This is a genomic window from Rhodomicrobium sp. R_RK_3 (assembly GCF_002198715.1).
Classification (GTDB): Bacteria; Pseudomonadota; Alphaproteobacteria; order Rhizobiales; family Rhodomicrobiaceae; genus R-RK-3.
Window position 1 is genome coordinate 236,275 of the sequence record NZ_MWLK01000015.1, and the last position, 107,800, is coordinate 344,074.

The following is a 107,800-nucleotide window of genomic DNA, read 5'->3' on the forward strand; positions in this document are numbered from 1 at the left end:
CGCCGCAGCGTCGCCTGAGGCAAGTTGCGCGCGGGCCAGGCCAAAGAGCAACGGCGCATCGTCGGCGAAAATGCCTTGCGCCGCCGTTTGGTAGAGCGAGATCGCTTCGGCCCACATGTTTTTGCGCTCGCATTCCTCGGCCAGCGCCCGCTTCGTTTCGACGCTGTCAGTGCGTGAGGCTTCGTCATGACGTCGCCGCCATTCGCGGTTAGGGTCGACAAGATCGCTGATGCCACCGGCGACGCGACGCGCCCGGCGCGTCTGGCCAAGTTCCGGTACAAGCTCGAACAGGACATAGGCAATCGAGCCGACCAGCGGAACGAAGATCAGGACAAAGGTCCAGAATTGCGGACGCCCGGTTTTCATGGCGTGATAGGCGAAACCGATGGCGATCAGAAGATGGAAAAGTCCGATAAACGGCATGAGGAGCCCCCTCTCATGAACATGCCGGCACCCTAGACAGGGGTTGCCGGGCGCGCAAGAAACGGCGCGGCAGATTCGTCCTCGAAGGGTAGATTTTGCACTTACGCGATTTCCGTACTCGACGGCGGTTTTCATAATCTGATAGCGGAGACCGTCGAGCGGATTTGCCGCCCGACGATCAGCGGACATGAAAGACATACCGAATGAGAATCGACGCCATCGCCATCGGCAAGAATCCACCCGAGGACATCAACGTCATCATCGAGGTGGCCATCGGCGGCGAGCCGATCAAATATGAGATGGACAAGGAGGCCGGCACGCTGGTGGTCGACCGCTTCCTCTATACGCCGATGCGCTATCCCGGCAATTACGGCTTCGTCCCGCACACGCTGTCCGACGATGGCGACCCGATCGACGTGCTGGTCGCCAATACCCGGCCGATCGTGCCAGGGGCGGTCATCAACGTGCGCCCGATCGGCGTCTTTCAGATGCAGGACGATGGCGGCATGGACGAAAAAATCATTGCGGTGCCATCACACAAGCTGACCAAGCGCTATGATGCGGTGAAGAGTTACAAGAACCTGCCGGAGATCACGGTCGATCAAATCCAACATTTTTTCGAACATTATAAGGACCTGGAACCGGGCAAGTGGGTTAAGGCCATTGGCTGGGGCGATGAGGTTCTCGCCAAGCGGCTGATCATGGAAGCCATCGAGCGGAATAAGACACAGCCGAAATAGCGGGGGGCATTTGCCCCTCAATATTGCGGACCCCGCGCGTATTTCATGAACCCAAAGAGAGGCCAAACGACGAATAGGACGATGCGCGCACGTGTTGTTGCGGGTGCAGGTGGCGCGAGGAGACTTCTGATGAAACGACACGCAATGAAGGCTGCCCTGGCAGTCTCCGCATTCCTCTTCCTGTCCGCCCCGAGCGCGGAGGCGAGCACTGACGCTCTCCGCGCCGAGGCTTATTTCAACGCCATCGCCGGCGGCAATGCCGAGACCATCGCCTCGTTCTACGCCGACAAGGCCGAATTCCACTGGGTCGGCGGACCGCTCGCCGGCGTCTATACCGGCAAGGCGCAGATCAAGGGCGTCTGGAAGCGCTTCAGCGAGGAAGCCGGCGACATCGACTATAAGGTGCTCGAGGTATCCGAAAGCCAGAACGGCAAGGTCTCGACCGTCACCGCGCGGGTTGATTTCATCGGGCCGAAGAAGATCCCGGTGAAATTCATCCTGATGTATGAGAACGGCAAGATCGTCAAAGAGATCTGGCAGGTTGAAAAGCCCACCTCGACGCCTCCCGCCGGCGGGCCTGTCGCCGCCGCGAAGGCCGAGCCGGTGCCTGAGACGCCGGCTCCGGCCGCATCGCCTACCGTGACGGCCGCCGTCCCGGCGCCTGCTCCGGCTGCGCCTTCGACGACGCCCGCGCCGGTCGCGGCCACCGCGACGCCGCCGGCATCACCGCCCGCGCCTGCCGCGACGATCGCGACGGTGACGGAGCAGCCGCCAACCGCCAAAGAGCGCGCGACCGCATCGGCTCACGCCCAGGGCGACGCGAAAATGGATGTCCCGGCCAAGCGCGAGGCCAAGGAAGGCGAGCACGACTACCTGCCGCCCTCCGCGCGGAAGGCCGCCGCAGTGCCGACACCGGACAAGGCCGCCAAAGCCCCGCCTTCCAAGCAGAAGCCGAAACTCGCCAAGAAGGATGACAAGCCCGAGAAGGCCGACAAGAAGAGGACCGAGGCCCGCCGCGACGATGACGGCTATTATGACGACGACGATTATGATTACGACTACGGCTATGAGCGCCCGCGCCATTACGGCTATTGGGGCCCCCGGCGGTTCCGCTTCGGCTTTGGCTATTACCCTTACTAGGATGGCCCCGAGACCCGCTGCTCTAACCGTACGCTGAGCGACTCTTCCCGGATGTCGCGAAGCGGCGAGCCGGGGCCCGGCCGCCGATCGCGCGCATTTGTGGTCGGCAAATGGGTCCCGGCTCGGCGCGGCGCTATAGCAGCGACAATGCCGCCAGTTCGGCGCGCATGGCGGGCGGGATGTCGCCCTCGTCGAAGCGTCCCGCCGCGCCAAGATCTGCGGGCGCGTCCTCCGGCTTGAGATAGCGCCAGCCCTGGAACGGACGGCGCGGCTGCGGACGCGTCGCGATCAGCGCGTGGTCGAGCACGATGCCGCACAGCGAGCGGCCTTCCTGGTCCGTTTCCTCGCGCAATTCGAGCACCTTTTGCCGGCATTGGATCGCACCCTTGATGACCCAATAGAGCGAACCGCTCGTCAGCACGGCGTCGGCTTGGCGCGGGGCGTGGCGGGTGCGGTGGATCAGCTCCGCAGGCGCGCCGGCACGGCGGTATTTCTCCAGCCGCATCGTCTGCCAAGCCGCCAGTTGCTCAAAACTGTCGATGCCGACGCAGAGCTTAATCAGATGCATGCGCGCCTTCCATCTCCAGTTCGGCGATGACCGCGCCGAGATCGACCTGATCGCCCTCGCGGTGCGTCAGGCTCTTGACGATGCCGTCGGCCGGGGCGTGCAGAATATGCTCCATCTTCATCGCCTCGACCACCGCCATCCTGTCGCCGCGCGCCACGCGGTCGCCTTCGCCGACAAACATTTTTGCGAGCCGTCCCGGCATCGGCGCGCGCAGCAGGCCGCCGCCTGACGCATCGGCCGCATCCGCCTTCTGGCGCGGCGCGAAGCGGACACGCGTCGGGCGCATGGCGCGCCAGACGATGATTCCGTCGTCAGTGGGGATGGTTTCGGCTGTGTCCGTCGGGCTGCCGTCGACGAGGCGCGGGCCGGTGGGCGTCCAGTCGATGGCGACGCTATGGTGGGCGCCGTTTGCCTCGACGTCGTAGGTCAATTTTCGCAGCGTCGTAAGGTCGAAGGAATCGTTGATGTCCCAAGGGCTATGCGGCTCGTCGGAGATTGCGCGCCGCAGTGCCGTCGCCTCGCACTGCCGCGCCTTGATCAGCGCGAGCGCGCCTAGCCTGACGGCAGCGGCATCGTCTTCCGCCGCAGTCAGCTCGGCAAGGTGGCCTTCGATATAGCGCGTGGAAAGCCGCTCGCCCCCGCTTTTCGCCCGCGCCGCCAAGCCGTGCAGAAAGGCCAGATTGGTCTGCGGCCCCGCGAGAACCGTTGCCTCCAGCGCGCCGAGCAGCCTGTCATAGGCCGCCCCCCGTTCCGTGCCGAAACCGATGATTTTGGCGATCATCGCGTCATAATATGGAGGCACCTCGCTGCCGGTCTCGACGCCGCTGTCGATCCGCACGCCGTCCCCCTCCGGAAACCGTGCCAGCCAGATTCTGCCCGGCGATGGCAGGAACCCCGTCGCCGGGTCCTCGGCGTAAAGCCGCGCCTCGACGGCCGCGCCTTTCGCCTTGATCGCCTTTTGCGCCAGCGGCAAGGGCTTGCCCGCCGCGACCAGGAACTGCCATTCGACAAGATCGAGGCCGGTGATAAGCTCCGTCACCGGATGCTCGATCTGGAGCCGGGTATTCATCTCCATGAAATAGAACGGCGTCTCGTCCGTCATCGGACCGCCGGGTACCAGGAACTCGACCGTCCCCGCGCCGAGATAGTTCACCGCGCGGGCGGCGGATAGCGCGGCCTCCGTCATGCGGGCGCGAAGGCCGGCGGGCATGTTGATGGCGGGCGCTTCCTCGATGACCTTCTGGCTGCGCCGCTGCAGCGTGCATTCGCGCTCGAACAAATGCACGGCATGGCCGTGGCTGTCGCCGAAGACCTGCACTTCGATATGGCGCGCCGGCTCGATCAGCTTCTCGATCATCAGCCGGCTGTCGCCGAACGCGGCCTGCGCCTCGCGCCGCGCGCTGGCTGCCGCCTCGCTGAGATCGCCCGCCGCGAAAACCGGCTTCAGCCCCTTGCCGCCGCCGCCCGCAATCGCCTTCAGGACCACCGGGTAGCCGATCTGGGCCGCCTCGCGCGCGAAAGTCGCGTCGTCCTGAGCCTCGCCGGAATAGCCGGGCACGGTCGGGATGCCGAGTTTCGCGGCCAGCCGCTTCGCCTCGTCCTTCTGCCCCATGATGCGGATCGCCTCGGGCGAGGGGCCGACGAAGACCAGCCCGGCCCGAGCGCAGGCTTCGGCAAACTCCGCGTTCTCCGCTAGGAAGCCGCTGCCCGGATGGACGCATTCCGCCCCTGCCGTTAGCGCCGCCGCGACGACCCGGTCCTGGCGCAGATAGCTGTCGGCGCTCGGCGCGGGGCCGATCTCGATGCTCTCATCGGCCGCCTTGACATGCAGCGCCGTGCGGTCGGCGGCCGAATGCACCGCGACCGCGCGCATGCCGAGGCGCTTGGCCGTGCGGATCACGCGCAGCGCGATCTCGCCGCGATTGGCGATGAGAACCGATTTGAACAAGCCAAGACCCTCCGGCCGCGAATCCGCCCAATGCTAGAGCGGGATGAGGAAAAGTGGATACCGGTTTTCCGCTCGTCATCCCGCTTTAAGTGTAAGAACGCGCATTTTACCGCAAATAGGATGCTGCTTCGCGACCGCCCCAACAGCATCGACAATCCTGTCAGCGGCGCGGGCGAAGGCGGAACTCTCGGCGATTATGGCTGTTGGGTGCTAGGATGCGGACGCGGCGGTTTTGGGCCGCAGGGGCGGGCGCATGCCTGGAACGAAAAAGAGGGGAACTTCATGTCTCGGCCGACTTTCGCCATTTGGCTCATTTCAACCATTCTCGCCGTTGTCGTCATCCTGATGGTCTATGCCGGGGTCCGCGTCCCCGTGCTGTCGGACATCGTCGCCGGCCACACGTTCGAAGTGCTGCTGCTCGCCTATATCCTGATGTGGCTGGGCACCACTTTCGACGGGCTGTGATCGCTAAAATCTCATCATCCTATCGCTCGCATCAAACAGGCGGCGGCTTGTCCGGCGCCTGTTTGAGCGGCGTGTGTTCGCCGGCGCGCGGATGGGCGCGGTCATAGATGCGCAGCAGCGCTTCGCGGTCGACGTCGGTGTAGATCTGCGTCGTCGATAGGCTGGCATGGCCGAGCAATTCCTGGATCGCGCGCAGATCGGCGCCGTTCCCGAGGAGATGCGTCGCGAAGGAATGGCGCAGCGCGTGCGGCGTCGCCGTCTCCGGCAGGCCGAGCGCGCCGCGCATCCGGGCCATCAGCAATTGCAGGATGCGGGGCGAAAGCTGCCCGCCCTTGGCGCCCCGGAACAGCGGCCCCTCCGGCGGCAGTGGAAACGGGCATAGCGCGATATAATGCGCAACCGCTCGCTGGATCGCGGGCAGCACCGGTACCAGCCGCTCCTTGCCGCCCTTGCCCTTGACCCGGACGATATCGCGCGGGGGCACCGGCGCGTCGCGGCGGGCGATGCCGAGCGCTTCCGAAACCCGCAGGCCCGAGCCGTAGAGCAGCATCATGGCCGCGCCGTCGCGGGCGCCGATCCATTTCTCCTGGCCCCGCCCTTTCGCATCCCCGCTCTCAGCCATGACAGTGGCGGCCTTGGCGACGGTCAGGGGCTTCGGCACCGAATGCGGCACCTTGGGCAGCGCGACCGCGAGCACGGCGCGGTTTTTCAGCAGCGAGGCGCGTTCGAGGAAGCGGAAGAAGGCGCGCAGGGCGGAAATGCTGCGCGACAGGCTGCGGCTGCAAGCGCCGGACGCGCGGCGCGCGGCCATGAAGCCGCGCAGCTCCTGCGGCGTCAGCCGGTTCAGATGGCCGAGCGAGGCGGGCGCGCCGAGCCGTGTTTCCAGGAAGGCGAAGAACTGGCGGACATCGCGCTCATAAGCTTCGAGCGTATTGTCGGCATAGTCGCGCTCATTGCCGAGGAAAGCGAGCCAAGCGCGGACGGCAGCAACGGCATCGGGCGCGGCGGGGAAGACGGACGGCTCGTCTTGCGCGGCGCTCATGATTTGCCGCCCCCAATGCAGGGACGGAAGGGCCGGCTATCGAATGGTCTGCTGCGATTCCGGCCCATCGAACTCCACTCTACAAAATACTCTGGCCGGTCTTGGCCCAATCGGCGAGGAACTGCTCCAGGCCGCGGTCGGTCAGCGGATGGCTGGCGAGCTGGCGCAGCACGGCCGGCGGCAGCGTCGCCACGTCAGCCCCCGCCAGCGCGCATTCGGTGACATGGCGCGGATGCCGGATCGAGGCGGCGAGAATTTCAGTCTTCAGCGCCGGGTAATTGTCGTAGATCGCGCGGATGTCGCGGATGAGCGCCATGCCGTCCTCGCCGACATCGTCGAGCCGGCCGAGAAAGGGCGAGATGAAGGTCGCGCCGGCCTTTGCCGCCAGCAGCGCCTGATTGGCCGAGAAGCACAGCGTCACATTGACCATGGTGCCTTCGCCCGTCAGCGTCCGGCAGGCGGTCAGACCGTTCCAGGTCAGCGGCACTTTCACGGCGACATTGCCGGCGATCTCGGCGAGCCGGCGTCCCTCGGCGATCATGGCCTCGGCCTCCGTGGCGGCGACTTCGGCGCTCACCGGTCCGGGCACGACGGCGCAGATCTCTTTCACCGTCTCGATGAAATTGCGGCCGGATTTGGCGATCAGCGAGGGGTTGGTGGTTACGCCGTCGAGCATTCCGGTCGCGGCCAGGGCCCGGATTTCAGCGATATCGGCGGTGTCGACGAAAAACTTCATGGCCCACGTCCATTGGTCCGTTGTTTCATAGCGCGCCGGAGTTTACGTTTCGTTAATCGGTGCCGTCCGGGTGCGAACCCGGCGTCCCGGCTCCCACGTCCGGCCCCGCGCGCCCTCTATCTATACGGCAAATCACGGTCCCGGCGCCAAGAGAACGCGCTGATGCCATCTTTCAAGGCCAGCGTTGGCCCAAAAAATAGGCAATGGGAGGAAGCCGCCATTCGCGAGGGACGCTGGCCGGGCCAAGTCAAACAGGAGATACCATGACCTCTGAATTTTCGCTCAGCCGCCGCGAGCTGCTGACGGGCGCCGCCGCGCTCGCCGCTTTGCCGCTTCTCGGCGCCGTGCTGCCGGGCGCCGCCTTCGCCGCCGCGCCGCAGCTCGGGCCGATGCGCTCCTCGGTCTATCGCGCCAAGCTCGGCCAGTTCGAAGTCACCACCATCCTCGACGGCGCCATCCAGGTGGACGGGCCGCATCCGGTCTACGGCCAAAACCAGCCCGCCGAAGCGGTCAAGGCGTTCGCCGAGCAGAATTTCCTCTCCTCGAGCAAGATCGAGAACAGCTTCACGCCCGTCATCGTCAACACCGGCAAGGAAGTCGTGGTGTTCGACAGCGGCAATGGCGCGGCGCGCCGACCCTATGCGGGCAAGCTCGCGATCAAGCTGGGCGAGGCGGGGCTGAAGCCGGAGGATGTCGATGTCGTCGTCATCACCCACGGCCATCCGGACCACATTGGCGGTTTGATGGAGGACGGCAAGCCGCTCTTCCCCAAGGCCCGCTATGTTATCGGCGAGACGGAATATAATTTCTGGACCCATAAGGACCGGCTCGCCGGGCCGACCGAAGCCATCGCCAAGCTGGTGCAGACCAATGTCGTGCCGCTGGCCGACAAGATGACATTCATCAAGCCTGACGCCGAAGTCGTCCCCGGCATCCGCGCCGTCAATGCCTTCGGCCATACGCCGGGCATGCTGGCCTATCATGTCGAGAGCGACGGCAAGCGTTTCCTGATCATGGCCGACGTCACCAATCATTATGTGATGTCGCTTATGAAGCCGGACTGGCATGTCCGCTTCGACATGGACAAGGACACCGCGACCGCCACCCGCAAACGCATCCTCGACATGCTGGCGACCGACCGGCTGCCGGTGACGGGCTATCACATGCCGTTCCCGTCCATCGGCTTCGTCGAGAAGACGGCGGACGCCTATCGCTGGGTGCAGGCAAGCTATCAGTTGCACCTGTAGCCGCGGAACGGGCCGCGCCTGTCGCTGAAAGTTAGCCGTGCTGGTCGAGGAAGCGGCGGCAGGATTGGAAATCGCGGTCATAGCCGGAGGGCAGGGCGACGCCTTTCGACTTGGCGAGACTCTGCGCGTAACTGACCATGCGCGCCGTCGGCGCCTGGCTTCGCGGCGGCGGCGCGGACGGCTCCTGGGCCGGGGCGGCGGCCTCGGCCGCCTTGGGCTTTCTTGCCCGCTTCGGCGCGGCGGTCCCGGATGTCTTGGCCGGTTTGGGCCCGCCCGCCGCTTTTGCCGAAGCCTTCGGCTTGCGCGCGGCCCGCGCCTTGCCGCTCGGCGCGGCGGACGGGGCGGCTTGCAGATCGACCGCCCCTTTCGGCCGCTGCCGCAGCGCCGCGATCAGCGCCTCGGCTTCGGCGGCGATGCCGTCGATCACCGTCCGGAAGTCGGCGCGGCCGGTGACGACGGCGTCGAGCTGCATCTCCCATTGCGCCGTCGTGCCGGGATCGACCAGGGCCGGCGCGGCGTCGCGCAGCAGCTCGAAAAGCTGGAGCCCGGCCTCGGTCGGCACCACGAGCTTGCCATCCGCCGCCAGCAAATTCTGCCGCTTCAGCCCCTTGATGATCTCGGCGCGGGTCGCGGGCGTGCCGATGCCCTTGGCCTCCTTCAGCCGCTCGCGCATGGCGGGCGCCTCGACGAAACGCCAAGCGTTCTGCATGGCGTCGATCAGCGTGCCTTCATTATAGCGCGGCGGCGGCACGGTGCGCTTGGCCTCGACGCGTGGCTCGCGCAGCGTCGCCGCTTCGCCATCCGCGAGCGGCGGTAGCGTCTGCTCGGCGTCATCGCCGCCGTCCGGATCGGCGCCGCCATAGACCGCCTTCCAGCCCTGCACCAGCGGGATGCGGCCAGAGGCGCGGAACTCGGCAGACTTGCCGCCGGGCACCGGAACGGCCATCGTCACCACGGTCTGACGATATTCGAAATCCGGCATCATCGCCGCCAGATAAGAGCGGCAGATCAGCGCGAACAGCCGCTTCTCGTCGTCGCTGAGACGGGTCAGCCGGCGCTCCAGATCGTCCATCACATTGACGTTGGGCACCACGGCGTGATGCGAGACGCCCTCCAGCGCCTTGTCGCTGAAATGCCCCGACTTGCCCTTGCGGATCACCGGCTTGCTCAGGTCGAGATGGGCAAAGCCCCGCAAACCCGTCAGCGCGCCGGTGATGACGGGGACGTCGGCGATCTGATTCTCGGTCAGATATCGCGCCTCGGCGCGCGGATAGGTGATGAGCTTCTTGCCGTCGCCATCATAGAGCTCCTGCGCGATGGAGAGGGTCTTGTCCGCCGTCCAGCCCCATTTCGCCGAGCAGGTTTTTTGCAGGGCGGGCAGGTCGAACAGTTTTGGCGGACCCTGGCGGCAATGCTCGACCGATACGCCGAGCGCGCCGCGATGATCGGCGGCGGCACGGCAGATGGCGTCGGCGCGGGCGCGGTCCTTGAGGCGCTGCTTGGGCGGCGGCGCGTGGCGCATCGGAAACGTCCCGCCTTCGACATGCGCCGTGGCGACGATCTCGAAATAATCCTCCGGCTTGAAATTGCGGATCTCCAGCTCGCGCAGACAGATGATGCCGAGCGTCGGCGTCTTGACGCGGCCGATGCCGATGACGCCGCGCGTGCCGGGCGCGAGCAGTGTCTTGGTCGCCGTGCGGGTGAGCGAGAGATTGAAGATCTGGTCGGCCTGCTGGCGGGCGACGGCGGCCTCGTAGAGCGGGCGCAACTCCTGGTTCGGCTTCAGCGCGTCGAAGGCTTGCCGGATGGTCTTTGGGTCCTGGGCGGTGAACAGCGCCCGCCGGACGCGGCCGCGATAGCGCAAATGCTCGAGGATTTCCTGGCCGATGAGCTGGCCCTCGCGGTCGCAGTCGGTGGCGAGGATGACTTCGTCGCATCCCTTCAGCGCGGCGGCGATGGCCTTCAGCTTGCCCGGCTTATTGCCCTGCAACGACGGCTTGGTCGGATAGAGCCCGTCGGGCTTGAGCAGCACGCAGGACCAGCTTTTCCAGCCTGCATTGACCTCGTCCGGTTCGGCGAGACGAAGCAGATGGCCCTCCGCCGGCAGGATTTGCCCGAAGCGATCGCCGAGCGCGAGGCGCAAATCCTTGGCCTGGCTGGTTTTCTCGGTGATGATCAATGTCGCCATGGCCCGCCGCGCGCTGTGATTCTGTCGGCATCAGCCTAGCGAAGACGGGCTAAAGGGCAACCGGTCGGGGGCGAGCTATCAACTGCGGCGTTGGGCGCGCCTACGCATCGTGCCAGCGCGGGAAGGTGGCCGCCTGGCCGCGCATCTCGCCATGATCGTCGATGAGCTGCCAGATGGTGCAATCCTCGATCCAGAAGCGGCGGCCGGATTTGGCAATGCGCAGGCCGCGATATCCGGCGGCGAAGCCTTGCAGCCTCACCCGATCCAGGAGCCGCTGGCGATCCTCCTGGCTTGACGGCTCGGCGGACAGGCGCGAGGGCAGGGCGGTGAACGCGTCCCAATCATACTCGAAACAGGCCTGGGCCGCTCGGTTGGCATAGATGAAGCGCGGATCGGCGTCGGTATTATGCGCCAGCACGCAAAAAGGCGCGTCTTCGTAAAGCCAGCGGGCCTGCTGCGCGTCATCGCCCGCGGGGCCGGCGAGCGGCGCTCCGACCAGCCGGCGATAGCTGCCGGCGAGCAGGCGGTAGAAATCGGTATCGAGGGCAAGGCTCATGGGCTCGGCTCGCTGCTGCGCTGAAGGCTCGAGCTTGAGCAGGTTTCGCGGCCCGGCAAAGGGGGCGGATCGTCGCCGCCCCATCAATTTTGCGCCAGCGTCGCGGGCAGTGGCCCCGAGTCTATTTGAAATGGCGGTTGCCATCCTTGTCGACAAAGACGACCGCCCGCGAGGGCTTGCCGAAATAATGCCCATCCCCGAGCGGCCTGTCCAAGATCCGATTGAGCATGGTGCTGAGGATTTCGCGGTTGAGGCTGAGATCGTGGTGCAGCGAGGAATCGGCCTGGTCCTCGTTCGCCTGGGTAAAGTGGGTGCTCACATTGCGGCCGGCGCGGCCGATCTCGCCGCGCGCGTTCCGCCCGATGGCGAGCAGGGGCAGCACGCGCTGGCGCAACCCGTCCTGCTCCAGCTCCTCGCTGCGGTCCTTGTGACCCATCGCCAGCACCCGGGTCCACAGCTCCGGCCAGGCCCCGCCATAGTCGTCGGAGAAGCGGTCGAGGCGGAGGGCGAGGTCGCTGAGCAGATAGAGGTCGAGCTGTTCGACGATGAATTCATCCGACCGGCGCCGTCGCCCCGGGCGCCCATCCTTGTCGCCGAGAACGGCCTCGAACAGGTCCCGGCGGGCGCGGTCGACCGCGACCAGCGGCGAAATCAAGCTGCCGGAGGAAAAGACCGGGCAGCGATCGAAACGGTCATGATTGGCGAGGCATTCGAGCAGCACCTGGGCGCCGAAGCCATGCGCGGCGATATGGAAGGAAATTGTGCCCTTGCGGTAGCGGTCTTCGAGGGCGGCGAACAGCGCGTTCAGGCAGCTCGCCGCGTTGAAACCGCCGGCCTCCTCCTCCGGCACATCACCGCCGGCGAGCCGGCGCGTATCGGGATCGGGGCGGTCGCGCACGAACATGCGCCGGGCGCCGCAGCGCAGCTCGCGCAGCATCCGATTGGCGGGGATGGCGAGACGCTCCTCGATCAGCCGGTCGCGGACGTTGCGCCGCCGGTCCGAGATGTTCAGCGAATGCTGGAGCACGTCTTCGATGGTGCGGCGGACGAGGGCGGCGAGCTCCCGGAACAGCGCGGATTCCCAGACGAAGAACAGGGGATAGACGCCATGCTCGCGAAAGACCGGGCTGATCTCGGCGAGCTGCGCGGCGAGTTCGCTTTCATCCGGCCAGCCGCCGAGAAAATAGATGAGGACATGGCGGTAGCGAAAGGCGTCGCCGCGCGAGGCATTTTTTGTCGGCGCGCTCTCCTCCTCGTTGGGGCGGTCGCGGATCAGCCTGAAGGTCTCGGTCAGGGTGCGCTGATTGACGTTATAGGCGCCGTATTCGTCGAGCGCGCCGTCGCGGAAGGGCAGCATGTGGCCGAGCACGTCGAGGCGCGAGGGCGCCGAGAAGTCGCGTTGGGGCTTGCCGAGAAAATGCGTCTCTGCCCGGTTGACGAACGGGCTGTAAGCGCGCAGGCGCCCGGCATTGCAGCCGGTCACCTTGGGCGGCAGCACGGCAAGGCGCATCACCCAGGCATCGCAGAAGGTGGCGGCCCAGTCCGGATAGGTCCAGAGCGCGCGGCCATTATCGCCCCAGTCGCGGCCCCAGCTATTCTGGATCCAGAAGCCGTTGTCATTATAGCCGACCACGGCGAAGGCGTGCATCTTCTCGAGCGGTCGTTCGCCCTGCACCACGACATTGCTGAAGGGGATCGTGCCGTCCTCGTCCGGCCGCATCCAGCCGTCATGCACGTAGGAGGAGGCGACCAGCACGCGGGCCTCGTTGAGCGCGGCGTGCATGTCCGGCAGGCGCGGGCAAACCCGGTAATAGGCGCCGAGCTGGATGGCGCGCGCCTTGTCGGCAAGCTCCTTGGTCATGTACCAGGGCGACGGGTTCGGTCCCGCCCAGCCGAGGCCGAACGCATCCTCCTCCTGCATCGAGCAGACGCCGTTGTAGAAGAAGCCTTTCAGCCCGCCGCGCAAGGAAGATCCCGAATAGTTCTCACCGGCCCATTCATCGTGGAAGCGGGCCGTCTCATAGAGCATGCGCGCGCTGACCCAGGGCGCCTCGAGCGTCCAGGCTTCCGGATGATCGTCATCCTCGACGATGGTGCGGGCGCGCAGATGGTCGATGACGGCCGCCATGGCGTAGCCGACGCAGGAACCCTCCCGGCCCTGGTCGCGGACGCGGGCGGCGCTCCACCATTTGGCGTCCCCGTCCGACCAGGGCTCCAGCCTGCGGCGCAGGGAAATCAGCGGCGGGTTGTAGACGCGGTCGCGCGAATCCGGCGCGTCGGGGATGACGTTGAAGTCGTAGGGGCTTCCGGAAAGGGATTCGGAGATGGCGAATTTGCTGGCCACGGAGGGTCACCGATGCTGACGCGATGAAAGCGGGCGCCGGTTTTCCCGCGCCCGCCAAGGTGCAACCGCCGTGGGGCGGCGATCACATGACGATGTCTTCCAGCTCCCGCAGCCGCTTGAAATGGCTGTCGAGGCTCGCGGCCGGCCGGGAGGTCTCGGCGCTTTCCTGCCGCATCCGTTCGCGCGTGCGCTCGGTGAGGCCGAAAGTGTCCGCGTCCTTAAGCTTGTGGAAATCGAGACCAGTGATGCGCTCGAGCTGCTCGACGGTGATCTGAAACGTCTCGAAGCCCTGGCCGAAGACGATTTCCAGATCGCCCGGCTTCACCAGGCTGCGCTGCGACATCACGAAGGCCTGGGCCTGCAATTGCTGCTGCCGCCGCCGGCCGCTCGGCGCCGTCGAGGCGATGACCTTCCAGAACTCCATCGGCACTTTGACGCCGCTATTGCGCAGCTCCGGATCGTTGTCGCCGAAAATGCAGCCGACGAAGACGCTGACGCGGGCGTTGCGGTCATCGACCGTCTGCAGGATATGCTCTTCCAGATCGTTCCAGATCTTCTGGTTGAGGTCCTTATGCTGCGGGGCGATGTTGGGGTAGAACATGCTGTCGGTATTGGCCTGCCGCGCCGCGTCCTCCTCGCCCCAGCAGGGATCGAGCCGGCGGACGAGATGGCCGCGGTCGAAATCGTTCGAGCGATAGAGGGCGTCGCCGGCCTGGCGCTCCACCGGCAAACGCGGATCGAGCTGGAATTTGCTGGCGCGTCGGGGATTGCGCAGGCTGTTGCCGTCAATATTGGACGCGGCGCAATAAGCGAGCCGCCTCTCCGCATTCATGATGACGGAGAAATGCCGGTATTTCAGCACGATATCGCGGTCCGGGGTCTCCGCCGCCCTGGCCGCCTGCACGAGGTTGAGCAGCGGCATGGGCAGGCTGAGATCGCCGTCGCCGAGGAAGTTGGGGTCATAGCCGTCGCGGTCGTCGAAATTGATGTTCAGCGGCCGGGCTTCGGACGGGTCGGTGCCGGCATGGCCGGCGGCGCCGTTCGTGCGGGGCGTATCGCGCGGGCGGAAATCGACGACATGGATCTGGCTCTTGCGCAGCCGGTCGAGGATGAACTCGGCCTTGACGGCGTAATTCTGCTCCTGCGGCCTGCCGCCGAAATGCAGTCCGAGCGCCGCGCCGGTGCGGACGTCGAAGACGGCCGAGCCCGAATTGCCGCCGAGCGTGGTGCAATTATGGGTGAAGACCTCGGTCTGATGCTGGGGGTCCATGATGCGGCCGGGGGCGAAGCGCTTCTTTTCGAACTTGCCCTGGAAGATGCGGATGAACGGGTCGCGCGGGTTGTTGCGCAGGTCATTGGCGGGATAGCCGACGGTGCCGATGAACTCGGCGCTGCGCAGATCGGTGCTGAGCGGGACGGGCTCGAGCTTGAGCTGGCCGGCGGTGTTCTTCGCCAACCGCATGAGCGCGAGATCGACGATGCTGTCGATCGGCTCGATGTGGATCAGCGACCCGATCAGATATTCAAGCTCGGTGTCGCTGCCGAATTCCTCGGCGAAGTCCACGCAGACCTGGATGTCCTTCCTGAGCTGCGGCGTCTGCCTCATCTCGCAGAACAATTCGGCGACGTGCCGGTTGGTGATGAGAACGTCGTCGTCGACCAGCCAGCAGGTGCCCGCCCATTTCAGGCTCGGATGGTTTTTCAGGTCGACCCGGCCGACACTGCGGATGACGCCCTTGATCGCCTCGCGATGCGGGTTGAGGCGGCTGCGCCAAACGGGCTCGGCCGGCTCTTCGAAATCGCCGTTCTTGACCATGAGGGACGGATAGCCGGTGACCATGATTATGGCTTCCGCCGTGCCGGGCGCGGACAGGTCGGCCTTGCCGGCGACGACTTTTTCCAGCGCGGATTCCAGATCGGGCGCGGTGCGCACCGATTCCAGGCCGTTGGAGGTGCCCTTGAGGACGGTCTCGGCCGTCGCTTTCAGGGCATTGTTGCTTTTGAGACCGCTGAAAACCTCCCGGTCTTGAAGCTGGGATTGCAAGACATTCATCGCAGTCATTGCTTAACACCTCGATTGCATACGCTGGGACAAGTCATTGCGTGCGAGATGTCTTTGCACGCCAAGCAGCATTCCATAATTAATCCGGCAGGCGCTAAACATTCGTAAGATTGCGTATGACAGTTTGCCTCGAATTGAGTATTCGGAGCGGAGACGTGGCCTTCTTCACAGATCGAATAGTGTGAGAGGCTGTGGGCGGCCGCAGTTGAGGGCTCGGAATTGGCCCGCGCTACAGATTGGTGAGCAGAACGACCCCTGTCGCGGCCAGCGCGGCGCTCCAGATCCAATCGAAATTGAGCCAGGCGCTGCGCAGGATGCCCAGGCCGATCCAGCGATAGACGGCGATGGCGATAGCCGCCGTGACCGCCAGCATCGCGCCTGTATGCACCAGCACGGCGGCGAGCGCGATCATCGGCGATTGCGTGCCGCCGAGCGCCTGTACCGGCGAGGCGGCGAGGCAAAGCGGCATCAGCGCGGGCAGGATCATCAGCCCGGCGCCATGCGCGGTGGCCATCAGGAAGGACCACAGCAGCAGCCCGCCGAAACCGGCGGTCATGCCGATGCGGACGCGGTGGCGGTGGCCGTAGAACTGGATCCACGCCGCCCAGCCGATCAGCAGTAGCCCGGCTCCGGCATAGATCCATCGCCCATCGACCAGCGCGCCGGTCGCGACGGCGAGGCCGGCGACGATGCCGATCGACAGCAGATGGCCGATGGCCAGCGGCGGCAGGGCCCAGAGCACCGCCGCCATGCTGCCGCGATGCAGGCCGAGCGCCACCGCGAACAGCCAGCCCATCGCCGGGTTCAGGCCGTGAAAGGCCCCGAGTCCTGCCAGCAGCAGCCAGGGCCAGGCGTCACTCATTCAGCCGCCTATGGGTAGCAATAGGAATCCGAGGAGCAGTCGCCGCCTTCCAGCCGCACCTGATGCGGACGGTGCGATTTCGGCCATTCGACGAAGAATTTCTCGTCGAAGGCGATGCCGCCCTCCGGATTGACGTCGAGCTTCACCATCCAGCCGTCGATGCCTTCGGGATAGAATTGCTCGTCGATGACGCCGTAGAGCGAGTTGGTAAAATAGACGCGGCGGCCGTCGCGGCTGATCTCGACCATCTGCGGACCGCCGTTCAGCGCGCCGTTCTTGGCGCCGGGATGTGTCGCCCTCGAGACGATGCCGCCGATGCGCACCTTGCCGGTCAGCTTGGGGTCGAACGGATCGGAGACGTCATATTGCAGCAAGTCGCCGGTGCCCCAGCAGGAGATGTAGAGGAATTTGTCGTCCATCGACAGGTCGATGTCGGTGACTAGCGGCGGCACGGCGCCGAAACCTTTCAGCATAGGCGGCAGCTTGTCGGGATCCGCCGGCTCGGCCGGGATTTCGATGATCTTCTTCACCGCCCATTGGTCGCCGTCGCGGAACCATGTCCAGATCGAGGAGGACAGGTTTTCCAGGCTCAGCACGCAGTTGACGAAGCCATAGGCCTTGGTCGGGTTGTGCGCGGGCCGCAGCTCGAAGACCAGTTGCTGCTTGTCGCCGAAATCGATGGTCTGCTGGTGCTTGCGGGTGTGCAGGTCCCAGAAATGCAGCCGGCGGCCATATTTCGCGCCGAGCAGGATTTCCGGCACCAGCCCTTCCTCGAACATGTCGGGCGTGCCCCATTCGCTGGTGACCATGGTGTCATGACCGAGATGCCACCAGGCGTCGTAGGCGAGTTGCTGCGGGCCGCGCTCGATTTCCCATTGGCCGCGGATGTCGAACGTCTCGTGGTCCATCAGGAAGATGCCGCCCGGGGCCTTGCCTTCGGCATTGCCCAGCGCGGCGACATAGATGCCCTCCGGTCCGCAATGCACCGTGTGCGGGCGCGTATAGCCAGCCTTCTCGGCCACTTCGGCGGGCTCGATGACTTTCACGATCTGCGGTTTGCGCGGATCGTGCTTGGTGTCGATGATGTGGATGCGCGAGGAACGGAGGCCGGGCACGACGAGATAGCGGCGCTCGGTATGCGGATGCGGCGCATTCGGGCACAGGCATGAGGAGCAGGCGTTCCAGCCGAAATGATGCAGCTCGTCCCCCGCATTCGGCATCGCCACCTGTTCGATGATCGTGCCGTAGGTCGCGGAGGCCGGATCGACATCGACGACGGCGATGGCATCTGGCGTCTGGCGCGCCGGATCGAAGGCGGCGACATAGGCGACGGTCTCCGCCGGCGCCTTCATCGCCATGCGCGGGGAGGGGTAGAATGTCGGATCGGGTTTCCAGCTTGCCATGTCCGGTTCTCCTTATGCTTATGGGTCTTTCAACAAACGCCTGGACACCCGCGCCGCGACCGCAATCGAGACATGTGTTGGAGCGGAACCGTTCAGCGGCGCGTGCCATCGACGCCGTGCTCACCTTAGAGAGCGAAGATCATATAATGACTTGGCCCGGTTGACGCCTGGAGAATTCAGGCAAACTCCCAGATTATTTCATGCCGGGGCGCCGGCGTTCGGCGGGTAATGCTACATCCGCCTTTCGAGGGACGTCTTGCAATCTTCGCGTTCACCCGATTGGCGGTCCTCGCAACACAGGCGCGGCCTCCCTCTCAGAGGCGATGAATTCGCCAAACGCGGTCGCGGTGAAGTGTCGCGCCTTTTGGCCGCGCTCAATTTCAAGGCAGCAGCGTTAAGGCGCGCCCGGACAGGCCGCGACTCAAAACGTGCATTCCCCGGCACGTCGCGCAAGGATTGCACCAAACGGGGCAGGTTTTTTCAATCCTGCCCGTAGATTAGGCTGCGCAATTCAGAATGCTCTCCTGCATTGCCGCTGTGTCGCCGCCGTTGTAGAGTGCTGATCGCAAAAGGCAGAAAGCGCCGAGCCGGGTTCGGCGACCAGCCAATTCCGACGAAATCCTGCGGCCGTGGGGGCGATCGCGAGATGAGCGATCTGATTCTTCAGCTCGACACCATCATCAAGAATTTTGGCGCCATCGAAGCGCTGCGCGGCATCAGTTTCGCGGTCAAGCGCGGCGAGGTGGTGGCGCTGCTCGGCGACAATGGCGCCGGCAAATCGACGCTCGTGAAAATCATCTCCGGCGGCCTGCAGCCGACCTCGGGACGGGTCATGTTCGACGGCGCCGAGCGCCATTTCGCCTCGCCGGCGGAGGCCAAGGCTGCTGGCATCGAGACCGTCTACCAGGACCTCTCGCTCTGCACCAATGTCGATGTGGTTGCGAATTTCTTCATGGGCCGCGAGATCGTCAAGCGCATCTTCGGCATCCCGATCCTGCAGGAGCGCGCCATGCAGGCGGTGGTCGAGACCGCGATGGCGAACGCCGGCACCAGAATCCCGTCGATGCGTACGAATGTCGAGCATCTGTCCGGCGGCCAGCGCCAGGCGATCGAGCTGAACCGCTTCGTGCATTGGGGCGGCAAGCTGGTGCTGCTGGACGAGCCTTTCGCGGCGCTCGGCGTCGAGCAGACGCGGCGCGGCCTCGAGATGATCAAGCGCATCGCGGGCCAAGGCATCGGCGTCGTCATCATCACCCATATCATGGCCCAGGCCTTTCAGGTCGCGGACCGCATCGTCGTCATCCGACAAGGGCAGGTTGCGGGCAATATCGAGCGGGCGAAAACCAGCCCCGACGAGGTTGTGCGCATGATCACCGGGGAGGGGTTCGCGCAGCCGGTCCCCGCCGCCGGAATGGCAGGGACGTAGCACGAGAGGAGGGGTCGAATGAGACGGATCGTATGGAGCACGATGGCGGCGCTGGCGCTGGCCATCATTGCGGCGGCATCGCCCGCCATGGCCCAGAGCAAGGGCAAGATCTATTACATGGTGCCGACGCTGCTGGACGAGTTCCAGACCGGCTCGGTCGATGCCATCACCAAATTCATGAAGGATGTCGGCTATGAGACGGTCACGCTCAATGCCGACAACAAGACCGACGTCCAGCAAAGCCAGATGAATGACGTCATCAATCTGAAGCCCAAGGCCATCGTCCTTGCGGCCGTGGATTTCGGCGCGCTGGCTCCGTATATCGACAAGGCGCGCGCCGCCGGCATCCCGGTCATGATCTTCGACCGGCAGATCACCACCACGAAGTCCGACCTGACTTCGGTCGCCGGAACGGTCGAGATCGGCCAGATCGCCGCCGACGAGATCGAGAAGCTGCTGAAGACCAAGAACGGCGCGGTGAAGGGCAAGGTGCTGCAGGTGCTCGGCGATCCGGGCGACCCCTACACGCTCGACATCCAAAAGGGTTTTGAGGACAAGATGAAGGCGTTCCCGGACGTCAAGATCATCTCGCTCCCCGCCCTGCAATGGGAAGCCTCCAATGCCGGCACCATCGTCGCCGACCAACTGGTCGCCAACCCTGACATCGACCTGATCTTCGTCCACGCCGCCCATCTGGCGGTGACGGCGGTCGCCTCGCTCGAGGCCAAGGGCAAGAAGCCGGGCGATGTGCTGCTGGTCTCCTCGAACGGCGCTCCGGTCGGGCTGGATCTGATCCGAAAAGGCTGGGAGCAGGTCGAGGTGGAGCAGCCGCTCTACGCGCAGGCCGCCGCGCTCGCCATGTTCGCCGACAAGGTGATTGCTAAGCAGGAGCTCAAGCCGGGCTCGTACAAGGTGCTCGGCCTGGACTCGACGCTGACCACCGAAGCCTGGGGCGCCAACATCAAGATCCCCGGCGCCGCGATCAGCAAGGCCAATATCGACGAGCCGCGCTTCTGGGGCAACATGAAGGCCCCGACCGAGCCGGTTAAGCCCGTCGAATAGTCCCGCCGCAATCAGCCAGCCGGTCTGCCCCGCGCAGACCGGCGCCGCCTGCCCATCCCGGCCCGGCCGATCCTTCGGAGCTGTCCTCAAATGATGTCTTCCCGCCGCCGGGATGTGATCGAATTCCTTCTCAACAATCTGGTCTGGCTGCTTTTGGTGGCCGTCCTCGTCGTGTTCTCACTGACGGTGCCGAACTATTTCCAGATCGGCATCTTCGCCAACATCATCGAGCAATCGACCTATGTCGGCGTCATCGCCATCGGCCTCGCCATCTGCATCATCGCCGGCAATATGGATCTCTCGGTGGAATCGGTCGCCGCGCTGACCGCGATGGTCGTCGGCATCCTGTTCTGCTCGCGCGGCGTTGGCCTCGGCTACAGTTTTTCGCCCGAATGGCTGGTCGTGCCGATTTCGCTCGCCATTGCGCTGGGGGTCGGTGCGGTCATCGGCGCGCTGAACGGCTGGCTGGTGGTCGGGCTGAAGATGAACGCCTTCATCGCCACGCTCGCCTCCTATATCTGGGTGCGCGGGCTGGTGGTGGCGCTGTCCGGTGGCCGCTCGGCGCAGGATCTGGCGCCGTCGCTGCGCGTCATCGGCATCCAGACCGTGCTCAACATCCCGCTGACCGCCTGGGTCGCCATCGCCTGCTTTGCCGGCTTCTCCTTCGTCATGGCGAAGACGCCTTTCGGGCGGCACGTCACCATGATCGGCGGCAACCCGGTCGCGACTTTCCGCGCGGGCATCAAGGTTGATCGGCTGGTGGTGATTACCTTCGTGCTGGCGGGCGCGATCGCGGGGCTGGCGGGCTGGCTGCTCGCCATCCGCTCCTCCGGCGCGACGGCCAATCTCGGCACGGGCATGCTGTTCAACGCCTTCGCCGCGGTGGTGATCGGCGGCGTCAGCCTGAAGGGCGGCATCGGCCGCCTGCCGGGCGTCTATGCCGGGGTGCTGCTGCTATCCTCGATCCACACCGCCATCAATCTGATGGGCCTGCCCGCCCATTACACGCAGATGATCCTGGGCGGGCTGGTGCTGGCCGCCGTGCTGCTGGATACGGTGAAACTGTCTATCCGGCAGCGCTTGGCGTGAGAGAGGCGAGGCCCGTTTTTGTCATCCCCGCGAAAGCGGGGATCCAGTAAACGGCAAAGTCAGGCGCGGCGCCCTGCATTGCGCCGAATGCTGCGGAGTACTCCCCGCTTTCGCGGGGATGACGATTCTCTAAATATGCACCGGCGCGGTCTGCTGCGGAATGTACTGCACCGCGCCCCCGACGGCGACGGCAAGCTGCCGCTCCACGGCGCGCATACCGGGCGCGTTGACCAGCAATTCCGTCAGCTCGCGGTTGGCCTCGACATAGCGCCAGGACAGTGGCGGATTGGCCGAAAGCTCGGTCACCATGGGCAGGCGATTGCCGCCGCCGGTTAACACAATCTCGATCGGCGTTTGCACGTTGCGGGGCGAGAAATGCCGGGCGCAGGCAATCGCGACCTTCAGGGTGGCATGGAATTTCGATCGCAGGTTTTGCGTGAATTCCTGCACGCGCTTGTCGGCCAGGAACTCCTCCCGCGTGACGGTGCAGGTGCCGTCGTTGAGGTCGACCGTCACGCTGCCGTCGGTAAAAAGCGCTTCCTTATTGGCGCGTTGCCGGCTCCTGAGACGCCGGGCCGCGCCCTTGCCCGCCTGGTCATGGGGATCGATGCCGACCTCATCCAGAATCCGTCGCGTCAGCAGCATATCAAGGTGATCGCCGGCCTGGCGCAGGATCTGCGAGCTCTGCGGGATCTCGCCCACCACATTGTTGCCGGCAAGACCGGTCATGAAGGCGCCGAAATCGGAGGTGCCCGCGCCGATATCCGCCACCACGATGACCCGGCGTCCGGTTCTGCGGATGAGCCCGGCGGCGACCGCGTTTGCTTCCAGGATCGAGGCGCTCTCGGTGCCGGGAGCCGATTCGAAGACGTGGTCGAATTGCTCGAGCTTGGCGAACAACCCCAGTTCGATGATTTCGGCAAGTACCCGGTGCGCAAGATCGTGCGGCAAGCCCTTGGGCGCGGCGAGCCTGTCGCCAAGCCGGTCGACAACGGCGAAGGCGCAAAGGAGAAGGCCCTTCAAGGTTTTTTCGCCGTCCCTGGCCCGGGCGCGGTCCCACGCCGGACGCGCCAATCGCAAGGGGACGGGCCAGGGCGCAGGCGCCCGCTCGGCGGCCGTCTGCGCTTTCGAGAGAAGATGCGCCAGAAACAGGACCAGAAGCTGCCGCGGCGTATAGCTGCCGGTCGGGTCGACTTCGGCTTCGAGGGCTTCATCGAGAGAGTCGGTATCTTGCGTGCTCAGATATTGCTTGGGCGAACTGAAGGCCAGACGGCCGCGATATTCGCCCCGGACCGCCTCCCGCGCGGCTTCGTCGCCGAACAGGACGGCGTCGTCCGTCAGATAGATCACGGAAGGCAGCAAGACGGGATTGCCTGACAGACCGTCACGAAGGGGCAGCGGTATAATCTCCCGCTCCCGGAGCTGCGAGGTTACCTTGCGCTTGACCAGCGCGGCCTTCGACAGTGCCGTGCCGAAGTCTATGCAGCCAATCCAGTTGCGGTCGCGCGGCATGGTCAATAAAGACATCGATCCCCTCTCCCTCTTGCCCCATAAAAACGACTGAATCTCAATTGAGTTCAACCACTCCACGCAACAGAACAACTTGCTGAGAGCCGACCCGGCGGATGATCGGCGGCTTGACGATGCGCACGTGATCGCCGGGCATGGCTTCGTCGGAATCGTGAAAGACGGGATCGAATTCGGCGAGTTCACCGACGGCGCATTGGGGCTCGATGTCCCGGTAGCGCGCGGCCTGCCGCACCCATTGCAGAATGAGGTTCGAGGCGCCCTTGGCCGATTTCGTGCGCGTCGCGGCATCGCCGGCGGCGACGGCTTCGAGCTTGTCGAAGGACCGGGTCAGGACGCCGATATCCTGCAGTGCCCGGCCGATGGCTTCGTCGGCTTCCGCCCAGGCGGCTTCTTTCATCAGATGCTGGTGCTGCGCTCCCTGGCCCGGCGCGGGCCCCGGTGCCGGCGTCGGAGCGGGCGCCGCGCGCGGTGCGGTATTCTCGCGGCCGCGCCGCCAGAGCTGGTCCCATAACAGGGCGTTGATGTCATCGGCGAAAGTCACCCAGCGCTTGCGCAGCAGGAAGGCGCGATGGGGAGGCTCGAAAAGACCGGCGATGTCGGCTGACGCCGGATAGGCGGGACCCGGAAACAGCATCCCCAGCACGCGCAGCATCGGCTGGACCGCGCGCGTAAAGGCCAGTGGCGTCGGCGGCGCCTTCGCGGCTTTGACCAGGGCCATGAAGGCCGGCTCGAGCTCCTCGATGGAGATCGACGTGCGCAGCTCCGCGACCTCGGCCAGATTACCGAAGATCACGCCGAGCGCGCCCGTCCGCCGCGTTTCAGGCAGCTTGCGGACCTGTTCGGCCAGAGCGTTGAATGCGTCCGCCGTATGGGCCGCATCATCGAACAGCAGTCGCAGCATGAAGCCGCGCAGGCGCTTCTCATTGCCCGGAAGCTGGGCAACGGCCGCCGCCGCATAGTCGTAAAGCCATTTCGGCCGTGTGGCGTCGAGTGCGGCGGCGAATTCGGCCAGCCTTGCATCGGTGATTTCGGCGCGCTGCTCGGGGCTCAGTGCGGCAATCGGCGCGACGGGCTTCGACAGCAGCTCGCGCAAATCTTTCGCGGCGACGGCAGCCTCCGATTTGGCCTGCGGTCTCTTGCCGTCGAGCTCGAAGATTTTGACGAGCGATACGATAGACATCCGTCGTGACTTTCCTGCGCCGGTCCTGCTGGTCCGATGCCGCCAGCTACTGCTCAAGCATTTCGCAATCGATGATCTATATCACTGAATTCGCATTTCTCGAAAAGCTCGCGCCACAGGCAGGCCATTACGCCGGGCCATTGTGGTCCGAAGGGCGCGATGGCGATGGCTGCGATCCGGCCGGTGATGGCCTATGATGGGCGTCAATAATGGTGGGTGTCATGCGGTCGCGCCTGTGGTTTCCAATGCTTTGCGTCTGGTTGCTGGCCCTGGCGGCCGGCGCCGCCCAGGCCGCCGAGCGCCCGGCAAATGAAGCGCCTCTCGGCGGGGTTTCGTTCCGGACGCTGGACGGCGACGTGCAGGAAGTCGAAATCAGCGAGATCTGGCGCATTCGCGATACCGCCGGGCGGGACGAGCCTCCCGGCGCCGTGGTCATCGACTACGCCTTCGAGCGCCTTTACGTGAAGGACACGCTCGACAATGTCGTCGCCAAGGTGCGGGTGCGGCGCAAAGTCGACCGCTTCACGCTGCCGAGCGGCAAGCCGGTCTACGTGGTGGCCGACAAGGTCATCGGCATCATGCGCGCCATCCCCGGCCAGCATCACGAGAGGTCGAAGTCGCTGCTCATGGCGCGGGAAGGCCAGCAGCAGGTCCAGGAATCGCGGGAGGCAATCCGCGAGCTCTTGCATAAATAACCGCGACCGTTTCAGCTTATGCGTGTGCCTTAGCGATTGATTCACCTTGATCGAGGAAGCTTGAGCGCGATCCCTAAGGCGCCGCCTTAAGCTGCCTCATGGACGGGTCACAAGCAGACGGATGGGTGCGCGATGGCGGATGATGGTCACAATCCGGATGACGCTGCCCGGTCGCCGCCCTCTGCCGACACGCTCGCGTTGCTGCGGCGCCGTCCCGTCCAGGCTGTCGCCATTGCCGCGATCCTCGGCATTGCCGCCGCCGCCTTCGCCTATACCGGCGGCTGGCTGACGCCGGACCGCCTGAGTCCCGCCCGCTTCGTCGACGGTATGCAGCAAGCGCACGGCGTCTTCCCCGGCTTCCGGCGGTCGCACGCCAAGGGCATCTGCCTCGCCGGAACCTTCATGGGGACTCCGGACGCCAAATCCTGGTCGGTGGCCAGCGTCTTCAATGGCGACCCGGTCCCGGTCACCGGCCGGTTCGCGGAATCGACCCCCAATCCCTACGCCCCGGATTCAAGCGATCCGGTGCGCAGCATGGCGCTCCGCATGCCGGCGGAGGGCGGCGAATGGCGCACCGGCATGAACAACACGCCCGGCCTGCCCGTCTCGACCACCGAGGACTTCTTCGCGCTGGTCTTCGCCACCGCGCCGGACCCGCAGACCGGCAAGCCCGATCCGGCAAAGGTGCAGCCCTTCGTCGCCAGCCATCCCGAGATGGCCGCCTATCTCGCCCGCGCCGCCGCCAAGCCGCTTGCCGCGAATTTCGTCAATGACAGCTTCAACAGCGTCAACGGCTTCATCTATGTTGCGCCGGACGGCCAGCGGCGGCTGGTGCGCTGGACCATGCGCGCCGAGGCGCCGTTCTCCTCGCTCAGCCAGGAGGAGCGGGAAAAGGCGGCGCCGAACTACGTCTTCGACGATCTGCTGGCGCAAGTCGCCGCCGGTCCGCAAAAATGGCGCCTGATCGCGACCTTCGCCGAGCCCGGCGATCCGAACAAGGCCGCCGAGCTATGGCCGGAGGGGCGCCGCGAGGTCGACATGGGCGAGCTGATCGTCACCCATGTCGAGAGCGAGGCGCCGGGCAATTGCCGCGACATCAATTTCGATCCGATGGTGCTGCCGCCAGGCATCGAGCCGTCCGACGATCCGATCGCCTACGCGCGCTCCGCCGTCTATTCCTCATCCTTCCGCCGGCGCATGGGCGAGCCAAAATCCCCCAGCGCGATTGCTGGCCGTTCAGCGGAGGCGCCGCAATGACCCATTATTTCAACGGCCTCGCGCGCGTCCTGCACTGGCTGATGGCGTTGCTCATCCTGACCATGCTGTTCATCGGCATCGGCATGGTCAGCACCGTATCGCCGCGCTATTACGAGCTGCTCACCGTCCACCGCTCGATCGGCATCGTCGTGCTGGTCCTGGCGGCCGTTCGGCTCATCAACCGGCTGCTGCGCCCGGTGCCGCCGCTCCCCGCCGACCTGCCCGGCTGGCAGCGTTTCGCCGCCCAGTCGTCGCATCTCATGCTCTATGTGCTGATGTTCGCCTTGCCGCTGGTCGGCTGGGCGATGCTGTCCGCGGGCGGCTATCCGATCGTGATCTTCGGCTCGATCCCATTGCCGCCGATCGCGCCGCATGGCGACCAGCTCTTCGCCGTCCTGCGCACATCGCATAGCGTGCTGGCCTTCCTGCTGTTCGCCATCATCCTCGCCCATCTGGCTGCCGCTTTGTTCCACCGCCTGATCCGCCAGGATGATGTGCTGAAGAGCATGACCTGAGGCCAGTGGCGCATGCTGTCGCAGTTCGGCGGCGGGAGGTTGACGGGCGGGGGATTATGGAACAAAGTGCGAACATGGTAATGCGAGGTGATCCGCAGCCGCGCGGTTATACGTGGCGGCAACAGACGCTTCAGGCTTTGCTGAAGGCGCGCATCAACATCCGCGTCTGGTGCGAGGCCTGCGGCCATGCGGCCATACACGGCCCGGATTGGGCGGCGACCTCCTTCGGCCTGCCTTACGACACCACGCTCTACGAGGTGGCGCAGCTTCTGGTGTGCAGCCAATGCGGCTCGCGCCGCGTCGGCATCGAGACCGCGCCCGATCGTTGAGCTTATGCCCGTTTCAGCAGGAGAGCAGCAAGCTCTTGCGGCATGTCGATCATCACATCGTGCCCGCAAGGCAACTCTTCCCGCCACCAGTCGCGCTCCGATGCGGCATCGTAAAACTGACGCATAGGACCATCCCAGCCGTTCGCCAGAATGTAGCCGATGTCGGCCACGCTGTCGCAGGCGCCGGTTAGCGCGGCAGGTGTTTCAAACGTCGATAATGGGTGCATCGTGCATTGAAGGTCGATCCATTCGGCATCCGCGGCGTTGTCGCCGAAAAACAGTGCCGGAATGGTTGGGACCTTCCAACCATCGCCGTGAGCGAGGGCGATTTCGCGGTGGCGCTGCCCCGAATCGGGCAAATAGCTGTTGATGGACCGGCCGTCATCGGGAACGAAGGCGTCGACATAGATCAGCGAGCGAATCCGCTCCGGCATCCGGTCGGCGACATGGCGCACCACCACGCCGGCATAGGAATGCCCCACCAGGATGGCGTCTTCGACCTCTTCCCAGATCATCAGGTTGATGATGTCATCGATATGCGTCTCGAGGCCGACGTCTCGGCTGAGCAGATGCGAGCGGTCGCCGAGCCCGGTCAGCGTTGGTGTGAAGACCCGGTGCCCTTCGGCTGCCAAAAGCGGGCGGACGCGTTTCCAGAGCCAGCCGGCGCGCCAGGCGCCATGGACTAGAACATAATCGGTCATTGCGGAGAGCCCCCTTGCTTTCGAGATGACGCGGCGTCCGTAATCGTGACGCCGGCCACAACTGGCCTGCCCGCAGCGCCTGCGCCAAGTCTGTTTTTCAGACTGGCATCCCGGCTGCCGCCTCCTTAAATTGCGGCTATGCCAAACGGTTACGGCCAATTCTGCCCGATTGCGAAAGCGTCCGAAATCTTCGCGGCGCGCTGGACACCGCTCATCCTGCGCGAACTGATGGCCGGAACGCGCTCGTTCAATGACATCCAACGCGGCGTGCCGCTAATCTCGCGCGCCGTCCTCGTCACACGGCTGCGCGAATTGCAGAATGCCGGGATCATCGATCGGCGCCGGCGGCCCGGTGGTGGCCATGACTATCTGCTCACGCCGGCCGGAGAGGATTTCCGCCCGGTCATCGCTGCGCTCGGCAAATGGGGCACGGCCCACGCGAGGGATCGTATCGCACCGGCGGAACTGGATCCCGGCCTTTTGATGTGGGCCTTGCGCGGGCGGGCCTTACTCGAGGCGCTGCCGGATCGGCGCGTGGTCGTCCGCTTCGAGTTCTCCGGCGTCCCGGCGAGCCGGACCAAATACCGCATTATGTGGCTGCTGCTCGAACGCTCCGGCGCGAGCGTCTGCGTCAAGGATCCGGGATTTACGGAGGACCTCATAATTCGCGGTGACATCCGCGATTGCGTCTCCGTCCATCTTGGCTATGTCGCCTGGCGCGACGTGGCCCGCAAAGCCCTGTCGATCGAAGGCGACCGGCACCTTGCGGCGCAGTTTCCTGCTTGGCTGGGACTTATGACGCCAGCACCTGCCTAAACGCTCGGCGCCGCGAGCGACAATCCCAATTGCATTCCCCTTCCTCCGCCCAGCATACTGCATGCGAAGCGCGGACAGGAAAGGACATACCCCCTCATGGCTTGGGATCGCCAGAAGCTCGACGCCCTCAGAGCCCAATTCAGCGACAGCCATGGCGGCGAGGTTCAGGACCCGATTTTCCGAAAGGTCGCCGACAAGATCTTTTCCGAGAAGGGCACCCGCCTCGCCCCCTATGCGGGCGTGCCGACCTTCCTCACTGCTCCCTATCGCCCGCTCGATGCCGACAATCCCGATTTCGGCGACCTGCAGGTGGCGATTTTGGGCGTGCCGATGGATCTCGGCGTCACCAACCGGCCCGGCTCGCGCTTCGGCCCGCGCGCCTTGCGCACGATCGAACGCATCGGCCCCTACAATCATGTGCTGAAATGCGCGCCGGTGTTTGACCTGAAAGTGGCCGATATCGGCGACGTCCCCTTCCGCAGCCGCTTCGACCTCGAACTCAGCCACGCCGATATCGAGCGCCGCGTCGCGCAGATCGTCGAGGCCGGCGTCGCGCCGCTGTCGGTCGGCGGCGACCATTCGATCAGCCACCCGATCCTTAAGGCGGTCGGCGCAAAGCGGCCGGTCGGCATGATCCATATCGACGCCCATTGCGACACCGGCGGCGGCTTCGACCGCACCAAATTCCACCATGGCGGCCCCTTCCGCAACGCCGTGCTCGACGGCGTGCTCGACCCGGAGCGCACCATCCAGATCGGCATTCGCGGCGCGGCCGAGTATCTGTGGGAGTTCTCCACGGCATCCGGCATGACGGTGATCCACGCCGAGGAGATGTCCGCGCTCGGCATCGCCGCCATCGTCGAGCGCGCGCGGGCGGTGGTCGGCGACGGGCCGGCCTATCTCTCCTTCGACATCGACAGCCTCGATCCGGCCTTCGCGCCCGGCACCGGCACGCCGGAGGTCGGCGGGCTGACGACACGGGAGGCGCTGGAGATTTTGCGCGGGCTGAAGGGGCTCGACATCGTCGGCGGCGACGTGGTGGAGGTCGCGCCGCAATATGACGCCACCACCAACACCGCGCAGGCGGGCGGCCAGATGCTGTTCGAGATTCTGAGTTTGATGGTCTACAGCCCATCGGTCGGGGGAGGAGCGGTCTAGGCCTGGCTCGTTTCGGCGCTGCAAGGCCCCCTCACCCCCCGGCCTTCGGCGGGAGCCCTCTCCCTCGAGGGGAGAGGGCAGGGTAAGCCGGTCTCGTTGTTAGCCCTCTCCCCTTGTGGGAGAGGCCGGCGGCCGAAGCCGCCGGGTGAGGGGTGCGCCGCAGGCCCACCCATCCGGCTGGAATGGAAATTGCAGATGGAGTGTCACATCCGAGGCAGGGAGCGAGGACATGTCAAAAATCTCAAATGGCGGAACGAACAGGCGATCGGTGCTGATCGGGGGGCTGGCGGGGGCGGCTGCGGTGGCGATGCCGGCGATCCTGCGGGCCCAGGACAAGTCGCTGAAAGTCGGCGTTTATGGCGGCTATTTCAAAGACAGTTTTGACAAGCACATCTTCCCCGAATTCACCAAGGCGACCGGCATCGGCGTCGAAGCCGTGGCGGAGCCGACCGGCGAGGCGTGGCTGGTGCAGCTGCAGCAGGCCGCGAAAGCCGGACAGGCGCCCGCCGACGTCTCGATGATGTCGCAGGTCGCCATGCTGAAAGGGCAGGCGACTGACCTGTGGGCGCCGCTCGACATGAGCAAGCTGCCCAACACCAGCAATCTGGTCGAGCGCTTCATCAATAAATATCCGGACGGGCGGGTGGCCGGCATCGGCGCGGTGTCGTGGTACATCACGCTGGTCTCGAACACCAAGATCTTCCCCGAGGCGCCCGCCTCCTGGGCCGTGCTCTGGGATCCGGCGAACAAGGACAAGCTCGGCCTGCTGGCGCTGGTCTCCAACTCGTTCCTGCTCGAAGTCACGGCAAAAACCTATTTCGGCGGCACCAAGGCGCTCGACACCGAGGAGGGTATTCTGAAGGCACTCGCCAAGCTGGCGGAGCTGAAGCCGAATGTCCGCCTTTGGTATCGCGACGAGGCGCAGTTCGAACAGGCGTTGAAATCCGGCGAGATCCCGATGGGCCAGTATTACCATGACGTTACGGGTCTCGCGGCGGCGGACGGGCACCCGGTGCGCTCGACCTTCCCCAAAGAGGGCGGCATTCTCGACAGCGGCTGCTGGGCGGTGTCCTCGGCGTCGAAAAAGACCGCCGAGGCGCATGAGTTCATCAACTATATGAGCCAGCCGGCGATCCAGGCGCTGATGTCGCGCAAGGTCGGCACCTCGCCGACGGTGAAGCGGGAGCTGACCGATCTGACCGACGCCGAGTTCGGCGCGGTGTCCTCGGCCATCGACCCGATCGTCCCGCGCTACGACCTCTACCAGTCGAAATCCGACTGGCTGAACCAGAAATGGACCGAGCTGATCGTCGGCTGATCCTGTCGACGCCGGGCTGGATGACACCCCGGCGGCGCCGTTTCTTGTCATCCCCGCGAAAGCGGGGATCCAGTAAAGGGCAAACTTGCCGTTGGGCCTGCCTCGCCGCGACTGCTGCGGCGTACTGGATCCCCGCTTTCGCGGGGATGACACCGAGCTTGTTCTTCTCCCGGGTCCCTCATGGCCGGTCTCGTCCTCGACCACATCTCGAAACGCTTCCTCAACGTCGTCGCCGTCGACGATGTCTCGCTCACCGTGCCGAACGGCACTTTCGTCTGCCTGCTCGGACCCTCCGGCTGCGGGAAAACGACGCTGCTGCGCATGATCGCGGGCCTGGAAGCGCCGACCGCCGGACGCATCCTCATCGACGGCGCCGACATCACCGAGCTGCCGACGCATAAGCGCAATTTCGGCATGGTGTTTCAGTCGCTCGCCCTGTTCCCTCATCTCTGCGTCGGCGACAACATCGCCTATCCCTTGCGCATTCGCGGCCGCCCGAAATCCGAGCAGCAGGCGCGCGCCGCCGAACTGCTCGAGCTCGTGCGGCTGCCGGGCTTCGCCGCGCGGCCGGTCAGCCAGCTCTCGGGCGGCCAGCGCCAGCGCGTCGCCATCGCGCGCGCCCTGGCGCTGTCGCCGCAATTGTTCCTGCTCGACGAGCCGCTCTCCGCCCTCGACGCCAAGCTGCGCGAGGCGATGCAAGTGGAACTGCGCCAGCTCCAGCAAAAGCTCGGCATCACCACCATCGTCGTCACCCACGACCAGCGCGAGGCGATGACCATGGCCGATTTGGTCGTCGTCATGGGCGAGGGCCGTATCCGCCAGGTCGCCCCGCCGATCGAGATCTACCGCAAGCCCGCCGATGCCTTCGTCGCCGATTTCATCGGCTCGACCAACCTGCTGCCCGTCGAGGCGGACCCCGCGGGCCGCGTCTTCGCCGCCGGTGCGCCCGTCGCCGGGCTCGCCATGCCCGGCGGCCTCGGCAAGGCCGTCATGTCGATCCGCCCCGAGGATGTGCATCTGACCCGCACGGACGGCGCGGCGCATGTCGGCCGCGTCACTTTCGTGCGCGATCTCGGCGGCACGGTCGAGACCTTCATCGATGTCGGCGGCACGCCCATCGTCGCCGTCACCACGCCGCGCGAGAGGCTGGCGCTGTCGGCGGGCGACACGGTCGGCATCGTGCTGCCGGCGGAGTGCTGCGTGGTGCTGGCCTCATGAAGCGCGAGCCGCCGCGCAGGCTTGCCGACTATGCGCCGCTGCTCTTCCCGGCGGCGATGCTGACCGGCTTCTTCGTCGTCCCCTTCGGCATCATGGTCGCGGTGAGCTTCTTCCGCCGCCACCAGGGCGGCTTCTACACGCCCGATTTCGTGCTCGCCAATTACGAGCGCTTCCTGACCCCGTTCTTCGCCAATGTGCTCGGCTTCTCGCTGCTCTTGTCGGCCATGGCCGCCGCCGCCTGCGTGCTGCTCGGCCTGCCCTTCACCTATCTGCTGACCCGCCTGCCGCGACGGCCACAAATCCTCTGGCTGGTGGCGCTGCTTTCGATCCTGTCGCTCTCGGAGGTCATCATCGGCTTCGCCTGGTCGACGATCTTTTCGCGCACCGCCGGCATCACCAATCTGTTGGTCGCCCTCGGGCTGATGCGCGAGCCGATGGCGCTGCTGCCCGGCTTCGGCGCGCTGCTGACGGCGATGATCTATCAGGCGCTGCCCTACACCATCCTGGTGCTCTATCCCGCATTCGCCCGCCTCGACCCGACCCTGGTCGAAGCCGCGCGCACGCTCGGCGCCTCGCCCATCCGCGCCTTCCTCAACGTCGTGGTACCGGCGCTGCGCAACACCATTTTCGCCACGCTCATCATGGCCTTCGTCTTCGCGCTGGGCTGCTATCTGCTGCCGCAAATGCTCGGCCGACCGCAGCATTGGACGCTCTCCGTGCTCATCACCGATCAGGCGATCTACCAGTCCAACATGCCCTTCGCGGCGGCGATGGCGGTATTCCTCGTGCTGGTCTCGCTCGGGCTGATCGGCCTGACGCTGCTGGTCGGCGCCAAGGAGGAGGGCCGATGACCGGACGGCTGCTGCGCACCGCCTATTTTACCCTGGTCGCTCTCTTCCTCGCCGGGCCGCTGATCGTCGTCGCGGGCGTTTCGCTGAACGAGAGGAAGACGCTGCTTTTCCCGCCGCAGGGCCTGTCGCTGGCCTGGTATGGCGACCTCTTCACCGATCCCGGCTGGCGCGGCGCATTGCTCGCCTCGCTCGCCATCGCGGCTTTGTCGGCGGGGCTCGCGGTGGCCATGGCGCTGCCGCTCGCCTGGTTCATGTGGCGGCGTAGCGCGCCCTGGACGCGCATCTTCGTCGTGCTCGGCGCGGCGCCCTTCATGCTGCCGCCGGTCATCACCGCGCTCGGCTTCCTCTCCTTCTGGGCGACGCTCGGTTTCTACGGCCAGGCCTGGACCGCCGTCATTTCCCATGCCATCTTTTTCGTGACGCTGCCGCTCGTCACCCTGTCGCTCGGCTTTGCCGCCATCGACCGCTCGCTGGTCGAAGCCGCCGCGACCATGGGCGCCGACAGCCGCACTATTTTTCGCACCATCGTGCTGCCGATGATCCGGCCCTATATGCTCTCTGGCTACGCCTTTGCTTTCGTTCTGTCGCTCAACGAATATATCGTCGCCTATATGACCGTCGGCTTCACCACCGAGACGCTTCCCATCAAGATCTTCAACGCGCTGCGCTACGGCTACACGCCGACCATGGCCGCCGTCGCGGTGTTGTTCGTGGCGCTGGCGGCTCTGATTTTCGGACTGGTGGCGCGCTTCGGCGACCTGCCGCGCCTGCTTGGCGCCTGGGCCTCGGAGGAGCGCTGATGCGCATCGCCTTGCTGCAAATGTCCGCCGTGCCGGGCGATGTCGCGGCCAACCTGGCGCGCATCGCCGAGGCCGCCGCGAACGCCGCGCGGCGGGGCGCGGAATTGCTGATCGCGCCGGAGCTGGCGACCATCGGCTACGGCGCGGGCGACGGCCTGCGCGATCTCGCCGAACCCCGCGACGGGGCGCAGGTGGCCGGGCTCGCCGCCATCGCGGCGGCCAGCGGCTTGGCGATCATCGCCGGCTTTCCCGAGCAGGACGGCGCGGCGGTCTATAACAGCGCGCTGTTCACCGACGGCCACGCCGCGCCCGTCGTCTACCGCAAGTCGCATCTCTACGGCGACTATGAGCGCAGCTATTTCGCGCCTGGCGATCCGGTGGCCACCCTCGCCGAATGGCGCGGCCTCAAGCTCGGAATGCTGATCTGCTACGATGTCGAATTCCCCGAAAACGTCCGCCGCCTCGCCGTCGCCGGGGCGGATTTCGTCGCCGTGCCGACCGCCCTGCCGGTCTCGCCGGAAGCCGCCTTCATCGCCAAGCGGATGATCCCCGTGCGCGCCTTCGAGAACCAGATTTTCGTTGCCTACGCCAACCATACCGGCCGCGACGATCACTTCGCCTATGCCGGCATCTCCCACGTCGTCGCCCCCGACGGCGGCACTCTGGCCATGGCGTCGGTGACCGAGGCGCGCGTCATCATCGCCGACATCCGGCCAGGCGATTACTTGCGCTCGCGTGACGCCAACGCCTATCTGCGCGACCTGCGGCTTTCCTGACCGTGTCGCGGCAACCCGGTTCCAATGCCGGGCGCCCTCGGCTAGCATGCGCCAACCAACTGAGGGAACGCCAATGAGCATGTTTTTCGCGCGCATCGTCGCGCTGATCGGGGCCGGCGCGATCCTGTGGCGACGGCGGCTTGGTGCGGGCCCGCGCGAGCAGGCGGTGGGCAGCACCCCGACCATCCCAGCCGCAGTGCCGCAAGGCGCCGTCCCGACCCTGAAAATGCCGACCGCGCGCGGATGGGACCCGGGCCAGACGCCCGTCGCCGCCTCCGGCCTGAAGGTCAACGCCTTCGCGGCGGGTCTCAGGCATCCGCGTTGGATCCATGTGCTGCCCAATGGCGACGTCACCGTGGCGGAGTCGCTGTTCATGCCCGGCCCGGTGCGCTCGCTCTTCGACTACGCCATGCACAGCACGCTGAAGCGCGCCGCCGCCACGGGGCCGAGCCCGAACCGCATCACGCTGCTGCGCGACGCCGATGGCGACGGCGTGGCCGAGACGCGCGAGGCGTTTCTGGAAGGCCAGCGCCAGCCCTTCGGCATGGCGCTGCTGGGCGATACGTTCTATGTCGGCAACACCGACGGCATCGTCGCCTTCCCCTATACGCCGGGCACGACCCGCATCACCGCGCCGGGGCGCAAGCTGACCAGTTTCAAGCCCGGCGGCCATTGGACGCGCAGCCTTCTGGCCAGCCCGGACGGGTCGAAGATCTATGCCGGCGTCGGCTCGCTGAGCAATATCGCCGAGAGCGGTTTCGATGTCGAAGTCGGCCGCGCGGCGATCTACGAGTTCGACGTGGCGAGCGGGCAGGCCCGCATCTTCGCGGGCGGTTTGCGCAATCCGGTCGGCCTCGCCTTCGAGCCGCAGACCGGCGTGCTGTGGACTGTCGTCAATGAGCGCGACGGCCTCGGCGACGAGACGCCGCCCGATTACCTCACCTCCGTGCGCGATGGCGGCTTCTATGGCTGGCCCTATTGCTATTGGGGGCAGACAGTGGACGATCGGGTGAAGCAGGACCCGGCCCTCGTCGCAACCGCCATCACGCCGGATTACGCGCTGGGCGGCCACACCGCCTCGCTCGGCCTTTGCTGGATGCCGGCCGGCACGCTGCCCGGTTTCCCGGACGGCATGGCGATCGGCCAGCACGGCTCCTGGAACCGAAGCACGCTCAGCGGCTACCGCGTCGTCTTCGTCGCGTTCGAGAATGGTCGGCCGGTCGGGCGCCCGCGCGATATTCTGACGGGCTTCCTCGCGCCGGACGAGAAGGCGTCCTATGGGCGGCCTGTCGGCGTGGCGGTCGGGCTGGACGGGGCGTCGCTGTTGGTGGCGGACGATGTGGGCGACGTAATCTGGCGCGTCACTGCCGAGAAGTAAGGCAGACCGTACGGTCGGCCGCTGACTGACTCAGCGCCGGCCCGCCTGCTCCGATCCCGCGATCCAGACTGCCTGCACGTTGCAGGCCTCGTTCAGATGCACGAGATCGGCGGCCACGCCCGGCAGGAGGCATCCCCGCGTCGCCGCGATGCCGAGGCACTGCGCCGGATAGAGCGAGGCCATTCGGAGCGCCTCCTCAAAGGGAAGGCCGAGATTGCCGGCCATGAACCTGACGGCGGAATTCATGTCGAGATCGGCGCCCGCCAGCGTCCCGTCCTCGAGCGTGAGCACGCCGTCCCGGCGCAGGATGCGGCGTCCGTTCAATTCGAACTCGGTCTGGTCGGTGCCCGTCGTCGACATCGAATCGGTGACCAGAAAAATCCTGCCGCGCCCAATCTTGGCGCGCAGGGCGATGGCGATGGCGTCCGGCACGACATGATGGCCGTCGGCGATCAGCCCGGCATAGACATCGCTGGCATTGAGCGCCGCGCCGACCAGCCCGGGCTCGCGGTGCGTGAGGCCGCTCATGGCGTTGAACAGATGGGTGACGGCGCGGGCGCCTGCCGCGAAGGCGGTTTTCGCCCGCTCCGCCGGCGCGTTGCTGTGGCCGAGGCTGACACAGATGCCCGCGTCGGCGAGTTCGGCGATCTGCGCATCCTCGACGGCTTCAGGCGCCAGCGTGACCATCAGATTGGGGAGCGCCGCCCGCGCCTGACGCAAGGTCTCGACATCGCGGCCGGTCATGGGCCGGATCAGGTCGGGGCGATGCGCGCCGTGCTTGGCGATGGACAGATGCGGGCCTTCCAGATGCAGGCCGAGAAAGCCCGGCACGCCTTGCCGGTAGGCTTCGACGCCCGCCGCGATGCCGCGCTGCGTGATCTCCGGCGTGTCGGTAATGAGAGTCGCCAGCAGCGCCGTCGTGCCGAAGCGGGCATGGGCCGCGCAGATCTTGCGGATGCCGTCGACGGTCGGCTCCTCGTTGAAGAGCACGCCGCCGCCGCCATTGGCCTGCAGGTCGATGAAGCCGGGCGCGAGCCATCCGCCATCGAGCCGTACCGAGCCTGCATCGGCTGGGACCTCCGCCTCCGGCACAATGCCGGTGATGATGCCGTCCGCCGTCAGCACGGCGGCGCCGCCGCGCGTCGACCGTCCGTCGAAAATCCTGGCGCCCGTCAGGGCGATCGTCCGCGTCATTGCAATCTCATTTGCCGTCATCGCCGATCTTCAGCTCGGCGACGAAATCATAGGCGTCGCCGCGATAGATCGAGCGCGTGAATTCGATCGCCGCGCCCTGCGCCGAATAGGATATGCGCTCGATGCTCAGCCCGGCATTGCCTTCCGAAACCTCCAGCAGCGCGGCATCCTCAACCCCAAGATTGACCGCCGAAATGCGCTGGATCGCCCGCACCGGCTTATTGCCCAATTCCGCCAGCGCGGCATAGAGCGAATGCGCGATGCGCTGCGGATCGGGCAGATATTGCGTCGAGATGGCGGCGCGCTCGATGGCCAGCGGCACGCCGTTCGCCATGCGCAGCCGGGCGATGCGGGCGACCTGCGCTTCGGCGCCGAGGCCGAGAGCCATCATCTCGCGCGGCGACGCGGGATAAACCCCGCGTTCGATCCATACCGAGCCGCCGGTCATGCTGCGCCGCGCCATGTCCTCCGAAAACGAGGTCAGCCGCGACAGCGACTGCTCGACCCGGTCGACCGGACGCGCGACCGTCGTGCCCGAGCCGCGCCTTTGCACGATGACGCCGTCGCGCACCAGCGACTGCACCGCCTTGCGCACGGTGACCCGCGAGACCTGGCAGCTATCGGCGATCTCGCGCTCGGAGGGCAGGGGCGCGCCCGGCTGCAGGCCGCCATTGCGGATTTCGTCCTCCAGCCTTCGCCGGAGCTGGAGATAGAGCGGGCCGTCGCCCGAGAGGGTCCATTTGTTCGGGCGCTGAATGTCCTGCGCGGCGTCAGCCATGATCCCGTTTCGCTCCCTGCGGCTGGCCGAACATCGCGACGGCCATCGCCAGCGCGCCGCTGATGGCGTTTCCTTCCGGCCGGCGCTCGCGCTGCCTGAAGGCGTCGCTCAAATGCCGCGAATAGCTCGAAGCAAGGCCCCCGAGCAGGCAGAAGGGCGCCTCATCGCTCGCCAGCAGGGTGCGCAGCGTCAATTCCAGCTCGGCGATGGCGTGTTTGAGAATGTCGGAGGCGATGGCGTCGCCCCGGTCGGCATGGTCGAAAATCAGCGGCGCGAAGCTGGCGAAATCAGCCGGCTTGGCGGATTTGGCATAGTCGACGAGGGCGTCCGGGTCGTTGCCGTAGCGGGCGAGAATCGCCTCGGAGAGCTCGGTGCCGGGCCGCAGCCTGTCATAGGCGCGCAGCACCTCCTCCAGCAGGGCGCGGCCAAGCCGCCCGCCGCTGCACAGGTCGCCGATGACCGGCCCCCAGCCGCCGATGCTGCGGATCCGGCCGCCGTCCCGCGCGATGAACACCGAGCCGGTCCCGAGCACGGCGACCGCGCCGTCCTGCGTGCCGAGCGCGCCCTGGAGCGCGATGCGGGCGTCGGTCTCGACGTGGCTGACGCGGAAGGGCAGCAGCGCGGCGATGCGGCCCGGCTTGTCGCCGATATTGGCCCCCGCAAGGCCGAGGACGGCGGCGCAATCGGCGATCCGGGCTTCCGGCAGGCGGGCTTGCTGGAGGGCGAGGCGCGCCGCCTCGGCGATGTTGTCGCGGGCGATGAGCATGTCGCTGGCGATGTTGGCGGAGCCGGCCAGCCCCTCGCCGAGGCGCCTGCCGGCACCATCCGCAACGACCGCCCGGCAGGACGTTCCGCCACCATCGACTGCGATCAAAAGCGTCATCGTGACCTCAAAAGATGCAATACCAATCTAATACCATTTTAGGCCGGCTGTCTCCCGAAAAACCGCGCTCCGATTTTTATATAATAATATCAATAATATATACTGAAAGTGTCCAGCTTCTCCAAAATCTTAATCAACTTATATGGACAAGTGGTATTTCTTTGGCATTATATCGGCGGGGGAGGGTTACGGTCATGGCACTCACAAATACCGAGCAGCGCCATCGGGCTTCGAACGCTCTCGACACCCTGCCGCCCGAGATCGCCTTGATGGTGATGTGCGACGTTCAGATCGCGGCGGCCCGCGCCGTTCGCGACGCCATCCCGCAAATCGCCGAGGCCGCCGGGATCGTGGCGGGATGTCTGGAATCCGGTGGACGGCTGATATATGCCGGCGCGGGCAGTTCCGGGCTGATGGCGCTCGCCGACGCCTTGGAGATCCCCGGCACATTCGGCATCGGCCGCGAGCGGATCATCATCCTCTTGTCCGAAGGCGTCGAGACCATCGCGAATTTCGCCGCCGAGACCGAGGACGACGAGGAGCGCGGCGCCGAAGACGTGCGTGCGCTCGACCCCGGCGCGAACGACTGCCTGATCGCCTTATCCGCCAGCGGCACGACGCCCTACGCGGTCGCCGCCCTCCTCGCCGCCAAGGCGGCGGGCGCGAAGACCATCGCCATCGCCAACAATGCCGGCACGCCGCTGCTGACCCTCGCCGGCACCGCCATCCATCTCGACACGCCGCCCGAAATCCTCGCCGGCTCGACGCGGATGGGGGCGGGGACGGCGCAGAAGATCGTGCTCAACATGATCTCGACCCAGGCGGGCATTCATCTCGGCCATGTGCATGACGGCTACATGGTCAACGTCCGCCCCGACAACGCCAAGCTCAGGGACCGCGCCCGGCGCATGGTGAGCGCCATCGCCGGCTGCGACGACCGCACCGCCGAAGACAGTTTCGCCCGCTCCGGCGGCTCCACCAAGATCGCCATCCTGCTCGCCAGCGGCGCGGACAGCCCCGACGCCGCGCGCGCCATCCTTCAACAATCCGGGCAGGTGCTCAGGCCCGCTTTGCAACATCTTCATGCCAGCCGAAGCCAAAACCGCAATGCGCCAGACGGCGCGCCAATCGGAGCGTCTCGATGAACCACGATCCCCTGAAACGGGTGCTGCTTGCCGCGACATTCGCCCTCGCCGCCGGGTCGGCCCATGCCGCCGACGTGACCCTGACGATCGAGAGCTGGCGCAATGACGACCTGCCGATCTGGCAGGAGAAGATCATCCCTGCCTTCGAGGCCAAGAACCCGGGCATCAAGCTGAAATTCACGCCCTCTGCGCCGCCGGAATATAACGCGGTGCTGAACTCCAAGCTCGACGCCGGGTCGGCGGGCGACCTGATCGCCTGCCGCCCGTTCGACGCCTCGCTCAGCCTCTATAGCAAGGGCCATCTCGTACCCGTGCAGGGCCTCGCGGGCATGAAGGATTTCAGCGCCGTCGCCAAATCCGGCTGGAGCACGGATGACGGCGCGGTGACCTATTGCGTACCGGTCGCCTCGGTCATCCACGGATTCCTTTACAACAAGGACGCCTTCGCCAAGGTCGGCGTCGAGGTGCCGAAGACGGAAGCGGAGTTCTTCGCGGCGCTCGAGAAGATCAAGAAGGACGGCACCTACATCCCGATGGCGATGGGCACCAACGACCAGTGGGAAGCCGCCACCATGGGCTACAACAATATCGGCCCGAACTATTGGAAGGGCGAGGAAGGCCGGCTCGCGCTCATCAAGGGCACGCAGAAGCTCACCGACGAGCCCTGGGTCGCTCCCTATCGCCAACTCGCCAAGTGGAAGCCCTATCTCGGCGACGGCTTCGAGGCGCAGACCTATCCGGACAGCCAGAACCTCTTTACGCTCGGCCGCGCGGCGATCTATCCGGCAGGCTCCTGGGACATTTCCGGCTTCAACACGCAGGCGCAGTTCAAGATGGGCGCCTTCTATCCGCCGGTGCAGAAGGCGGGCGACGAGTGCTACATCTCCGACCACACCGACATCGCCATCGGCATGAACGCCAAGACCAAGAATCCCGAGGCGGCGATGAAATTCCTCAATTGGGTCACCACCGCCGAATTCGCCGATCTCTACGCCAACGCTCTGCCGGGCTTCTTCTCGCTCTCCGATCACAAGATCACCATGAAGGACCCGGTGGCGCAGGAATTCCTGTCCTGGCGCGGCAAGTGCAAATCGACGATCCGCTCGACCTATCAGATCCTGTCGCGCGGCACGCCGAACCTGGAAAACGAGACCTGGAACGCCTCGGTCAATGTCATCAAGGGCACCGAGACGCCGGAAGCGGCTGGCGCGCGCCTGCAAAAGGGCCTCGCGAGCTGGTATAAGCCGCAGCAATAAGATCGGGCACTAATCCGGGCCGGAGGTCTCTCCGGCCCGGACGGCGAATAGGGGCGGGACACGCGGATGACGGACGAGATCGCGGGGCGGCGAAAAACCCGCTGGCACATTGCGGTGTTCCTGGCGCCCGCCATCCTCGTCTATACCGCCCTGATGATCGTGCCGCTGTTCAGCACGCTGAAACTCTCGCTGTTCAAGGACATCGACCATCAGCAGGTCTTCGTCGGCCTCGACAATTTCCGCACGTTGTTCGGCGATCCGCGCTGGTCGAAGGATTTCTGGAACGCGCTCGGCAACAATCTCTGGTTCTTCACCGTCCATATGCTGCTGCAGAATCCCATCGGCATCCTGCTCGCCGCGCTGCTCAGCAATCCGCGCCTGCGCTTCGCCAGCTTCTACCGGACTGCGATCTTCGTGCCGACCATCCTCTCCTTCGTCATCGTCGGCTTCACCTGGAAGCTCATCCTCAGCCCGATCTGGGGCATCGCGCCGAACCTGCTCGATGCCATCGGCCTGAAAAGCCTGTTCGCGCCATGGCTCGGCATGGAGGCCTATGCGCTGACGACGCTCAGCCTGATCTCGGTCTGGCAGTTCGTCGGCATCCCGATGATGCTGATCTACGCCGCGCTGCTCACCATTCCGGACGAGGTGCTGGAGGCCGCCGAATGCGACGGCATCACCGGCATGGCGCAATTCTGGAAGATCCAATTGCCGCTGATCCTGCCCTCCATCGGCATCATCTCGGTGCTGACCTTCGTCGCCAATTTCAACGCCTTCGACCTGATCTACTCGGCGCAAGGCGCGCTCGCCGGTCCGAACTACGCGACCGACATTCTGGGCACCTTCCTCTACCGCACCTTCTTCGGCTTCCAGTTGCAGATCGGCAATCCCAACATGGGCTCGGCTATCGCCTTCGCCATGCTGATGATCATCCTGACCGGCGTCTCGATCTACCTCTTCGCGGTGCAGACGCGTCTGCGCCGCTATCAGCTTTAGGGAGGCGGACAGGATGGACACAGATACGCGCGCAACCTTCCACGATCCGCAGCCGGACTCCGCCTACGGGAGACTTCCGCGCATTGCCGAAACCTCTCATCCTTCGCCCCGGCCGTCAGAGCTGGGGCCTACTCGCTTTTCCGCCGGCACCGTGCTTGCGGATCGGCCAATGGGTCCCGACTCACCGCTTCGCGGTGTCCGGGACGACGGGAGGGAATTGTATCGAGGTCTTCACGAGGTCAGGGGTTCGTGCCTCACCGTGAGTCCGCAACCCCTCACCCGGCGCGCTTCGCGCGCCGACCTCTCCCCTGGGAGAGGTTGCGCCGCGGCGCCTGGGGGCGTTTTGCGCCCGACTGAACCGGTCTAGGCGCCCGCCATGTCCGCTCGCCAATCCACGCCCCGCGCCGTTGCCGCCCATGCGATCCTGATCGCCTATACGCTCATTGCGCTGTTCCCCGTCTTCGTCATTCTCATCAACTCGTTCAAATCCCGCGCCGCCATCTTCAGCCAGCCGCTCTCGCTGCCGAACAGCACGACATTCAGCCTGCTCGGCTATGAGACGGTCTGGGCCCAGGGCAATTTCATCCTCTATTTCCAGAACAGCGTCATCGTCACCGTCGCGTCCTTGTTCTGCGTGTTGCTGTTCGGCGCCATGGCCGCTTTCGCGCTGTCCGAATACCGCTTCCGGGGCAATTCGCTGGTCGTGCTCTATCTGGCGCTCGGCATCATGATCCCGATCCGGCTCGGCACCGTCGCGATCCTGCAATTGATCGTCGCATCCGGGCTGGTCAACACGCTGGCGGCGCTGATCCTGGTCTATACGGCACAAGGGCTGCCGCTCTCGGTGTTCATTTTGTCGGAGTTCATGCGGCAGGTCTCGGGCGACCTGAAGAATGCCGGCCGCATCGACGGCCTCAGTGAATACCGCATCTTCTTCCGGCTGGTGCTGCCCATCGTGCGCCCGGCCATGGCCACCGTCGCGGTGTTCACGCTGATCCCGATCTGGAATGACCTCTGGTTCCCGCTGATCCTGGCGCCGGCGGAGAACACCAAGACGCTCACCCTCGGTTCGCAGGTGTTCATCGGGCAGTTCCTGACCAACTGGAACGCCGTGCTCGCCTCGCTGTCGCTGGCGATCCTGCCCGCGCTGATCCTATATCTGATCTTCTCGCGCCAGCTCATCCGTGGCATCACATCGGGAGCGGTCAAATGAGCGCTTTGCGCGTCCTCGTCGCCGGCCTCGGCAATATGGGCCGCAGCCATGCCCTGGCCTATCACCGCAATCCCGGTTTCGAGGTCGTGGGGCTGGTCAACCGCTCGCCGGTCGAGTTGCCGGACGAGCTTGCGGCGTTCCCGGTCTTAGAGAGCTACGAAGCCGCGCTCGCGGCACTGAAGCCCGACCTCGTCTCGATCAACACCTATTCGGAGAGTCACGCGGATTACGCCGTCGCGGCGATGGAAACGGGCGCGCATGTCTTCGTCGAAAAACCGCTGGCGACGACGGTCGAGGATGCGCGGCGTGTCGTTGCTGCCGCGAAGGCGACGGGCCGCAAACTCGTCGTCGGCTACATCCTGCGCCACCACCCCTCCTGGCAGACGCTGATCGCCGAAGCCCGCAAGCTCGGCGGCCCTTACGTCTTCCGCCTCAACCTCAACCAGCAATCCTCCGGCGCGACCTGGCAGACGCACAAGAACCTGATGCGCACCACCTCGCCCATCGTCGATTGCGGCGTGCATTATGTCGATGTGATGTGCCAGATCACCGATGCGCGGCCGGTCAGCGTGCGCGGCATGGGGCTGCGCCTGTCGGAGGAGATCGCGGCGGAGATGTATAATTACGGCCACTTCCAGGTGCTGTTCGAGGACGGCTCGATCGGCTGGTACGAGGCGGGCTGGGGGCCGATGATGTCAGAGACGGCCTATTTCGTGAAGGACATCGTCTCGCCCAAAGGCAGCGTCTCCATCATCATGGACGAGGCGGCCAAATCCGACGACATCAACGCCCATACGCGCACCTCGACCATCCGCATCCACCGCGCCGCGACGGATGCGGCCGGCGCGTTCCTGCAAGCCGACACCGATCTGTCGATGGCCGACGAGCCGGACCACCAGGCGCTCTGCGACCGCGAGCAGGCTTTCGTGCTCCGCGCCATCCGCGAGGATCTCGACCTCACACGCCACATGGACGACGCCGTCCAATCCCTCAATATTTGCCTGGCGGCGGATGCGAGCATTCGCAGCGGCCAGGCCATCACGCTCTAATAGGACCGTTTTCATGGGTGCATTGACGCTCTCCGGCATCCATAAATCATTCGGTGCCGTCCACATCCTCAAAGGCATCGATTTGGACGTCGCCGATGGCGAATTCGTCATCATCGTCGGCCCTTCCGGCTGCGGGAAATCCACGCTGCTGCGGGTGATCGCGGGGCTGGAGGACGCGACCTCGGGGGCGGTGAAGATCGACGGCGCCGATGTCGGCCACACGCCGCCCGCCGAGCGCGGCATCGCCATGGTGTTCCAGAGCTACGCGCTCTATCCGCATCTGAATGTGCGCGACAACATGGCCCTCGGCCTGAAGCACGCCAAATTCCCCAAGGAGGAGATCGCCAAACGCGTCGCGCAGGCGACGAAGATGCTGTCGCTGGGCAGCTATCTGGAGCGGCGCCCGGCGGAACTCTCCGGTGGCCAGCGCCAGCGCGTCGCCGTCGGGCGGGCCGTGGTGCGCAAGCCAAAACTGTTCCTGTTCGACGAGCCGCTGTCGAACCTCGACTCGATCCTGCGGGTGAATACGCGGCTGGAGCTGGCGCGGCTGCACCGCGAGCTGAAGGCCACCATGATCTACGTCACCCACGATCAGACCGAGGCCATGACGCTCGCCGACCGCATCGTCATCCTGCGCGACGGCGTCGTCGAGCAGATCGGCACGCCGATGGAGCTGTATAATGCGCCGGCCAATGTCTTCGTCGCCGGCTTCATCGGCTCGCCGCAGATGAACTTCATTGACGCCGCCGCGTTGGGCAGGCATGACGCCGTGACCATCGGCGTGCGGCCCGAGCATATCCGGCTCGATCCGGCGGCCGGCGACGCGGCGGGCGCGGTGACGCATATCGAGCATCTGGGCGCGGACACCAACGTCTATCTCGATTGCGGCAAGGCGGGCCTGCTGACCATCCGCCTCTTCGGCCACCATGATTTCGACATCGGCGCAAAACTGTTCGCGCGGTTCGAGCAGGACAAGCTGTTCCGCTTCGACGGCGATCAGAGGGCGATCGGCAAAGGCGCGTAAGAGCCGTTCTTATCCGGGCGCGCTTCTTTTGATAATCCCCGCGAAGGCGGGGACCCCGTACGCCGCAGCGATTGTGGTTCGGCACAGACCAGCGACTAGCTTTGCCCTTTACTGGGTCCCCGCCTTCGCGGGGATTTCGTCTGAGGGTGTGAAGAGTGCTTCCACCACGTTAAGCGCTTCGGAGCGATAAACGCCGAACGGCGCGATATTGATATGAGGCAACAATGACCGACCGACCTGCCGGCCCCAGCGCCATGGCGGAGGAAATCCGTGAAGTGCCGGAGGCCGTCGCCCGGTTCTTCGCGCGCGAGGAGGGCAATCTGCGCGACACCGCGCGGCGGCTGGCCGAATTGCGGCCTGGCGTCATCGTCACCTGCGCGCGCGGCTCCTCGGACAATGCGGCGGTCTATTTCAAATATCTGGCGGAAATCCTTGTCGGCATTCCGGTGGCGTCGATGGGGCCGTCGGTCGCCTCGCTCTATCATGCGCCGCTGCGATTGGCGGGCGCCGCGCTGATCTCGGTCTCGCAATCGGGCAAGTCGCCGGACATCGTCAGCCTGCAGCAGGCGGCGCGGGCGGCCGGCGCCTTCGTCATCGCCGTGGTCAATGACGTGGACGCGCCGCTCGCCAGAAGCGCCGATGCCGTGCTGCCGTTCCATTCCGGCCTCGAACGCAGCGTCGCGGCGACCAAGACCTTCCTCTCCTCCGCCGCGATCCTTGCCGCGCTGGTCGCGGAATGGCGCGGCGATGCGGTGCTCGCCAAAGCGGTCCGCGCACTGCCCGAGGCGCTGGAGAAGGCCCTCGCCGCCGATTGGTCCGAGGCGCTGCCCGTCCTGCGCGATGCCAGTTCCGCCTATATCGTTGGGCGCGGCCCGGCCCTCCCCATCGCGGCCGAAGCGGCGCTGAAGCTGAAGGAGACCGCCATGCTGCACGCGGAAGCCTTCAGCGGCGCCGAGGTCATGCACGGCCCGGTGCAACTGGTCGAGCCGGGCTTCCCCGTCATCGCCCTACGCCCCCGCGACGCCGCCTTCGACGCCATGGCCGAGGCGGTCTCGCGTCTCGAAGCCACCGGCGCCCGCGTCTTCGTCGCCGAGCCGGGCGAGCCGCGTCCGGGCCGCCTGCCCATCACCCCGAGCGGCCATCCGCTGCTCGACCCGCTGGTGATGCTGCTCTCCTTCTACGCGCTCGCGGAGCAGGTCGCCCAGTCTCGCGGCCACGACCCCGACCGCCCCAGCCGGCTGAAAAAAGTAACGCAAACCATGTGACAGGGCAGGGCTTGGGCGCCGTTCCGACGCTGAGAAACGTCGCGGCGCTCCGACCCGAGGACACTCCGTCCGGCATCTGCGGCGCAACCCGACGCCGCTCGCCCCGGCTCTATCCGCAGGCGTGGCAGGCCACGTCGCGGCCCGCGACCTGGCGCAATTTCGGCTCCTCCACGCGGCAGCGCTCGAAGACCAGCGGGCAGCGCGTGTTGAAGGTGCAGCCGGGCGGCGGCGCGAGCGGCGACGGCAGCTCGCCCTTCAGCACGATGCGCTCCTTGCGGCGCAAGGGATCGGCCACCGGCGTCGCCGAGAGCAAGGCGCGCGTATAGGGGTGGCGCGGGTCGTCGAAAATGGTCTTGCCGGGGCCTTGCTCGACCGGATGGCCCAGATACAGCACCACCACCTCATCGGCGATATGGCGGACGATGGACAGGTCATGGCTGATGAACAGATAGGCGAGGTCGAGCCGGTCCTGCAGCTTGGTCAGGAGATTGAGGATCTGCGCCTGGATCGACACGTCGAGCGCCGAGACCGGCTCGTCGAGCACCAGGATGGCGGGATCGAGCATCAGCGCGCGGGCGATGGCGATGCGCTGGCGCTGGCCGCCGGAGAACATATGCGGATACCGGTGGAAATGCTCCGGCAGCAGGCCGACCGCCGCCATCATCGCCTCGGCCTTCTCGCGCCGCTCGGCCCGCGACAGGCTCGTGTTGACCAGCAGCGGCTCTTCGAGCGCCGCGCCGATCTTCTGGCGCGGATTGAGCGAGGCATAGGGGTTCTGGAAGACGATCTGCACGCTGGAGCGCAAATCCTTCAGCGTCGCGCGCGAGGCGCCGACGATCTCCTTGCCGAGAATATTGAGGCTGCCCGAGGTCGGCGGCTCGATCATCGTAATCAAGCGGGCGAGCGTCGATTTTCCGCTGCCGGACTCGCCGACCACGGCCAGCGTCTGCCCGCGCCGCAGGTCGAAACCGGCGCCGTCGACGGCCTTCAGCACTGCGTCGCTGCGGAACAGGCCCTGCCGGATGGGGTAATGGCGGGTGAGATCGCGCGCCTGGAGAACCACTTCGCCACTCATGCCACGGCCTCGAATGCGGGATGCCCCTGGGGCTGGCCGCCGACCAGCGGATAATGGCATAAGGCCTCGCCCTCGGCCTTCCCGGCCCGTTTCGGCGGAACCGTGATGCAAAGCTCCGTCGCATAGCGGCAGCGCGGCGAGAACAAACAGCCTTTCGGCCGGTCGAAATAGCCCGGCACGACGCCGGGGATCGACGGCAGCTCGCCCGGCCCGGCACGCTCCGGCAAGGCCGCCAGCAAGGCCGAGGAATAGGGGTGATGTGGGTCGGCGAACAGGCCGAGCACCGGCTGCTCCTCGACCTTCTGGCCGGCATAGTGGACGGAGACGCGCTGCGCCGTCTCGGCGACGACGCCCATGTCGTGCGTGACCAGGATCATCGCCATGCCGGTCTCCTCGCGCAGCCGCAAAAGCAGATCGAGGATCTGCGCCTGGATGGTGACGTCGAGCGCCGTCGTCGGCTCGTCGGCGATCAGCAGTTTCGGGTTGCAGGCAATGGCGATGGCGATCATCACGCGCTGGTTCATGCCGCCGGACATCTGGTGCGGGAAGGCGCTAAGCCGCTGCTCGGGCGAGGGGATGCCGACATGGCGCAGCAGTTCCAGAGCCCGCTCGCGGCGGCCGGATCGGCCGAGATCGGTGTGGATCTTCAACACCTCGGTAAGCTGGAAGCCCACCGTGTAGCACGGGTTGAGGCTCGACATCGGGTCCTGGAAGATCATCGACATCTGCGCGCCCATCATCGCCCGCCGCTGGCGCAGGGAAAGCGTCATCAGATCGACGCCGTCGAAGCGCAGCCGGTCGGCGCGGACGCGGGCGGTCGGCGGCAGCAGGCCCATCACGGCGAGCATGCTCACCGATTTGCCCGAGCCGGATTCGCCGACCACGGCCAGCACCTCGCGCGGATCGACATCGAGCGAGACGCCGTCGACGGCGCGGAAGACACCCGTCGAGGTGGCGAATTCGACCGTTAAATTCCGGATTTCCAAGAGCGCCATCTATGCCCTCTTCAGCTTGGGGTCGAGGGCATCGCGCAGGCCGTCGCCGATCAGGTTGATGGCCAGCACGACGATGAGAATGGCGAGGCCCGGCATGGTCACCACCCACCAGGCGCGCAGGATGAATTCGCGCGCTTCGGCCAGCATGGTGCCCCACTCGGGCGTCGGCGGCTGCGCACCCATGCCGAGGAAGCCCAGCGAGGCCGCATCGAGGATGGCGCTGGAGAAGGACAGCGCGCCCTGCACGATCAGCGGCGCGAGGCAATTGGGCAGGATGGTCACGCCCATCAGCCGCCACGGGCCGACGCCGGCGACGCGCGCGGCGGTGACGTAATCTTTCTGCTTTTCGCCGAGCACCGCGGCGCGGGTCAGGCGCACATAATGCGGCTGCTGCACGATGGCGATGGCGATGATCGCATTGGTGAGGCTCGGCCCAAGAATCGCGACCAGGGCGAGCGCCAGCAGCAAATTGGGGAAGGCGAGGATGATGTCCATGATGCGCACGATCAGCGTATCCACCACGCCGCCGACAAAGCCCGCGATCAGGCCCAGGGCGACGCCGACGATCATTGCCCCGGCAACGACGATGCAGCCGACGAACAGCGAATAGCGCGAGCCGTAGATCAGCCGGGAGAGGATGTCGCGGCCGACGGCGTCGGTGCCGAGCAGGAAGCGCCAGTCGCCCCCGCTCTGCCAGACGGGCGGCGTCAGCAGCGCTTCCCGATATTGCGTCGCCGGTCCGTGCGGCGCGATCAGGTCGGCGAAGATGGCGACGAAACAGACGATAACGAAGATCCAAAGCCCCATCACCGCGCCGCGGTTTTCGCTGAAATAGTACCAGAACTCGCTGAGCGAGGCGCGCAGGCCGGTCGGGCGGCGGTCGGCGATGGCGGGTTCTCGGAGGATATCGGTCATGGCTGTTACCTGTGCCGGATGCGCGGGTTGATCAGGCCGTACAGCAGATCGACGACCAGATTGACGACCATGACGTTGACCGCGATCAGCAGCAGCCCGCCCTGCACGGCGGGATAGTCGCGCCGGAAGATCGAATCGACCATCCATTTGCCGATGCCGGGCCAGGAAAAGATCGTCTCCGTCAGGATGGCGCCGGTGATCAGCACACCGATCTGCAACCCGATGGTCGTCACCACGGGGATCATCGCGTTGCGCAGCGCGTGGACGCCGACGACGCGCAGGCTGGACATGCCCTTGGCGCGCGCCGTGCGCACATAGTCTTCGCCCAAGACTTCCAGCATGGCCGAGCGGGTCTGCCGCGCGATCACCGCGAGCGGGATGGTGCCGAGCACGATGCTCGGCAGGATCAGATGCGAGACGGCGGAACCGAAGGCGCCCTTCTCGCCCGAGAGCAGGCTGTCGACCAGCATCAGGCCGGTGACATTGGGGAAATAGTAGAACAGCGAAATCCGGCCCGAGACCGGGGTCCAGCCGAGCATTCCGGAAAACACGATGATGAGCAGCAGGCCCCACCAGAAGATCGGCATCGAATAGCCGACCAGGGCGGTGCCCATCAGCGTCTGGTCGAGCCAGGAGCCGCGCCGGGTGGCGGCGATGATGCCGGCGGGAATGCCGAGCAGGATGCCGAACAGCATGGCGGCGGCCGTCAGCTCGAAGGTCGCCGGAAACAGGCTCCAGAATTCCTCGAAGACCGGCCGCTTGGTAATCAGCGAATTGCCGAGATCGCCCGACAGCGCCGAGGTCAGGAAATCGAAATATTGCACATAGAGCGGCCGGTCGAAGCCGAACTGATGCATGAGCTGGGCGGCGCGCTCGGGCGAGGTGCCGCGCTCGCCGGCCATCAGCAGCACCGGATCGCCCGGCAAGAGCCGGATGAAGCCGAAGGTGGCGATGGTTATGCCGATGAATGTCGGGATGAGGAGCCCGACGCGTCGGAGGATGAAAGCCAGCATGATGATGTGCTCGGGCGCTGGTGACGGCGGCGCTGCCGTCCCCGCCCTTTACGTCCTTCCGCCAGGGCAGGGAGGACACGCTAAGGAGGGAATGTCCGTGGCGCCCCGGCAAGGAGCGCCACGGATCGCATCAATCCGCCAGGTCGACGCCATAGAAGAGATGGCCGCCCAAGGGGTCGATCTTGAAGTTCTTCACCGACTTGGCGAGCGGCTGGAAGCGCACCGAGTGGGCAATGGTCGCCCAGGGCGCCTGATCCTTGAAGATGAGCTGGGCCTCTTCATAGAGCTTGGTCCGCTCGGCCTTGTCGGAGACCAGGGTGGCCTTGCGCGTGAGGTCGTCGAACGGCTTGTAGCACCATTGCGCGAGATTGGAATTGCCGACCGCGGCGCAGCCGAGCAGCACGGCGAGGAAATTGTCCGGATCGCCATTGTCGCCGGTCCAGCCCAGCAGCACGGCGCCGTCGCGGTTCTTCTCCTTGGAGATCTTCAGATATTCGGCCCATTCATAGGACACGATCTCGACGGTGACGCCGACCTTGGCGAAATCGGCCTGGATCAGCTCGGCCATGCGGCGCGCATTGGGGTTGTAGGGGCGCTGCACCGGCATCGCCCAGACCTTCATTTTCAGGTCCTTGACGCCGGCCTCGGCGAGCAGCTTTTTGGCGGCTTCCGGATCGTATTTGTCGTCGACCGTCTTCTCATTATAGGACCAGATGGTCGGCGGCAGCGGGTTCTTGGCGATCTTGCCGGCGCCCTGATAGACGGCGGCCATGATCGACTCCTTGTTGATCGCCAGATTGAGCGCCTTGCGCACCTTCACATTGTCGAAGGGGGCCTGCGTCGTATTGTAGGCGAGATAGCCGACATTGAGGCCCTCCTGCTCGAGCACCTGGAGCTTGGGATCGGCGCGCATGGCGGCGAGATCTGCCGGGTTCGGATAGGCCATCGCCTGGCACTCGCCCGCCTTCAGCTTCTGGTAGCGCACGGAGGCGTCGGGCGTGATGGCGAAGATCAGCGAGTCGAGCGGGCTCTTGCCTTCGTAATAATCGGGATTGGCGGCGAAGCGGACCACGGCGTCCTTCTGGTAGCCGACGAATTTGAACGGCCCCGTGCCGACCGGCACCTGATTGAGCTGGTCCATCTTGCCGGCGGCCTTCAGGCTTTCAGCGAATTCGGCCGACAGGATCGAGGCGAAGGGCATGCCGAGATTGGCCAGCATCGGCGATTGCGGCTGCGTCAAGAGGATCTTGACGGTGTAGTCGTCGACCTTCTCGACGCCCTTGAAGAATTCCGGCATCGACATGGAGTCGAAATAGTCCCAGGTCGTGCCCGGCGCGTAGGAGTACCAGGGGTTGGTCTTGTCCTTCTGGCGCATGAAGCTGAAGATGACGTCGTCGGCGTTGAAGTCGCGGGTCGGCTTGAAGCCTTCGACGCTGTGGAATTTCACGCCCTTGCGCAGCTTGAAGGTGTAGGTGAGGCCGTCATCGGAAATGGTCCAGCTTTCGGCCAGACCCGGCACGATATTGGTGGTGCCGCGGTCGAATTCGACGAGCTGGTTGAACACCGAGCGGGCGGTGACGTCGAAGGTCGTGCCGCTGGTGTAAAGGCCGGGGTCGAACCCTTCCGGCGAGCCTTCGGAGCAGAACACCAGCGTCTTGGCCTGCGCCGCCGTGGCGATCGTCATCGCCGCCAGCAGCGGCAGAAATAATTTCATCCGCATATTCGGACCTCTCCCGATTCCGAGCCTCAGACTTCGCCGCTTGAGCGAGCGATCGAGCGTAGTTAAGCACCAAATCAACCGCATTGAAATTGCCAGAGCAGACCAATAACGCGGCAATCGCTGCGTTTTTGCCTATTGGCTGGGCAGGCGCCCACAGTGTCGCGCAGGATTTTCCAGAACCCGCGATCGGGAGGATTTTCCTTCGACTATATGCCTAGGGCAAAAGGCCTGGATCGAGCCCTGGAGGGTGCGAATCCGCCCCGGGCGTGCACAATTCGGGGGCATGCCGTCCATGCAAGGGGGCGGGCGGACGATCAGCCGTCTGGCCAGCCGGCAGGCGCGCTCTACTGGCTGCCGCCCGGCACCCGGTCGACGAAAGGCTCGTCCGAGGACGGCCGCGGGTTGCGCTGCGACTGGCGCTGCTTCGGCGTCTCGGGCGAGGCCGGCGCGGCGGCGCCGGTGGCGGTCGGCGCCGGGCCGGCCGCTTCGAGCGATTGCTGCGCCTGCGAGGCATAGCGGCCGTTCGGATAGGCGTTCAGATAGGCGAAATAGCCTTTGCGCGTCTTCTCCTTCTGCGCCTTGGCCCAGGCCTCGTCCTCCTTGCGCAGACCCTCCTCGCGCGTGTTCAGAGCGGCGAGGCGGCGCTTGGCGTCGTCGGTGTGGCGGCCCTTCGGATAGGCCTGGATGTAGGACTGGATCGCCTCGCGCGTGCCGGTCTGGCGGGCCTTGCTCCAGGCGGTGGTCTCCTTCTTGCGGCCGGAGATTTCCGCTTCCAGCGCCGCGATCCGCTCCTCGGCGTCATCGGCATAATGGCCGTTGGGATAGCCGACCAGATAGGCCTGGAAGGCGGCGACGGTGCCCGCCTCGCGCGTCGCGCGCCAGGCCTGCTCGTCCGCGTCGTAATTCTCCTTCTCGACCAGCAGCGCCAATTGGCGGTTGGCCAGGGCTTTTTCGGGGCTGTCCGGGCCGGCTTTTTCCAGGAATGCCTGCAACTCTTGCCGGTTTATGACCGCCGCCACCAGCGTGCGGAAGCGCTCGCGGGCTTCCTCCGTGACCGGCTTTTGCGGGTAGCGCGCGATGAAGTTCTGCAGCGGGAGCAAATCGGTGGACTTACGCAGCAGGCGCCACTCTTCGTCCCAAGGCGCATCGGCGGCGGGTTTGGCCGGCGCGCCGTCCTGCAGCGCGGCGACGCGATCGCCCGGCTGCGGTTCGGCGCCGCTGCCGGATGCCGGGTGCGCCATGAGCGCGGGTCCATTGTCCAGCGAGGTCGCGGCCGGCACGACGTCGGCTGGGGCCGCCGCGATCGCGGGTGTCGATGCGGGGAGGCTGACGGTGGCCGGGATTTGCCCGGCGGTCTCGATCCGCTCCGAAAGGTTCTCCTGCGGTGCCGCCGCCAGGGGCTTTTCGGGTTTCGGCGCCGGCTGCGTGGCCTGCGGCGGCGTCGCGGCGGGCGTTTCGGGCTTGGGCGCGGGCATCTCCTGCGGCAAGGTCGCGGCGATTTTTTCCGGCGCGGGCGCGGGCGGCGTATCCGGCGCCGGCGCGATCGCGGGCTCGGCCTCCGCTTCCGGCGCGGCGGCGGCGGGTGTCGTGGCGGAACCCGTCACCAGCTCGCTGCGGGTGCCGATCCGCTGCAATTCCATGAAGGCGGCGACCTGCGGCTCGGGCTGGCTGTCGCTCGACGCCGATTTCTCGGCCACGGACGAGGCATTCTCGGCGAGAAAATTCGGGTTGCCGAACCAATAGACCCCAGCCGCCGGCGTCAGCACGGCGAGCAGGACGGGCGCCATGGCGGAGGCCCAGCGCGCGGCGACGCGGCGCGGCCTGGCGCGGCGCTGGGCGCGGCGGAATTCGATGGCGTTGAGCATCCGGTATGCCTCGCCGACGCGCTTGAACTGGCGCTCGGACTCGACATTGCCGGGGTTCATGTCCGGGTGGTAGCGCTTGGCGAGCCGGAGATAGGCGGCGCGGATCTCATCGGGCTTGGCCTTGCGCGTCAGGCCGAACAGCACATAGGGATCGGCCGGCTCCTCTTCGGCGTCCTCCAGGGTGTCGGCATCGCGGCGCCAGGATTCGGGCAGCTCCTCCTCGGAGAAGAAGTCAGCGTCGCGGCGCCAGGATTCGGGCACGGTCAGGGGCGGTGGCAGCGAGGTCGCCTCGTCGCCATAGGCCTCTTCGATCTGGGCCTGCGTCAGGTTGACGGCGAGTTCGAGCTGGGCGGCGTCGAAAATCGTGCCGGTGAGCTTGGCGTCCTGAAAATCGGCATGCTGCAGGATCGCGCCGTAAAGATTGGCAAAGGAGAGGTCGGCCGAGACCAGCGAAGCGCAGGACAGGTTGGCGCCGCGCAGATCGGCATTCTCCAGGATCGCCCCGGCCAGCACGGCGCTGTCGAAATTGGCCCGGTTGAGCAGCGCGTCGCGCAGATCGAAGGGTCCGCCCTGCACCGGGCCGAGCAGCGTCTCGCCCGCCGAGAGCACGACATTGCTCAGATCCGGCGTCAACCCCGGATTGTCGGCGCGCCAGTCGTTCCACGCCACAGGCCCCTCTCGAAGCTTAGCGAGGTGATCGGGGTTTCCCATGCCGTTTCCTCACAAAGAACGCGGTTGCTGGACGATGACGGCGTGCACTTTAGAAACTGCCTTCCTCTGATGCGCTTCGCAAGACCGGAAGCACCGAAATTTGCCTAAAATTGTATACGCGTCCCCAAAACGACAGCGCTCCTCGGCTCTTCGGGCGGCGACTTGGCGTCGGGGGTCCGTTTTTTTCCGTATTCAGCACAAGGAATGCCGTCGATGGACGCGCCGTAATGTTGGCACTGCGCCGAGGAGGCGCCGTTGTCGGCGTCCATCGCCTCGGATGTGAAAGCCTCATCCCGAAGCATCAGCGCGCGGTTGACCTGTCCAAAGACCTGGAAGCCGCTCTTGCGCGCCGAAGTCGCCTCAAGTTCCGCGACGCGCGCATCGGGATCGGCGCGGCAGCCTTCGCGCACATTCGCGCTGGCTGTGCCGATCCTTGCCGGGACGATCCCGGCCATGCACAAGACCGCCATCAGGAATGCCCACCTGACAACGGCAACCCGGAACCCACACATCCCCCACGTCCCTCTGGCACTCTTTATCGATGTGCTTGACGAGCACACACTTTATTAGACGGCCGCTCTGCCTCTGCCCGCCGGACCCCGTGGATCCCGCAAGATCGCTGCCGTCCCGTTCGCCTGCGGAAGACTACAGTCAATGAGTATTAGCCCCTAAAATGCAAGCATTCAAGCAGCGCGGCCGGCTTAGCTGTCATCTGAAAAGATTATCCGAAGTCTGTTGCGGCTTAGGCACGCTTAGACAGGACGAAAGTTTGCCGTAATTCGCGGCGCTTGCGGGTTATGGCGCAGCTTTAGACTGGCGCTCTTCCCACGGGCGGGTGGGGAAGGCAAAGGCGGAATCGGATTTGCTGTCCGTGTATTATGGGGATCGGCTACGGCAGGTTGTGAGGAGCCTTCGCCGCGCCGATCAGCGCTAAAGCCGCGAGAAACAGCGAGAGCAGGGCGCTGTAGCCGGCCAGCGACAGGCCGAAGATGCGCAAGGCGGCCTCATCGCAGCGGACGACGCGCGGGCGCTTCAGGCTTTCCAGCAGGTCGCCGGGGGTGACCGCCAGCGGCGCGATGCCGGAGCAGGCGTCGGGGCCGGCCCACCAATGCCATTCGATGCCCGCGTGATAGACGCCAAGCCCGGCATTGACGAGGAAGCCGATTGCGATCACCGCAAAGACGATGCGGCTCGCCTGCTTGAGGCCCGGCCAGAGTGCGAAGGCAACGAGCGCCAGCGGAATGGCGGCGTAATAGGCGATGCGCTGGTCGAGGCAGAGCGGGCAGGGCGCGATGCCGCCGATATATTCGATGGCCAATGCGCCGCCGACGCCCGCGGCGCTCAGCAGCGCGATGGCCAGGGCGAGATCCCGCCGCCCGATGGGGCGGCGAACCGGGGCAGAGGCGATGACTTTAAATGGCATACCGCGCGATGACAAAACCACCGACCAGAATAACGGCGAATGCGGCCGTCACCAGTTCCAGCCGCTTTTCGATAAAGCCCCGCATGGGCTCGCCGTAATAATAGAGCAATGCGGCGACCATGTAAAAGCGTGCGGCGCGGGTGATCAGGCTGAGCAGCACGAACCAGAAGAAATCGTAGCCGGCAAAGCCGCTGGCGATGGTGACGATCTTGAACGGGATCGGCGTCATGCCCTTGATGAGGATGATCCAGGCGCCCCATTCGGCATAGGCGTGGCGGAATTGCTCGATCTGGCCGGTATAGCCGTAAAGGTTCATCAGCCAGGTGCCGACCGTGTCGTAAAGCAGCGCGCCGATGGCGTAGCCGAACATGCCACCCAGCACCGAGAACAGCGTACACAGGCCGGCCAGCCGCCAGGCCTTGTCCCGGTTGGCAAGCACCATCGGGATCAGCAGCACGTCCGGCGGGATCGGGAAAAACGAGCTTTCGGTGAAAGACACGGTCGCCAAGGCCCAGCTTGCGCGGCGATGGGCGGCGAAGGACATCGTCCAATTATAAAGCGATCTGAGCATCGGCTTCTGTTAGAGGCGGGCGGCGCGCTTGTCCATGGAAATGGGCGCGTCTACGCAGTAAAAAGCCCGTCAGCTTTGGCGATTGCGCTCATTATTACGGCCGGTGACCCAACCGTCGGTGTGACAAGCGCCACAGTTTGCGGCATTTGCCTAAACTATAGGCGACAGTTGCCTCGATTTGCACCTCTATTGCAGAGCGGCACCGGATTTCCACAGTGTTTTTAAGGCGTAACGCTAGTCAAAGCGCTTGGCACGGCTTTTGATTATAACTCAGGTGGCTGAGGCTGGATAAATAGCGCTTTTCGCGTGTCCCGCCGAGGCCGCCAAGGCTGGGCTGCAATAAATTTAAGGGAGAATTTTGATGAAATTGGTGATGGCCGTCATCAAGCCCTTCAAGCTCGACGAGGTGCGGCAAGCCCTCACCGACATCGGCATTCAGGGAATGACCGTCACTGAAGTCAAGGGCTATGGGCGACAGAAAGGGCACACCGAGATCTATCGCGGGGCCGAATACGAAGTGACATTCGTACCCAAGCTCAAGATCGAAGTGGTGGTGCCTTCCGCGTCGGTCGACAAGGTCATTGAAACGATCTCCTCGGTCGCCAAGACCGGACAGATCGGGGATGGAAAGATCTTTGTGCTCGGCATTGACCAATCCATCCGCATTCGGACCGGAGAGACCGACGAGGACGCACTCTAATCAGGGGAAATAGATGAAAAGAACAGCATATACACTTGCCGCGGCGCTGGGGGGCCTTGCGCTCGGCACGCTGCTGCTAACAGGCGCGGCTTACGCGCAAACACCGCCCGCACCGACATTGTCCTTCAACAAGGCGGACGACGCCTGGATGATGATCAGCACGGCGCTGGTGCTGATGATGACCGTACCCGGCCTTGCCCTGTTCTACGGCGGCATGGTGCGCGGGAAGAACATGCTTTCCATGATCACCCAGGTGCTGGCGATCCAGTGCATCGTCTGCGTGGTCTGGTTCCTGTGGGGCTACAGCCTCGCCTTCACGGAAGGCTCCGGCCTCCTGGCGCCGTTCGTCGGCGGCTTGAGCAAGGCCTTCCTGTCGGGTGTCGAAATTGCGAGCAAGGTCGAAACCTTCTCTCTCGGCGTCGGCATTCATGAACTGGTGTTCGTCTGCTTTCAGATGACCTTCGCCGCCATCACCACGGCGCTGGCCATCGGCGGCTTCGCCGAGCGCACCAAGTTCTCCGCCATCGTCCTCTTCGCCATCCTGTGGCCGACGCTGGTCTACTTCCCGATTGCCCATATGGTTTGGTTCTGGCCGGGCCCATCGGGCATTGCAACGGGCGTCGCGACCGACACGGCCGGCTTCTCTTGGCAGCTCGGCGCTCTCGACTTCGCGGGCGGCACCGTGGTGCATATCAATGCCGGTATCGCCGGTTTCGTTGGCGCATTGCTGCTCGGCCGCCGCGTCGGCTTCGGCAAGGAGGCGATGCCTCCGCATTCGCTCACCCTCACCATGGTCGGCGCCTCGCTGCTGTGGGTCGGCTGGTTCGGCTTCAATGCCGGCTCCAACCTGGAAGCGAACGAATATGCCGTACTGGCCATGGCCAACACCTTCATCGCCACCGCGGCAGCCGGCCTCTCCTGGATGTTCACGGAATGGCTGGTCAAGGGTAAGCCGAGCCTGCTCGGCCTTGCCTCGGGCGTCGTCGCCGGCCTCGTGGCCGTCACGCCGGCCTCGGGCTTCGGCGGCCCCATGGGCACCCTGGTGCTCGGCCTCGTCGCCGGTATCGTCTGCTTCTTCTTCTGCACGGCGGTCAAGAGCGCGCTCGGCTATGACGACACGCTCGACGTGTTCGGCGTCCATGCGGTCGGCGGCATCGTCGGCGCTCTCGGCACCGGCATCGTCGTCGATCCGGCGCTCGGCGGCGCGGGCATCGTCGACTACACCAAGTGCGAAGTGGCCAACGGCGCCTTCACCGGCGTTTGCGGCGCGCTCGACTACAACATGGTCTCGCAAGTCATCATCCAGGCCAAGGCCGTGCTGATGACGCTGGCCTGGTCGGGCATCGGCAGCTTCATCGTCTACCTGATCATCGGCGTCCTGGTCGGCCTGCGCGTCTCGGAAGAGACCGAACGCGAAGGTCTCGACATCGGCGCCCATGGCGAACGCGCCTACAATCAGTAGGTCTTGAGCAAGGGGCGCATCGGCGGCAATGCCGGTGCGCCCCCTTCTGAAACGCCCGGTATGGGCCCTGTATCGGGGATTTACCGGATGCTCGCATCTCGCTTGCAGGTGCGGACGGCTCCTGTCATCGTCGGCGTCGCGCAGCGGAAGGCGCCAGCGCAACCGACCATGGGAGATGGCCGATGGCATCGACGAGAACGCCCCGAAAATTCTTCGCTCCCCTGGCCATCGGCGCCCCGGCGCCCATGCGCGAGCGCCCCGCGCGCCTCGAGCGCATGATCCATTTCATCCCGCCTCACGTCGAAAAGCTGCGCAGCCGCGCCGGCGAGATCGCGCGCCAGGTCGACGTGGTGCTCGGCAATCTGGAGGACGCCATCCCCGCCGACGCCAAGGAAGCGGCGCGGCGCGGCTTCATCGAAATGGCCGCCGCCCATGATTACGGCGCAACCGGCCTGTGGACGCGCATCAACTGCCTGAACAGCCCCTGGGCATTGGACGACATCCTGGAGATCGTCCCCGCCGTGGGCAGCAAACTCGACGTCATCATGCTGCCCAAGGTCGAGGGGCCCTGGGACATCCATTATCTCGACCAGTTGCTCGCCCAGCTCGAGGCCAAGGCCGGCATCGGGCGGCCGATCATGATCCACGCCATCCTGGAGACGCCCGAGGGCGTCAACAATATCGAGGACATCGCGGCGGCGAGCCCCCGCATGCACGGCATGAGTCTGGGCCCGGCCGATCTGGCCGCCTCGCGCGGCATGAAGACGACGCGGGTCGGCGGCGGGCACCCGGCCTACGGCGTGCTGGCCGATCCGGGCGCGGAGGGCGCGCCGCGCGCTTTCTTCCAGCAGGACCTCTGGCATTACACGGTCGGGCGCATGGTCGATGCCTGCGCGGCTTATGGGCTCGATGCCTTCTACGGTCCGTTCGGCGATTTCTCCGATCCCGAAGCCTGCGAAGCGCAGTTCCGCAACGCCTTCCTGCAGGGCTGCGCCGGGGCGTGGTCGCTGCATCCGAGCCAGATCGCCATCGCCAAGCGCGTCTTCAGTCCCGACCCGGACGAAGTCGCCTTCGCCAAGAAAATCCTCGACGCCATGCCCGACGGCACCGGCGCCGTGCTGATCGAGGGCAAGATGCAGGACGACGCCACCTGGAAACAGGCCAAGGTGATCGTCGACCGCGCCCGGCTGGTGGCAGCGAAAGACCCGGAACTGGCAGCCCGTTACGGTCTGTAATCGCTCAGAATATTGACAGCCGCGGATCGGCGCGCGATATGGGCGGGCAGGATGACGGAAGCAGACTTAGACATGGTTGACCGTAAGAAGGCTAAGTTCCAGCTCGGACAGGTTGTCCGTCATCGGTTTTTCCCGTTTCGCGGCGTGATTTTCGACGTCGACCCGGAATTCGCCAATACGGAAGAGTGGTGGCAGTCCATCCCCTCCGAGATCCGCCCGCGCAAGGACCAGCCCTATTACCACCTGCTCGCCGAGAATGACGAGACGGAATATGTGGCCTATGTCTCCGAGCAGAATCTGCTCGCCGACACCTCCGGCGAGCCGCTCCGCCACCCGCAGATCCCCGAGCTGTTCGACGATCTGCAGGACGGGGTGTATCGCAGCCGCTACGTGCAGGAGCATTGAGTAGGCCGGAGCGGCTGCTTATCCTGACGTGTTTCGTCGTCCCGGACGCCGCGAAGCGGTGAGCCGGGACCCAATCCCGCATCCGCAAGCATTGCGGCAAGAGGAGAGGCGAGTGGGCCCCGGCTCTTACGGCCGGGGCAACGGGGAGAGGTTTGGAGAGAGCGATGCCCACCTTCGCCGCATGTTCGGCCGCTGGCGGCTCAACATTCGCAGCAGGACTCCCTCTCCCATTGAAGACCTTTGCAAAACTTCGATCCCTTCGCCCCGGCCGTTAGAGCCGGGGCCCACTCGCCTCTGCACTTGCCGCAGCAATAGCGGAAATATGATTGGGTCCCGGCTCGGCCTGACGGCCGTCCGGGACGACGGGGAGAGGACCTTCGATACGCAAAGGTCTCCATTGGGAGAGGGCTGGGGTGAGGGGGTAATGCCTCTCGATGATTTGATGCTTGTAAAAGAATTCCCGGATGAGACGGTGTGGCTCACCGATCGTTTGTAACCCCTCCCGGCACTCTTGCAGCGCGCCACCCTCTCCCACTGGGAGAGGGTTATGCTGCGGCACGCCGGAAAGGATTTGCCCCCTTAACGCGGCCCCGCCACGATCACGGCGGCGCCGGCGAGGCAGATCAGCACGCCCGTCACGTCCCAGCGGTCCGGGCGGGCGCCTTCGACGGCCCAGAGCCAGAGCAAGGAACTCGCGATATACACACCGCCATAGGCCGCGTAAGCGCGTCCGGCGGCATCGGTCTCGACCAGGGTCAGCAGATAGGCGAACAGGATCAGCGAGGCGATGCCCGGCACGGTCCACAGCACCGATTTGCCGAGCCGCAGCCACGCCCAGAACGCAAAACAGCCGCCGATTTCGGCAAGCGCGGCAAGCACATAGGCGGCAACGGTCTGCATCTGGCCCGCTCAAGCCCCGCAACGCGCCTTCAGGAAGGCCAGCAGCCGCTCGGGCTCGACGGCATCGGAGGTGAAGGCCTCGCCGATGCCGCGCACCAGGATGAAGGCGAGCCGCCCGGCCTTGGCCTTCTTGTCCTGCGCCATCAGCGCGACCAGTTCCTCCGCGCGCGGCAGCGCTCCGCCCGTCATCGCGGCGACGTCCCTGATCCGCGCGGGCAGCCCGACCGCCGTCAGATGCGCGGCGACGCGGTCCGCGAGGCCGGCCGGGCAAAGCCCCAGCTCCTCCGACATCTCGAAGGCCAGCACCATGCCGATGGCGATGGCCTCGCCATGCAGCAGCTTGGCCGAATAGCCCGCCCAAGCCTCCAGCCCATGCCCAAACGTATGGCCGAGATTGAGCAGGGCGCGGCGGCCCCATTCGGTCTCGTCCTCGGCGACGATGGCGGCCTTGGCGCGACAGCTCGTCTCGATGGCGGTCAGCCGGGCGGCGTCGTCGCCCTCGAAAATGCCGGCCCAATGCGTCTCCAGCCAGTCGAAGAAGCCGGCATCGCCCAGCAGCCCGTATTTCACCACCTCGGCATAGCCGGAGCGCATTTGCCGCGCGTCGAGCGTGTCGAGCACATCGGTGTCGATCAGCACGAGGCTCGGCTGGTGGAACGCCCCGATCAGGTTCTTGCCGTGGCTGGTGTTGATGCCGGTCTTGCCGCCGATGGAGGAATCCACCTGCGACAGCAGCGTCGTCGGGATCTGCACGAGGCGTACGCCGCGCTTCAGGATGCTGGCTGCAAAGCCGGCAAGGTCGCCGATGACGCCGCCGCCGAGCGCGATCACCACATCGCGGCGCTCCAGCCCCTGGTCGAGCAGCGCATCGCAAAGTTTTTGAAGCTGCGGAAAACTCTTGGTCGCCTCGCCCGCCGGCATCACCGCCTCGCCGACGCGAAGACCCGCCGCGCCAAGGCTCGACCGCACCGCGTGCAGATGCAGCCCCGCGACATACTCATCCGTCACCACCGTGCAGCGGGCCGGACCCATCGCCTTCACGGCCTCGCCTAGGTCGGCGAGCACCCCCGAGCCGATGGCGATGTCATAGGCCCGCGTGCCCAGCGGCACGTTGACCACCCGCGCGGCGCGCCCGCTCCAACTCACCTGTTCCATGCGTAAAACCGATCCGTTTGCCGCCCGCCGCCGCTCAGACCTCTCCGGCGCATTTGGGCGAATGGGCCAGCGCCTCGATGATCTCGCCGACGATGACCTCATGCGCCACATCGCGGCTGGCGACCGTTATATCCGCAAGCGCGTAGATCGGATAGCGCTCGGCGATCAGCTTTTCCATCACCGCGCGCGGATCGGAGGCGCGCAGCAGCGGCCGGGTGTCGCGGCGGGCAACGCGGTGCATCAGCAGATCGAGCTCGGCCTTCAGCCACACGGACACGCCGGTGGCGGCAATCCGCGCCCGCGTCTCCTCGTTCATGAAGGCGCCGCCGCCCGTCGCCAGCACCTTGCTGCCTTCATCCAGCAGCCGCGCGATCACCCGGCGCTCGCCGTCGCGGAAATAGGCTTCGCCGTTCTCCTCGAAGATTTCGTTGATGGTTTTACCGGCCGCCCGCTCGATTTCCTGGTCGGCATCGGCGAAGGGCAAGTCGAGCGTGGCGGCAAGACGCTTGCCGATAGCGGATTTGCCGGCCCCCATCAGGCCGATCAGCACCACCGGACGCTTGCCGAGGCCCTGCCGGGTCTTTTCGATTAGGTTCGTCACCCGCGCCTCAGCTCCGTTCTTCCTCTTCCGACAATCCCTTAGCCGTGCGAACGGCCCCGCCCTTGTTCCATAACTAATCGACCGGGTCGAACAAAAATGTCAACATTTCGGTGCCATTTTCATGTGGCGCTTGACAAACCCTGGCAGCTTTGTATCAGGCCATAATACTGCCAATATCGAGTAGGAAGATTAACTGGGATGCAATAAGACAATGCCAAGTCTGATACGCTTTCTGACGATGTGCGGTGTCGTGGTTGGGATTTTCTATGGCGGGGTCTATGTACTTGCCAAGTATTTTCAGCCCGAACCCAAGGAAATAACGAAAACGGTACGAAATCTGCAAGTGCGATAGCGCAGAAAAGCGTTTCGTTTGGCCTTGTTGCTCGCTTTGCATGCGAACTTAAGTTGAGGGGCGGGGGCGCTCCCTTGGCTTAGCATTCGCGATGCTTGTTCGCGCCTCGTAAGTAACCTACGGGTTAAGTTACGTATGCGGACAATTGCCTCGCCTATGCTTCGCAGGGACAACTTGGATTGATAGGTCGACACATGGAGCATATTCGGGGGGATAGAGGGCAGGCCAAGCTTGTCATCCTCGAGCGGTTTTTAGAAATGCTGAGTGCGGAACGCGGACATTCCGCCAATACGCTCGATGCTTATTCGCGGGATCTGACGAATTTCGCCAGCTTCGTGCATAAGCGCGATCGCGCACTCGAGGCGTCCACCACGGACGACATCACCAACTTCATCGCGCTGATGGTGGAAGAGGGCCTCGCGGCCTCGTCGCGAGCCCGCCGCCTGTCGGCGCTCAAGCAGTTCTTCCGCTTCCTGGTGGCGGAGGGGATTCGCAGCGACGATCCGGCCGGCATGGTCGGCGGACCGAAGCGCGAGGCGGCCTTGCCGAAAACCCTCAGCGTCGACGAGGTGGATCTGCTGCTCGCGGCGGCGCGCCGCAAGGTCGAGGAATCGCGCAACGGCCAGCGGGTGAAGGCGTTGCGGCTCTACTGCCTCCTGGAAATCCTCTATGCCACCGGCATGCGGGTGTCCGAGCTGGTGGCGCTGCCGCGTTCGGCCCTGATCGGCGACGAGCGCACCTTGACCATCAAGGGCAAGGGCGGACGCCAGCGCATGGTGCCGCTCAATCCGGCGGCGCAGGACGCGCTCGTGCTCTATCTGCGCGAACGCGACACCGCCATCGCCGCCGAACACGGCAATGGCGCGCTGAACGGATCATCGCCCTGGCTGTTCCCGTCCTGGGGCCAGCAGGGGCATCTGACCCGGCAGCGCCTGGCGCAGGAGCTGAAACTGCTCGCGCATCAGGCCGCCATCGAGCCGACCCGCGTCTCGCCGCACGTTCTGCGCCACGCTTTTGCCAGCCATATGCTGGAGCGCGGCGCCGATCTCAGGGCCCTGCAAAAGCTGCTCGGCCATGCGGACATCTCCACCACGCAGGTCTATACGCATATGCGCGAGGGGCATCTTCGCCGTATCGTGCATGAGCATCACCCGCTCAGCGAGCGCCAGCGGACGGAGGCCTGACGGCGAGGTCCGGCAAACGGCCGCGCTCTCGATCGCGGCTTGACAGACGTGGCGTTCGAACGCCACTTAGCGGGATTGCGGCGGCTCAGGCCGCCGTTCTCGTTCTTTTGACGCGCGGTCGAACAGCCCATGATGATACGCACCTATCTCGATTTCGAAAAACCCATCGCCGAGCTCGAAAGCAAGATCGAGGATCTGAAATCGCTGAAGGGCGACGACAATTCGGTCTCGATCGGCGACGAGGTCAAGCTGCTCGAAGACAAGGCCAAGACCGCCCTGCAGGAGACCTATGCCAAGCTCACCCCTTGGCAGAAGACCCAGGTCGCCCGTCATCCCGACCGGCCGCACTGCCTCGACTATATCAAGGCGCTGGTCGAAGATTTCGTGCCGCTCGCCGGCGACCGCTATTACGCCGAGGACATGGCCATCATCGGCGGCGTCGGCCGGTTTCGCGGGCGCTCGGTGCTCATCATCGGCCACGAGAAGGGCAGCGACACCCAGACGCGCCTGAAGCATAATTTCGGCATGGCCCGACCCGAGGGCTACCGCAAGGCGGTGCGGCTGATGAAGCTGGCCGAGCGTTTCGGCATGCCGATCATCAGCTTCGTCGACACGGCGGGCGCCTATCCCGGCATCGGCGCCGAGGAGCGCGGGCAGGCCGAGGCCATCGCCCGCTCGACCGATTGCTGCCTCGGCGTCACGGTGCCGATCATCGCGCTCGTCATCGGCGAGGGCGGTTCGGGCGGCGCGGTCGCCATCGCCACGGCGAACAAGGTTTTGATGCTGGAGCATTCGATCTACACCGTCGCCTCGCCGGAGGCCGCCGCGTCGATCCTATGGCACGACTCGGCGCGCGCCCAGGATGCCGCGACCAATATGAAGATCACGGCGCAGGATCTGTCGGCGATGGGCATCATCGACACCATCATCAGCGAGCCGGTCGGCGGCGCCCATCGCGACCGCACGGCGATCATGCGTCTTGCGGGCAACATGCTGGAGCGCGCCCTGCGCGAGTTCGACGGCATGTCCGGCGAGGAAATCCGCCGCGCCCGGCACGACAAGTTCCTGGCGATGGGCCGCACCCTTTAGGCCCGGAATTTCGACCGGATTGACGCACGGCATTACGCCCATGCCGCAGCCAAGCTCCCTCTCCCTTGGGAGACCTTTGCGTATCGAAGGTTCTCTCCCCGTCGTCCCGGACGGCCGTCAGGCCGAGCCGGGACCCAATCATATTTCCGCTATTGCTGCGGCAAGTGGAGAGGCGAGTGGGCCCCGGCCGTTANGGACCCAATCATATTTCCGCTATTGCTGCGGCAAGTGGAGAGGCGAGTGGGCCCCGGCTCTAACGGCCGGGGCGAAGGAATTGAAGTTTTGCAAAGGTCTTCTTGGGGAGAGGGCTGGGGTGAGGGGTTCGTGCCTCACGGCTGATTCTACACCCCCTCACCCGGCACGCTGACGCGCGCCACCCTCTCCCCACGGGAGAGGGTAGGGCCTCGGCGTTCCGGGCGACGAGGATTCTCGCGGCGTTCCGGGCCGATTCCCTTTGAATCTCGCGCCCTGATGCAAACAAGCGCGAGCACCCGCCAGCCATCCTCTCAATCCCTCCCTCCGCCGCAAAAAAAGAGGCCGGGCAATGCCCGGCCTCTCCCAATCCTTAACCTGCCGCCTCAGGCGGCCAGGGCCGGCGTCGCGCTTTCGACAATCTTGCCTTTGCGCAGGCGGTGCTCGCCCAGATTCAGCAGGATCGGCGCGGCGATGAAGATCGACGAGCTCGTCGCCAGCACCAAACCGAACATCAGCGTCAGCGCGAATTCCGCCAGCGCCGGGCCGCCGAACAAAGCGAGCGGGGCGATGGCCAGGAACAGCGCCAGCGAGGTGCCGATGGTGCGCGACAGCGTCTCGTTGATGGAGCGGTCGATCACCTCTTTCAGCGGCATCTGCCGGTATTTGCGCAGGTTCTCACGCACCCGGTCATAGACCACCACCTTATCGTTGATGGAGAAGCCCATGATGGTCAAGATCGCCGCGATCGAGGCGAGGTTGAACTCGAAGCCGGTCAGCGCCAGGAAGCCCAGCGTCTTGGTCAGATCGAGGAACATCGTCACGACCGCGCCGACCGCGAACGGCCATTCGAAGCGGAAGGTGATGTAGGCGAACATCGCGATGGCGGCGAAGCCGAGAGCGAGCAGGCCGCCATGCAGCAATTCTTGGCCGACGGTCGGGCCGACGACTTCGACGCGTCGGATCTCGCCGCCCGGCAGAGCCTGCTGGATCGCCTCGCGCGCCTTGGCGATGGCCGCCTGCTGGTCCGCATTCGAACCGTGCGGGGCATCGAAGCGGAACAGCACGTCCTGCGGGCTGCCGAATTGCTGCACCTGCACCGGTCCGAGGCCGATCGAGCCGACCTGCTGGCGCAGCGCGCCATAGTCGGCCGGGGTGGTCGCCCGCGCCTCGATGACGACGCCGCCCGCGAAGTCGACGCCCATCTTCAGGCCCGGATGGAACAGCAGCAGCAGCGAGATCAGGCTGATGGCGGCCGAGGCGATCAGGCCCGAATAGCGCGCCTTCATGAACTGGATCGACGTTGCATCCGGCAAGGCCCGGAAGCGCGTACCGATGGTCAGCGTCTTCGGCCGCGCGCGGCGCACCCAGAACGAGATCAGCAGCCTGACCAGGATCAGCGCCGTGAACATCGAGATCAGGATGCCGAGGCTGATGGTGATGGCGAAGCCGCGGATGGCGCCCGCCCCGGCGATGAACAGGATCAGCATCTTGATCAGGGTCGTGGCGTTGGCGTCCCAGATCGTGGTGAAGGCGCGCCGGAAGCCGCCCTCGATCGAGGTGATGACGCCCTTATTCGACTTCACCTCCTCGCGGATGCGCTCGTTGACGAGAATGTTGGCGTCGACGGCCATGCCGAGCGCCAAGAGGATACCGGCGATGCCGGGCAGGGTGAGCGTCGCGCCGAGGAAGGACAGGCCCGTGATGGTCAGTCCCAGATTGGCGATCAGCGCCACCGCCGCGTAGATGCCGAAGCGGCCATACATCGCGACCATCATGATGACGACGAGGGTGAAGCCGGCCATGATCGAATAAAGGCCGGCCTTGATGGCGTCGGCGCCGAGGCTCGGGCCGATGGAGCGTTCCTCGACCACGTTCAAAGGCGCGGGCAATGCGCCGGCCTTCAGCAGCACGGCGAGGTCATGCGCCTCATGGGCGGAGAAGTTGCCGCTGATCTGGCCTTGGCCGCCAAGGATCGGCGTGCGGATCACCGGCGCGCTGATGACCTTGCCGTCCAGCACGATGGCGAAGGGTTCGCCGACATGCTTGCTGGTGACGTCGCCAAAGCGCTTGGCACCGGTATAGTCGAGCTGGAAGGTCACCACCCAGCCGCCCTCGCGCTTGTCGAGCAGGGCGGAGGCGCCGGTCAGATTGGCGCCGTCGACTTCGACATGCTTCAGGACGACCGCGCTGCGATCGCCATGCGTGCCGTCGGCATAGGGCAGGCGCTCGCTGTCGGGGCCGGCTTGCGAGCCTTGCGGCGCGACGAGGCGGAAGGTCATCTTGGCGGTCGAGCCGAGCAGGCGCTTGATGCGGTCGGGATCGGAGATGCCGGGCAGCTCGACCAGGATGCGGCCCTGGCCCTGGCGCGCGACCACCGGCTCGTTGACGCCGGTCTCGTCCATGCGGCGGCGCACGATCGGGATCGACTGCGTCGCGGCGGTGTTGGCGAGTTCGCTGACGACGCCGTCGCCGATGGTCAGCGTCATGCGGTTGGCTTCGCTGGTGGTGGTCCAGATCAGCGAACGGCTCGGCGGCTCGCTGCGCTGGTCGAGAATTTCCTTCAGCGCGTCACGGGCCTGGGCGAGCTGTTCCGGGCTCTGGAACGCCATGGCGATGCTCTTGCCCTGGACGTTGACCTGCTGGCCGCGAATGCCGGCGCCTGACAGGGTTTTAATGATCTGCACGCGCGTATTGGCGAGCTTTTCCTTCAGCAGCGCGTCCATGTCGACTTCGAGCAGCAGGTAGGAGCCGCCTTGCAGGTCGAGGCCGAGATTGACGCGGGGCTGCGGAACCCAGGAGGGCAAAGTGCCGGGTTTCAACAGGCTTGGAATGGCTAGGACAAAGCCGAGCAGGCAGACGCCCAGAATGAGGGCCGCCTTGGTGCGGGAAAAGACGAGCATGGTAAATCCTTCGATCGGTAGCGGCCCGCGCGCTCGACACATCGAGGCGGGCAAAATCCGGTGGCGGTGCTAAGCGCTCAGATCGCAGGCGGCGCGCGGCTCTTGCCGGAGCGGACGAGGCGCGCCGGCCGGATCAGGATTTCGGCCGGAGCGACCAGCCCCGCATCGGAGCCGGAGGCCGGGAAAAAAGCGAAATCGGTGATAAAGGCGAATTTGCCGGGGCTGCCGTCATCCGCGCCGTCGAGCTTGGCGGAGGGCGATTGCGGCAGATCCCGCTTGAACTTCACCGCCGCTTCGAGCTGGCCGCCATGATCCTTGGCGACGCGCGTGCCCTCCGACTGCGGCGCCGCCGTCAGATTGAGCGACGTGGTCAGCACAAAAGCCACCGCCGTCAGGAGGCGATGCCAGAAAAGCTGGATTGTGCTGCGTCGCGCCGTCATCGGCATCTTTCAGACACTGCGTTCGTCCGGACGATAGAGCTATTTCCGCGCAAAGGATATTGGGATTTGTGCGCGGAGTATAAAGCCGGGCCGGGCATGATGGTGAAAATGGTTAAGGGCCGGCCTATATCACCCAGACCATTCAACGGATTGACAGATATTCGGCGGGACAGCATGGGGCAACATCTGCACACTCAAAAATGTGGCGTCTGCGGCTCGGAAAAGCAGGCGGGCGCCTGTGTGCCGGTCGAAGCGGTCCGGCCTGAACTTGCGGAAATCATCGCCAAGGACCGGCCGGATTGGGCGGCGACCGGCTATCTGTGCCGCACGGATCTGGCCAAATACCGCCGCCAATATGTCAGCGAGCTGATGCATAAGGAGCGCAGCGACCTGTCCAGCCTCGACAAGGCCGTCATCGCCTCGATCGCCGAGCAGGACACGCTGACGCAGAATGTCGAAACCGCGTTCGACGCGCATCTGACGGTGGGGGACCGCTGGGCCGACCGGGTGGCTTCCTTCGGCGGAAGCTGGATGTTCATCGGCCTGTTTGCCGCCGTGGTGGTCCTGTGGATGGCCGGCAACGCCGCGCTATTCGTGGCGCATCCTTTCGATCCCTATCCGTTCATCCTGCTCAATCTGCTGTTGTCTTGCATCGCCGCCGTGCAGGCCCCGCTGATCATGATGAGCCAGCGCCGCCAGGAGGCGAAGGACCGCCTGCGCTCGCAAAATGATTACAGCGTCAACCTGAAGGCCGAGCTGGAAATCCGGCTGCTGCACGAGAAGCTGGATCATCTGCTGGTGCGGCAATGGGAGCGGCTGGCCGAAATCCAGCAGATGCAGCTCGACATGATGGAGGAGATCGCGCAGGAGCGGCCGAGAAAGCGCTGAGCGGTCAGCCCGAGACGGCCCGGCTCTCGACCAGGGCGATCAGCCCCTGCAGCAAGGCCGTCGGGCTGGGCGGGCAGCCGCGGATGTGCAGATCGACCGGGATGACCGCGCCGACGCCGCCGGCGCAGGCATAGCCGCCGGCAAACAGCCCGCCATCGAAGGCGCAGTCGCCGACCGCCACCACCCATTTCGGCGAGGGCGTGGCATTGTAGGTGCGCTCCAGCGCCTCGCGCATGTTGAGAGTGACGGGGCCGGTGACCATCAGCACATCGGCATGGCGCGGCGAGGCGACGAAGCGCAGGCCGAAGCGTTCCAGGTCGTAATAGACATTGCCGAGCGCATGGATTTCCAGCTCGCAGCCATTGCAGGAGCCGGCATCGACCTGCCGGATCGACAGGCTGCGCCCGAGTGCGCGGCGGGAGGACAGGTCGAGCCGCGCGGCGAGTTCGGTGAGCTCGGCGGCCGGACCTGGCAGCGGCGGTTCGGTCAGCGGCGGGCTGAACAGGCTTTTTAGGAGCGGCGGGCTGAACAGGCTTTTTAGGAGGAGTTTGCGCATGGGGCGGCCCTATCTCCTGTCGCGCGGGCGCGATCCGCTGCGGCCAGCCACGCCCCCGGCCGTAATCCCCGCGAAGGCGGGGACCCAGTACGCCTCAGCGTGAGCGGTCGGGCAGATAGCCAATATCGAGTTTGTGAATACTGGATCCCCGCCTTCGCGGGGATTGCGTGAGTGCGGGTTAGAGGTCATGGCCGGAATAGGAGCAGTTGAAGGATTTATTCAGCAGCGGGAAGTCGGCAACGATATTGCCTTCGATGGCGGCTTCGAGCAGCGGCCATTGGAACCAGGACGGATCGCGCAGATGGCAGCGGGCGACGGTCCCGTCCGGGCCAAGGCGTACCCAGGCGAGAATGTCGCCGCGAAAGCCCTCGACGAGTGACAGCCCCTCGGCGCCCTCCGGCGAAGGCGGCAAGGCGGCGCGCACTGGGCCATCCGGCAATCGCGCCAGAAGCTGCTCGATGATGGCGAAACTCTGCCGAGCCTCTTCGATGCGCAGCCAGACGCGGGCATTGACATCGCCTTCGGTGCGGCCGGGCACGTCGAAGGCGAGCTGATCGTATGGCGCATAGCCCGGAGAGCGGCGGGCATCGAAGCCGCGCCCGGAGGCGCGGCCGACAAAACCGCCCGCGCCATATTGACGGGCCAGCTCCGCCGTCAGCACGCCCGTCCCGACCGTGCGGTCCTGCAGCGACACGGTGTCGTCATAGATACGGACGAGCGGCGGGAGATGCGCCCGCAGATCGGCGAGCAGGCCGCGCAACCGGCCAATGCCCTCGCTGCCGAGATCGGCGGCGACGCCGCCCGGCACGACGCGGTCCATCATCAGCCGGTGGCCGAAACAGGCATCGGCGGCGCGCAGGACGCGCTCGCGCAGGGCGCCGAAATGGGCGTGCAGCAGCGAGAAGGAGGCGTCGTTGCAGATCGCGCCGATATCGCCGAGATGGTTGGCGATGCGCTCCAGTTCGGCCATCACCGCGCGAAGCCAGACGGCGCGGGCGGGCGCTTCCGCGCCGCTCGCCATCTCGACCGCCCGGGCGAAGGCGATGGCATAGGCGACTGTGCTGTCGCCGGAGACGCGGCCAGCGAGCTTTGCCGCGCGCTCGAGCGGCGCCCCGCTCATCAGCCCGTCAATGCCCTTATGCACATAGCCGAGCCGTTGCTCGAGCCGCACCACGGTCTCGCCATTGGCGGTGAAGCGGAAATGCCCCGGCTCGATGATGCCCGCATGGACCGGGCCGACCGGGATCTGATGCATCGGCGGCCCCTCCGCCGGGCGGAACGCATAGGCGAGCGGCGCATCGGGCGAGGGCACGCGGGCGCCGAGCGGATGCGTCACGCCCCAGCGGCCATGATCGAGCCAGGGCCGCTCATCCGGCAAGCCTACGGGCACCAGCCCGTACAGGTCGCGCAGCGCGCGCTCCAGCCGCAGCGCGGGCGGATGGGTCAGGCCGACGGACGGATAGCGGCCATCCGGGCAGGCGATGCTCAGCACGCGCGGCGCGAAATCCGGCGCCCTGGCGACGGCCATATGCACCGCCTCGCCATCGCTCCACAGGCCGAGCATGACGCCGTTGCCGGCGGCGACCCAGAGCACGATCCGCCACCACGCCTCGGCATCGACGGTCACCCGCGACCAGGGCTCCTGAACGTCGATCGGCTCGATCTTGTCCATCGCAAAATTCCCCTAGCCCAGCAGCCGCGCGACATTCTGGAACCAGACCACCAACGGCGCCGGCAAGTAAATTCCCGCCGTCAGCACCAGCCCGAGATGCGCGAAGAGCGGCACGTAGGATGCCTTTACCGGCGCGGTGCTGCCGGCCGGCTCGCCGAAGGCCATCCCGGAAAGCCGCAGCATCAGCGCGCCGAACGCCACCAGCAGCCCGAACACCAGCGGTACGGCGAGCAGCGGCTCGCGCGCGAAGGTCGAGCTGACGATCAGGAACTCGCTCATGAACAGACCGAGCGGCGGCAGTCCGGCGATCGCCACGACACCGGCGACCAGCCCCCAGCCGAGCAGCGGGTGGCTCTCGGTCAGCCCGGTGATCTCGGACAGCCGCCGCGTCCCCTTGGCCTGGGTGATATGACCGACGGCGAAGAAGATCGCCGATTTGGTCAGGCTGTGCATGGTCATGTGCAGGAGGCCTGCGAAATTGGCGAGCGGCCCGCCCATGCCGAAGGCGAAGGTGATGAGGCCCATATGCTCGATGGAGGAATAGGCGAACAGCCGCTTGATGTCGCGGCGGCGGTAGAGCATGAAGCCGGCGAAGATGAGCGACAGGAGGCCGAGCGTCACCATCAGAGGCCCGGGCGAGATCGCCTCCGGATTGGCCGCCATCAGCATCTTGAAGCGCAGCACCGCGTAGAGGGCGACGTTGAGTAGCAGCCCCGACAGCACCGCCGAAATCGGCGTCGGGCCTTCGGCATGCGCGTCCGGCAGCCAGGCGTGCAGCGGCGCGAGGCCGACCTTGGTGCCGTAGCCGAGCATCAGGAAGATGAAGGCGACGTTGAGCAGGTCCGGGTTGAAGTCCTTTGCGTGCTCCACGAGCGCCGTCCAGACCATGGCGTCATGCCCCTCGCCGATGACCGGCCGCGCCGCCATGTAGACCAGGATGGTGCCGAACAGGGCCAGCGCGATGCCGACGCTGCCGAGGATGAAATATTTCCACGCCGCCTCGATCGCCGCGTGGGTGCGGTAGATGCCGACCATCAGCACGGTGGTCAGCGTGGCGATCTCGATGGCCACCCACATCACGCCGATATTGTTGGTGAGCAGAGCCAGGTTCATGGCGAACATCAGCGTCTGGTACATGGCGTGGTAGAAGCGCAGATTGGCGGGCGTCAGCCGTCCCGCCTCGAGCTCATGGCCGATATAGCTGGCGCTGAAGGCGCTCGTGGTGAAGCCGACGAAGGTGCCGAGCACGATGAAGACGACATTGAGGTCGTCCACCATCAGATAGCCGCCCGATGCGGGGCGCGCGGTCAGCAAGGTCAGCGCGGCGAGGAACGTCAGGAAGGCGGCGAGCACGTTGAGGCGCGCGGTCAGGCGGTAGCCGGGCATGAGCGCCAGGGCGACGGCCGACAAAGCGGGGATGACGATGATCGCCGTCGCGGGATTGAACGGCAGGCCGGCGGCGAAGGCGCTCACTGATTGCCCCCGCGATATTCGTCGAGCGCGCCGACATCGACCGTGTCGAAGCGCTCGCGGATGCGGAACAGGAAGACGCCGATGACGATGAAGGCGATCAGGACGGAGAAGGCGACGCTGATCTCGACCACCAGCGGCATCCCCCTGGCCCCGGTCGCGGCCAGGATCAGGCCGTTCTCCAGCGACATGAAGCCCACCACCTGACTGACCGCATTGCGCCGCGTCACCATCATCAGCATGCCGAGCAGCACGACGGAAAGGGCGAAGGCGAGGTCCTCGCGCGCCAGCGGATCGGCGTCGGCGGCGGCGCGCAGCATGACGGTCATCGACAGGGCGACGAGGCCGATGCCAAGCAGCATGGTCGGGCCGATGCCGCCGACGGCGTCGATGGAGCGATGCACGCCGAGCCGCACCACCATGCGGTCGAGCGCCAGCGGGATAATGATGGCCTTCAGGACCAGCGCGATGGCGGCGGTGATATAGAGATGCGGCGCCCCTTGCGCGTAAGCCTGCCAGGCGACGGAGGCCGAGAGCACGACGGCGTGCAGGGCGAAGACCCGGAGCAGGCCGGACATGCGGTCCTGATAGAGCAGCATGAAGCTGACCAGCACCAATCCGCCGGCGAGCATATGGGCAAGGTCGAGGGCGAATTTCCCCATCAGAAGCTCCGCGACACGAAGAGCAGCAGCGTGCCGAGCAGGCCGAGCATCAGCGCCGCGCCGAGGAATTCGGGCACGCGGAAGATGCGCATCTTGGCGATCGAGGTCTCGAACAGCACCATCAGGAAGGCGCCCGCGGTGAGCTTGGCCAGATAGGCGACGAGGCCGGCGGCATAGGCGGCGGGACTGGCGCCGGGCGCGGCGATACCCCAGGGCAGGAAGATGCAGGCGATCAGCGAGAGATAGAGCAGCAGTTTCAGCGCGGCGGCCATTTCGATGACGGCGAGATGGCGGCCGGAATATTCCAACACCATCGCCTCATGCACCATGGTCAGCTCCAGATGCGTCGCCGGATTGTCGACCGGAATGCGGGAGTTCTCCGCCAGCGTGACGATGATGAGGCCGGCGAGCGCCAGGCCGAGCGAAACGCGCAGCGAGCCGTGCGTCAGCATGAATTCGGCGATGGTGGAGAGCTGGGTCGAGCCCGCGACCAGAGCGACGGTGAAGACGATCATCATCATCGCCGGTTCGGCGAGGGAGGCGAACATCATTTCGCGGCTCGCCCCGAGGCCGCCGAAGCTGGTGCCGACATCCATGCCGACCAGGGCGAGGAACATGCGGGCGCTGCCGAGCAGGGCGATGATGGCGATGACGTCGGCGGCCCAACTGAAGGTGAGGCCGGCGGCGAAACTCGGCACCAGCGCGGCGGCGACCCAGGTGGCGGCGAAAATCATGTAGGGCGCGGCGCGGAACAGCCAGGAGGCGTTGTCGGCCAGCACGACCTCCTTGCGGGTGAGGCGGAGGAGATCGCGATAGGGCTGCAGCAGCGGCGGTCCCTGGCGCATCAGCAGCCGGGCTTTGACCTTGCGCGTGAAGCCGAGCAGCAGCGGGGCGAGCGCCAGCACCAGCAGCATCTGCGCGCCCTGCGCGGCGAGGTCGAGGATCAGGGCCATATTGCGATGATGAACAGGAGGGCGACCAGGGCGACGAAGACGAGGCTGAGATATTGCCGGATGGTCATGAACTGCAGCACGTTCAGCCGGTTGGCGGCGAATTGGATCGCTCCGGCGAGCGGCGCGTAGAGGCCGTCCCAGATCAGATCGTGCGTGCTGACATGGAGCCGCGCCGGACGCGCGTCGCCGGGCGGCGGCATGTCCACCTTCTCGCGGGCGAGGAAGGCGAATTCGCCGAAGACGCGGCGGATCGGCTGGGAAAAGCTGTCGGCGGTGTATTGCGCCGCCGGGCTCGGCTCGGGATAGCCGCAATCCCAGGCCGGCGCGCGGCGCAGCGCGCGCGAGGCGAGGCGGTGGATGGCTTCCGCCGCGACCAGCGCCGAGAGCGCGATGAAGAGGAAGACCAGGAGCCCGTTATAGGAGCTGCGGCTTTCGGCGATCGGCACGATGGAGAGCCAGGCATTCGTGCTTTGCTCCGGCATGTGCGCGCCGATTTGGGCCTGCACGACGGGCGCCATCGCGTCGATGATGAAGCCGGGGAGGATGCCGGCGGCGAGGCAGGCGGCGAGCAGCAGGCCCATGGCGGCGCGGGAGACCGGGTCGGTCTCGCGCGCAGCCGCCGCTTGCGGCGAGCGGGGGCGGCCGAGAAAGGCGATGCCGAAGGCGCGCACGAAGCAGGCGGCCGACAGCGCCGCGCCGAGCGCCAGCATCGCCCCGGCGGCGGGAACGATCAGCTTCAGCCCCCATTGCGGCAGGTTCGGGCTGAGCAGCACCGCCTGGAACAGCAGCCATTCGGACACGAAGCCGTTCAGCGGCGGCAGCGCCGAGATGGCGAGGCAGCCGCCGAGGACGAGGAAGGCCGTCTGCGGCATCGGATGGATTAGTCCGCCGAGCCTTTCGATGTCGCGCTCGCCCGTCGCGGTGAGAACGGCGCCCGAGCCGAAGAACAGCAGGCTCTTGAAGAAGGAATGGTTGAGCACATGCAGCAGCGCGGCGGTCAAAGCGAGCGCGGCGGCGCCCGCCATGCCGTTGGCCTTGAAGGCGAGCGCCAGCCCCAGGCCGACGAAGATGATGCCGACATTTTCGACGGTGCTGTAGGCGAGCAGCCGCTTCAGATCGCGCTCGACGGTGGCGTAGAGCACGCCGAGCACCGCCGTCGCCGCGCCGAGGCCGATGACGGGGATGCTCCACCACCATGCGGGCGGGCCGAGGAGATCGAAGACGATGCGGATGAAGCCGTAGATCGCGACCTTGGTCATGACGCCGCTCATCAGCGCCGAGACATGGCTGGGCGCGGCCGGATGGGCGAGCGGCAGCCAGACATGCAGCGGCGCAAGTCCCGCCTTCGATCCCGCGCCGATCAGCATCAGCATGAGCACGAGGCCGGGCAGCCAGTCGGCATGGCGCGCGCCCCTGATTTCGTCGAAGGCGTAGGCGCCGGTCGGGCCGGAGAGCAGGCCGAAGGCGAGCAGCAGGGCCAGTGTGCCGAACATCGCCATCAGGATGTAGATCGTGCCCGCGCGGGTGTTTTCCGGCTCGCGGTGATGCGAGACGACCAGCGCCCAGGAGGAGAGCGACATGAACTCCCAGGCGACCAGGAAGCTGAAGGCGTCGGCGGCGACGAGGACGAGGTTCATGCCGGCGAGAAAGGCGGGGTAGAAGGGCAGCACCCGCTCCGGCGCGGTCTCGTGCTGGCCGTAGCCGAGGGCATAGAGGCTGGCGCCGGCCGCGCCGAGATTGACGACGATCAGGAAGTAGGCGGCGAGCGCATCGAGGCGGAAATGCGCGCCGATCCAGGGCAGGCCGACGGGCAGCGTGATGGCGGACGGGACAGCGGGTCCGCCGAGCAGTTCACCCGCCGCGACGCCGAGAATGCCGAGGCTGACGGCGATGCAGCCCGCATAGATCAGCCGCGAGGCGCCGGGCGCGCGGGAGGTCGCCACGGCCAGCACGGCGAGGGCGAAATATGCCGCCACACCCCAGAGCACCGCCGCGATCGCCATCGAGCCTCACCCTCCGTGTTGCGCCGTCTCAGCTCAGGAGCCGGACGCCTCTGCCCTTGCCGTGGCTGACCGCGTCATCGCCGATGATTTCGAGGCCGGCGGCGTTCAGCGCCGCGATCAGCTTGGTCAGTGAATCCACATTGCCGCGAATGACGCCGTCGCTCGCCTCCATGCGCTGGATGGTCGGCACGGACAGGCCGGACAGTTCGGCCAGCTTGCGCTGGTCGATGCCGAGCAGCGCCCGGGCGGCGCGCAATTGCGCTGACGTAAGCATGTTTCAGACATCAGTTGTTAGCGCTGAGCCTTGAGAACAGCGTACAGGGACCGCAGTCCGGAACTCAAGCGGATTTATGCCGCAGTGGCTGGCGGGGCGATTCGGCTGTGGATGAAAGCGTCAGTTTCGATGGCAGGAAATAGCCGTGCGGGTGCAGCCGCCGCCCTCTCCGTCGCGGGAGGGCGGCGCGCGGAGCGGGCCGGTCATGCCGCCCCGAATATCACCGGCAGCGCGCGCGGGCCGCGCACCGTCCCCTCGGACCATGCCACCGCTTTCCCCGCATCCAGCCGGAACTGCGGGATACGCTTCAGCCATTCCTCCACCGCAACCGTCATCTCCATGCGGGCCAGGTTCGAGCCAACGCAGCGGTGGATGCCGAGGCCGAAGGCGGCGTGGCGGTTCTCCTTGCGGTCGATCAGCACCTTGTCGGCATCGGCGAACATGGCAGGGTCGCGGTTGGCGGCGGGGAAGGACAACAGCACCATATTGCCCGCCTTGATCGGGCAGCCATTGATCTCCGTATCCTTCATCACCTCGCGCGCCATGGTCACCGGGGCGAAAGCGCGCAGGAACTCCTCGATGGCGGTCGGCATCAGCTCGGGCTCGGCGATGAGGCGGCGCGCGTCCTCCGGCGTCCTGGCCAGATGCCAGAGGGCGGCACCGATGCCGCTCCAGGTGGTGTCGATGCCGGCGATCAGCAGCAGCCGCAACATGCCGATGCCGAGCTCCTCCGGGATGGTCTCGCCGTCGATCCGTGCGCCCATCACGCGGGTGATCAGGTCGTCACGCGGCGCGCCCTTGCGCTTGGCGATCTCGGCGATGAAATACTCCGTCATCTCCCCAAAGGCCCGCCACATGATCGCATCATCGGTGATGCCGAGTTCGAGAATCTCGTGGATCCAGCGGATATAGAGATCGCCGTCCTCCTCCGGCACGCCGAGCATGTGCGCGATCACCCGCACCGGGATGTGGCGCGTGTAGCGCTGCGCCGCGTCGCAATGGCCGTCGGCGATGAAGCCGTCGATCAGCTCGTTGCAGATCGCCCTCGCCTTGGGTTCGATGCGGGCGATCTCCTCGGGCAGGAAGGGCGGCAGCAGGATCTGCTTCAGCGCCTTGTGGCGCGGCGGATCGGAGGTGATCGGCGGGGCGGGAATGATGGTCTCGGCGCGGAATTCGCGCACCACCACCCGGCGCGAGGAGAAATGCTCGGTGTCATAGGCGATCGCCTTCACGTCCTCGTAGCGCGTCGGCAGATAGGCGCCCATGAAGCGCTTGGTATGGGCGATCGGGCATGTGCCGCGCAGCTCGTCCCAGATCGGATAGGGGTCGTTGCGCCAGCGCGGATCGAGATGGTCCCAGTCGGTGGTCCAGTCGGTCGCGGGAAGCCGGGCCACATTGGTGGTGGTGTCGGTCATGGCGCGCCTCCTCAAAGTTCGGTGAGGATGACGGCGAATTCGGGACAATTGGCGCGGGCGAGCGCGGCCTTGTCCTCGAGGCCGGGGGGCACGGCGCCGTCGCCGATTTCCCTGGCATTGCCGAACTCGCCCAGCTCGAACAATTCCGGCGCCAGCGCCTTGCAGCGATTGTGGCCCTGGCATCGGTCCTGATCGACATGCACCCGCATCGTGCTGTGAGACATGCGCTCCTCCTCCAAGCGGCGACTGACCGCTTTCGTTGATCGCCGCCCTCTTAGCGTGGCATTGCCATGCGATGGCCTCGCAATACTCCGTTGAGCTTGCGGTCATCATCCCGGACCGTCAAGTGCTCAATTGACGTTTACGTCACCCAAACGACGTAAACGGCGGTGCAAACCTGGGCGCTGTTAAGAGTTTTCACAATGTTTTCATCTATCTAAGGTTGAGTACTGCGTCATTATGCACCCTAAGGACGCGGACCATGTGGGCAATATTGGAAGACGGCTTCACTTATCTGAACGCGCAGAGCGTGCAGAGTTTCATCGCGCTGTTCTGGTTCGTCATCCTGTTCGAGCTGCCGCGCTATACGCTGACCTTCCTCACCGCCGGGGTGTTGCTGCCGTTTCACACGCCCGACCCGGCCTCGCGCAAACGCCCGCGGGTGACGGCCGTGGTCGCCGGCCATAATGAGGCCGACGTCATCGAGCGCTGCGTCATGGCGATGCACGAGCAGACCTGGCCGCCGGATGAGATCATCGTCGTCAGCGACGGCTCGACCGACAATATGGCGGACAAACTGCGCGGCCTGCGCAAGCGCGGGCTGATCACGGCGGTGCATTCGACGCATCTGCGGGCGGGCAAATCGGCCGCGACCAATCTGGCGGTGCGCGGCGCAACCGGCGACATCATCATCAATATCGATTGCGACTGCACGCTCGACCGCCACGCCTTCGAGCACGTCTGCGCGCCCTTCGCCGATCCGGCTGTCGGGGCGGTGGCGGGCAATATCGTCGTGCGCAATCCCGACGCCAGCTTTATCGCCGGCTATCAGAGCATCGAATATCTGGTGATCCTGTCGCTCGGCAAGCGCGGCTGCAACCTCACCGATCAGGTGGTCTGCGCCTCCGGCGCCTTCGGAGCCTTCCGCAAGAGCGCGCTGGACGATGTCGGCGGGCTGGATGCGGGCGGCGGCGAGGATCTCGACCTCACCTTGCGCATCCGTAAGGCCGGCTGGAAGGTCCGCTTCGTCTCGGAGGCGATCTGCTACACCGACGTGCCGGAGACGTTTTCAGCCTTCATCCGCCAGCGCTTTCGCTGGGAGCGCGACGCCCTGCGCCAGCGCTACCGCAAGCACAAGGATCAGGTCAGCCCCTTGTCGCTGCACATGCAGCCGCTGGAGCTTGCCCACCAGCTCGAATTCCTGATCTTCGACGTCGGCGCCGCCATCGCCATGCCGATCTACCTCGTCTGGCTGTTCGTGACCTATGGCGACACCGCGCCGGCCATCCTGATCGCCGCGCAGGCGGGCATGCTGGTGCTGGACCTGCTGACGCTGTGCCTCGCCGCCATCGCGACGCCGCAAGTGCTGACGCTGCGCCATCTGCTGTACATGCCGGCCTATAGCGTGTTGAACAGCTATTTCATGCGCTTCGTGCGTCTCGCCGCCTATTGCCAGGAGTGGTTCTTCGACGCGTCCTACAAGGACAGCTACGTGCCGGCCAAGGTGCACTTGCAGCGGTTTTGAAGGTTGCGCAGCACACCCAAACGAAATCCCCGCGAAGGCGGGTATCCAGTAGGCCGCAGCGTAAGTGGTTGGCGAGAAGCCCTAATTCGAGCAAGGGCCGGCGCGGCGGAAGCCTGCGCCGGCCTCTCCCCTAGAACAGCACGACGCTGCGGATGCTTTCGCCCGAATGCATCAGGTCGAACGCCTTGTTAATGTCCTGCAGCGGCATGGTGTGGGTGATCATCGGGTCGATCTGGATCTTGCCGTCCATGTACCAGTCGACGATCTGCGGCACCTGGGTGCGGCCCTTGGCGCCGCCGAAGGCGGTGCCGCGCCAGACCCGGCCCGTCACGAGCTGGAACGGCCGCGTCGAGATCTCCTTGCCGGCGCCGGCGACGCCGATGATGATGCTCTCGCCCCAGCCCTTATGGCAGCATTCCAGCGCCTGGCGCATGACATTGACATTGCCGATGCATTCGAAGGAGAAATCCGCGCCGCCCTTGGTCAGGTCGACGAGATAGGGCACGAGATCGCCCTGCACTTCGCTCGGATTGACGAAATGGGTCATGCCGAAGCGCTCGCCCCATTCCTTCTTGGCGTTGTTCATGTCGACGCCGACGATCATGTTGGCGCCGACCAGCTTCAGCCCCTGGATGACGTTCAGCCCGATGCCGCCAAGGCCGAACACCACGGCATTCGCGCCCGCCTGCACTTTCGCCGTGTTGATGACCGCGCCGATGCCGGTCGTCACGCCGCAGCCGATATAGCAGACCTTGTCGAACGGCGCGTCCTCGCGGATTTTCGCGAGCGCGATCTCAGGCACGACCGTGTAATTGGAGAAGGTCGAGGTGCCCATATAGTGGAAAATCTGGTCGTTGCCGGACGAAAAGCGGCTGGTGCCGTCGGGCATCAGGCCGCGCCCTTGGGTGACGCGGATTTTCTGGCAAAGATTTGTCTTGCCGGAGGTGCAATATTCGCATTCGCGGCATTCGGGCGTGTAGAGCGGGATGACGTGATCGCCAGGCTTCAGAGAGCGCACGCCGGGCCCGCATTCGACGACGACGCCCGCGCCCTCATGGCCGAGAATGGCCGGAAAAATGCCTTCTGGATCGGCGCCGGAGAGCGTGAATTCGTCGGTGTGGCAGACGCCGGTCGCCTTGATTTCGACGAGGCATTCGCCCTCACGCGGCGGCGCGATCTCGACCGTGGTGACTTCCAGCGGCTTGCCCGCCGCCACCGCAACTGCTGCCCGCGTTTGCATCGCTGCCCTCCTTGGGATTTCTTGGTTTCAGGAATTCGTCCTAGATCACGATGATTTTGGATTGGTTCAATCCAAAATCATGAACTTGATCTCGTTCTTACACTTAGAGCGGGATGACGAGCGGAAAACCGGTACCCACCTGTCCCCATCCCGCTCTAGTTTGCGCGAGAGCCGCCTGCCCGCAACCGATAATCGCAAAATGACTTGTTACCCGGCGGCAATGGCGTTTTGACCTCCCCCGGCGCGCCCGGCAGGGCTACAGTGCTGAGATGTTGCCGCGTTTTCGGATTGGAACGGTTGGCCATGCGAAGATCCATAGCAAAATTTTGGCTGCGGGGCGCGGCGGTTTGTGCCGCAGCTTCCTTGCTGCTCGGGCCGGTCGCGGCGCAGGATGGTCGCGAGGACTACCCGACGGTGGCGATCGCGGATTACGTGTTCGGCTGCATGGGCAGCAACGGCCAGACCCGCGAGGCGCTGGAGAAATGTTCCTGCAGCATCGATGTGATCGCCTCGCTGCTGCCCTATGATGCCTTCGTCGAAGCCGAGACGGTCGCGCGGATGCGGCAGGTCGGCGGGGAGAAGGGGTCGCTGTTCCGCACCGGCGTCGAGCCGAAGGAGGCATTCGCGCGGATGAAGCGCGCGCAGGCCGAGGCCGAGGTGCGGTGTTTTTAGAGGGCAATCCCTGACCGCGTCGCCCGGACGGTGCGCAGCACCGAGCCGGGGCCCAATGGCCTCTCCGCGGCGACCTCGATTGCTGATATGGGATTGGGTCCCGGCTCGATCGTTTTGCCGGCGAAATCTTCGATTTCGGGCAAACCGGCGTCCGGGGCGACGAAAAGAACGTCAACTATCCTTGTCCCGCTTCCCTTCCCGCTCCCAGCTCTTTTCAAAGACCTTCCCCTCGGTATCCTCGACATGCGCGGCAAGCGCCTTCGCGCCGCCGGGCCGGTATTTGAACCGCAAACTCGGATTTTCACTCAGCGAGATCGCGCCCTCGACGCTCATTAAAGGCTTGCCGTCCGCCGAGAGCCGGATGGTCTGGACGAAATGGGCCGGGCGATAGAGGCCGGTCACTTGATCCATCTGCATGCCAGTCAGGTTCGGATGGCGGATCTGCAATTGCAGCTCGGCCTCCTCGCTCGCCGGGTCCGTGGCCGGGAACTGGCGCAGGCGCAATTCGCCCAGCGACGCCAGCGCCTCATCGGCATTCTTCGAGGCGGGCGCCGAACAGCCGCCCGATGCCTTGACGTAGCGCTTCACCATGTAGAGCGCGCCGTCCTCGGTCTCGGCGATGGCGCGGATGTAGCTATAGGCGTTCACCCGCAGCCGCGTCTCCAGGAACCGCACCCGCGCCTCGGGCGAAAGCGTGAAGACCGCCGCGACCGGCGCGGGATTCTCGTCGACGACGAGGGTCAGTGCCTTGATGCGGCCGGGTTGCAGATCGGTGATCGCGACCGGCACCAGCGCGGCGTCTTCGGCGCGGACCGGCGCCTCAAGGCTGAGCATGGCGGCGCCGTCGAGGATCGGGCGCGTGCCGAACAGTGTCTCGCGCAGGCTTGGCCAGTTTTTCTCCGAGGCATCCGTTTGTGCGCGCGCCGGTCCGCATGCAACGGCCAGGGCCGCCGCGACCAGAAGCCATGCGAGCCCGCGAATCGAACGCGCCTTCAGTGCCTGCGACATCGGTCTCATCCCAAACCTCCGGCTCAATCCCATTCCAGCTCGGCAAAACCGGTGAGCGCGTTGCGGCTGTTATAGGCGCCGAAAAGCTGCCAGCCGTCTTTTTCGCCGGTGCCGCAAACCGCCGCCGCTTCGCTGATGCTCTTGCCCGCGCGGATGGCGCCGCGCAGATCCTCCGCCAGCCGCTGCAAATAGCGGAGCTGCTTTTCGCCCGCTTCCGGCCAGGGCGCGGATGGCGGCCCATGCCCCGGCACGATGCGCGCGGCCGGCTGCTGCATCAACGCGGCGGTCAGCGCCAGCCAGCCCTTGAGGCTACCATCGAGCACCGGAATATGATCGAGGAAAATCAGATCGCCCGTCCAGAGCGTCGCGGTCGCCTCGTCGAACACCGTCAAATCGGCATCGGTGTGCGCGGCGGGCCGGGCGATGAGCACCAGCGCGCGGCCGCCAAGGTCGAGCCGCAGCGTGTCGGTGACAAGCTCCGTCGGCGGAATGATCTTGGTACCCTGCATGGCCTCCGGGCCGACCTGCTCTGCATAGCTTTGCAGGCCGTGCTCTCCGCGTTCGCCCAAGGCGCGCGGCAAGTTCCGGTGCGCGACGAAACTGACGCCCTCCCCGGCAAAGGCCGCATTGCCGAAAATATGGTCGGGATGCACATGGGTGTTGATGACGTATGTCACCGGCAGCGCCGTCCGCGCACGGATCGCCGCCTTGAGCCCCATGCCGTCACAATAGCTGCCGCCGGTGTCAATCACGGCGACGCCCTCCGCGCCGATGACGAAGCCGATATTGGCGATCGCGCCGCGATTATCGCCATCTGGCATTGCGACCGCGCCTTGCCGCACGAAAACACCCGGCGCGACCTCGCTCACGACAGCCGGCGGTCCGCACTGGAGCGTCCCGGCTTGCGCAGAATCAGCGAGACCGGCGCCTGGGAGGAAAGCGGCGCCGGCCCGCACAGCCGCGGCAACCAGGATTGCCGCTGCCTCTAAGCCGCTGGGTTTGCGGCGTTTTCTCCCCAATGCGGTCACCGGATCGCGTCGTTCAGATTGCGCGCCAGTGCCAAAGTGCTTTCGGTCTCGCCGATAAACCCGGTCAGCCGCGCCGAGTTCACATCGGCGCCATCGAATCGCGCGCCGGTGACGTCGGCCCCGGCCAGATCCGCGCCGCCGAGTTCGGCCATGCTGAGATCGGCGCCGTTGAGCTTCGCGCCATGGAGCCGGGCGAATTCCAGGCTGGCGCGGGAGAGGTTGGCGCCGGTGAGATCCGCCCCCGTCAGATCGGCCGAGCGCAGCACGCCGCGCATCAGGCCCATCGACTGATTGCGCATGTCGGCGGAGAAATCGGCGCCGCGCAGCAGGGCGCGCTTCAGACTGGCGCGGCTGAGATCGGCAGCGATGCGCGCGCCCGACAGGTCCGCATCATCCATCAGTGCACTGCCGAGCTGCGTTTGGAACATCGAGGCGCCTTTCAGGTCTGCGCCCGTGAGGTTAGCGGACAGCATCCAGGCCTGGTCGAGCACCGCTCCGGCCAGCTTGCTGCCTTGGAAATTGGTCTTGTTCAGCCGCGCCGCGCGGAACAGAGCGCGGGAGAAATCCAGGCCCGATAAATCGAGCCCGTTCAAACGCTTGCCGCTAAAATCCGCTGGCTTCCCTGTCCCGGCCGCCGCGATCAGCGCCGCGACATCGGCGCGCGTAAGCTCGGCGACGGCGAATTCGGCGGCGCTCAGATCGACATGGCCCATCATGCCTTGCGCGGCGGCGGGCGAAGCAAGCGCCGGGATGCATGTGACCACCGCCAGGCGCAGCAGGGAAAGGACGGGGATCGTCAGCTTTGCGTCGTCGCGCATGCGGACCTTGATCTTGCGCACTCAACTTCATGGAACGGGCGACGGCCGAGCCGCGCCGGACACGTTCCGCCGCTTTATTATAGGAGGCTTACCGGACACTTAACCAATATTATGGTCATGACTGGACGGCAAAGATCTCTTTCCCGGCGAATTTGTCATTCCTGACGAATTGGAAACGATCCTTTGATGGCCGTCTTACTGATAAGTCTACCAATTTCCAAATGCTTTGGCTTGTCACTGCCAATGGCCACGACTACGATGAACCCATCGCAACAGTCCAGCAATTGTGCTGGCACCGCATGTTGAGCGCGCCATCCGAAAGGGTGGCGGGCATGTTAAGGCGCCGTAATGCGCGCCGCATTCAATTTAAATACGCAGCAAAAGGCTGTGTTGCATCTGTCCGGCTGAGGAGCCGGGCGGTCCGGTGTCGTGCGCCGGCTGCAAGAAGACTGTCAACGAGGAGGAAACGTAAGGAAATGGCCCGGTACAGACTCATCGCCTCAGCCGCATTGATCCTAGGATCGATGTCGGTTGCCGCTACGGCCAACGACAATCTGCTGAAATTGGAGAAGGACGCCAATCAGTGGGTTCAGCCGACCGGCAACTATGCCAATCAGCGCTATAGCGAACTGAACCAGATCAACAAGGACAATGTCAAAAACCTGAAGGTCGCCTGGACGCATTCGACCGGCGTTCTGCGCGGCCATGAAGGCAATCCGCTTGTCGTCGGCGACATCATGTATGTGCACACGCCATTCCCGAACAAGGTGATGGCGCTCGACCTGAAGAATGACGGCACCGTGCTTTGGACCTATGAGCCGAAGCAGAATCCGGACGTCATTCCGGTGATGTGCTGCGACACGGTCAATCGCGGTCCGGCCTATGCGGACGGCAAGATCTTCCTGCATCAGGCCGACACCACCCTCGTCGCGCTGGATGCGAAGACCGGCAAGGTTCTGTGGAAGGCCGTCAACGGCGATCCGACCAAGGGCGAGACCGGAACCTCCGCGCCGATGGTCATCAAGGACAAGGTCATCATCGGCATTTCCGGCGGCGAGTTCGGCGTGCAATGCCATGTCACCGCTTACGACATCAACAGCGGCAAGCAGGTCTGGCGCGCCTATTCGGTGGGCCCGGACGATCAGCTCAAGTTCGATCCCGAGAAGACCACCTCGCTCGGCAAGCCGGTCGGCAAGGATTCGAGCCTGAAGACCTGGCAGGGCGACCAGTGGAAAATCGGCGGCGGCTGCACGTGGGGCTGGCTGGCCTATGATCCGGCGCTCGACCTGTTCTATTACGGCTCCGGCAATCCCTCGACCTGGAACCCGAAGCAGCGCCCCGGCGACAACAAGTGGTCGATGACCGTTTTCGCCCGCAATCCCGATACGGGCATGGCGAAATGGGTCTATCAGATGACGCCCCATGACGAATGGGACTATGACGGCGTCAATGAAATGATCCTGGCCGACATCCCCGTCGGCGGCAAGGAGACCAAGGCGCTGGTGCATTTCGACCGCAACGGCCTCGGCTATACGCTGAACCGTGAGACCGGCGAATTGCTCGTCGCGCAGAAATACGATCCGGCCGTGAACTGGACGACCGGCGTCGACATGGACAAGAATTCGCCGACTTACGGCCGTCCCGCCGTCGTCGCGAAATACTCCACCGAGCAGAATGGCGAGGACGTCAACTCCAAGAACATCTGCCCGGCCGCGCTCGGCACGAAGGATCAGCAGCCTGCGGCCTATTCGCCGAAGACCAAGACCTTCTACGTGCCGACCAACCATGTCTGCATGGACTACGAGCCCTTCAAGGTCTCCTACACCGCCGGCCAGCCTTATGTCGGCGCGACCTTGTCGATGTATCCGCCGCAGGGCGACACCAATATGGGCAATTTCATTGCCTGGGACGCCGATAAGGGCGCGATCAAGTGGTCGATCAAGGAGCCGTTCTCCGTCTGGTCGGGCGCTCTCGCAACCGCCGGCGATGTCGTCTTCTACGGCACGCTGGAAGGCTATCTGAAGGCGGTCGATGCGACGACGGGCAAGGAACTGTACAAGTTCAAGACCCCGTCCGGCATCATCGGCAACGTCATGACCTACACCCAGGGCGGCAAGCAATATGTGGCCGTGCTGTCGGGTGTCGGCGGCTGGGCGGGCATCGGCCTCGCGGCCGGCCTGACCAATCCGCAGGACGGTCTGGGAGCGGTCGGCGGCTATGCTGGCCTAAGCAAATATACCTCACTGGGCGGCAGCTTGACGGTCTTCACGCTGCCATAAGGCGGAATTGAAATACCGCCTTTGTAAATTGGGTTCGGCAGTCCCCGACCGGGTTGCCGGACCCTCTTTTCGCCAACACCCGAAAGCTTAGCGGGACGGTCATGTCACCGGGGCGCGGCGTTGGTTAACGAAGAAGAAATGCCCGGAGGAAGTTTGCCCAGCATGCGCGTTTTCACGAGAGTTCTGGCCTGTCTGGCCATCGGTTCCGCCTTCGCCGCCATCCAGCTCACGCCCAGCCACGCGGGCGGGCCGTCGGTGCGCGACGAGGACGGCAAGTTTTTCGATAAGACCGACGAGCCGACCTACAACGTCAAGGAAGACGGCACGGTCGACTGGTACACCTATAGCGGTTTCCGGCGCTATCATTCGGAGTGCCATGTCTGCCACGGGCCGGACGGCGAGGGCAGCTCCTACGCGCCGGCGCTGAAGGAATCGCTGAAAACCATCAGCTATCCCGACTTCCTGCAGATCGTCGCCGCCGGCCGCGAGACGGTCAGCGCGGGGCAGGTCAGCAAGATGCCGGCGCTCGGCAATAATCGCAGCGTCACCTGCTTCCTCGACGACATCTATATCTACCTGAAGGCCCGCTCCGACGAGGCGATCCCGCGCGGGCGTCCGCTGAAGCGCGCCGACAAGCCGGAGACGGCGACCAAGAACGAGAAGGAATGCATGTGATGGCAATCCGGGGCCGAGGCTTGCGGCAAGGTGCGGCGGCGCTGGCCGCTGCCCTCGCCCTGATGCTCGCGGGCGGCGCTTGGGCGCAGACCTCGGACCTCGTCGTCCGCTCGGAGCTGCGCGTCTGCGCCGACCCGGCCAACCTGCCCTTTTCCAACGACAAGGGCGAGGGCTTCGAGAACAAGCTCGCCGACCTGCTCGGCAAGGCGCTGAACGTGCCGGTCACCTATTTCTGGTTCCCGCAGGCGACCGGCTTCATCCGCAACACGCTCGGCGCCAAGGCCTGCGACATCGTCATGGGCTATGCCCAGGGCGACGAGCTGGTGCTGAACACCAACCATTATTACGCCTCCGCCTATGCGCTGATTACCCGCGCCGACAGCGAGCTCGCCAGCGTCGAAACGCTGAGCGACCCGCGCCTGCAGGGTAAGAAGATCGGCGTCGTCGCCGGCACGCCGCCCGCCACCAACCTCGCCATTAATGGGTTGATGGGGAATGTGCGCCCGTTCCAGCTCATGGTCGACCGGCGCTTCTTCTCGCCCGCGCGCGACATGGTCTCGCAGATCGCCTCCAAGGAGCTCGATGCGGGGATATTGTGGGGCCCGATCGGCGGCTATTACGCCAAGCAGTCGAGCGAGCCCTTGAAGGTCACGCCGCTGATGAAGGAGACGCAGGGCCCGCACATGGCCTTCCGCATCACCATGGGCGTGCGCCAGAGCGACGGCGAATGGAAGCGCCAGCTCAACCGCCTGATCCGCGAGCATCAAAGCGAGATCAACGCCATCCTCCAGTCTTACGGCGTGCCGCTGGTCGAGACGGACTGAATGGGCCGTCAGGCCAAGGCATGGGCGCTCGGCTGGCTGGCTCTGACGCTCGCGCTCGGCGGCGCCCGCTTCGAAGCGCGGGCAGCGGAGGTCGCCGCACCTGCCGAGCCCTCCGCTTACCGCCTGGACGACTACCGCTCACCGACCCCCGCGACGCTGAAAGGCGCGACGGTGGTGACGAGCGGGGAGGCCATGGCGCTCTGGCGGACGAAAGCCGCCTCTTTCATCGACGTCATGCCGCGCCCCCACCGTCCCGCCAACCTGCCCCCGCAATCCGTCTGGCATGTGCCCGATCACGACAGCATTCCTGGCAGCCTATGGCTGCCCAATACCGGCTATGGCGTGCTCAGTCCGGCGATGGCGGCGCATTTCGAGCATAGTCTCGCGGGCCTGACGAAGGGCGATCGCGCCGCGCCGCTGCTCTTCTATTGCCTGCGGAATTGCTGGATGTCCTGGAACGCCGCCAAGCGCGCGCTCGAGCTGGGCTATCGCCGCGTCTTCTGGTTTCCCGAAGGCATCGAGGGCTGGTCGGAAATCGGCGGCGCGCTCGAGCCCGCAACCCCCGTCGAACCGGCGCCTTAGGAGAGATCGCTTGGTGCGGCATCGGCCAGGACCGCGTCTCTCTGCCGCCCAACACCGCGCAGCCCAGCCCTCTCCCATGGGAGACATTTGCGTATCGAAGGTCCTCTCCCGTCGTCCCGGACGGCCGTCAGGCCAAGCCGGGACCCAATCATATTTCCGCTATCGCGGCGGCAAGTGGAGAGGCGAGTGGGCCCCGGCTCACGGCCGGGGCGAAGGATTCGAAGTTTTGCAAAGGTCTCCATGGGGAGAGGGCGGCACGCGAAGCGTGCCGGGTGAGGAAGTAATGGCTATCCGTGAGGCGAGGTCCTGCCTTACCGATAGGGATTACCCCCTCACCCTAACCCTCTCCCCATGGGAGAGGGAATTCGGCTGCGGATTGGCTGTCGCTGTCTAATCCGACCCCGCTCTGGGGCCGGCTGCTTCCCGGTGCTGCGCGCGGCCGGGAACAAGATTTTATACTTCTTTACGTGCGCCCTACGCCCGCTGCTGCGAGTAGTTGCCCGGCGGGGGCGTCGATTCTGCCAAGCCGCAAAGACCAATAGTGCAGCTCAGACCGAGCGTCGCCGATCGTCGCCCCGTTTCGGGGTGTCCGGCAGCGGCCGGCGGCTGCTGTCCGCTGACGCGACGTCAGAGGCGGCAGGTCAAGTTAAGGGAAAAGATCATGAGCATTCGATCATTTACACAGCGTTCGCTGATAGGGGCGGCCGCTCTGGCTGCGGCGTTGACGAGCGGCTTCGCCGCCAACGCGCAGGACGTCATTAAGATCGCTGTCGGTGCGCCGCTCACGGGCGCTCTGGCGAAGCAGGGGCAGGAAGTCGCGAACGCGGTGCAGCTCGCGGTGGACGAATGGAACGCCAAGGGCGGCGTGCTCGGCAAGAAGATCGAGCTGGTCCCGGCCGATGACGGCGGCAATCCGCAGGTCGGCGTCGCCGCCGGCGAAAAGGTTGCGGCGGACCCGGCTATTCTGGGCACCGTGTGGGGCATCACCAGCAGCACCTGCCTGCCGGTGTCGGAAATTCTCGACCGCTCCAACATCGTGATGATCACCCCCGGCTGCAGCAATCCCAAGGTCACCGATCGCGGCCTGAAGACGGTTCACCGGCTGTGCGCCCGTGACGATTTCCAGGCTCCGGCCGGCGTGATCTTCTCGGTCAACGACCTGAAGGCGAAAAACATCGCCATCATCGATGACGGCACAGCCGGCCCGCGCGGCCAGGGCGACGAAGCCGAGAAGCAGGCCAAGGCGATGGGCGCCAAGGTGACCCGCTTCGTCATCCGCGCCGGCGACAAGGACTTCCGCGCCATTCTCGGCACCATCCCGAAGGACACCGACGTCATCTATGCCAGCATCTGGGCGCCTGAAGCCGCGCTCATTGCCAAGCAGCTCCCCGACGTCGGCCTTAAGGTGAAGATGGTCGGCCCGGACGGCCTCTATGAGCCGGTCGACTATGTGCAGGCGTCCGGCGGCGCGGCGGAAGGCAACTACGTCACCTTCTTCGTCCCCGACATGAAGAAGATCCCGTCCGCCAGCGCTTTCGTGTCGACCTTCGAAGGCAAGTACGGCCCGATCAGCTCCTATGGCCCGCTCGCCTACGAGGCTGCCAACATCCTGCTCGACAGCATCAAGCGGGCTGGCAAAGCCGATCGCGCTGCGGTCAGCGCCGCCGTCCGCAAGACCGATGGCTTCAAGGGCATCCTCGGCATGCCGATCTCCTTCGACGCCAAGGGCGACGTGGCCAAGCAGTCGCTCTCGGTCTATCAGGTCAAAGGCACCGGTTTCGAGCTGGTCAAGACCATTTCGAACGCGAAGTAAGGGTCTTCCGATGTCGCTCCTCGAGGTGATCGGTCTGCGCAAGAACTTTGGCGGCATCCAGGCCGTCCGTGGATTCGATATCGCCATCGAGGAGCGGCAGATCGTCTGCCTGATCGGGCCGAACGGCTCGGGCAAGACGACGATCTTCAACCTGATCACCGGGCTGATCCCGGCAACCGCCGGCCGCGTCATCATCGACGGCCGGCGGGACATTATCGGCCGCAAACCCCACGCCATCACGGCGATGGGGGTGGCCAGGACATTCCAGAACCAGCGCCTGTTCAACCATATGACGCTGCTCGAAAATGTCCTGGTCGGCTGTGCTCGCAGCGCCAAGGCGGGGCTCGCCAGCATCCTGCTCGGCCTGCCTGGCGCGCGCGCGGAAAAGCTTCAGATGATCGAGCGCGCAAGATCGCTGCTCGCGCTGTTCGGAGAGCGGCTGCTGCCGCAGGCGGACGACCTCGCCGGCTCGCTCTCCTATGCCAACCGGCGCCGCCTGGAAATCGCGCGGGCGCTGGCGACCGAGCCCCGGCTGCTGCTGCTCGACGAGCCGGCCGCCGGCATGAATCCAACCGAATCCCGCGAGCTGATGACCGATATTCTGCGCGTGCGCGACCGCGGCGTCGCCATTCTCCTGATCGAGCACGACATGACCGTGGTGCGCGGCATTTCCGACCGCGTCGTCGCGCTCGATTACGGCGTCAAGATCGCCGATGGCGACTTCGCCGAGATTCGCCGCCACCCCAAAGTCATCGAGGCCTATCTCGGGCGCGGTACCGTCGATGCTTGAGCTAAGGCAGATCGTGTCCCAATACGGTCCGGTCATCGCTTTGCGCGGCGTCGACCTCACCGTGCGGCAAGGCGAGATCACCTGCCTGCTGGGCGGCAACGCGGCGGGCAAATCCACGATCATGAAGACCATCATCGGCCTGGTGCGGCCGACATCGGGAACCGTCTCCTTCGAAGGGCAAACCCTCAACAAGCTTCCCACCCGGGCCATCGTCAGCCGCGGCATCGCTCTCGTCCCGGAGGGGCGGCGCATTTTCGGCCGGATGACGGTCTGGGAGAACCTCGCCCTCGGCGCCCATGTCCGCCGCGGCCGCCCGCAGGCCGAGATCGACGAGGACATCGAGCGCATCTACGGCCTGTTCCCACGGCTGCGCGAGCGTGTCACGCAGGTGGCAGGAACCATGTCGGGCGGCGAGCAGCAGATGCTGGCCATGGGCCGGGCGCTGATGGCGAGGCCCCGCCTGCTCCTCCTGGACGAGCCCTCGATGGGCCTGTCGCCCGCCTTCGTCGACCAGGTCTTCGACATCATCCAGGCGATCAACAGGCAGGGCATGACCATCCTCCTCGTCGAGCAGAACGCCAATGTCGCGCTGTCGATCGCCCAGCGCGGCTATGTGCTGACCACCGGCCGCATCGTCGCCTCCGGGACCTCGGCCGAACTGCTCGCGGCCGACGAAGTGCGCCACGCCTATCTCGGAGAAGCATGAAGAATGGCTGATATCCTCGCCATCCTGCCGCAGCAACTGGTCTTCGGCCTGTCGCTGGGGGCCGTCTACGGCCTGATCGCACTCGGCTACACCATGGTCTACGGCGTGCTGTCGATGATCAATTTCGCCCATGGCGAGGTGTTCATGGTCGGCGCCTATATCGGCTGGGCGGTGCTCACCGTGCTGATCGGCCATGCCTTCGGCGGCCTCAATCCGCTCTGGGTGCTGCCGGTTCTGCTGATACCGGCCATGCTGCTCTGCGGCGGGCTCGGCGTCGTCATCGAGCGCGTCGCCTATCGCCCGCTCTATGCGCGCGGCGCCTCGCGGCTCGGGCCGCTGATCAGCGCCGTCGGCGCCTCGATCGTGCTGCAGAATGCGGTGATGCTCAGCCAGGGGGCGCGGATGAAGGTCTATATGACCAATCTGGTGTTCCCGGCCGACTGGCGCTTCAACGTGCTCGGGGTCAGCATCTCGGTGCTGAGCATCGTCATCATCGTCATCTCCTTGCTGCTGATGTGGGGGCTCGTCACGCTCATCCAGCGCACCGCGCTCGGCCGCTCGATCCGCGCCGTCGCCGAGGATCGCGAGATGGCGAGCGTGATGGGCATCGATGTCGGGCGCGTCGTCAGCATGACCTTCTTTCTCGGCTCGGCGCTGGGCGGCGCGGCGGGCGTGCTGATCGGCCTCTACTATACCCAGATCGACTTCATGATGGGATATGCCGCCGGCCTCAAGGCGTTCACGGCGGCGGTGCTCGGCGGCATCGGCAACATCAAGGGCGCCATGATGGGCGGGCTCTTGCTCGGCGTCATCGAGAGCCTCGCCTCGACCTTCATCAACCCCGCCTTCAAGGACGTCGTCACTTTTGCCGTCCTGATCCTGGCGCTGATATTCAAACCCGAGGGCCTCTTCGGCGAGCCGCTCGCGGACAGGGAAAAAATATGACCGAGCGCCTGACCCGGTACGGCCCCTTCCTGTTGGCGCTGATCGCGCTCGTCGCGCCGCTGCTCGCGCCCAACGACTATGTCATCGGCGTGCTGGCGCGCATCTGCCTCTATGCGCTGCTGGCGCTCGGCCTGAACATCGTCGTCGGCTTCGCCGGGCTGCTCGATCTCGGCTTCGTCGCCTTTTTCGGCATCGGCTCCTATGTCTACGCCTTTCTCGCCTCCCCGCATTTCGGCCTGCATCTGCCGTTCGCGGCGGTGATGCTCGTCATCATCTTCACGGCGGCGGGCTCCGGCGTGCTGATCGGCGCGCCGACGCTGCGCCTGCGCGGCGACTACCTCGCCATCGTCACGCTCGGCTTCGGGGAGATCACCTATATCTGCCTGGTGAATCTCGACCGCCCGGTCAATATCACCGGCGGCCCGAACGGGCTGCTCTCGATCGACCCGCCCTCCTTCCTCGGCTTCGTCATCGACCACAATATCGAATATTATTACCTGTTCCTGCTGACGCTCGGCCTCGTCGTGCTGCTCTCGCGGCGTTTGCGCGATTCGCGCATCGGCTGGGCCTGGCGGGCGATCCGCGAGGATGAAATCGCCGCCGAGGCGATGGGCGTCAACACCACCATGGCCAAGCTTCAGGCTTTTGCCGTCGGCGCCTCGATCGCCGGATTTGCCGGCGGGCTGCTGGCCTCATGGCAGCGCTCGGTCTTCCCGGACAATTTCCTGCTGCAGGAATCCATCAACATCCTCGCCATGGTGATCCTCGGCGGTCTCGGCAGCGTGCTCGGGGCCATTCTCGGCGCGGTGGCGATCGTCAGCCTGCCGGAGATCTTCCGCGACTTCGCGCTCTACCGGCTGCTGGCCTTCGGCCTCATCCTGATTCTGGTGATGATCCTGCGCCCGCAAGGGCTGCTTGCTCCGAGGTCCGGCGCGCGGCGCTCGGCCGAGACCAAATAAGGTCGCGGAGCGACACGCCGGCTCGGTTGCAGCCGTTCAGGGGGCAGGGTGCGCGCCCGCCCCTTCTTGATCACGTTCCCGTTACCGTCGTAACGCATTCGCCCCGGCGGAAATAGGTTTGTAGTCTGCCCATCCGATGTTGGCTCGCCAGCCGAATGGGCGGTGCAGTGAAGATCCGGATGCAGCGACGCCCTGATCGCATCTCCCTTATCCCCTGGCCGCCTCGCGGCGACTTGGACGCATCGAGCGCGCCCGGAAATGACGACCGCAGCCAGTCCGATGAGGGAACATTGTCTCACCAGCCGACTCGCATCGCAGCGTTCGATCTCGTAGACAACAGCCGCATGACCGATGCCGGCGACGGCATCCCGATCGAAACATCCTACAGCGCCGCCTATGTTTTCGGCCCCTTCCGTCTGCTCGTTGCCGAACGCGCGCTGTTCAGCGCCGGCCATCCTGTCGCGGTCGGCGGGCGCGCCCTCGACCTCTTGCTGCTGCTTCTGGAGAATGCCGGCGAGCTCGTGCGCAAGGAGGCGCTGATCGCCCGCGCATGGCCCGGCACCCATGTCGAAGAGGCGACGCTGCGCGTACAGATCGCCAGCCTGCGCCGCGCTCTCGGCGACGGGCGCGGCGAGCTGCGCTACATCCAGAACGAATCGGGCCGGGGCTATCGTTTCGTGGCCGCCGTCACCCAGGAGGCCGGCAAGCCATTCCTGTCGCAACTGGACGCCGTCCTCAGCGAGGGCCATCCCTCGCCGCTGCCGATGCCGATATCACGCATCATCGGCCGCGACGAAATCATCGCCTCGCTGGCGGCGCAACTGCCGGAACGCCGTTTCCTGTCACTCGTCGGGCTGGGCGGCATCGGCAAGACCACCGTGGCGCTCGCCGTCGCCCATCGTCTTGCCGCCGGCTACCGCGATGGCGTTTGCCTGGTCGACCTGGCGCCGCTCGACCACTCCGCCGCGATCCCTGCCGCCATCGCCAACGCCCTCATGCTGCCGGACTACAGTTCGTGCAAATCGCTGCTCGCCTTTCTGCGCGACAAGCACATGCTGATCCTGCTCGACAATTGCGAGCATCTGATCGGGGGCGCGGCGCGCGCTGCCGAGATGCTGCTGGGGGCGGCTCCGCATGTGCATCTGCTGACGACCAGCCGCGAGCCGCTTCGCGCCGACGGCGAGTGGGTTCACCGGCTGCCGATGCTCGATGTGCCGCCCGGCGACGTCGCATTGTCGGCGCAGGAGGCGCTGAGCTACCCGGCGGTGGCCCTGTTCGTCGAGCGTGCCTCCGCCTGCGCGGGCTTCGAGTTCGGCGAGGAGGATGTGGCGGGCATCGTCGCGCTCTGCCGGAAGCTGCGCGGCTGCACGCTCTCGATCCAGCTCGCGGCGGCCAATATCGACGTCTTCGGCCTCTCCGAGCTGATCGCGGGAGGCGCGGAACGGCTGGAGCTGCTCTCCTGTGGCCGCCGCACCGCCCCGCCGCGCCAGCAGACCATCCGGGCGTCGCTCGACTGGAGCTACCGCCTGTTGCGGCCCGTCGAGAAGATCGTGCTCTACCGGCTCGCCGCCTGCGCCCGGCCATTTGGACTGGGGCTCGCCGTCGCCCTGGCCTCCTGCGAGGAGATCTCCCCTGACGATGTGATCGAGGCGCTGGCGGAACTGGCGGCCAAATCGATGATTCTCCCCAGCCTCGTCGACGGCCAGGTGCTCTACCGCCTGCCCGAGGTCTCGCACGGCTATGTGCGGCGCAAGGCCAACGAGGTGGCTTTGCTGCTGAAGGAACGGCGCGCGCCTTCGCCCGCGCATCAGGGCTGGACGCCCGGCCGGCTTCGCGTGCTCGACGGCGAAAAATAGCGCTCGCGCCAAGGCGGCGGTTCGGGCCCGTGGTCGCGGGGATTTGCTTGCCCCGTGCCCGCGCGAACGGACGGCCCGGGGGGGCGTTCAAACCATGGACTGCACACGGATTTACCGTGAACTGCGACGCCCGCGCGGCAACGATTTCCAATAATCGCGCCCGCCACATTCAACAATCGACTTGACGAGTTTTCAGTGTTGTTCCGGGCGGCGCGTGCCTAACTTTGGTGCGCATGCTGCCGGCGGACGGGGGGCCTGGGCGTCGGCGGGCAGTTGCGACATGCGCGTTTTATCGGGGTGGGGGGATCATCGGCATGACCAGGGGCGGCGCCATCGGCGCGCTGAAATATAGCTGCGCGGTATCAGCGCTTTTGTTAACCGCCGGGGCGAGCCATGCGCAAAATCCGACGCAGCTCCAGGGCATCACCGTCGCATCCCCGGCGGCCGAGCCGCAAGGGGATAGCGGAACGCAAGCCGGCGGCGATCCCTCGACAAAGATCGACGGCTATGTGGCGGAGAGCACCTCGACCGGCACCAAGACCGACACGCCGCTGCGCGAGATCCCGCAATCGGTGTCCGTGGTGACGCGCGAGCAGATCGACGAGCGCGGCGCGACGACGCTCAGCGATGCGATCGCCTATAGCGCCGGCATCGCGGTGAACCCCTACGGGCTCGATGGCCGCTACGATCAGTTCATCATTCGCGGCTTCGAGCAGAACACCACCGGCATCTACCGCGACGGCCTGCGCCTGCCGATCTTCAGCTTCACCGGCATCCGCGTCGAGCCGCAGGGCGTCGACCATATCGACATCATGCGCGGCCCGACTTCGACGCTCTACGGCCTCAACAACCCTGGCGGCCTCGTCAACGTCGTCTCGAAGACGCCGCCGGATCAGGCTTTCGGCGAGATCTGGGCGAGCTACGGCACCTGGGACGCCAAGTCGGTCGGCTTCGACTTCGGCGCCCCGTCCGACAATGGCAAAGTCTCCTACCGCATCACCGGCCTCATCCGCGACGCCGACACCCAGGTCGATTTCGTCGAGAATGACCGCGTCTTCATCGCGCCGTCGCTCACCTTCAGGCCGACGGATGCGACGACCTTCACCATCCTGGCGAACTATCAGAAGGACACCACAAGCGACAGTTTGCAGCTTCTGCCGGCCGAAGCCGTCCGCGATGGCAGCATCCCCCGCGACACCTTCCTCGGCGAGCCCGGCTATTCCAATTGGAAGGGCGAGCAATGGGGCATCGGCTATCAGTTGGAGCACAAGTTCGATCCGGCTGTCACCTTCCGGCAGAACCTGCGCTACGACCATGCGTCCACGGATTATCAGACCGTCTATCCAGCGCAGGGCGCTGGCCCCGATCTGGTTCTGATGGGCGCGCAGGATGCGGACGAAACCGCGCGCCTGTTCCAGGTCGACAACACCATTCAAATCGACAGCAAATATGACCGCGTGGACAACAAGTTGCTGTTCGGTTTCGACTACAGCCGCTTCTCCGTCGACTCCAAGCTGGGTTTCGGCGTGCTCGGGAATTTGGTCAAGGATCCGTCCAATCCGTCCTATGGCTTTCCCGGCTTTCTTTCGATTGCCGACGTGCTGTTCGGCAATCTCACCAATTTCCAGTCCAAGGCGCCGTCCACGCTTGACCAGTCGATGACCCAGGAAACGGTGGGCCTCTATGTCCAGGACCAGATCAAGATCGACAACCACTGGGTGGTTACGCTCGGCGGGCGCTATGACTGGGTCGACGCGAAAGTGACGGACCATAAGCTGGACGATGCGGTAAACAATCCAACGGACACCATCGCGGATGACGGTGGCTCCAGCGACGACAAGGCCTTCACCTACCGCGCCGGCCTGAACTATCTCTTCGACAACGGGCTGACGCCTTATGTCAGCTATTCCACCTCGTTCTTCCCGGTGCCGCTGACGTCGACCAATGGCGTCGCGCTGAAGCCGGAAGAGGGCCAGCAATATGAAGCCGGCATCAAATACCAGCCGGCAGGCTTCAAGAGCTGGGGTCTCGTCTCCGTCTTCGACCTCACCAAGCAGAATGCCACCCAGGCGGGGCCGGTGCCCGGCACGTTCACGCAGACCGGCGAGATCCAGGTTCGCGGCCTGGAGATCGAGGCGGTCATAGACTTCGACAACGGCTGGCGGGTGCTGGGCGCCTATAATTATTGGGATGCCGAGATCACCAAGGACGCCACCCCCGCCAATAATGTCGGCAATCGCCCGGAGCGCATTCCCGAGCAGCTCGCCTCGATCTGGCTGGACTACACCTTCCGCACCGGCATGTTCAAAGGGCTGGGGCTCGGCGCGGGCGTCCGCTATTTCGGCGATACGTTCGGCGATGCGGCAAATCTCTATGACGTGCCGTCCAACACGCTGGTCGATGCGGCCATCCGCTACCAATGGGACAATTGGCAATTGGCGCTCAACGTCCTCAACGTGCTCGACGACGATTATATCGGCACCTGCGGCGCGGTCAGTCTGACGGGAGCCGACCCTTACGAATATTGCTCCTACGGACAGGGCCGCAACGCCACCGTCAAACTCGGCTATCGGTGGTAGGGGCGGCGGCGGGCCTGGTGGCCTGCCTGATAGGCGCCCCGTATGTCATGGCGCGCCTGAGGAGATAGGTGAATCGATGAAGAGCCTCGATCCGAAAGCCCAATTGCAGCGCCGCGCCCTCGAACTTCTGTCGTCGAAGCGGCCGGCCTTCGTGCAGGCGGCGATGCGCGTGGTGCGCTGCCGGTGCCTCGCCGAGGACATCGTGCAGGATGCGGTGGTGAAGATCTGCGAAAACGGCGTCGACGCCGGCGTGCGGCAATTGCCGTCCTATCTCTACCGCGTCGTGCATAACCTCGCCATCGACTGCGCCCGCCGCCGCAGCCGCGAATTTAAGGTGATGGGGCCGGAGGACGGCGCCGAGCATGTGGCCTCGCCGCGCGCCTGCCCGGATGCGGCGCTGGAGCATTGCGAGGCTCTGCGGGCGGTGCTCCGGGCGATGGCCGACCTCCCCGACCGCACCCGCCACGCTTTCGAGACGCACCGGATCGACGGCGTGCCGCAGCGGGAGATCGCGGCGGCGCTGCATGTGTCGCCGACGCTGGTGAATTTCATGATCCGCGACGCGCATCTTCACTGCGCGCAGCGCTTCGCCTCCTACGAGGCGGGCGAGCCGCTGCCTTGCGCCCCGCAAAAGGCCAAGCCTAAAGCCCGGCCGAAACGGTCTGCGGCGCGGCGTGCGCCGTCCGGCGCAGTTCGCCTGCCTGCTGCGCCAGCAGCAGAGCCGCCATCATTGCGGTGAGCGCCGCCGAGATGACGGGCGCGGCGAGCAGCCCGGAAAAGCCCCACAGGCCCGGCAGCACCAGCACGCCGGGGATGAGAAAATAGCCCTGCGGCGCGAGCAGCACCAGCAGCGCCAGCCGCACCTTGCCGCAAGCCTGCAGGAATGAGATCAGCACGCATTGCAGGCCGAAGAGCGGGAACAGCGCGAAGATGGCGACCATGGCGCTGGAGCCGGCCTCGTGGGTCGCGGCGTCGCGCGCGAAGTAAGCCATAATGGGCGATGAGAAGCACAGCATGGCCACGCCGTAAATGGCGCAGAAGCCCGTCGTGAGCATGAGCATGAAGCGCAGGCCCGCGAGCACGCGCGCCCGGTCGCCCGCGCCCCAGGCGAAGCCGATCACCGGCCGCGCGCCGAGGCAGAAGCCGAAGACCGGCAGCGCACCCGCATTGAACAGCCGCAGCGCCACGCCCATCCCGGCGACCGCCGCGTCGCCATATTGCGCCGCCGTGGCGTAGACCAGCGCGAAGGCGAGCGCCATCAGCGCGCTGGCGAGCGCCGCCGGCCCACCAACCGCCAGGATTTCGCGGATGATCGCCCAGCTCGGCCTGAAATGGCGCGCGGCGATGGAGACCACGCCCAGCCTGGCGCCGAAATAGATGCCATAGGCGGCGACGGCGGCGACTTGGGCGCTCAGCGTCGCCAGCGCCGCGCCTTTTATGCCGAGGCCGAAGCCGAAGATCAGCAGCGGATCGAGGATCATGTTCAGCGTGAACGAGCCGATCAGCACCGCCATGCTGAAGCGCGCATTGCCTTCCGAAATCGCCAGGAAGTCGCCGAAGATCTGCAGCAGCAGCAGCGTATAGCTGACCAGGACGATCGCCATGTAGCTCCTGGCCAGCGGGAACGCGGCTTCCGTGACGCCGGTCGAGCTGAGCGCGCTGTCCAGATGGAAACCGACGCCCAGCGAGACGGCGATGCCCGCGCCGATGGCGATCGCCATGCCGACCGTCGCCGTCCGGCTCGCCTCCTCGCCCCGCCCCGCGCCGAGCAGCCTCGACACATACGACCCGGTGCCGACCCCAATGGCCTCGCCGACCGCGCCGAGCAGGATCAGCAGCGGCAGCACGCCGCTGACCGCCGACACGGCTTCCGCGCCCAGCCTGCCGAGCCAAAAGATGTTCAGCAGATGATGCATCGCGTTGATCGACAGGCCCGCAATGGCCGGCAGCGCCAGCCGCAGGATCAGCCGCGGCAGGTCCGGATCGCCCAGATTGGCCGCCTCGGCTACGCGCGCCGTCATGCGGCGGTCTGGCGTTTATTCGTCGCCGCGCAGATCTCCTTGGCGATTTCCTGCGAGCGGATCGCCAGCACGGAAAGCAGCGTATCGCTCAGCCCATGCGTCGCTTCGGAATAGCCCTGCATGTAGATGGCGGGCGAGAAATCCGGCGTGGTCTGGACGCGGTAGTTCCGCGTCACCGTCAGGTCGGGGATGTAGTCGCCGAGCCCGGACAGCAGTTTCGCGCCGCCGTCGCGATCATAGCCGGTCGCGAGGATCACCGCATCGTAAGCGGCGCGCTTGGCCTCGCCGGTGACGCCGTCCAGCATGGCCAGCTCGATCCGGCCCGAACCCGCCGCCGCCTCCTTGATGTCATGCATCGAGAGCAGCGCGAACCGCTCCGCGCCGCTGACCTTCTGGCCGTAGACGATCTGGTAGAGCCGCTCGATCAGGTCCGCATCGACGACGGCATAGTTGGTGTTGCGGAACTCGGCCAGGATGCCTTCGCGCACCGCAGGCGGCTGGTTGAAGATGAAATCGGTATAGTCCGGATTGAAGATCTCGTTGACGAAGGGCGTGCCGTCGGCCGGTTTCAGCGTCGTGCCGCGCGCGATCATGTCGATGCTGATAGTGCCGAAACGCTCATGCAGATCGAGCGCGATCTCCGCCGCGCTCTGCCCGCGCCCGACCACTGCGATCCGCGTCGCCGGATGGTCCTGGATGCCGAGCGCCGGCAGCCGCGCCAGATAGGCGGCGGAATGGCACATGCGGCGGTCGTCGCGCAGCCGCTCGAAGATCGCCGGGATTTTTGGCTGCCCGCCGACCGCCAGCACGAGGTTCCGCGTCAGCCGCGTCTGAAGCTGCCCGGCCGCATTGCGCGACTGCACCGCCAGATGCGTCACCGGCCCGCGCGCCGATTCCGGCTCGATGCCGACGACCTCCTCGCCATAGGCGACCTTCTCGGCGAAGCGCGCGGCCACCCAGCACAGATAATCGTTGAACTCGATCCGGCTCGGAAAGAAGCGCTTCAGGTTGATGAACGCCTCGAGCCGGCCCTTGGCATGCAGGTAATTGACGAAGGTGAAGGGGCTGGTGGGGTCGCGCAGCAGCACCAGATCCTTCAGGAAGGAGATCTGCATATTGCTGCCCGGTAGCAGCATGCCGCCATGCCAGACGAAGCGTTCCTGCTTCTCCAGGAAACGCGCCGACAAGGGCCGCCCCTGGCGACCCGCCTCTTCCAATGCAATGGCGAGCGCCAGATTGGACGGGCCGAAGCCGACGCCGATGAGGTCGTGAAAGACGGTTGAAGGCTGCATTTGTGAGCTTGCCTCGCTTTGCGGAAAACTATGCGGAGCGGCGTTGTTCGCCCGCGTCGTTGGGCGCCCAGAGCCGGTCGCCGAAAAAGCGCTCGCGCAGCAGCATGACCAGCATGGCGCGCTTATGCGGGAAATCGAAATGCTTGACGCAGGCAAAGCCTGACCGCTGCAGATTGCGGATCTGCTGATGGTGATCGGCGGCCGGCTCGCCCACGATGCGCTGGGTGCGGCAATCGTCGAGGAAGATGTAGTGCATCAGCGACGGCAGCCAGGCGGTGATCCAGTGGCGGCCCAGAAAGGCGTCCTCGCCGATCAGCACATGCCAGCCGCGATCGTAATCCTGCGCGTCGTAGAAGGGGCCGAGGCGGTTTTCCTTCGCCCAGTAGATCTCGAAATAGCTGAAGGGCACGCCGTCCGCGCAGCCGATCAGCGTCAGCATATGCGGGTCGGCGGCGATGGCGCCGAGATAGGCGCGGTGCTTGTCGAGGTCGCCCTCTTCCTTCCAGAAATACGCCACGCGCGGGTCGTTCATCCAGCGGTTGAAGCGCGCGAGGTCGGTGTCGATGTCGAGCGCACGGAAGGAGAGCGTCTGGCCGAGCCAGGGGATGTGGCGCGCGTAAACCTCGCCGGTGGGTTTTGGCGCGCGGCGCGGATGGCGCTGGCCGTTGGTTAGGATGTGGGTTTGGGGATAGGGCTCGGCCGGGGGCGCCGGCAGCCAGAAGCGGGGGAACTGCCAGAACAGCTCCGGCAGCACGTGCCGTTCGCCGCCGGCATCGATGGCGAAGCCCGAGCGCAGCATGTCGGCCTCCGCGCCGAGCCAGCCGTCGCCGTCCAGCGCGATGGCCTTGATCGCGGGCGCGTCGGCCAGCACGGCTTCCAGCGCCGCCGAGGCCGCGCGTAATGTCTCGTCGGGCGGCAGGCGGCAGGGCTCGGCGAGGCTCAGGCGGCCGATATCGCCGGGCGCGAAGCTTGCGCGGAGCACGGCCTCCCCCTCGCGGCGGACGATGATCGTTCCGCATTCGACATCGACGCTGAGCGGGGCGTGTCCCTTGGCGCAGAACGCGCGGAACGGGCCGCTTCGGCGGAGACGGTTGTCAGCTTCCATCGGCACTTCTCGCTTCATGCGGCCGCCCGCTCCATGTCGACGGAAACAGGGCGCGTCTGTTGTGTGACGATTGAAACCGGCGCGCGTTTAGCCGATTTCGCGCCGAGGCCGAGATTTTTGCCGGAGGGGGGCACGTGAAGGCCGCGCCCCCCGGCCCCCCCGTGCTTAAATTGGCGCCCGCCGGATGCGTCTCACCATCGAGCACCAGGAAAGGGAGCGCCGATGTCCTTCGATGATGAGAAAACCACCTTCCGCGTCGTGATCAACGGCGAGGAGCAATATTCGATCTGGCCGCTGCATCGCGACGTGCCCGGCGGTTGGCGCGACACCGGCTTCTCGGGCCGGAAGGCCGAATGCCTCGCCCATATCGAGACGGTATGGACCGATATGCGCCCGCTCAGCCTGCGCCAGTGGATCGCGGACCGGGCCTCAGCCGGATGAGCGGCCGCTGAGGCTCTCGGCGAAGCTGGCGTGGAACGCGGCTGCGTCGACGATCTCGCGGTGGGTGACGCCGGGGATGACGACCGAGCGCTCCACCCGCCGCGAATAGCGCCGCCAATCGACCAGATCGAGTCCGCGCCGGACGGACTCCTCCGCCTGCCAGACATGCACCGGCGCATCGAGCGGCTGCATGGAATAGCGCTGATAGAGCAGGGTGTTATCCAGAAACGTCCAGAGCTCATATTCCTTGCTGCCGACGCCCGGCCCGTCGGATGGCAGGTCGCTGCCGATGGTTTGCAGGTAGCGCAGGAATTGCGTGTAGAGCTTCGGCCCCATGCGGGCGAAGAGGTTTTCCCAATCGTGCCGCATCGGCGTCCGGGCGAGCCATTCGGCGACGCGCCTGTCGAGCCGGCGCCGGTCGCCCTCGTCGATCTCGGCCAGCGCGCCGACCGCGAAATTGACGTCGAGATTGCACACGTCCAGCATGCCGATGAAGCGCACCTCGACCTCGCCCGCCAGCATCCGCGCCGCCTCGAAGGCCAGCACGCCGCCCCATGACCAGCCGAGCATGACGCAGGATTTTCCCCGTTCCCGCTCGCGAATGTAATCGGCATATTGGCGCGCGATCTGCTCAACGCTGGCGACGGATTTTTTGTCTTCGGCGAGCGAGTAGCAGACGAAGCCGGTGGCAGGCTGGTCCTCGCCGAGATGTTTGACGAGGGGCGCGTATTCCCGCGTGTTCACCATCAGGCCCGGGAAGCAATAGAGCGTCGGCTGCGTGCCCGAGCGGCGCAGATGGACCACCTCGCAGCCGCTGACGGCCTCGGCGGTAAGCGCGGCGGCGAGGCTGCGGATGTCCTGGTTGCTGAACAGTTCGGCGACGGTGATCCGGCGATCGGGGAGCAGCGCGCGCAGGGCGGTGAGCACTTTGAGCGCCGCGAGGGAATCGCCGCCGATTTCGAAGAAGTTCTGGTCGGTGCCGATGGTTTCGAGCTTGAGCACGTCGCGCCAGATGGCGGCGATCTGGCGCTCGAGTTCGGTGGTGGGGGCGATGATGGTTTCGGCGGCGTCGTCGATGGGATCGGGGAGGGCGGCGCGGTCGAGCTTGCCGTTGCTGTTATGCGGCATGGCGGCCAGCACGAGGATGCGGGCGGGGACCATATACGCCGGGAGCTTTGCCGCGAGCTTTGCCCGCAAGGTCGCCGGGACGGGGGCAGCGCCCGGCGTTGGTGTGACATAGGCGACGAGGCGCGCACCGGCCGGGCCGTGCTTCAGTACGGCGGCGGCCTCGGCGACCGTCTCCTCCTCGGCGAGCGCTGCTTCGATCTCGCCCGGCTCGATACGGAAGCCGCGCAGCTTCATCTGCGCATCGGCGCGGCCCAGATATTCGACCTGCCCATCCGCCATCAGCCGGACGATGTCGCCGGTGCGGTAGAGCCGCGAGCCGTCGCCGGCGAAGGGATCGGGCAGGAAACGCTCGGCGGTGAAGCCGGGCTGGCCGAGATAGCCGCGCGCGAGGTCGCCGCCGATATAGAGTTCGCCGCGCGCGCCTTGCGGGACGGCGTTGAAGCTCCCATCCAGCACATAGGCCCGGCGCTTGCCGACCGCCCGCCCGATGGGGACCGCCGCGCCTTCGACGCTGGCGCTGGCGGCTTCGGCCTTCCAGACGAGCGGCGAGATCACGGCTTCGGTCGGGCCGTAGCCATTGATGAGCCAGCCCGGCTTCAGCGCCGATTTGATCAGCTCGAACCCCGCCCGGCCCATCGCCTCGCCGCCGAAGGAGTAGAGGCGGACGGGCGGCGGCGGGGCGGAGATGGATGCCGCGTGCTCGGCGACATGGCGCAGATAGGCGGCGGGGAACCCGGCATTGTTGACGCCGTGACGGGCGATGGCGGCGAGCGTTTCCTCGGCGCTCCAGACATCCTCGCCGCGCAGCACCACCGCTCCGCCGACGATCAGCGGCGTGATCCAGCGCTCATGCGCGCCGTCGAAGCTCATCGACAGCACATGCAATTCGCGCGAGGCGGCGTCCATGTCATAGACCTCCGCCGTCGCCTGGCAGTGGCGGCTCAGAGGACCATGCGCCACGGCGACGCCTTTCGGCGTGCCGGTCGAGCCCGAGGTGTAGATGACATAGGCGATCTGCTCAGGATGGACGGTGACGGCAGGCGCGGTCGCGGGTTCGTCCCCAAGGCTGGCATCGTCGAGGATGAGGGTTCGGACGCCCCGAAGATTGACGCGGTCGCCATGCGTCAGCACCAGCCGGGCGCCGGCATTTTTCAGCATGGCGGCGATGCGCTCGGCGGGCAGTGCCGGATCGAGCGGCAGGAAAGCAGCCCCCGCCTTCAGCACGCCGAGCAAGGCCGCGATCAGACGCCCCGAGCGCGGCAGCATGATGCCGATGCGGGCCTCCGGCTCGACGCCCAGCCGCAATAGCCGATGCGCGATGCGATTGGCCATCGCCTCCAACTGGGCGCGGCTGAGCGTTTCATCCGCACAGATCACGGCAGGAGCATCCGGCCCGGCTGCGGCACGAGCCGCGATCAGCGCGTGAACGGCCGCGTCCGCAAGGGGCTTGGCAGGGTAGGGCGCGGAGAGGCGGTCGAGCTCTTCCGGGCTCACCAATGCGATGGCATCGAGGCGAAGGCTGGGGTCGGCGGTGACGGCATCCAGCAGCGCCGCATAATCCTTGGCGAGCCGCGCAACCGTCGCCTCGCGGAAGAGGTCGAGCGCGTAGCCGAAGCGTCCGGCGATGAGGCCGCCAGCATCCTCCCGCGTCTCCAATGCCAGATCGAATTGCTGGCCGCCCGCTTCGCGCCCGAAGGCCTCGACGCTGAGGCTCGGCACCGGCGGTAGCGCGCCGAGCGCCGCCGGTTGATGGGTATAGGCGATCTGCACCAGCGGCGCATGGGCAAGGCTGCGCTCGGGCGACAGCGCCTCGACCAGCTTCTCGAACGGCACATCCTGATGCGACTGCGCCCCGATCAGCGTCTCGCGC

96 protein-coding genes (1 of these 96 cut by a window edge) are annotated in these 107,800 nt (G+C 65.7%); 48 read left to right on the forward strand and 48 right to left on the reverse strand.

Annotation, left to right across the window (positions count from 1 at the left end; genetic code table 11):
- Nucleotides 1-612, reverse strand: the 5' portion of a protein-coding gene (locus BLEFHOIH_RS07885) for a tetratricopeptide repeat protein (RefSeq protein WP_170937053.1). 312 nt of this gene lie to the left of the window's left edge; 612 of the gene's 924 nt are visible here — the first part of the coding sequence; it begins with the start codon at nucleotides 610-612; its stop codon lies off the left edge, out of view.
- Between the two features lie 14 nt (nucleotides 613-626).
- Here BLEFHOIH_RS07885 and ppa point away from each other — a divergent pair, with 14 nt between their 5' ends.
- Both ppa and BLEFHOIH_RS07895 read left to right on the forward strand, forming a co-directional pair.
- Entirely contained in the window at nucleotides 627-1,163 is a 537-nt protein-coding gene (ppa, locus tag BLEFHOIH_RS07890) for an inorganic diphosphatase (RefSeq protein ID WP_088344113.1), read from the forward strand.
- Between the two features lie 129 nt (nucleotides 1,164-1,292).
- Complete coding sequence (locus tag BLEFHOIH_RS07895) at nucleotides 1,293-2,303, forward strand: nuclear transport factor 2 family protein (RefSeq protein ID WP_170937054.1); 1,011 nt, start codon at nucleotides 1,293-1,295, stop codon at nucleotides 2,301-2,303.
- Between the two features lie 133 nt (nucleotides 2,304-2,436).
- On the opposite strand, the gene BLEFHOIH_RS07900 is transcribed toward BLEFHOIH_RS07895, so the two are convergent.
- Both BLEFHOIH_RS07900 and BLEFHOIH_RS07905 read right to left on the reverse strand, forming a co-directional pair.
- The gene (locus tag BLEFHOIH_RS07900; RefSeq protein WP_088344117.1) at nucleotides 2,437-2,871 is read right to left on the reverse strand and encodes a DUF1489 domain-containing protein; all 435 of its coding nucleotides are present in this window, start codon (nucleotides 2,869-2,871) and stop codon (nucleotides 2,437-2,439) included.
- On the reverse strand, nucleotides 2,858-4,819 hold the full coding sequence (locus tag BLEFHOIH_RS07905) for a biotin carboxylase N-terminal domain-containing protein (RefSeq protein WP_088344119.1): 1,962 nt from the start codon (nucleotides 4,817-4,819) through the stop codon (nucleotides 2,858-2,860). The genes BLEFHOIH_RS07900 and BLEFHOIH_RS07905 overlap by 14 nt, the downstream gene beginning before the upstream one ends.
- A 282-nt stretch (nucleotides 4,820-5,101) precedes the next feature.
- Between BLEFHOIH_RS07905 and BLEFHOIH_RS07910 the strand changes: the two genes are divergently transcribed.
- Nucleotides 5,102-5,284, forward strand: a complete 183-nt coding sequence (locus tag BLEFHOIH_RS07910) for a hypothetical protein (RefSeq protein WP_088344330.1) — start codon at nucleotides 5,102-5,104, stop codon at nucleotides 5,282-5,284.
- A 31-nt stretch (nucleotides 5,285-5,315) separates the two neighbouring features.
- Here BLEFHOIH_RS07910 and BLEFHOIH_RS07915 read toward each other — a convergent pair whose 3' ends face one another.
- Together BLEFHOIH_RS07915 and fsa are read right to left on the reverse strand one after the other, a co-directional pair.
- Nucleotides 5,316-6,326, reverse strand: a complete 1,011-nt coding sequence (locus BLEFHOIH_RS07915; protein ID WP_088344121.1) for a tyrosine recombinase XerC — start codon at nucleotides 6,324-6,326, stop codon at nucleotides 5,316-5,318.
- Nucleotides 6,327-6,405: 79 nt separating this feature from the next.
- Nucleotides 6,406-7,062 carry a fructose-6-phosphate aldolase gene (fsa, locus tag BLEFHOIH_RS07920; protein ID WP_088344123.1) on the reverse strand — a complete coding sequence of 219 codons (657 nt, stop codon included), beginning with the start codon at nucleotides 7,060-7,062 and terminating at the stop codon, nucleotides 6,406-6,408.
- Nucleotides 7,063-7,325: 263 nt separating this feature from the next.
- Between fsa and BLEFHOIH_RS07925 the strand changes: the two genes are divergently transcribed.
- The gene (locus BLEFHOIH_RS07925) at nucleotides 7,326-8,309 is read left to right on the forward strand and encodes an MBL fold metallo-hydrolase (protein WP_088344124.1); all 984 of its coding nucleotides are present in this window, start codon (nucleotides 7,326-7,328) and stop codon (nucleotides 8,307-8,309) included.
- A 31-nt stretch (nucleotides 8,310-8,340) separates the two neighbouring features.
- On the opposite strand, the gene BLEFHOIH_RS07930 is transcribed toward BLEFHOIH_RS07925, so the two are convergent.
- The 6 genes from BLEFHOIH_RS07930 to BLEFHOIH_RS07955 form a co-directional block, all read right to left on the reverse strand.
- Nucleotides 8,341-10,497, reverse strand: coding sequence for a DNA topoisomerase (locus BLEFHOIH_RS07930; protein ID WP_088344125.1), 2,157 nt, complete (start codon nucleotides 10,495-10,497; stop codon nucleotides 8,341-8,343).
- A 100-nt stretch (nucleotides 10,498-10,597) separates the two neighbouring features.
- Nucleotides 10,598-11,053 (reverse strand): MEKHLA domain-containing protein, encoded by a 456-nt coding sequence (locus BLEFHOIH_RS07935; RefSeq protein ID WP_088344126.1) that lies wholly within the window; start codon nucleotides 11,051-11,053, stop codon nucleotides 10,598-10,600.
- Between the two features lie 121 nt (nucleotides 11,054-11,174).
- Entirely contained in the window at nucleotides 11,175-13,397 is a 2,223-nt protein-coding gene (locus BLEFHOIH_RS07940; RefSeq protein ID WP_088344128.1) for a C1 family peptidase, read from the reverse strand.
- 82 nt (nucleotides 13,398-13,479) lie between these two features.
- On the reverse strand, nucleotides 13,480-15,459 hold the full coding sequence (locus BLEFHOIH_RS07945) for a DNA/RNA non-specific endonuclease (RefSeq protein WP_088344130.1): 1,980 nt from the start codon (nucleotides 15,457-15,459) through the stop codon (nucleotides 13,480-13,482).
- A gap of 229 nt (nucleotides 15,460-15,688) precedes the next feature.
- Nucleotides 15,689-16,321, reverse strand: a complete 633-nt coding sequence (locus tag BLEFHOIH_RS07950; protein WP_088344132.1) for a hypothetical protein — start codon at nucleotides 16,319-16,321, stop codon at nucleotides 15,689-15,691.
- An 8-nt stretch (nucleotides 16,322-16,329) separates the two neighbouring features.
- Nucleotides 16,330-17,724 carry a selenium-binding family protein gene (locus BLEFHOIH_RS07955; RefSeq protein WP_088344134.1) on the reverse strand — a complete coding sequence of 465 codons (1,395 nt, stop codon included), beginning with the start codon at nucleotides 17,722-17,724 and terminating at the stop codon, nucleotides 16,330-16,332.
- Between the two features lie 646 nt (nucleotides 17,725-18,370).
- On the opposite strand from BLEFHOIH_RS07955, the gene BLEFHOIH_RS07960 reads away from it, so the two are divergent.
- From BLEFHOIH_RS07960 to BLEFHOIH_RS07970, 3 genes are all read left to right on the forward strand, one after another.
- Nucleotides 18,371-19,150: an ATP-binding cassette domain-containing protein gene (locus BLEFHOIH_RS07960; RefSeq protein ID WP_088344136.1), complete on the forward strand. Its 780-nt coding sequence runs from the start codon at nucleotides 18,371-18,373 to the stop codon at nucleotides 19,148-19,150.
- 18 nt (nucleotides 19,151-19,168) lie between these two features.
- The gene (locus BLEFHOIH_RS07965; protein WP_088344138.1) at nucleotides 19,169-20,212 is read left to right on the forward strand and encodes a sugar ABC transporter substrate-binding protein; all 1,044 of its coding nucleotides are present in this window, start codon (nucleotides 19,169-19,171) and stop codon (nucleotides 20,210-20,212) included.
- Nucleotides 20,213-20,305: 93 nt separating this feature from the next.
- Nucleotides 20,306-21,301 carry an ABC transporter permease gene (locus tag BLEFHOIH_RS07970; RefSeq protein ID WP_088344332.1) on the forward strand — a complete coding sequence of 332 codons (996 nt, stop codon included), beginning with the start codon at nucleotides 20,306-20,308 and terminating at the stop codon, nucleotides 21,299-21,301.
- A gap of 129 nt (nucleotides 21,302-21,430) precedes the next feature.
- Here the strand turns inward: BLEFHOIH_RS07970 and BLEFHOIH_RS07975 are convergent, their stop codons facing one another.
- Entirely contained in the window at nucleotides 21,431-22,828 is a 1,398-nt protein-coding gene (locus tag BLEFHOIH_RS07975) for an Hsp70 family protein (RefSeq protein ID WP_348626037.1), read from the reverse strand.
- 40 nt (nucleotides 22,829-22,868) lie between these two features.
- The gene (locus BLEFHOIH_RS27215) at nucleotides 22,869-24,011 is read right to left on the reverse strand and encodes a hypothetical protein (RefSeq protein WP_088344142.1); all 1,143 of its coding nucleotides are present in this window, start codon (nucleotides 24,009-24,011) and stop codon (nucleotides 22,869-22,871) included.
- Between the two features lie 221 nt (nucleotides 24,012-24,232).
- Between BLEFHOIH_RS27215 and BLEFHOIH_RS07990 the strand changes: the two genes are divergently transcribed.
- The 4 genes from BLEFHOIH_RS07990 (at nucleotide 24,233) to BLEFHOIH_RS08005 (ending at nucleotide 26,807) form a co-directional block, all read left to right on the forward strand.
- A complete protein-coding gene (locus tag BLEFHOIH_RS07990) occupies nucleotides 24,233-24,706 on the forward strand; it encodes a hypothetical protein (RefSeq protein WP_125461626.1) in 474 nt (157 codons plus the stop codon).
- A 132-nt stretch (nucleotides 24,707-24,838) separates the two neighbouring features.
- A complete protein-coding gene (locus BLEFHOIH_RS07995; RefSeq protein ID WP_088344148.1) occupies nucleotides 24,839-25,963 on the forward strand; it encodes a catalase family peroxidase in 1,125 nt (374 codons plus the stop codon).
- Nucleotides 25,960-26,478, forward strand: a complete 519-nt coding sequence (locus BLEFHOIH_RS08000) for a cytochrome b (RefSeq protein ID WP_088344150.1) — start codon at nucleotides 25,960-25,962, stop codon at nucleotides 26,476-26,478. The genes BLEFHOIH_RS07995 and BLEFHOIH_RS08000 overlap by 4 nt, the downstream gene beginning before the upstream one ends.
- Before the next feature lie 74 nt (nucleotides 26,479-26,552).
- On the forward strand, nucleotides 26,553-26,807 hold the full coding sequence (locus BLEFHOIH_RS08005; RefSeq protein ID WP_125461627.1) for a hypothetical protein: 255 nt from the start codon (nucleotides 26,553-26,555) through the stop codon (nucleotides 26,805-26,807).
- 2 nt (nucleotides 26,808-26,809) lie between these two features.
- Here the strand turns inward: BLEFHOIH_RS08005 and BLEFHOIH_RS08010 are convergent, their stop codons facing one another.
- Entirely contained in the window at nucleotides 26,810-27,508 is a 699-nt protein-coding gene (locus tag BLEFHOIH_RS08010) for an alpha/beta hydrolase (RefSeq protein WP_088344154.1), read from the reverse strand.
- Nucleotides 27,509-27,646: 138 nt separating this feature from the next.
- On the opposite strand from BLEFHOIH_RS08010, the gene BLEFHOIH_RS08015 reads away from it, so the two are divergent.
- The 8 genes from BLEFHOIH_RS08015 (at nucleotide 27,647) to BLEFHOIH_RS08050 (ending at nucleotide 35,823) form a co-directional block, all read left to right on the forward strand.
- Nucleotides 27,647-28,324 (forward strand): helix-turn-helix domain-containing protein, encoded by a 678-nt coding sequence (locus BLEFHOIH_RS08015; protein ID WP_088344156.1) that lies wholly within the window; start codon nucleotides 27,647-27,649, stop codon nucleotides 28,322-28,324.
- A gap of 96 nt (nucleotides 28,325-28,420) precedes the next feature.
- Entirely contained in the window at nucleotides 28,421-29,482 is a 1,062-nt protein-coding gene (gene speB, locus BLEFHOIH_RS08020; RefSeq protein WP_088344158.1) for an agmatinase, read from the forward strand.
- A gap of 229 nt (nucleotides 29,483-29,711) precedes the next feature.
- A complete protein-coding gene (locus BLEFHOIH_RS08025; RefSeq protein ID WP_088344160.1) occupies nucleotides 29,712-30,800 on the forward strand; it encodes an ABC transporter substrate-binding protein in 1,089 nt (362 codons plus the stop codon).
- A gap of 180 nt (nucleotides 30,801-30,980) precedes the next feature.
- Nucleotides 30,981-32,018: an ABC transporter ATP-binding protein gene (locus tag BLEFHOIH_RS08030; RefSeq protein WP_088344162.1), complete on the forward strand. Its 1,038-nt coding sequence runs from the start codon at nucleotides 30,981-30,983 to the stop codon at nucleotides 32,016-32,018.
- The gene (locus BLEFHOIH_RS08035) at nucleotides 32,015-32,869 is read left to right on the forward strand and encodes an ABC transporter permease (RefSeq protein WP_088344164.1); all 855 of its coding nucleotides are present in this window, start codon (nucleotides 32,015-32,017) and stop codon (nucleotides 32,867-32,869) included. The genes BLEFHOIH_RS08030 and BLEFHOIH_RS08035 overlap by 4 nt, the downstream gene beginning before the upstream one ends.
- Entirely contained in the window at nucleotides 32,866-33,669 is an 804-nt protein-coding gene (locus BLEFHOIH_RS08040; protein ID WP_088344166.1) for an ABC transporter permease, read from the forward strand. The genes BLEFHOIH_RS08035 and BLEFHOIH_RS08040 overlap by 4 nt, the downstream gene beginning before the upstream one ends.
- Complete coding sequence (locus BLEFHOIH_RS08045; RefSeq protein WP_088344168.1) at nucleotides 33,669-34,445, forward strand: carbon-nitrogen hydrolase family protein; 777 nt, start codon at nucleotides 33,669-33,671, stop codon at nucleotides 34,443-34,445. The genes BLEFHOIH_RS08040 and BLEFHOIH_RS08045 overlap by 1 nt, the downstream gene beginning before the upstream one ends.
- Nucleotides 34,446-34,518: 73 nt before the next feature.
- Nucleotides 34,519-35,823 carry a sorbosone dehydrogenase family protein gene (locus tag BLEFHOIH_RS08050; protein ID WP_088344170.1) on the forward strand — a complete coding sequence of 435 codons (1,305 nt, stop codon included), beginning with the start codon at nucleotides 34,519-34,521 and terminating at the stop codon, nucleotides 35,821-35,823.
- A gap of 30 nt (nucleotides 35,824-35,853) precedes the next feature.
- On the opposite strand, the gene nagA is transcribed toward BLEFHOIH_RS08050, so the two are convergent.
- Genes nagA through BLEFHOIH_RS08065 form a run of 3 tightly spaced genes read right to left on the reverse strand, consistent with a single transcriptional unit; the run spans nucleotide 35,854 to nucleotide 38,678 of the window.
- Nucleotides 35,854-37,017 carry an N-acetylglucosamine-6-phosphate deacetylase gene (nagA, locus tag BLEFHOIH_RS08055; RefSeq protein ID WP_088344334.1) on the reverse strand — a complete coding sequence of 388 codons (1,164 nt, stop codon included), beginning with the start codon at nucleotides 37,015-37,017 and terminating at the stop codon, nucleotides 35,854-35,856.
- A 7-nt stretch (nucleotides 37,018-37,024) separates the two neighbouring features.
- Nucleotides 37,025-37,795, reverse strand: coding sequence for a GntR family transcriptional regulator (locus BLEFHOIH_RS08060; protein WP_088344172.1), 771 nt, complete (start codon nucleotides 37,793-37,795; stop codon nucleotides 37,025-37,027).
- The gene (locus tag BLEFHOIH_RS08065; RefSeq protein ID WP_088344174.1) at nucleotides 37,788-38,678 is read right to left on the reverse strand and encodes a BadF/BadG/BcrA/BcrD ATPase family protein; all 891 of its coding nucleotides are present in this window, start codon (nucleotides 38,676-38,678) and stop codon (nucleotides 37,788-37,790) included. The genes BLEFHOIH_RS08060 and BLEFHOIH_RS08065 overlap by 8 nt, the downstream gene beginning before the upstream one ends.
- Nucleotides 38,679-38,872: 194 nt before the next feature.
- On the opposite strand from BLEFHOIH_RS08065, the gene BLEFHOIH_RS08070 reads away from it, so the two are divergent.
- The 7 genes from BLEFHOIH_RS08070 to BLEFHOIH_RS08100 all read left to right on the forward strand — a co-directional run bounded on the left by BLEFHOIH_RS08070 (nucleotide 38,873) and on the right by BLEFHOIH_RS08100 (nucleotide 46,626).
- Entirely contained in the window at nucleotides 38,873-39,823 is a 951-nt protein-coding gene (locus BLEFHOIH_RS08070) for an N-acetylmuramic acid 6-phosphate etherase (protein ID WP_088344176.1), read from the forward strand.
- Complete coding sequence (locus BLEFHOIH_RS08075; RefSeq protein WP_088344178.1) at nucleotides 39,820-41,079, forward strand: ABC transporter substrate-binding protein; 1,260 nt, start codon at nucleotides 39,820-39,822, stop codon at nucleotides 41,077-41,079. The genes BLEFHOIH_RS08070 and BLEFHOIH_RS08075 overlap by 4 nt, the downstream gene beginning before the upstream one ends.
- 66 nt (nucleotides 41,080-41,145) lie before the next feature.
- On the forward strand, nucleotides 41,146-42,075 hold the full coding sequence (locus BLEFHOIH_RS08080; RefSeq protein ID WP_088344180.1) for a sugar ABC transporter permease: 930 nt from the start codon (nucleotides 41,146-41,148) through the stop codon (nucleotides 42,073-42,075).
- Between the two features lie 376 nt (nucleotides 42,076-42,451).
- Nucleotides 42,452-43,288: a carbohydrate ABC transporter permease gene (locus BLEFHOIH_RS08085; RefSeq protein ID WP_088344182.1), complete on the forward strand. Its 837-nt coding sequence runs from the start codon at nucleotides 42,452-42,454 to the stop codon at nucleotides 43,286-43,288.
- Complete coding sequence (locus tag BLEFHOIH_RS08090; RefSeq protein WP_088344184.1) at nucleotides 43,285-44,337, forward strand: Gfo/Idh/MocA family oxidoreductase; 1,053 nt, start codon at nucleotides 43,285-43,287, stop codon at nucleotides 44,335-44,337. The genes BLEFHOIH_RS08085 and BLEFHOIH_RS08090 overlap by 4 nt, the downstream gene beginning before the upstream one ends.
- 13 nt (nucleotides 44,338-44,350) lie before the next feature.
- Nucleotides 44,351-45,361 carry an ATP-binding cassette domain-containing protein gene (locus tag BLEFHOIH_RS08095; protein WP_088344186.1) on the forward strand — a complete coding sequence of 337 codons (1,011 nt, stop codon included), beginning with the start codon at nucleotides 44,351-44,353 and terminating at the stop codon, nucleotides 45,359-45,361.
- Between the two features lie 224 nt (nucleotides 45,362-45,585).
- Entirely contained in the window at nucleotides 45,586-46,626 is a 1,041-nt protein-coding gene (locus BLEFHOIH_RS08100; RefSeq protein WP_088344188.1) for an SIS domain-containing protein, read from the forward strand.
- A 109-nt stretch (nucleotides 46,627-46,735) separates the two neighbouring features.
- On the opposite strand, the gene BLEFHOIH_RS08105 is transcribed toward BLEFHOIH_RS08100, so the two are convergent.
- The 9 genes from BLEFHOIH_RS08105 to BLEFHOIH_RS08145 form a co-directional block, all read right to left on the reverse strand.
- Nucleotides 46,736-47,701, reverse strand: coding sequence for a dipeptide ABC transporter ATP-binding protein (locus BLEFHOIH_RS08105; RefSeq protein ID WP_088344190.1), 966 nt, complete (start codon nucleotides 47,699-47,701; stop codon nucleotides 46,736-46,738).
- Nucleotides 47,698-48,696 carry an ABC transporter ATP-binding protein gene (locus tag BLEFHOIH_RS08110; RefSeq protein ID WP_088344192.1) on the reverse strand — a complete coding sequence of 333 codons (999 nt, stop codon included), beginning with the start codon at nucleotides 48,694-48,696 and terminating at the stop codon, nucleotides 47,698-47,700. The genes BLEFHOIH_RS08105 and BLEFHOIH_RS08110 overlap by 4 nt, the downstream gene beginning before the upstream one ends.
- Entirely contained in the window at nucleotides 48,697-49,611 is a 915-nt protein-coding gene (locus BLEFHOIH_RS08115; RefSeq protein ID WP_088344194.1) for an ABC transporter permease subunit, read from the reverse strand. It lies immediately after the preceding gene.
- A gap of 5 nt (nucleotides 49,612-49,616) precedes the next feature.
- Nucleotides 49,617-50,624: an ABC transporter permease subunit gene (locus tag BLEFHOIH_RS08120; RefSeq protein WP_088344196.1), complete on the reverse strand. Its 1,008-nt coding sequence runs from the start codon at nucleotides 50,622-50,624 to the stop codon at nucleotides 49,617-49,619.
- A gap of 130 nt (nucleotides 50,625-50,754) precedes the next feature.
- Complete coding sequence (locus BLEFHOIH_RS08125) at nucleotides 50,755-52,344, reverse strand: ABC transporter substrate-binding protein (RefSeq protein ID WP_245296908.1); 1,590 nt, start codon at nucleotides 52,342-52,344, stop codon at nucleotides 50,755-50,757.
- A 344-nt stretch (nucleotides 52,345-52,688) separates the two neighbouring features.
- A complete protein-coding gene (locus tag BLEFHOIH_RS08130; protein WP_088344200.1) occupies nucleotides 52,689-54,920 on the reverse strand; it encodes a DnaJ domain-containing protein in 2,232 nt (743 codons plus the stop codon).
- 104 nt (nucleotides 54,921-55,024) lie between these two features.
- Complete coding sequence (locus tag BLEFHOIH_RS08135; RefSeq protein ID WP_125461628.1) at nucleotides 55,025-55,375, reverse strand: hypothetical protein; 351 nt, start codon at nucleotides 55,373-55,375, stop codon at nucleotides 55,025-55,027.
- Between the two features lie 434 nt (nucleotides 55,376-55,809).
- A complete protein-coding gene (locus BLEFHOIH_RS08140) occupies nucleotides 55,810-56,343 on the reverse strand; it encodes a disulfide bond formation protein B (protein ID WP_088344204.1) in 534 nt (177 codons plus the stop codon).
- A complete protein-coding gene (locus BLEFHOIH_RS08145; protein ID WP_088344206.1) occupies nucleotides 56,333-56,914 on the reverse strand; it encodes a YqaA family protein in 582 nt (193 codons plus the stop codon). Before BLEFHOIH_RS08145 ends, BLEFHOIH_RS08140 begins: the two co-directional genes overlap by 11 nt.
- Before the next feature lie 361 nt (nucleotides 56,915-57,275).
- Here BLEFHOIH_RS08145 and BLEFHOIH_RS08150 point away from each other — a divergent pair, with 361 nt between their 5' ends.
- The 4 genes from BLEFHOIH_RS08150 (at nucleotide 57,276) to hspQ (ending at nucleotide 60,716) form a co-directional block, all read left to right on the forward strand.
- Nucleotides 57,276-57,614: a P-II family nitrogen regulator gene (locus tag BLEFHOIH_RS08150; protein ID WP_088344208.1), complete on the forward strand. Its 339-nt coding sequence runs from the start codon at nucleotides 57,276-57,278 to the stop codon at nucleotides 57,612-57,614.
- A 13-nt stretch (nucleotides 57,615-57,627) separates the two neighbouring features.
- The gene (locus BLEFHOIH_RS08155) at nucleotides 57,628-59,076 is read left to right on the forward strand and encodes an ammonium transporter (RefSeq protein ID WP_088344210.1); all 1,449 of its coding nucleotides are present in this window, start codon (nucleotides 57,628-57,630) and stop codon (nucleotides 59,074-59,076) included.
- Between the two features lie 182 nt (nucleotides 59,077-59,258).
- Nucleotides 59,259-60,311 (forward strand): CoA ester lyase, encoded by a 1,053-nt coding sequence (locus BLEFHOIH_RS08160; RefSeq protein WP_088344212.1) that lies wholly within the window; start codon nucleotides 59,259-59,261, stop codon nucleotides 60,309-60,311.
- A gap of 72 nt (nucleotides 60,312-60,383) precedes the next feature.
- Nucleotides 60,384-60,716 (forward strand): heat shock protein HspQ, encoded by a 333-nt coding sequence (hspQ, locus tag BLEFHOIH_RS08165; protein WP_088344214.1) that lies wholly within the window; start codon nucleotides 60,384-60,386, stop codon nucleotides 60,714-60,716.
- A gap of 579 nt (nucleotides 60,717-61,295) precedes the next feature.
- Here hspQ and BLEFHOIH_RS08170 read toward each other — a convergent pair.
- The 3 genes from BLEFHOIH_RS08170 to BLEFHOIH_RS08180 are packed head-to-tail and all read right to left on the reverse strand — an operon-like array spanning nucleotide 61,296 to nucleotide 63,372.
- Nucleotides 61,296-61,616, reverse strand: a complete 321-nt coding sequence (locus BLEFHOIH_RS08170; RefSeq protein WP_088344216.1) for a YnfA family protein — start codon at nucleotides 61,614-61,616, stop codon at nucleotides 61,296-61,298.
- A gap of 9 nt (nucleotides 61,617-61,625) precedes the next feature.
- Complete coding sequence (gene aroB / locus BLEFHOIH_RS08175; protein WP_088344217.1) at nucleotides 61,626-62,771, reverse strand: 3-dehydroquinate synthase; 1,146 nt, start codon at nucleotides 62,769-62,771, stop codon at nucleotides 61,626-61,628.
- A 34-nt stretch (nucleotides 62,772-62,805) separates the two neighbouring features.
- Nucleotides 62,806-63,372 carry a shikimate kinase gene (locus BLEFHOIH_RS08180; protein ID WP_245296909.1) on the reverse strand — a complete coding sequence of 189 codons (567 nt, stop codon included), beginning with the start codon at nucleotides 63,370-63,372 and terminating at the stop codon, nucleotides 62,806-62,808.
- 546 nt (nucleotides 63,373-63,918) lie between these two features.
- Between BLEFHOIH_RS08180 and BLEFHOIH_RS08190 the strand changes: the two genes are divergently transcribed.
- Complete coding sequence (locus tag BLEFHOIH_RS08190; RefSeq protein WP_088344223.1) at nucleotides 63,919-64,908, forward strand: tyrosine recombinase; 990 nt, start codon at nucleotides 63,919-63,921, stop codon at nucleotides 64,906-64,908.
- A 129-nt stretch (nucleotides 64,909-65,037) separates the two neighbouring features.
- Nucleotides 65,038-65,997, forward strand: a complete 960-nt coding sequence (locus tag BLEFHOIH_RS08195; RefSeq protein WP_088344225.1) for an acetyl-CoA carboxylase carboxyltransferase subunit alpha — start codon at nucleotides 65,038-65,040, stop codon at nucleotides 65,995-65,997.
- Between the two features lie 578 nt (nucleotides 65,998-66,575).
- Here the strand turns inward: BLEFHOIH_RS08195 and secD are convergent.
- Together secD and BLEFHOIH_RS08205 are read right to left on the reverse strand one after the other, a co-directional pair.
- Complete coding sequence (gene secD, locus BLEFHOIH_RS08200; RefSeq protein WP_088344227.1) at nucleotides 66,576-69,092, reverse strand: protein translocase subunit SecD; 2,517 nt, start codon at nucleotides 69,090-69,092, stop codon at nucleotides 66,576-66,578.
- A 77-nt stretch (nucleotides 69,093-69,169) separates the two neighbouring features.
- Nucleotides 69,170-69,532 carry a hypothetical protein gene (locus BLEFHOIH_RS08205; protein WP_125461629.1) on the reverse strand — a complete coding sequence of 121 codons (363 nt, stop codon included), beginning with the start codon at nucleotides 69,530-69,532 and terminating at the stop codon, nucleotides 69,170-69,172.
- A gap of 174 nt (nucleotides 69,533-69,706) precedes the next feature.
- Between BLEFHOIH_RS08205 and BLEFHOIH_RS08210 the strand changes: the two genes are divergently transcribed.
- Nucleotides 69,707-70,420 (forward strand): DUF1003 domain-containing protein, encoded by a 714-nt coding sequence (locus BLEFHOIH_RS08210; protein ID WP_088344231.1) that lies wholly within the window; start codon nucleotides 69,707-69,709, stop codon nucleotides 70,418-70,420.
- Nucleotides 70,421-70,424: 4 nt separating this feature from the next.
- Here the strand turns inward: BLEFHOIH_RS08210 and BLEFHOIH_RS08215 are convergent, their stop codons facing one another.
- The 9 genes from BLEFHOIH_RS08215 to BLEFHOIH_RS08255 form a co-directional block, all read right to left on the reverse strand.
- A complete protein-coding gene (locus BLEFHOIH_RS08215; RefSeq protein ID WP_088344233.1) occupies nucleotides 70,425-70,976 on the reverse strand; it encodes an NADH-quinone oxidoreductase subunit B family protein in 552 nt (183 codons plus the stop codon).
- A gap of 178 nt (nucleotides 70,977-71,154) precedes the next feature.
- Nucleotides 71,155-72,648, reverse strand: a complete 1,494-nt coding sequence (locus BLEFHOIH_RS08220; RefSeq protein WP_088344235.1) for an NADH-quinone oxidoreductase subunit C — start codon at nucleotides 72,646-72,648, stop codon at nucleotides 71,155-71,157.
- A 12-nt stretch (nucleotides 72,649-72,660) separates the two neighbouring features.
- Nucleotides 72,661-74,121 carry a hydrogenase 4 subunit F gene (locus tag BLEFHOIH_RS08225; protein WP_088344237.1) on the reverse strand — a complete coding sequence of 487 codons (1,461 nt, stop codon included), beginning with the start codon at nucleotides 74,119-74,121 and terminating at the stop codon, nucleotides 72,661-72,663.
- Nucleotides 74,118-74,780, reverse strand: a complete 663-nt coding sequence (locus BLEFHOIH_RS08230) for a hydrogenase-4 component E (RefSeq protein ID WP_088344239.1) — start codon at nucleotides 74,778-74,780, stop codon at nucleotides 74,118-74,120. The genes BLEFHOIH_RS08225 and BLEFHOIH_RS08230 overlap by 4 nt, the downstream gene beginning before the upstream one ends.
- A complete protein-coding gene (locus BLEFHOIH_RS08235) occupies nucleotides 74,780-75,733 on the reverse strand; it encodes an NADH-quinone oxidoreductase subunit H (RefSeq protein WP_088344241.1) in 954 nt (317 codons plus the stop codon). Before BLEFHOIH_RS08235 ends, BLEFHOIH_RS08230 begins: the two co-directional genes overlap by 1 nt.
- Nucleotides 75,724-77,736, reverse strand: coding sequence for a hydrogenase 4 subunit B (gene hyfB, locus BLEFHOIH_RS08240; RefSeq protein ID WP_088344242.1), 2,013 nt, complete (start codon nucleotides 77,734-77,736; stop codon nucleotides 75,724-75,726). Before hyfB ends, BLEFHOIH_RS08235 begins: the two co-directional genes overlap by 10 nt.
- A 28-nt stretch (nucleotides 77,737-77,764) precedes the next feature.
- A complete protein-coding gene (locus tag BLEFHOIH_RS08245) occupies nucleotides 77,765-78,010 on the reverse strand; it encodes a helix-turn-helix transcriptional regulator (RefSeq protein WP_088344244.1) in 246 nt (81 codons plus the stop codon).
- A 203-nt stretch (nucleotides 78,011-78,213) separates the two neighbouring features.
- Nucleotides 78,214-79,425: a cytochrome P450 gene (locus tag BLEFHOIH_RS08250; RefSeq protein WP_088344246.1), complete on the reverse strand. Its 1,212-nt coding sequence runs from the start codon at nucleotides 79,423-79,425 to the stop codon at nucleotides 78,214-78,216.
- Between the two features lie 11 nt (nucleotides 79,426-79,436).
- Nucleotides 79,437-79,649: a ferredoxin gene (locus tag BLEFHOIH_RS08255; protein ID WP_088344336.1), complete on the reverse strand. Its 213-nt coding sequence runs from the start codon at nucleotides 79,647-79,649 to the stop codon at nucleotides 79,437-79,439.
- A gap of 257 nt (nucleotides 79,650-79,906) precedes the next feature.
- Between BLEFHOIH_RS08255 and BLEFHOIH_RS08260 the strand changes: the two genes are divergently transcribed.
- Nucleotides 79,907-81,169: a glycosyltransferase family 2 protein gene (locus BLEFHOIH_RS08260; RefSeq protein WP_088344248.1), complete on the forward strand. Its 1,263-nt coding sequence runs from the start codon at nucleotides 79,907-79,909 to the stop codon at nucleotides 81,167-81,169.
- Nucleotides 81,170-81,299: 130 nt separating this feature from the next.
- Here BLEFHOIH_RS08260 and BLEFHOIH_RS08265 read toward each other — a convergent pair whose 3' ends face one another.
- Entirely contained in the window at nucleotides 81,300-82,409 is a 1,110-nt protein-coding gene (locus BLEFHOIH_RS08265) for an S-(hydroxymethyl)glutathione dehydrogenase/class III alcohol dehydrogenase (protein ID WP_088344250.1), read from the reverse strand.
- Nucleotides 82,410-82,712: 303 nt separating this feature from the next.
- On the opposite strand from BLEFHOIH_RS08265, the gene BLEFHOIH_RS08270 reads away from it, so the two are divergent.
- Nucleotides 82,713-83,081 (forward strand): hypothetical protein, encoded by a 369-nt coding sequence (locus BLEFHOIH_RS08270; RefSeq protein WP_170937056.1) that lies wholly within the window; start codon nucleotides 82,713-82,715, stop codon nucleotides 83,079-83,081.
- A 171-nt stretch (nucleotides 83,082-83,252) separates the two neighbouring features.
- On the opposite strand, the gene BLEFHOIH_RS08275 is transcribed toward BLEFHOIH_RS08270, so the two are convergent.
- The 3 genes from BLEFHOIH_RS08275 to BLEFHOIH_RS08285 are packed head-to-tail and all read right to left on the reverse strand — an operon-like array spanning nucleotide 83,253 to nucleotide 85,935.
- Nucleotides 83,253-84,089 carry a quinoprotein dehydrogenase-associated SoxYZ-like carrier gene (locus BLEFHOIH_RS08275; RefSeq protein WP_088344254.1) on the reverse strand — a complete coding sequence of 279 codons (837 nt, stop codon included), beginning with the start codon at nucleotides 84,087-84,089 and terminating at the stop codon, nucleotides 83,253-83,255.
- Nucleotides 84,090-84,112: 23 nt separating this feature from the next.
- On the reverse strand, nucleotides 84,113-85,117 hold the full coding sequence (locus tag BLEFHOIH_RS08280; protein ID WP_280950636.1) for a quinoprotein relay system zinc metallohydrolase 2: 1,005 nt from the start codon (nucleotides 85,115-85,117) through the stop codon (nucleotides 84,113-84,115).
- Nucleotides 85,114-85,935: a pentapeptide repeat-containing protein gene (locus BLEFHOIH_RS08285; protein WP_088344338.1), complete on the reverse strand. Its 822-nt coding sequence runs from the start codon at nucleotides 85,933-85,935 to the stop codon at nucleotides 85,114-85,116. The genes BLEFHOIH_RS08280 and BLEFHOIH_RS08285 overlap by 4 nt, the downstream gene beginning before the upstream one ends.
- 476 nt (nucleotides 85,936-86,411) lie before the next feature.
- Here BLEFHOIH_RS08285 and xoxF5 point away from each other — a divergent pair, with 476 nt between their 5' ends.
- From xoxF5 to BLEFHOIH_RS08345, 12 genes are all read left to right on the forward strand, one after another.
- A complete protein-coding gene (gene xoxF5 / locus BLEFHOIH_RS08290; RefSeq protein WP_088344257.1) occupies nucleotides 86,412-88,214 on the forward strand; it encodes a lanthanide-dependent methanol dehydrogenase XoxF5 in 1,803 nt (600 codons plus the stop codon).
- A 162-nt stretch (nucleotides 88,215-88,376) separates the two neighbouring features.
- On the forward strand, nucleotides 88,377-88,889 hold the full coding sequence (locus BLEFHOIH_RS08295) for a c-type cytochrome, methanol metabolism-related (RefSeq protein WP_088344259.1): 513 nt from the start codon (nucleotides 88,377-88,379) through the stop codon (nucleotides 88,887-88,889).
- On the forward strand, nucleotides 88,889-89,713 hold the full coding sequence (locus tag BLEFHOIH_RS08300; RefSeq protein ID WP_170937057.1) for a substrate-binding domain-containing protein: 825 nt from the start codon (nucleotides 88,889-88,891) through the stop codon (nucleotides 89,711-89,713). Before BLEFHOIH_RS08295 ends, BLEFHOIH_RS08300 begins: the two co-directional genes overlap by 1 nt.
- Nucleotides 89,714-90,295, forward strand: a complete 582-nt coding sequence (locus tag BLEFHOIH_RS08305; RefSeq protein WP_088344263.1) for a PQQ-dependent catabolism-associated CXXCW motif protein — start codon at nucleotides 89,714-89,716, stop codon at nucleotides 90,293-90,295.
- Between the two features lie 661 nt (nucleotides 90,296-90,956).
- Nucleotides 90,957-92,108, forward strand: a complete 1,152-nt coding sequence (locus tag BLEFHOIH_RS08310) for a branched-chain amino acid ABC transporter substrate-binding protein (protein ID WP_088344265.1) — start codon at nucleotides 90,957-90,959, stop codon at nucleotides 92,106-92,108.
- 10 nt (nucleotides 92,109-92,118) lie between these two features.
- Entirely contained in the window at nucleotides 92,119-92,898 is a 780-nt protein-coding gene (locus BLEFHOIH_RS08315; RefSeq protein ID WP_088344267.1) for an ABC transporter ATP-binding protein, read from the forward strand.
- The gene (locus BLEFHOIH_RS08320) at nucleotides 92,891-93,604 is read left to right on the forward strand and encodes an ABC transporter ATP-binding protein (RefSeq protein WP_088344269.1); all 714 of its coding nucleotides are present in this window, start codon (nucleotides 92,891-92,893) and stop codon (nucleotides 93,602-93,604) included. Before BLEFHOIH_RS08315 ends, BLEFHOIH_RS08320 begins: the two co-directional genes overlap by 8 nt.
- A 3-nt stretch (nucleotides 93,605-93,607) precedes the next feature.
- A complete protein-coding gene (locus BLEFHOIH_RS08325) occupies nucleotides 93,608-94,549 on the forward strand; it encodes a branched-chain amino acid ABC transporter permease (protein WP_088344271.1) in 942 nt (313 codons plus the stop codon).
- Nucleotides 94,546-95,508 carry an ABC transporter ATP-binding protein gene (locus BLEFHOIH_RS08330; protein WP_088344273.1) on the forward strand — a complete coding sequence of 321 codons (963 nt, stop codon included), beginning with the start codon at nucleotides 94,546-94,548 and terminating at the stop codon, nucleotides 95,506-95,508. The genes BLEFHOIH_RS08325 and BLEFHOIH_RS08330 overlap by 4 nt, the downstream gene beginning before the upstream one ends.
- Nucleotides 95,509-95,798: 290 nt before the next feature.
- Nucleotides 95,799-97,364: a winged helix-turn-helix domain-containing protein gene (locus tag BLEFHOIH_RS08335; RefSeq protein WP_170937058.1), complete on the forward strand. Its 1,566-nt coding sequence runs from the start codon at nucleotides 95,799-95,801 to the stop codon at nucleotides 97,362-97,364.
- A 314-nt stretch (nucleotides 97,365-97,678) separates the two neighbouring features.
- Nucleotides 97,679-99,943, forward strand: a complete 2,265-nt coding sequence (locus tag BLEFHOIH_RS08340) for a TonB-dependent siderophore receptor (protein WP_170937059.1) — start codon at nucleotides 97,679-97,681, stop codon at nucleotides 99,941-99,943.
- A gap of 76 nt (nucleotides 99,944-100,019) precedes the next feature.
- Entirely contained in the window at nucleotides 100,020-100,682 is a 663-nt protein-coding gene (locus BLEFHOIH_RS08345) for a sigma-70 family RNA polymerase sigma factor (RefSeq protein WP_088344279.1), read from the forward strand.
- Here the strand turns inward: BLEFHOIH_RS08345 and BLEFHOIH_RS08350 are convergent.
- The 3 genes from BLEFHOIH_RS08350 to BLEFHOIH_RS08360 are packed head-to-tail and all read right to left on the reverse strand — an operon-like array spanning nucleotide 100,585 to nucleotide 104,379.
- Nucleotides 100,585-101,964: an MATE family efflux transporter gene (locus BLEFHOIH_RS08350; RefSeq protein WP_088344281.1), complete on the reverse strand. Its 1,380-nt coding sequence runs from the start codon at nucleotides 101,962-101,964 to the stop codon at nucleotides 100,585-100,587. The genes BLEFHOIH_RS08345 and BLEFHOIH_RS08350 overlap by 98 nt on opposite strands.
- Entirely contained in the window at nucleotides 101,961-103,256 is a 1,296-nt protein-coding gene (locus BLEFHOIH_RS08355; protein ID WP_088344283.1) for a lysine N(6)-hydroxylase/L-ornithine N(5)-oxygenase family protein, read from the reverse strand. The genes BLEFHOIH_RS08350 and BLEFHOIH_RS08355 overlap by 4 nt, the downstream gene beginning before the upstream one ends.
- 28 nt (nucleotides 103,257-103,284) lie before the next feature.
- Entirely contained in the window at nucleotides 103,285-104,379 is a 1,095-nt protein-coding gene (locus BLEFHOIH_RS08360; RefSeq protein ID WP_245296912.1) for a GNAT family N-acetyltransferase, read from the reverse strand.
- 204 nt (nucleotides 104,380-104,583) lie between these two features.
- On the opposite strand from BLEFHOIH_RS08360, the gene BLEFHOIH_RS08365 reads away from it, so the two are divergent.
- Nucleotides 104,584-104,802: an MbtH family protein gene (locus BLEFHOIH_RS08365; RefSeq protein WP_088344287.1), complete on the forward strand. Its 219-nt coding sequence runs from the start codon at nucleotides 104,584-104,586 to the stop codon at nucleotides 104,800-104,802.
- Here BLEFHOIH_RS08365 and BLEFHOIH_RS08370 read toward each other — a convergent pair.
- A partial coding sequence (locus BLEFHOIH_RS08370) for an amino acid adenylation domain-containing protein (protein WP_245296913.1) occupies nucleotides 104,791-107,800 on the reverse strand: 3,010 nt, incomplete at its 5' end. The two genes, BLEFHOIH_RS08365 and BLEFHOIH_RS08370, sit on opposite strands and share 12 nt — an antisense overlap.

Coding starts and splice junctions, on each gene's coding strand:
- BLEFHOIH_RS08345 (WP_088344279.1), top strand. CDS start 100,020: ATGAAGAGCCTCGATCCGAAAGCCCAATTGCAGCGCCGCGCCCTCGAA.
- BLEFHOIH_RS07995 (WP_088344148.1), top strand. CDS start 24,839: ATGGCGGATGATGGTCACAATCCGGATGACGCTGCCCGGTCGCCGCCC.
- hspQ (WP_088344214.1), top strand. CDS start 60,384: ATGGTTGACCGTAAGAAGGCTAAGTTCCAGCTCGGACAGGTTGTCCGT.
- BLEFHOIH_RS07970 (WP_088344332.1), top strand. CDS start 20,306: ATGTCTTCCCGCCGCCGGGATGTGATCGAATTCCTTCTCAACAATCTG.
- BLEFHOIH_RS08300 (WP_170937057.1), top strand. CDS start 88,889: ATGGCAATCCGGGGCCGAGGCTTGCGGCAAGGTGCGGCGGCGCTGGCC.
- BLEFHOIH_RS07965 (WP_088344138.1), top strand. CDS start 19,169: ATGAGACGGATCGTATGGAGCACGATGGCGGCGCTGGCGCTGGCCATC.
- BLEFHOIH_RS07990 (WP_125461626.1), top strand. CDS start 24,233: ATGCGGTCGCGCCTGTGGTTTCCAATGCTTTGCGTCTGGTTGCTGGCC.
- BLEFHOIH_RS07900 (WP_088344117.1), bottom strand. CDS start 2,871: ATGCATCTGATTAAGCTCTGCGTCGGCATCGACAGTTTTGAGCAACTG.
- BLEFHOIH_RS08170 (WP_088344216.1), bottom strand. CDS start 61,616: ATGCAGACCGTTGCCGCCTATGTGCTTGCCGCGCTTGCCGAAATCGGC.
- xoxF5 (WP_088344257.1), top strand. CDS start 86,412: ATGGCCCGGTACAGACTCATCGCCTCAGCCGCATTGATCCTAGGATCG.
- BLEFHOIH_RS08150 (WP_088344208.1), top strand. CDS start 57,276: ATGAAATTGGTGATGGCCGTCATCAAGCCCTTCAAGCTCGACGAGGTG.
- BLEFHOIH_RS08320 (WP_088344269.1), top strand. CDS start 92,891: ATGCTTGAGCTAAGGCAGATCGTGTCCCAATACGGTCCGGTCATCGCT.
- BLEFHOIH_RS08195 (WP_088344225.1), top strand. CDS start 65,038: ATGATGATACGCACCTATCTCGATTTCGAAAAACCCATCGCCGAGCTC.
- BLEFHOIH_RS08260 (WP_088344248.1), top strand. CDS start 79,907: ATGTGGGCAATATTGGAAGACGGCTTCACTTATCTGAACGCGCAGAGC.
- BLEFHOIH_RS08135 (WP_125461628.1), bottom strand. CDS start 55,375: ATGGCCGGGATCGTCCCGGCAAGGATCGGCACAGCCAGCGCGAATGTG.
- BLEFHOIH_RS07895 (WP_170937054.1), top strand. CDS start 1,293: ATGAAACGACACGCAATGAAGGCTGCCCTGGCAGTCTCCGCATTCCTC.
- BLEFHOIH_RS08130 (WP_088344200.1), bottom strand. CDS start 54,920: ATGGGAAACCCCGATCACCTCGCTAAGCTTCGAGAGGGGCCTGTGGCG.
- BLEFHOIH_RS07960 (WP_088344136.1), top strand. CDS start 18,371: ATGAGCGATCTGATTCTTCAGCTCGACACCATCATCAAGAATTTTGGC.
- hyfB (WP_088344242.1), bottom strand. CDS start 77,736: ATGGCGATCGCGGCGGTGCTCTGGGGTGTGGCGGCATATTTCGCCCTC.
- BLEFHOIH_RS08035 (WP_088344164.1), top strand. CDS start 32,015: ATGAAGCGCGAGCCGCCGCGCAGGCTTGCCGACTATGCGCCGCTGCTC.
- BLEFHOIH_RS08085 (WP_088344182.1), top strand. CDS start 42,452: ATGTCCGCTCGCCAATCCACGCCCCGCGCCGTTGCCGCCCATGCGATC.
- BLEFHOIH_RS07910 (WP_088344330.1), top strand. CDS start 5,102: ATGTCTCGGCCGACTTTCGCCATTTGGCTCATTTCAACCATTCTCGCC.
- BLEFHOIH_RS08075 (WP_088344178.1), top strand. CDS start 39,820: ATGAACCACGATCCCCTGAAACGGGTGCTGCTTGCCGCGACATTCGCC.
- BLEFHOIH_RS08310 (WP_088344265.1), top strand. CDS start 90,957: ATGAGCATTCGATCATTTACACAGCGTTCGCTGATAGGGGCGGCCGCT.
- BLEFHOIH_RS08235 (WP_088344241.1), bottom strand. CDS start 75,733: ATGGCCCTGATCCTCGACCTCGCCGCGCAGGGCGCGCAGATGCTGCTG.
- speB (WP_088344158.1), top strand. CDS start 28,421: ATGGCTTGGGATCGCCAGAAGCTCGACGCCCTCAGAGCCCAATTCAGC.
- BLEFHOIH_RS08125 (WP_245296908.1), bottom strand. CDS start 52,344: ATGCGGATGAAATTATTTCTGCCGCTGCTGGCGGCGATGACGATCGCC.
- BLEFHOIH_RS08065 (WP_088344174.1), bottom strand. CDS start 38,678: ATGACGCTTTTGATCGCAGTCGATGGTGGCGGAACGTCCTGCCGGGCG.
- BLEFHOIH_RS08305 (WP_088344263.1), top strand. CDS start 89,714: ATGGGCCGTCAGGCCAAGGCATGGGCGCTCGGCTGGCTGGCTCTGACG.
- BLEFHOIH_RS08365 (WP_088344287.1), top strand. CDS start 104,584: ATGTCCTTCGATGATGAGAAAACCACCTTCCGCGTCGTGATCAACGGC.
- BLEFHOIH_RS08315 (WP_088344267.1), top strand. CDS start 92,119: ATGTCGCTCCTCGAGGTGATCGGTCTGCGCAAGAACTTTGGCGGCATC.
- BLEFHOIH_RS07930 (WP_088344125.1), bottom strand. CDS start 10,497: ATGGCGACATTGATCATCACCGAGAAAACCAGCCAGGCCAAGGATTTG.
- BLEFHOIH_RS08090 (WP_088344184.1), top strand. CDS start 43,285: ATGAGCGCTTTGCGCGTCCTCGTCGCCGGCCTCGGCAATATGGGCCGC.
- BLEFHOIH_RS08330 (WP_088344273.1), top strand. CDS start 94,546: ATGACCGAGCGCCTGACCCGGTACGGCCCCTTCCTGTTGGCGCTGATC.
- BLEFHOIH_RS08270 (WP_170937056.1), top strand. CDS start 82,713: ATGCGAAGATCCATAGCAAAATTTTGGCTGCGGGGCGCGGCGGTTTGT.
- BLEFHOIH_RS08360 (WP_245296912.1), bottom strand. CDS start 104,379: ATGAAGCGAGAAGTGCCGATGGAAGCTGACAACCGTCTCCGCCGAAGC.
- nagA (WP_088344334.1), bottom strand. CDS start 37,017: ATGACGCGGACGATCGCCCTGACGGGCGCCAGGATTTTCGACGGACGG.
- BLEFHOIH_RS07915 (WP_088344121.1), bottom strand. CDS start 6,326: ATGAGCGCCGCGCAAGACGAGCCGTCCGTCTTCCCCGCCGCGCCCGAT.
- BLEFHOIH_RS08160 (WP_088344212.1), top strand. CDS start 59,259: ATGGCATCGACGAGAACGCCCCGAAAATTCTTCGCTCCCCTGGCCATC.
- BLEFHOIH_RS08210 (WP_088344231.1), top strand. CDS start 69,707: ATGGGGCAACATCTGCACACTCAAAAATGTGGCGTCTGCGGCTCGGAA.
- BLEFHOIH_RS08140 (WP_088344204.1), bottom strand. CDS start 56,343: ATGCCATTTAAAGTCATCGCCTCTGCCCCGGTTCGCCGCCCCATCGGG.
- BLEFHOIH_RS08245 (WP_088344244.1), bottom strand. CDS start 78,010: ATGCTTACGTCAGCGCAATTGCGCGCCGCCCGGGCGCTGCTCGGCATC.
- BLEFHOIH_RS07925 (WP_088344124.1), top strand. CDS start 7,326: ATGACCTCTGAATTTTCGCTCAGCCGCCGCGAGCTGCTGACGGGCGCC.
- BLEFHOIH_RS08190 (WP_088344223.1), top strand. CDS start 63,919: ATGGAGCATATTCGGGGGGATAGAGGGCAGGCCAAGCTTGTCATCCTC.
- BLEFHOIH_RS08030 (WP_088344162.1), top strand. CDS start 30,981: ATGGCCGGTCTCGTCCTCGACCACATCTCGAAACGCTTCCTCAACGTC.
- BLEFHOIH_RS27215 (WP_088344142.1), bottom strand. CDS start 24,011: ATGTCTATCGTATCGCTCGTCAAAATCTTCGAGCTCGACGGCAAGAGA.
- BLEFHOIH_RS08095 (WP_088344186.1), top strand. CDS start 44,351: ATGGGTGCATTGACGCTCTCCGGCATCCATAAATCATTCGGTGCCGTC.
- BLEFHOIH_RS08070 (WP_088344176.1), top strand. CDS start 38,873: ATGGCACTCACAAATACCGAGCAGCGCCATCGGGCTTCGAACGCTCTC.
- BLEFHOIH_RS08010 (WP_088344154.1), bottom strand. CDS start 27,508: ATGACCGATTATGTTCTAGTCCATGGCGCCTGGCGCGCCGGCTGGCTC.
- BLEFHOIH_RS08050 (WP_088344170.1), top strand. CDS start 34,519: ATGAGCATGTTTTTCGCGCGCATCGTCGCGCTGATCGGGGCCGGCGCG.
- BLEFHOIH_RS08340 (WP_170937059.1), top strand. CDS start 97,679: ATGACCAGGGGCGGCGCCATCGGCGCGCTGAAATATAGCTGCGCGGTA.
- BLEFHOIH_RS08255 (WP_088344336.1), bottom strand. CDS start 79,649: ATGTCTCACAGCACGATGCGGGTGCATGTCGATCAGGACCGATGCCAG.
- BLEFHOIH_RS08220 (WP_088344235.1), bottom strand. CDS start 72,648: ATGGACAAGATCGAGCCGATCGACGTTCAGGAGCCCTGGTCGCGGGTG.
- secD (WP_088344227.1), bottom strand. CDS start 69,092: ATGCTCGTCTTTTCCCGCACCAAGGCGGCCCTCATTCTGGGCGTCTGC.
- BLEFHOIH_RS08120 (WP_088344196.1), bottom strand. CDS start 50,624: ATGCTGGCTTTCATCCTCCGACGCGTCGGGCTCCTCATCCCGACATTC.
- BLEFHOIH_RS08000 (WP_088344150.1), top strand. CDS start 25,960: ATGACCCATTATTTCAACGGCCTCGCGCGCGTCCTGCACTGGCTGATG.
- BLEFHOIH_RS08265 (WP_088344250.1), bottom strand. CDS start 82,409: ATGCAAACGCGGGCAGCAGTTGCGGTGGCGGCGGGCAAGCCGCTGGAA.
- BLEFHOIH_RS08205 (WP_125461629.1), bottom strand. CDS start 69,532: ATGACGGCGCGACGCAGCACAATCCAGCTTTTCTGGCATCGCCTCCTG.
- BLEFHOIH_RS08060 (WP_088344172.1), bottom strand. CDS start 37,795: ATGGCTGACGCCGCGCAGGACATTCAGCGCCCGAACAAATGGACCCTC.
- BLEFHOIH_RS08285 (WP_088344338.1), bottom strand. CDS start 85,935: ATGCGCGACGACGCAAAGCTGACGATCCCCGTCCTTTCCCTGCTGCGC.
- ppa (WP_088344113.1), top strand. CDS start 627: ATGAGAATCGACGCCATCGCCATCGGCAAGAATCCACCCGAGGACATC.
- BLEFHOIH_RS08100 (WP_088344188.1), top strand. CDS start 45,586: ATGACCGACCGACCTGCCGGCCCCAGCGCCATGGCGGAGGAAATCCGT.
- BLEFHOIH_RS07975 (WP_348626037.1), bottom strand. CDS start 22,828: ATGTCTTTATTGACCATGCCGCGCGACCGCAACTGGATTGGCTGCATA.
- BLEFHOIH_RS08250 (WP_088344246.1), bottom strand. CDS start 79,425: ATGACCGACACCACCACCAATGTGGCCCGGCTTCCCGCGACCGACTGG.
- BLEFHOIH_RS08110 (WP_088344192.1), bottom strand. CDS start 48,696: ATGGCGCTCTTGGAAATCCGGAATTTAACGGTCGAATTCGCCACCTCG.
- BLEFHOIH_RS08115 (WP_088344194.1), bottom strand. CDS start 49,611: ATGACCGATATCCTCCGAGAACCCGCCATCGCCGACCGCCGCCCGACC.
- BLEFHOIH_RS08355 (WP_088344283.1), bottom strand. CDS start 103,256: ATGCAGCCTTCAACCGTCTTTCACGACCTCATCGGCGTCGGCTTCGGC.
- BLEFHOIH_RS08080 (WP_088344180.1), top strand. CDS start 41,146: ATGACGGACGAGATCGCGGGGCGGCGAAAAACCCGCTGGCACATTGCG.
- BLEFHOIH_RS08005 (WP_125461627.1), top strand. CDS start 26,553: ATGGTAATGCGAGGTGATCCGCAGCCGCGCGGTTATACGTGGCGGCAA.
- BLEFHOIH_RS08040 (WP_088344166.1), top strand. CDS start 32,866: ATGACCGGACGGCTGCTGCGCACCGCCTATTTTACCCTGGTCGCTCTC.
- BLEFHOIH_RS08045 (WP_088344168.1), top strand. CDS start 33,669: ATGCGCATCGCCTTGCTGCAAATGTCCGCCGTGCCGGGCGATGTCGCG.
- BLEFHOIH_RS07935 (WP_088344126.1), bottom strand. CDS start 11,053: ATGAGCCTTGCCCTCGATACCGATTTCTACCGCCTGCTCGCCGGCAGC.
- BLEFHOIH_RS08105 (WP_088344190.1), bottom strand. CDS start 47,701: ATGAGTGGCGAAGTGGTTCTCCAGGCGCGCGATCTCACCCGCCATTAC.
- BLEFHOIH_RS07955 (WP_088344134.1), bottom strand. CDS start 17,724: ATGGCAAGCTGGAAACCCGATCCGACATTCTACCCCTCCCCGCGCATG.
- fsa (WP_088344123.1), bottom strand. CDS start 7,062: ATGAAGTTTTTCGTCGACACCGCCGATATCGCTGAAATCCGGGCCCTG.
- BLEFHOIH_RS08295 (WP_088344259.1), top strand. CDS start 88,377: ATGCGCGTTTTCACGAGAGTTCTGGCCTGTCTGGCCATCGGTTCCGCC.
- BLEFHOIH_RS08015 (WP_088344156.1), top strand. CDS start 27,647: ATGCCAAACGGTTACGGCCAATTCTGCCCGATTGCGAAAGCGTCCGAA.
- BLEFHOIH_RS08025 (WP_088344160.1), top strand. CDS start 29,712: ATGTCAAAAATCTCAAATGGCGGAACGAACAGGCGATCGGTGCTGATC.
- BLEFHOIH_RS08325 (WP_088344271.1), top strand. CDS start 93,608: ATGGCTGATATCCTCGCCATCCTGCCGCAGCAACTGGTCTTCGGCCTG.
- aroB (WP_088344217.1), bottom strand. CDS start 62,771: ATGGAACAGGTGAGTTGGAGCGGGCGCGCCGCGCGGGTGGTCAACGTG.
- BLEFHOIH_RS07950 (WP_088344132.1), bottom strand. CDS start 16,321: ATGAGTGACGCCTGGCCCTGGCTGCTGCTGGCAGGACTCGGGGCCTTT.
- BLEFHOIH_RS07945 (WP_088344130.1), bottom strand. CDS start 15,459: ATGACTGCGATGAATGTCTTGCAATCCCAGCTTCAAGACCGGGAGGTT.
- BLEFHOIH_RS08275 (WP_088344254.1), bottom strand. CDS start 84,089: ATGTCGCAGGCACTGAAGGCGCGTTCGATTCGCGGGCTCGCATGGCTT.
- BLEFHOIH_RS08230 (WP_088344239.1), bottom strand. CDS start 74,780: ATGGGGAAATTCGCCCTCGACCTTGCCCATATGCTCGCCGGCGGATTG.
- BLEFHOIH_RS08350 (WP_088344281.1), bottom strand. CDS start 101,964: ATGACGGCGCGCGTAGCCGAGGCGGCCAATCTGGGCGATCCGGACCTG.
- BLEFHOIH_RS08215 (WP_088344233.1), bottom strand. CDS start 70,976: ATGCGCAAACTCCTCCTAAAAAGCCTGTTCAGCCCGCCGCTCCTAAAA.
- BLEFHOIH_RS08155 (WP_088344210.1), top strand. CDS start 57,628: ATGAAAAGAACAGCATATACACTTGCCGCGGCGCTGGGGGGCCTTGCG.
- BLEFHOIH_RS08145 (WP_088344206.1), bottom strand. CDS start 56,914: ATGCTCAGATCGCTTTATAATTGGACGATGTCCTTCGCCGCCCATCGC.